Annotated in this window: 122 protein-coding genes, 3 riboswitches and 2 other annotated features (1 of these 127 only partly in view); of the genes, 49 read left to right on the forward strand and 73 right to left on the reverse strand. The window is 39.0% G+C overall.

All coding sequences use genetic code 11. The annotated features are described in order from the left end of the window. Positions 1–453 precede the first annotated feature (453 nt). From ACTWQM_RS11095 to ACTWQM_RS11135, 9 genes are all read right to left on the reverse strand, one after another. A complete protein-coding gene (locus ACTWQM_RS11095) occupies positions 454–1,017 on the reverse strand; it encodes a DNA-3-methyladenine glycosylase I (RefSeq protein ID WP_443258216.1) in 564 nt (187 codons plus the stop codon). A gap of 2 nt (positions 1,018–1,019) precedes the next feature. Further along, positions 1,020–1,862 (reverse strand): sulfurtransferase, encoded by an 843-nt coding sequence (locus ACTWQM_RS11100; protein ID WP_443258217.1) that lies wholly within the window; start codon positions 1,860–1,862, stop codon positions 1,020–1,022. Positions 1,863–2,014: 152 nt separating this feature from the next. Continuing rightward, positions 2,015–2,827 carry a uroporphyrinogen-III synthase gene (locus ACTWQM_RS11105; protein WP_443258218.1) on the reverse strand — a complete coding sequence of 271 codons (813 nt, stop codon included), beginning with the start codon at positions 2,825–2,827 and terminating at the stop codon, positions 2,015–2,017. A gap of 16 nt (positions 2,828–2,843) precedes the next feature. Further along, on the reverse strand, positions 2,844–3,452 hold the full coding sequence (locus ACTWQM_RS11110) for an NAD(P)-binding protein (protein ID WP_443258219.1): 609 nt from the start codon (positions 3,450–3,452) through the stop codon (positions 2,844–2,846). A gap of 30 nt (positions 3,453–3,482) precedes the next feature. Next, a complete protein-coding gene (locus tag ACTWQM_RS11115; protein WP_443258220.1) occupies positions 3,483–4,232 on the reverse strand; it encodes a sirohydrochlorin chelatase in 750 nt (249 codons plus the stop codon). 15 nt (positions 4,233–4,247) lie between these two features. Continuing rightward, the gene (cobA, locus tag ACTWQM_RS11120) at positions 4,248–5,024 is read right to left on the reverse strand and encodes a uroporphyrinogen-III C-methyltransferase (protein ID WP_443258221.1); all 777 of its coding nucleotides are present in this window, start codon (positions 5,022–5,024) and stop codon (positions 4,248–4,250) included. 25 nt (positions 5,025–5,049) lie between these two features. Continuing rightward, complete coding sequence (gene cysI, locus ACTWQM_RS11125) at positions 5,050–6,798, reverse strand: assimilatory sulfite reductase (NADPH) hemoprotein subunit (RefSeq protein WP_443258222.1); 1,749 nt, start codon at positions 6,796–6,798, stop codon at positions 5,050–5,052. A gap of 33 nt (positions 6,799–6,831) precedes the next feature. Then, positions 6,832–8,667 carry an assimilatory sulfite reductase (NADPH) flavoprotein subunit gene (locus ACTWQM_RS11130; protein ID WP_443258223.1) on the reverse strand — a complete coding sequence of 612 codons (1,836 nt, stop codon included), beginning with the start codon at positions 8,665–8,667 and terminating at the stop codon, positions 6,832–6,834. Between the two features lie 128 nt (positions 8,668–8,795). Further along, on the reverse strand, positions 8,796–9,518 hold the full coding sequence (locus ACTWQM_RS11135; RefSeq protein WP_443258224.1) for a phosphoadenylyl-sulfate reductase: 723 nt from the start codon (positions 9,516–9,518) through the stop codon (positions 8,796–8,798). A gap of 140 nt (positions 9,519–9,658) precedes the next feature. After that, positions 9,659–9,761, reverse strand: a riboswitch (SAM riboswitch). A 161-nt stretch (positions 9,762–9,922) separates the two neighbouring features. Between ACTWQM_RS11135 and pepT the strand changes: the two genes are divergently transcribed. Next, a complete protein-coding gene (gene pepT, locus ACTWQM_RS11140; protein WP_443258225.1) occupies positions 9,923–11,152 on the forward strand; it encodes a peptidase T in 1,230 nt (409 codons plus the stop codon). 82 nt (positions 11,153–11,234) lie between these two features. On the opposite strand, the gene ACTWQM_RS11145 is transcribed toward pepT, so the two are convergent. Then, positions 11,235–12,410 (reverse strand): MFS transporter, encoded by a 1,176-nt coding sequence (locus ACTWQM_RS11145; protein ID WP_443258393.1) that lies wholly within the window; start codon positions 12,408–12,410, stop codon positions 11,235–11,237. A 366-nt stretch (positions 12,411–12,776) separates the two neighbouring features. On the opposite strand from ACTWQM_RS11145, the gene ACTWQM_RS11150 reads away from it, so the two are divergent. Continuing rightward, the gene (locus ACTWQM_RS11150; RefSeq protein WP_443258226.1) at positions 12,777–13,790 is read left to right on the forward strand and encodes a D-alanyl-D-alanine carboxypeptidase family protein; all 1,014 of its coding nucleotides are present in this window, start codon (positions 12,777–12,779) and stop codon (positions 13,788–13,790) included. A gap of 426 nt (positions 13,791–14,216) precedes the next feature. Here the strand turns inward: ACTWQM_RS11150 and ACTWQM_RS11155 are convergent, their stop codons facing one another. Both ACTWQM_RS11155 and ACTWQM_RS11160 read right to left on the reverse strand, forming a co-directional pair. Continuing rightward, on the reverse strand, positions 14,217–14,600 hold the full coding sequence (locus tag ACTWQM_RS11155; protein WP_443258227.1) for an SRPBCC family protein: 384 nt from the start codon (positions 14,598–14,600) through the stop codon (positions 14,217–14,219). Positions 14,601–14,788: 188 nt separating this feature from the next. Further along, positions 14,789–15,319 (reverse strand): HD domain-containing protein, encoded by a 531-nt coding sequence (locus ACTWQM_RS11160; RefSeq protein ID WP_443258228.1) that lies wholly within the window; start codon positions 15,317–15,319, stop codon positions 14,789–14,791. 186 nt (positions 15,320–15,505) lie between these two features. Here ACTWQM_RS11160 and ACTWQM_RS11165 point away from each other — a divergent pair, with 186 nt between their 5' ends. Genes ACTWQM_RS11165 through ACTWQM_RS11175 form a run of 3 tightly spaced genes read left to right on the forward strand, consistent with a single transcriptional unit; the run spans position 15,506 to position 19,067 of the window. Then, positions 15,506–16,258, forward strand: a complete 753-nt coding sequence (locus ACTWQM_RS11165; RefSeq protein WP_375051955.1) for a DeoR/GlpR family DNA-binding transcription regulator — start codon at positions 15,506–15,508, stop codon at positions 16,256–16,258. Continuing rightward, the gene (pfkB, locus tag ACTWQM_RS11170) at positions 16,255–17,172 is read left to right on the forward strand and encodes a 1-phosphofructokinase (RefSeq protein WP_443258229.1); all 918 of its coding nucleotides are present in this window, start codon (positions 16,255–16,257) and stop codon (positions 17,170–17,172) included. Before ACTWQM_RS11165 ends, pfkB begins: the two co-directional genes overlap by 4 nt. An 11-nt stretch (positions 17,173–17,183) precedes the next feature. After that, positions 17,184–19,067: a PTS fructose transporter subunit IIABC gene (locus ACTWQM_RS11175; RefSeq protein ID WP_443258230.1), complete on the forward strand. Its 1,884-nt coding sequence runs from the start codon at positions 17,184–17,186 to the stop codon at positions 19,065–19,067. Between the two features lie 51 nt (positions 19,068–19,118). On the opposite strand, the gene ACTWQM_RS11180 is transcribed toward ACTWQM_RS11175, so the two are convergent. The 10 genes from ACTWQM_RS11180 to ACTWQM_RS11225 all read right to left on the reverse strand — a co-directional run bounded on the left by ACTWQM_RS11180 (position 19,119) and on the right by ACTWQM_RS11225 (position 26,098). Further along, complete coding sequence (locus ACTWQM_RS11180; protein WP_443258231.1) at positions 19,119–19,664, reverse strand: hypothetical protein; 546 nt, start codon at positions 19,662–19,664, stop codon at positions 19,119–19,121. 48 nt (positions 19,665–19,712) lie between these two features. Then, entirely contained in the window at positions 19,713–20,378 is a 666-nt protein-coding gene (locus ACTWQM_RS11185) for a hypothetical protein (protein WP_443258232.1), read from the reverse strand. Beyond that, entirely contained in the window at positions 20,368–20,910 is a 543-nt protein-coding gene (locus tag ACTWQM_RS11190; protein WP_443258233.1) for a sigma-70 family RNA polymerase sigma factor, read from the reverse strand. Before ACTWQM_RS11190 ends, ACTWQM_RS11185 begins: the two co-directional genes overlap by 11 nt. Before the next feature lie 124 nt (positions 20,911–21,034). Further along, positions 21,035–21,487 (reverse strand): DUF2269 family protein, encoded by a 453-nt coding sequence (locus ACTWQM_RS11195; RefSeq protein WP_443258234.1) that lies wholly within the window; start codon positions 21,485–21,487, stop codon positions 21,035–21,037. 117 nt (positions 21,488–21,604) lie between these two features. Further along, the gene (locus ACTWQM_RS11200; RefSeq protein WP_443258235.1) at positions 21,605–22,474 is read right to left on the reverse strand and encodes a fructosamine kinase family protein; all 870 of its coding nucleotides are present in this window, start codon (positions 22,472–22,474) and stop codon (positions 21,605–21,607) included. A 16-nt stretch (positions 22,475–22,490) separates the two neighbouring features. Then, on the reverse strand, positions 22,491–22,886 hold the full coding sequence (locus ACTWQM_RS11205; protein WP_443258236.1) for a hypothetical protein: 396 nt from the start codon (positions 22,884–22,886) through the stop codon (positions 22,491–22,493). A gap of 44 nt (positions 22,887–22,930) precedes the next feature. After that, positions 22,931–24,724, reverse strand: a complete 1,794-nt coding sequence (abc-f, locus tag ACTWQM_RS11210) for a ribosomal protection-like ABC-F family protein (RefSeq protein ID WP_443258237.1) — start codon at positions 24,722–24,724, stop codon at positions 22,931–22,933. A gap of 272 nt (positions 24,725–24,996) precedes the next feature. Next, entirely contained in the window at positions 24,997–25,452 is a 456-nt protein-coding gene (locus tag ACTWQM_RS11215) for a nucleoside deaminase (protein WP_443258238.1), read from the reverse strand. A 113-nt stretch (positions 25,453–25,565) separates the two neighbouring features. Continuing rightward, on the reverse strand, positions 25,566–25,769 hold the full coding sequence (locus ACTWQM_RS11220; RefSeq protein WP_443258239.1) for an amino acid decarboxylase: 204 nt from the start codon (positions 25,767–25,769) through the stop codon (positions 25,566–25,568). Between the two features lie 38 nt (positions 25,770–25,807). Then, complete coding sequence (locus ACTWQM_RS11225) at positions 25,808–26,098, reverse strand: cupin domain-containing protein (RefSeq protein ID WP_443258240.1); 291 nt, start codon at positions 26,096–26,098, stop codon at positions 25,808–25,810. Positions 26,099–26,301: 203 nt separating this feature from the next. Between ACTWQM_RS11225 and ACTWQM_RS11230 the strand changes: the two genes are divergently transcribed. Further along, on the forward strand, positions 26,302–26,862 hold the full coding sequence (locus ACTWQM_RS11230) for a nitroreductase family protein (RefSeq protein ID WP_443258241.1): 561 nt from the start codon (positions 26,302–26,304) through the stop codon (positions 26,860–26,862). Positions 26,863–27,400: 538 nt separating this feature from the next. On the opposite strand, the gene ddlA is transcribed toward ACTWQM_RS11230, so the two are convergent. Both ddlA and ACTWQM_RS11240 read right to left on the reverse strand, forming a co-directional pair. Further along, positions 27,401–28,507, reverse strand: coding sequence for a D-alanine--D-alanine ligase (gene ddlA, locus ACTWQM_RS11235; protein ID WP_443258242.1), 1,107 nt, complete (start codon positions 28,505–28,507; stop codon positions 27,401–27,403). A 120-nt stretch (positions 28,508–28,627) separates the two neighbouring features. Next, positions 28,628–30,418: a M3 family oligoendopeptidase gene (locus tag ACTWQM_RS11240; RefSeq protein ID WP_443258243.1), complete on the reverse strand. Its 1,791-nt coding sequence runs from the start codon at positions 30,416–30,418 to the stop codon at positions 28,628–28,630. Positions 30,419–30,895: 477 nt separating this feature from the next. Continuing rightward, positions 30,896–31,145, forward strand: a binding site (T-box leader). Between the two features lie 38 nt (positions 31,146–31,183). Beyond that, positions 31,184–31,426, forward strand: a binding site (T-box leader). A 72-nt stretch (positions 31,427–31,498) separates the two neighbouring features. On the opposite strand from ACTWQM_RS11240, the gene trpE reads away from it, so the two are divergent. The 7 genes from trpE to trpA are packed head-to-tail and all read left to right on the forward strand — an operon-like array spanning position 31,499 to position 37,859. Next, a complete protein-coding gene (gene trpE / locus ACTWQM_RS11245) occupies positions 31,499–32,905 on the forward strand; it encodes an anthranilate synthase component I (protein ID WP_443258244.1) in 1,407 nt (468 codons plus the stop codon). Further along, positions 32,889–33,488: an anthranilate synthase component II gene (locus tag ACTWQM_RS11250; RefSeq protein WP_443258245.1), complete on the forward strand. Its 600-nt coding sequence runs from the start codon at positions 32,889–32,891 to the stop codon at positions 33,486–33,488. The genes trpE and ACTWQM_RS11250 overlap by 17 nt, the downstream gene beginning before the upstream one ends. Further along, on the forward strand, positions 33,472–34,497 hold the full coding sequence (gene trpD / locus ACTWQM_RS11255) for an anthranilate phosphoribosyltransferase (RefSeq protein ID WP_443258246.1): 1,026 nt from the start codon (positions 33,472–33,474) through the stop codon (positions 34,495–34,497). The genes ACTWQM_RS11250 and trpD overlap by 17 nt, the downstream gene beginning before the upstream one ends. A 1-nt stretch (position 34,498) precedes the next feature. After that, complete coding sequence (gene trpC, locus ACTWQM_RS11260; RefSeq protein WP_443258247.1) at positions 34,499–35,299, forward strand: indole-3-glycerol phosphate synthase TrpC; 801 nt, start codon at positions 34,499–34,501, stop codon at positions 35,297–35,299. Continuing rightward, entirely contained in the window at positions 35,289–35,882 is a 594-nt protein-coding gene (locus ACTWQM_RS11265) for a phosphoribosylanthranilate isomerase (RefSeq protein ID WP_443258248.1), read from the forward strand. Before trpC ends, ACTWQM_RS11265 begins: the two co-directional genes overlap by 11 nt. 5 nt (positions 35,883–35,887) lie before the next feature. After that, positions 35,888–37,093: a tryptophan synthase subunit beta gene (trpB, locus tag ACTWQM_RS11270; protein ID WP_443258249.1), complete on the forward strand. Its 1,206-nt coding sequence runs from the start codon at positions 35,888–35,890 to the stop codon at positions 37,091–37,093. After that, complete coding sequence (trpA, locus tag ACTWQM_RS11275) at positions 37,086–37,859, forward strand: tryptophan synthase subunit alpha (protein WP_443258250.1); 774 nt, start codon at positions 37,086–37,088, stop codon at positions 37,857–37,859. Before trpB ends, trpA begins: the two co-directional genes overlap by 8 nt. 46 nt (positions 37,860–37,905) lie before the next feature. Here trpA and ACTWQM_RS11280 read toward each other — a convergent pair whose 3' ends face one another. The 5 genes from ACTWQM_RS11280 to ACTWQM_RS11300 all read right to left on the reverse strand — a co-directional run bounded on the left by ACTWQM_RS11280 (position 37,906) and on the right by ACTWQM_RS11300 (position 41,515). After that, positions 37,906–38,112 (reverse strand): SHOCT domain-containing protein, encoded by a 207-nt coding sequence (locus ACTWQM_RS11280; protein WP_443258251.1) that lies wholly within the window; start codon positions 38,110–38,112, stop codon positions 37,906–37,908. Between the two features lie 520 nt (positions 38,113–38,632). Next, positions 38,633–39,493, reverse strand: a complete 861-nt coding sequence (locus ACTWQM_RS11285) for an AraC family transcriptional regulator (RefSeq protein WP_443258252.1) — start codon at positions 39,491–39,493, stop codon at positions 38,633–38,635. A gap of 70 nt (positions 39,494–39,563) precedes the next feature. Then, positions 39,564–40,580: a S66 family peptidase gene (locus tag ACTWQM_RS11290; protein ID WP_443258253.1), complete on the reverse strand. Its 1,017-nt coding sequence runs from the start codon at positions 40,578–40,580 to the stop codon at positions 39,564–39,566. A gap of 357 nt (positions 40,581–40,937) precedes the next feature. Beyond that, positions 40,938–41,237 carry a hypothetical protein gene (locus ACTWQM_RS11295; RefSeq protein WP_443258254.1) on the reverse strand — a complete coding sequence of 100 codons (300 nt, stop codon included), beginning with the start codon at positions 41,235–41,237 and terminating at the stop codon, positions 40,938–40,940. 41 nt (positions 41,238–41,278) lie between these two features. Then, complete coding sequence (locus ACTWQM_RS11300; protein WP_443258255.1) at positions 41,279–41,515, reverse strand: helix-turn-helix domain-containing protein; 237 nt, start codon at positions 41,513–41,515, stop codon at positions 41,279–41,281. Between the two features lie 506 nt (positions 41,516–42,021). On the opposite strand from ACTWQM_RS11300, the gene ACTWQM_RS11305 reads away from it, so the two are divergent. Then, positions 42,022–42,657 (forward strand): hypothetical protein, encoded by a 636-nt coding sequence (locus ACTWQM_RS11305; RefSeq protein ID WP_443258256.1) that lies wholly within the window; start codon positions 42,022–42,024, stop codon positions 42,655–42,657. A gap of 140 nt (positions 42,658–42,797) precedes the next feature. Here the strand turns inward: ACTWQM_RS11305 and ACTWQM_RS11310 are convergent, their stop codons facing one another. Together ACTWQM_RS11310 and ACTWQM_RS11315 are read right to left on the reverse strand one after the other, a co-directional pair. Further along, the gene (locus ACTWQM_RS11310; protein WP_443258257.1) at positions 42,798–43,076 is read right to left on the reverse strand and encodes a vWA domain-containing protein; all 279 of its coding nucleotides are present in this window, start codon (positions 43,074–43,076) and stop codon (positions 42,798–42,800) included. A gap of 26 nt (positions 43,077–43,102) precedes the next feature. Further along, a complete protein-coding gene (locus ACTWQM_RS11315; protein WP_443258258.1) occupies positions 43,103–43,330 on the reverse strand; it encodes a vWA domain-containing protein in 228 nt (75 codons plus the stop codon). A 188-nt stretch (positions 43,331–43,518) separates the two neighbouring features. Here ACTWQM_RS11315 and ACTWQM_RS11320 point away from each other — a divergent pair, with 188 nt between their 5' ends. Further along, positions 43,519–43,854, forward strand: coding sequence for a thioredoxin family protein (locus ACTWQM_RS11320; RefSeq protein ID WP_443258259.1), 336 nt, complete (start codon positions 43,519–43,521; stop codon positions 43,852–43,854). A 23-nt stretch (positions 43,855–43,877) separates the two neighbouring features. On the opposite strand, the gene ACTWQM_RS11325 is transcribed toward ACTWQM_RS11320, so the two are convergent. The 5 genes from ACTWQM_RS11325 to ACTWQM_RS11345 form a co-directional block, all read right to left on the reverse strand. Then, positions 43,878–44,333, reverse strand: coding sequence for an ASCH domain-containing protein (locus tag ACTWQM_RS11325; RefSeq protein ID WP_443258260.1), 456 nt, complete (start codon positions 44,331–44,333; stop codon positions 43,878–43,880). Positions 44,334–44,415: 82 nt separating this feature from the next. Continuing rightward, positions 44,416–45,663: a hypothetical protein gene (locus tag ACTWQM_RS11330; RefSeq protein ID WP_443258261.1), complete on the reverse strand. Its 1,248-nt coding sequence runs from the start codon at positions 45,661–45,663 to the stop codon at positions 44,416–44,418. Between the two features lie 13 nt (positions 45,664–45,676). Continuing rightward, on the reverse strand, positions 45,677–46,507 hold the full coding sequence (locus ACTWQM_RS11335; protein ID WP_443258262.1) for a hypothetical protein: 831 nt from the start codon (positions 46,505–46,507) through the stop codon (positions 45,677–45,679). Then, the gene (locus tag ACTWQM_RS11340; protein WP_443258263.1) at positions 46,504–47,193 is read right to left on the reverse strand and encodes an ABC transporter ATP-binding protein; all 690 of its coding nucleotides are present in this window, start codon (positions 47,191–47,193) and stop codon (positions 46,504–46,506) included. Before ACTWQM_RS11340 ends, ACTWQM_RS11335 begins: the two co-directional genes overlap by 4 nt. A gap of 12 nt (positions 47,194–47,205) precedes the next feature. Next, positions 47,206–47,580: a GntR family transcriptional regulator gene (locus tag ACTWQM_RS11345; RefSeq protein ID WP_443258264.1), complete on the reverse strand. Its 375-nt coding sequence runs from the start codon at positions 47,578–47,580 to the stop codon at positions 47,206–47,208. 254 nt (positions 47,581–47,834) lie between these two features. On the opposite strand from ACTWQM_RS11345, the gene selD reads away from it, so the two are divergent. From selD to ACTWQM_RS11365, 4 genes are all read left to right on the forward strand, one after another. Further along, positions 47,835–48,878, forward strand: coding sequence for a selenide, water dikinase SelD (selD, locus tag ACTWQM_RS11350; protein ID WP_443258265.1), 1,044 nt, complete (start codon positions 47,835–47,837; stop codon positions 48,876–48,878). 30 nt (positions 48,879–48,908) lie between these two features. Further along, positions 48,909–49,952 carry a tRNA 2-selenouridine(34) synthase MnmH gene (gene mnmH, locus ACTWQM_RS11355; RefSeq protein ID WP_443258266.1) on the forward strand — a complete coding sequence of 348 codons (1,044 nt, stop codon included), beginning with the start codon at positions 48,909–48,911 and terminating at the stop codon, positions 49,950–49,952. 536 nt (positions 49,953–50,488) lie between these two features. Beyond that, a complete protein-coding gene (locus ACTWQM_RS11360) occupies positions 50,489–51,292 on the forward strand; it encodes a metallophosphoesterase (RefSeq protein ID WP_443258267.1) in 804 nt (267 codons plus the stop codon). A gap of 89 nt (positions 51,293–51,381) precedes the next feature. Next, positions 51,382–51,774: a hypothetical protein gene (locus tag ACTWQM_RS11365; protein WP_443258268.1), complete on the forward strand. Its 393-nt coding sequence runs from the start codon at positions 51,382–51,384 to the stop codon at positions 51,772–51,774. A 261-nt stretch (positions 51,775–52,035) separates the two neighbouring features. Here the strand turns inward: ACTWQM_RS11365 and nagZ are convergent, their stop codons facing one another. After that, positions 52,036–53,688 carry a beta-N-acetylhexosaminidase gene (gene nagZ, locus ACTWQM_RS11370; RefSeq protein WP_443258269.1) on the reverse strand — a complete coding sequence of 551 codons (1,653 nt, stop codon included), beginning with the start codon at positions 53,686–53,688 and terminating at the stop codon, positions 52,036–52,038. 581 nt (positions 53,689–54,269) lie between these two features. Between nagZ and ACTWQM_RS11375 the strand changes: the two genes are divergently transcribed. Then, complete coding sequence (locus ACTWQM_RS11375) at positions 54,270–54,422, forward strand: hypothetical protein (protein WP_443258270.1); 153 nt, start codon at positions 54,270–54,272, stop codon at positions 54,420–54,422. A 108-nt stretch (positions 54,423–54,530) separates the two neighbouring features. Beyond that, positions 54,531–54,668, forward strand: coding sequence for a VOC family protein (locus ACTWQM_RS11380; protein WP_443258394.1), 138 nt, complete (start codon positions 54,531–54,533; stop codon positions 54,666–54,668). 46 nt (positions 54,669–54,714) lie between these two features. On the opposite strand, the gene ACTWQM_RS11385 is transcribed toward ACTWQM_RS11380, so the two are convergent. Further along, positions 54,715–55,662 carry an MBL fold metallo-hydrolase gene (locus tag ACTWQM_RS11385; protein ID WP_443258271.1) on the reverse strand — a complete coding sequence of 316 codons (948 nt, stop codon included), beginning with the start codon at positions 55,660–55,662 and terminating at the stop codon, positions 54,715–54,717. A gap of 282 nt (positions 55,663–55,944) precedes the next feature. Between ACTWQM_RS11385 and tnpB the strand changes: the two genes are divergently transcribed. Then, complete coding sequence (gene tnpB / locus ACTWQM_RS11390) at positions 55,945–57,117, forward strand: IS200/IS605 family element RNA-guided endonuclease TnpB (protein WP_443258272.1); 1,173 nt, start codon at positions 55,945–55,947, stop codon at positions 57,115–57,117. Positions 57,118–57,165: 48 nt separating this feature from the next. Here tnpB and ACTWQM_RS11395 read toward each other — a convergent pair whose 3' ends face one another. The 3 genes from ACTWQM_RS11395 to ACTWQM_RS11405 all read right to left on the reverse strand — a co-directional run bounded on the left by ACTWQM_RS11395 (position 57,166) and on the right by ACTWQM_RS11405 (position 58,781). Further along, entirely contained in the window at positions 57,166–57,300 is a 135-nt protein-coding gene (locus ACTWQM_RS11395) for a hypothetical protein (RefSeq protein ID WP_443258273.1), read from the reverse strand. Positions 57,301–57,467: 167 nt separating this feature from the next. Continuing rightward, entirely contained in the window at positions 57,468–57,797 is a 330-nt protein-coding gene (locus tag ACTWQM_RS11400; RefSeq protein WP_443258274.1) for an alpha/beta fold hydrolase, read from the reverse strand. Between the two features lie 66 nt (positions 57,798–57,863). Then, a complete protein-coding gene (locus tag ACTWQM_RS11405) occupies positions 57,864–58,781 on the reverse strand; it encodes an alpha/beta hydrolase (RefSeq protein ID WP_443258275.1) in 918 nt (305 codons plus the stop codon). Positions 58,782–58,963: 182 nt separating this feature from the next. Here ACTWQM_RS11405 and ACTWQM_RS11410 point away from each other — a divergent pair, with 182 nt between their 5' ends. Next, entirely contained in the window at positions 58,964–59,575 is a 612-nt protein-coding gene (locus ACTWQM_RS11410) for a spore coat protein (protein WP_443258276.1), read from the forward strand. 147 nt (positions 59,576–59,722) lie between these two features. Here the strand turns inward: ACTWQM_RS11410 and ACTWQM_RS11415 are convergent, their stop codons facing one another. Further along, positions 59,723–59,896: a hypothetical protein gene (locus tag ACTWQM_RS11415; RefSeq protein ID WP_375051904.1), complete on the reverse strand. Its 174-nt coding sequence runs from the start codon at positions 59,894–59,896 to the stop codon at positions 59,723–59,725. A 13-nt stretch (positions 59,897–59,909) separates the two neighbouring features. Beyond that, a complete protein-coding gene (locus tag ACTWQM_RS11420; protein WP_443258277.1) occupies positions 59,910–61,853 on the reverse strand; it encodes an aconitate hydratase in 1,944 nt (647 codons plus the stop codon). A gap of 154 nt (positions 61,854–62,007) precedes the next feature. On the opposite strand from ACTWQM_RS11420, the gene ACTWQM_RS11425 reads away from it, so the two are divergent. The 5 genes from ACTWQM_RS11425 (at position 62,008) to ACTWQM_RS11445 (ending at position 64,823) form a co-directional block, all read left to right on the forward strand. Next, complete coding sequence (locus ACTWQM_RS11425; protein ID WP_443258278.1) at positions 62,008–62,805, forward strand: TIGR00266 family protein; 798 nt, start codon at positions 62,008–62,010, stop codon at positions 62,803–62,805. Between the two features lie 71 nt (positions 62,806–62,876). Continuing rightward, positions 62,877–63,050: a YfhD family protein gene (locus tag ACTWQM_RS11430; RefSeq protein ID WP_443258279.1), complete on the forward strand. Its 174-nt coding sequence runs from the start codon at positions 62,877–62,879 to the stop codon at positions 63,048–63,050. Positions 63,051–63,188: 138 nt separating this feature from the next. Beyond that, positions 63,189–63,623: a YueI family protein gene (locus ACTWQM_RS11435; protein WP_443258280.1), complete on the forward strand. Its 435-nt coding sequence runs from the start codon at positions 63,189–63,191 to the stop codon at positions 63,621–63,623. 62 nt (positions 63,624–63,685) lie between these two features. After that, positions 63,686–63,934, forward strand: coding sequence for a DNA alkylation repair protein (locus ACTWQM_RS11440; RefSeq protein ID WP_443258281.1), 249 nt, complete (start codon positions 63,686–63,688; stop codon positions 63,932–63,934). Between the two features lie 361 nt (positions 63,935–64,295). Beyond that, the gene (locus tag ACTWQM_RS11445) at positions 64,296–64,823 is read left to right on the forward strand and encodes a type 1 glutamine amidotransferase domain-containing protein (RefSeq protein ID WP_443258282.1); all 528 of its coding nucleotides are present in this window, start codon (positions 64,296–64,298) and stop codon (positions 64,821–64,823) included. A 497-nt stretch (positions 64,824–65,320) separates the two neighbouring features. On the opposite strand, the gene ACTWQM_RS11450 is transcribed toward ACTWQM_RS11445, so the two are convergent. Both ACTWQM_RS11450 and ACTWQM_RS11455 read right to left on the reverse strand, forming a co-directional pair. Continuing rightward, complete coding sequence (locus ACTWQM_RS11450; protein WP_443258283.1) at positions 65,321–65,989, reverse strand: chlorite dismutase family protein; 669 nt, start codon at positions 65,987–65,989, stop codon at positions 65,321–65,323. Between the two features lie 24 nt (positions 65,990–66,013). Beyond that, positions 66,014–66,502 carry a DinB family protein gene (locus tag ACTWQM_RS11455; RefSeq protein ID WP_443258284.1) on the reverse strand — a complete coding sequence of 163 codons (489 nt, stop codon included), beginning with the start codon at positions 66,500–66,502 and terminating at the stop codon, positions 66,014–66,016. A 304-nt stretch (positions 66,503–66,806) separates the two neighbouring features. On the opposite strand from ACTWQM_RS11455, the gene ACTWQM_RS11460 reads away from it, so the two are divergent. Further along, entirely contained in the window at positions 66,807–68,789 is a 1,983-nt protein-coding gene (locus ACTWQM_RS11460) for an acetoacetate--CoA ligase (protein WP_443258285.1), read from the forward strand. Between the two features lie 46 nt (positions 68,790–68,835). Here the strand turns inward: ACTWQM_RS11460 and ACTWQM_RS11465 are convergent, their stop codons facing one another. The 5 genes from ACTWQM_RS11465 to ACTWQM_RS11485 form a co-directional block, all read right to left on the reverse strand. Then, the gene (locus ACTWQM_RS11465) at positions 68,836–69,903 is read right to left on the reverse strand and encodes a DUF4097 family beta strand repeat-containing protein (RefSeq protein ID WP_443258286.1); all 1,068 of its coding nucleotides are present in this window, start codon (positions 69,901–69,903) and stop codon (positions 68,836–68,838) included. Positions 69,904–70,046: 143 nt separating this feature from the next. Further along, on the reverse strand, positions 70,047–71,474 hold the full coding sequence (gene panF, locus ACTWQM_RS11470) for a sodium/pantothenate symporter (protein WP_443258287.1): 1,428 nt from the start codon (positions 71,472–71,474) through the stop codon (positions 70,047–70,049). Then, positions 71,471–71,755 carry a YhdT family protein gene (locus ACTWQM_RS11475; RefSeq protein ID WP_375051894.1) on the reverse strand — a complete coding sequence of 95 codons (285 nt, stop codon included), beginning with the start codon at positions 71,753–71,755 and terminating at the stop codon, positions 71,471–71,473. Before ACTWQM_RS11475 ends, panF begins: the two co-directional genes overlap by 4 nt. 86 nt (positions 71,756–71,841) lie before the next feature. Beyond that, the gene (locus ACTWQM_RS11480; RefSeq protein ID WP_443258288.1) at positions 71,842–72,144 is read right to left on the reverse strand and encodes an MGMT family protein; all 303 of its coding nucleotides are present in this window, start codon (positions 72,142–72,144) and stop codon (positions 71,842–71,844) included. 450 nt (positions 72,145–72,594) lie between these two features. Further along, on the reverse strand, positions 72,595–76,305 hold the full coding sequence (locus tag ACTWQM_RS11485) for a 5'-nucleotidase C-terminal domain-containing protein (RefSeq protein WP_443258289.1): 3,711 nt from the start codon (positions 76,303–76,305) through the stop codon (positions 72,595–72,597). A 275-nt stretch (positions 76,306–76,580) separates the two neighbouring features. On the opposite strand from ACTWQM_RS11485, the gene ACTWQM_RS11490 reads away from it, so the two are divergent. The 3 genes from ACTWQM_RS11490 to ACTWQM_RS11500 all read left to right on the forward strand — a co-directional run bounded on the left by ACTWQM_RS11490 (position 76,581) and on the right by ACTWQM_RS11500 (position 79,686). Then, on the forward strand, positions 76,581–77,108 hold the full coding sequence (locus ACTWQM_RS11490; RefSeq protein ID WP_443258290.1) for an RNA polymerase sigma factor: 528 nt from the start codon (positions 76,581–76,583) through the stop codon (positions 77,106–77,108). Continuing rightward, positions 77,089–78,126: a hypothetical protein gene (locus ACTWQM_RS11495; RefSeq protein ID WP_443258291.1), complete on the forward strand. Its 1,038-nt coding sequence runs from the start codon at positions 77,089–77,091 to the stop codon at positions 78,124–78,126. Before ACTWQM_RS11490 ends, ACTWQM_RS11495 begins: the two co-directional genes overlap by 20 nt. 603 nt (positions 78,127–78,729) lie before the next feature. After that, positions 78,730–79,686 carry a hypothetical protein gene (locus ACTWQM_RS11500; protein WP_443258292.1) on the forward strand — a complete coding sequence of 319 codons (957 nt, stop codon included), beginning with the start codon at positions 78,730–78,732 and terminating at the stop codon, positions 79,684–79,686. A gap of 62 nt (positions 79,687–79,748) precedes the next feature. Here the strand turns inward: ACTWQM_RS11500 and ACTWQM_RS11505 are convergent, their stop codons facing one another. Both ACTWQM_RS11505 and ACTWQM_RS11510 read right to left on the reverse strand, forming a co-directional pair. Continuing rightward, positions 79,749–80,174 carry a DUF4064 domain-containing protein gene (locus ACTWQM_RS11505; protein WP_443258293.1) on the reverse strand — a complete coding sequence of 142 codons (426 nt, stop codon included), beginning with the start codon at positions 80,172–80,174 and terminating at the stop codon, positions 79,749–79,751. 195 nt (positions 80,175–80,369) lie between these two features. After that, the gene (locus tag ACTWQM_RS11510; RefSeq protein WP_443258294.1) at positions 80,370–81,296 is read right to left on the reverse strand and encodes a phosphotransferase family protein; all 927 of its coding nucleotides are present in this window, start codon (positions 81,294–81,296) and stop codon (positions 80,370–80,372) included. A gap of 303 nt (positions 81,297–81,599) precedes the next feature. Between ACTWQM_RS11510 and ACTWQM_RS11515 the strand changes: the two genes are divergently transcribed. The 6 genes from ACTWQM_RS11515 (at position 81,600) to thiE (ending at position 85,777) form a co-directional block, all read left to right on the forward strand. Next, positions 81,600–81,953, forward strand: a complete 354-nt coding sequence (locus ACTWQM_RS11515; RefSeq protein WP_443258295.1) for a DUF1801 domain-containing protein — start codon at positions 81,600–81,602, stop codon at positions 81,951–81,953. A gap of 89 nt (positions 81,954–82,042) precedes the next feature. Then, positions 82,043–82,158, forward strand: a riboswitch (TPP riboswitch). 87 nt (positions 82,159–82,245) lie between these two features. Continuing rightward, a complete protein-coding gene (gene thiW, locus ACTWQM_RS11520; RefSeq protein ID WP_443258296.1) occupies positions 82,246–82,737 on the forward strand; it encodes an energy coupling factor transporter S component ThiW in 492 nt (163 codons plus the stop codon). 1 nt (position 82,738) lies between these two features. Next, positions 82,739–82,842, forward strand: a riboswitch (TPP riboswitch). 66 nt (positions 82,843–82,908) lie between these two features. Further along, the gene (gene tenA / locus ACTWQM_RS11525) at positions 82,909–83,598 is read left to right on the forward strand and encodes a thiaminase II (RefSeq protein ID WP_443258297.1); all 690 of its coding nucleotides are present in this window, start codon (positions 82,909–82,911) and stop codon (positions 83,596–83,598) included. Continuing rightward, positions 83,595–84,398, forward strand: a complete 804-nt coding sequence (gene thiD / locus ACTWQM_RS11530; protein ID WP_443258298.1) for a bifunctional hydroxymethylpyrimidine kinase/phosphomethylpyrimidine kinase — start codon at positions 83,595–83,597, stop codon at positions 84,396–84,398. Before tenA ends, thiD begins: the two co-directional genes overlap by 4 nt. Further along, positions 84,399–85,172: a hydroxyethylthiazole kinase gene (thiM, locus tag ACTWQM_RS11535; protein WP_443258299.1), complete on the forward strand. Its 774-nt coding sequence runs from the start codon at positions 84,399–84,401 to the stop codon at positions 85,170–85,172. It abuts the gene before it with no gap. Further along, a complete protein-coding gene (gene thiE, locus ACTWQM_RS11540; protein WP_443258300.1) occupies positions 85,172–85,777 on the forward strand; it encodes a thiamine phosphate synthase in 606 nt (201 codons plus the stop codon). The genes thiM and thiE overlap by 1 nt, the downstream gene beginning before the upstream one ends. 112 nt (positions 85,778–85,889) lie before the next feature. Here the strand turns inward: thiE and ACTWQM_RS11545 are convergent, their stop codons facing one another. After that, complete coding sequence (locus ACTWQM_RS11545) at positions 85,890–86,630, reverse strand: MerR family transcriptional regulator (RefSeq protein WP_443258301.1); 741 nt, start codon at positions 86,628–86,630, stop codon at positions 85,890–85,892. Positions 86,631–86,795: 165 nt separating this feature from the next. After that, positions 86,796–88,280, reverse strand: a complete 1,485-nt coding sequence (locus ACTWQM_RS11550) for an MDR family MFS transporter (protein WP_443258302.1) — start codon at positions 88,278–88,280, stop codon at positions 86,796–86,798. A 275-nt stretch (positions 88,281–88,555) separates the two neighbouring features. Here ACTWQM_RS11550 and ACTWQM_RS11555 point away from each other — a divergent pair, with 275 nt between their 5' ends. Both ACTWQM_RS11555 and ACTWQM_RS11560 read left to right on the forward strand, forming a co-directional pair. After that, entirely contained in the window at positions 88,556–89,014 is a 459-nt protein-coding gene (locus ACTWQM_RS11555; RefSeq protein ID WP_443258303.1) for a hypothetical protein, read from the forward strand. Positions 89,015–89,098: 84 nt separating this feature from the next. Beyond that, a complete protein-coding gene (locus ACTWQM_RS11560) occupies positions 89,099–89,284 on the forward strand; it encodes a hypothetical protein (protein ID WP_443258304.1) in 186 nt (61 codons plus the stop codon). Positions 89,285–89,732: 448 nt separating this feature from the next. Here ACTWQM_RS11560 and ACTWQM_RS11565 read toward each other — a convergent pair whose 3' ends face one another. Then, positions 89,733–90,551: a squalene/phytoene synthase family protein gene (locus ACTWQM_RS11565; RefSeq protein WP_443258305.1), complete on the reverse strand. Its 819-nt coding sequence runs from the start codon at positions 90,549–90,551 to the stop codon at positions 89,733–89,735. Positions 90,552–90,668: 117 nt separating this feature from the next. After that, positions 90,669–92,210, reverse strand: coding sequence for a BCCT family transporter (locus ACTWQM_RS11570; RefSeq protein ID WP_443258306.1), 1,542 nt, complete (start codon positions 92,208–92,210; stop codon positions 90,669–90,671). A 309-nt stretch (positions 92,211–92,519) separates the two neighbouring features. Between ACTWQM_RS11570 and ACTWQM_RS11575 the strand changes: the two genes are divergently transcribed. After that, positions 92,520–92,906: a carboxymuconolactone decarboxylase family protein gene (locus tag ACTWQM_RS11575; protein WP_443258307.1), complete on the forward strand. Its 387-nt coding sequence runs from the start codon at positions 92,520–92,522 to the stop codon at positions 92,904–92,906. Positions 92,907–93,005: 99 nt separating this feature from the next. Here ACTWQM_RS11575 and ACTWQM_RS11580 read toward each other — a convergent pair whose 3' ends face one another. From ACTWQM_RS11580 to ACTWQM_RS11595, 4 genes are read right to left on the reverse strand one after another with little or no spacing between them, the layout of a single operon-like run. Then, the gene (locus tag ACTWQM_RS11580) at positions 93,006–93,737 is read right to left on the reverse strand and encodes a hypothetical protein (protein WP_443258308.1); all 732 of its coding nucleotides are present in this window, start codon (positions 93,735–93,737) and stop codon (positions 93,006–93,008) included. Continuing rightward, a complete protein-coding gene (locus tag ACTWQM_RS11585) occupies positions 93,737–94,486 on the reverse strand; it encodes a hypothetical protein (protein ID WP_443258309.1) in 750 nt (249 codons plus the stop codon). Before ACTWQM_RS11585 ends, ACTWQM_RS11580 begins: the two co-directional genes overlap by 1 nt. Then, on the reverse strand, positions 94,467–95,369 hold the full coding sequence (locus tag ACTWQM_RS11590; RefSeq protein WP_443258310.1) for an ATP-binding cassette domain-containing protein: 903 nt from the start codon (positions 95,367–95,369) through the stop codon (positions 94,467–94,469). Before ACTWQM_RS11590 ends, ACTWQM_RS11585 begins: the two co-directional genes overlap by 20 nt. Continuing rightward, positions 95,366–95,740 carry a GntR family transcriptional regulator gene (locus ACTWQM_RS11595; protein ID WP_443258311.1) on the reverse strand — a complete coding sequence of 125 codons (375 nt, stop codon included), beginning with the start codon at positions 95,738–95,740 and terminating at the stop codon, positions 95,366–95,368. The genes ACTWQM_RS11590 and ACTWQM_RS11595 overlap by 4 nt, the downstream gene beginning before the upstream one ends. A gap of 759 nt (positions 95,741–96,499) precedes the next feature. Here ACTWQM_RS11595 and ACTWQM_RS11600 point away from each other — a divergent pair. Continuing rightward, entirely contained in the window at positions 96,500–96,937 is a 438-nt protein-coding gene (locus tag ACTWQM_RS11600; RefSeq protein ID WP_443258312.1) for a YaiI/YqxD family protein, read from the forward strand. Positions 96,938–97,002: 65 nt separating this feature from the next. On the opposite strand, the gene ACTWQM_RS11605 is transcribed toward ACTWQM_RS11600, so the two are convergent. From ACTWQM_RS11605 to ACTWQM_RS11625, 5 genes are all read right to left on the reverse strand, one after another. After that, a complete protein-coding gene (locus ACTWQM_RS11605; RefSeq protein ID WP_443258313.1) occupies positions 97,003–97,479 on the reverse strand; it encodes a GNAT family N-acetyltransferase in 477 nt (158 codons plus the stop codon). A gap of 200 nt (positions 97,480–97,679) precedes the next feature. Continuing rightward, entirely contained in the window at positions 97,680–98,045 is a 366-nt protein-coding gene (locus tag ACTWQM_RS11610) for a VOC family protein (RefSeq protein WP_443258314.1), read from the reverse strand. A gap of 15 nt (positions 98,046–98,060) precedes the next feature. Further along, positions 98,061–98,474: a VOC family protein gene (locus tag ACTWQM_RS11615; protein ID WP_443258315.1), complete on the reverse strand. Its 414-nt coding sequence runs from the start codon at positions 98,472–98,474 to the stop codon at positions 98,061–98,063. 163 nt (positions 98,475–98,637) lie between these two features. Then, on the reverse strand, positions 98,638–100,050 hold the full coding sequence (locus tag ACTWQM_RS11620; RefSeq protein ID WP_443258316.1) for a LysM peptidoglycan-binding domain-containing protein: 1,413 nt from the start codon (positions 100,048–100,050) through the stop codon (positions 98,638–98,640). 104 nt (positions 100,051–100,154) lie between these two features. Then, positions 100,155–101,402 carry a cytochrome P450 gene (locus tag ACTWQM_RS11625; RefSeq protein WP_443258317.1) on the reverse strand — a complete coding sequence of 416 codons (1,248 nt, stop codon included), beginning with the start codon at positions 101,400–101,402 and terminating at the stop codon, positions 100,155–100,157. A gap of 112 nt (positions 101,403–101,514) precedes the next feature. On the opposite strand from ACTWQM_RS11625, the gene ACTWQM_RS11630 reads away from it, so the two are divergent. The 3 genes from ACTWQM_RS11630 to ACTWQM_RS11640 all read left to right on the forward strand — a co-directional run bounded on the left by ACTWQM_RS11630 (position 101,515) and on the right by ACTWQM_RS11640 (position 105,812). Then, positions 101,515–102,081 carry a TetR/AcrR family transcriptional regulator gene (locus ACTWQM_RS11630; protein ID WP_443258318.1) on the forward strand — a complete coding sequence of 189 codons (567 nt, stop codon included), beginning with the start codon at positions 101,515–101,517 and terminating at the stop codon, positions 102,079–102,081. A gap of 115 nt (positions 102,082–102,196) precedes the next feature. Beyond that, positions 102,197–104,317 carry an MMPL family transporter gene (locus tag ACTWQM_RS11635; protein WP_443258319.1) on the forward strand — a complete coding sequence of 707 codons (2,121 nt, stop codon included), beginning with the start codon at positions 102,197–102,199 and terminating at the stop codon, positions 104,315–104,317. A 355-nt stretch (positions 104,318–104,672) separates the two neighbouring features. Then, on the forward strand, positions 104,673–105,812 hold the full coding sequence (locus ACTWQM_RS11640; protein ID WP_443258320.1) for a conserved virulence factor C family protein: 1,140 nt from the start codon (positions 104,673–104,675) through the stop codon (positions 105,810–105,812). 49 nt (positions 105,813–105,861) lie between these two features. Here ACTWQM_RS11640 and ACTWQM_RS11645 read toward each other — a convergent pair whose 3' ends face one another. The 4 genes from ACTWQM_RS11645 to ACTWQM_RS11660 form a co-directional block, all read right to left on the reverse strand. Then, positions 105,862–106,566 carry an isoprenyl transferase gene (locus ACTWQM_RS11645; RefSeq protein ID WP_443258321.1) on the reverse strand — a complete coding sequence of 235 codons (705 nt, stop codon included), beginning with the start codon at positions 106,564–106,566 and terminating at the stop codon, positions 105,862–105,864. Then, a complete protein-coding gene (locus ACTWQM_RS11650; protein WP_443258322.1) occupies positions 106,563–108,041 on the reverse strand; it encodes a DUF4153 domain-containing protein in 1,479 nt (492 codons plus the stop codon). The genes ACTWQM_RS11645 and ACTWQM_RS11650 overlap by 4 nt, the downstream gene beginning before the upstream one ends. 108 nt (positions 108,042–108,149) lie before the next feature. Further along, positions 108,150–108,782 (reverse strand): HAAS signaling domain-containing protein, encoded by a 633-nt coding sequence (locus tag ACTWQM_RS11655; RefSeq protein ID WP_443258323.1) that lies wholly within the window; start codon positions 108,780–108,782, stop codon positions 108,150–108,152. Beyond that, positions 108,779–109,111, reverse strand: coding sequence for a PadR family transcriptional regulator (locus ACTWQM_RS11660; protein WP_209481625.1), 333 nt, complete (start codon positions 109,109–109,111; stop codon positions 108,779–108,781). Before ACTWQM_RS11660 ends, ACTWQM_RS11655 begins: the two co-directional genes overlap by 4 nt. Positions 109,112–109,488: 377 nt before the next feature. On the opposite strand from ACTWQM_RS11660, the gene ACTWQM_RS11665 reads away from it, so the two are divergent. Next, positions 109,489–109,917, forward strand: coding sequence for a hypothetical protein (locus ACTWQM_RS11665; RefSeq protein WP_443258324.1), 429 nt, complete (start codon positions 109,489–109,491; stop codon positions 109,915–109,917). Positions 109,918–109,967: 50 nt separating this feature from the next. Here the strand turns inward: ACTWQM_RS11665 and ACTWQM_RS11670 are convergent, their stop codons facing one another. After that, positions 109,968–110,195, reverse strand: coding sequence for a hypothetical protein (locus ACTWQM_RS11670; RefSeq protein ID WP_443258325.1), 228 nt, complete (start codon positions 110,193–110,195; stop codon positions 109,968–109,970). 186 nt (positions 110,196–110,381) lie between these two features. Between ACTWQM_RS11670 and ACTWQM_RS11675 the strand changes: the two genes are divergently transcribed. Beyond that, on the forward strand, positions 110,382–110,816 hold the full coding sequence (locus tag ACTWQM_RS11675) for a MarR family winged helix-turn-helix transcriptional regulator (RefSeq protein ID WP_443258326.1): 435 nt from the start codon (positions 110,382–110,384) through the stop codon (positions 110,814–110,816). Positions 110,817–110,840: 24 nt separating this feature from the next. Beyond that, entirely contained in the window at positions 110,841–111,443 is a 603-nt protein-coding gene (locus ACTWQM_RS11680; protein WP_443258327.1) for an alpha/beta hydrolase, read from the forward strand. Positions 111,444–111,821: 378 nt separating this feature from the next. On the opposite strand, the gene ACTWQM_RS11685 is transcribed toward ACTWQM_RS11680, so the two are convergent. Continuing rightward, complete coding sequence (locus tag ACTWQM_RS11685) at positions 111,822–112,673, reverse strand: VOC family protein (RefSeq protein WP_443258328.1); 852 nt, start codon at positions 112,671–112,673, stop codon at positions 111,822–111,824. A gap of 202 nt (positions 112,674–112,875) precedes the next feature. Here ACTWQM_RS11685 and ACTWQM_RS11690 point away from each other — a divergent pair, with 202 nt between their 5' ends. Then, a complete protein-coding gene (locus ACTWQM_RS11690) occupies positions 112,876–113,649 on the forward strand; it encodes a DUF3891 family protein (protein WP_443258329.1) in 774 nt (257 codons plus the stop codon). Positions 113,650–113,776: 127 nt separating this feature from the next. On the opposite strand, the gene ACTWQM_RS11695 is transcribed toward ACTWQM_RS11690, so the two are convergent. Together ACTWQM_RS11695 and ACTWQM_RS11700 are read right to left on the reverse strand one after the other, a co-directional pair. Then, positions 113,777–114,874, reverse strand: coding sequence for a mechanosensitive ion channel family protein (locus ACTWQM_RS11695; RefSeq protein ID WP_443258330.1), 1,098 nt, complete (start codon positions 114,872–114,874; stop codon positions 113,777–113,779). A gap of 63 nt (positions 114,875–114,937) precedes the next feature. Then, positions 114,938–115,343, reverse strand: the 3' portion of a protein-coding gene (locus ACTWQM_RS11700) for an EcsC family protein (RefSeq protein ID WP_443258331.1). The gene runs 323 nt beyond the window's last position; only the last 406 of its 729 coding nucleotides appear in the window; the start codon falls outside the window, past its right edge; it ends in the stop codon at positions 114,938–114,940.

Consider the following 115,343-nt stretch of genomic DNA (forward strand, 5'->3'; position numbering starts at 1 on the left):
ATGGTAGGGGTCTAATAAGTAGTTAATAGAAAATACGAAGTAACTGCTGGAATAATCTCTATAAACTCTCGTCCCGCCGTCCGGGATCGCTACGGGCGGGTGCTTTCCGCGGGCACCGTCCTCCACTCACCCGGACTAGTATAGCTGTCACACAGTTATAGCGATTCCTACTCCAGTCAACAGCGGAGGAAATACACGGAGACTCCTGTGGGAGCTGAGGCCTAGATGAGACTACGCAGCGACGTAGGAGCAAGGAGGCTCATCAGCCGCCCACGGAAAGCGTAGTGTATTTCCGAAGCGGTGTCATAGCACTCAACAATTTTTCCATGTTACTTCGCAGTTTATACCAAATAAGCAATAAAAATAAATCCGAACTATTCGAATTCTATTCAAGAATTTTGAATCATAGTTCGGATTTCACTTTAACTGGAACACTTTTGTCCCAGCCTATTTTTATTTATCATGATACAGAAAACAATCCTTCGTATGATCGTTAACCATCCCTGTTGCTTGCATAAATGCATAGCAAATAGTCGGACCAACAAACTTGAACCCGCGTTTCTTCAGGTCTTTACTCATTGCCTCTGACTCTTTAGTGGAGGCAGGGACATCAGCATGCGTATCCCAGCTGTTTAGAACAGGTTCACCACCAACAAAATTCCAGATATAACTGTCAAAGTCACCAAATTCCTCCTGAATCTGTAGAAACGCTTTGGCATTCGTGACAACTGAATTAACCTTGAGTTTGTTGCGGATAATTCCTGCATTATTTAACAGCTCTTCAACTTTACCTTCATTATAGTTACTAACGATCTTGGGATCAAAGTAATCAAAAGCTTTTTGGTAGTTTTCTCTTCGCTTTAATATCGTAATCCAACTCAGACCCGCTTGAGCACCTTCCAGTGAGAGCATTTCAAATAATTCCTGATCATTATGTGTTGGCCTTCCCCATTCATGGTCATGATAGTCAATATATATTTGTTCATCGGTTACCCATTCACAGCGTTTTATATCCATTTCTATTCGTCCTTCTTTTCAATTTCATTTTCTTCATATGAAATCCAGTCACTGAAACTACCAGGATAAAGCTTAACATTTTTATAACCAGCTTTCTTCAAAGCTAGCACATTCGGACATGCGGAGACCCCTGAGCCACAAGAGACGATTATCTCATCTTCCTTAGATAATGAGGAAAAATTCTCTTGAAGGTCAGTGTCATTTTTCCAGTTTTCATTCTCATCTAAAACATTTTTCCAGAAATAGTTTTTGGCCCCAGGAATATGCCCTGCTTTTTTATATAAAGGTTCTGTTTTTCCTAAATAACGATCTCTGCCACGTGAGTCAATTAATACTGCAGATTTATTATCCAGTTTTTCTTTTACCTCATCAATGTCAGCAACCTGGTTTTCACGAAAATTTGGCTGGAAATCTGTTGCAGATAGAATCGGTATTTCCGATGATACCTCATGACCTTGCTCTACCCATTTTTCAAAGCCACCATCTAAAAAATATACGTTGTCGTGACCCATGTAATCAAGCAACCACCATAAACGCGCGGCAAACATATCATTTCGCTGATCATAGATTACAACTGCTGTATCATGGTCAATTCCGATATTGCCGATCTTTGCAGCAAACATATCCATATCTGGTAATGGATGATTACCACCGTGTTTCTCTGCTTTCCCTGATAAATCTTTATTCAAATCCAAATAAACTGCATGTGGAATATGACTTTCCAAGTAAGCTTTTCTCCCAGCCTCAGGGTCATTCAACTGAAATCGGACATCAACGACAACTGTATTCTCCAACTTATTTTCCAGGCGGTTTTTCAGCCACGTATCATTCACTATAATCGACATAATCGCCCTCCTATTTCGCTCACAACATACTACACAATAGAAAATAACCTGACAGTTTTATGTCTGAATTATATCAAACAGTTATCCATAATTTCAAAATTTTTTAACTTCCTAACCAGTGGAAAACAGACCCTTTGGCCTTTGAACAACTTTCAAACTCTATTTGACTTCTGTTTAAAATACTCCGTTAGTTCGACGACCATGGCTCCCATTTTTGACGTACTTGATTGGAACACTTTGGAAACCCCTCTTTGTTCTAATTCCTGCGCTGTTACTTTTCCGATTGCGGCGGCCAAGACTCTTTTATTTAGTGACTCAACTATTTCCTCAGGTCGTTCATATTTATTAAACAGGTTTTGAACTTGGGTTTTACTGGTAAAAATTACTGTGTGAAGTGTTTGGGCGATTATTTCCTCTCTAAGGGACCTCAACGTTTTATGATCAGGTACCTTATAATGATAAGGTTTTGATAGGTAAATAGAATAACCAATATTTTCTAATTCCTTTTTTATCTCTGCATCATCCTGGTTATAAGCTTGTAAAAATATGCGGTTACCCCTGTTTGGCCGTTCAACATCGAGGTTAGCTAACAAGCTCCCCATTGTGCCATCGTCTGAAATGACTTGTACACTCAACGAATGTTTTTTTGCCCAATTTAAAGTCTTTCTTCCACGAACTGCCAGGTTAGTCTCCCCCATTTTTTGAATGAATTCAGAATGGCGATTAAGGTCTAGCGCTGTTGCCTCCAAGATTTCAATGCCAACTCCGGTGGTCAACAGCACCATGTCAAAGGGTTTTTCGAGAAACGCTTCTACATTCTGTTCACAGATGTTTTCATTTAACTGTTGTTCGCCCTGGATCGAATAAACTACTGGTGTCCCACCATTCTTCTGTACAAGTGTGGAAATTGCACCTGCTTTTCTCGTAGCAGCAACCCCAACTTTTACACCATCCATTCCGGTCATTGCAATGCCCCCTTCCTTATAAGCTCCTTAGCCAATCGATAGTTTGCTGTTGTTTCTTACCGTCCAGAAAATCATCAGATAATAATTCCTTCAATAATGATCGCCTTTCTGTTTTTGTGAGTGTAGTGTGCTTAATTAGTTGACGACTTTCATAAAGAAAATCCACATAATCAATGTATCTATCATCAAAGATAGTTTCCAGCTGTTGTTTTATTTTAGCTGAAAGCAGAGGACTTGCTCCATTAGTTGATATACTCACTGACAGTTCCCCACGCTTAATATTAGAAGGGAAGTGTATATTCCCTTGGGAGGCATCTGACGTTACATTTAACAGGGAATTAGGAGGGGAAGACTTAACTACCGCCTGGTTAACGGCGGGATTATTAGTGGCAACTATTACTAAGAAAGCTCCCTCTAGATCGTCAGGCTCGAATTCCTTTTGCTGCCAGTTCACCCTTGCTGCGTCCCATAGCGAATGGATTCCCGCTTCAATTTCGGGGCTTATTATCGTTATCGAAGCACCACTCTCTTTCAGTGTGTCAACTCTCCGGCAAGCCACTTTTCCGCCACCGACAATAACTACCTTTTTCCCTTCTAGGTCAACCATGAGTGGTGTGATCGCCATTTTTCGCACTCCTTGTTATTGTAGTAACTTCTAACTGGAAACTTGTTCTGTGTTGGCAATAGATTCATAGACACGTTCCTTCAATGCCTCTTTCATAATTTGATGGTCACCAAGCTGCTGACATTGCACAACTTCCTTATACGTCTCTAATTCATTTACCTTATCTCTTATATAATTCATCAATATACCCGTAAACCAAAGGTAAGGAACAATAAAGATTTGCGAATGATTTTCTTTTAAAGAGGTTTGAAGCATTTGTTCAAAAGAAGGGTCACAGGCAGCTAGAAAGCAAACATTAACAGAATTGAAGTTTGTCTTTACTTGTAGTTTTTGCCCAATATCTTCTATTACCTTTTTGGTTTCAGGGTTTCTGCTCCCCCTTCCAACGAGCAATAGCTTCGCGTCTGAAACAGCTGGTACATTCGTCTGTTTTATTCGTTCTGCCAAAATTTCAATGAAGCGGTCCTGCATACCTAAAGGCTTGCCATAAGTAAAGGTGATATGGGAATGCCTTACCTTTGCCCGGTTTATTTCTTCTGGAATATCATTGAAATAATGCCCAGCACTTAAAAGCAGAACAGGTACTACTGAAATACGCGTAGCACCTTGATCCATTAAACTATCAATTCCTTGTTTGACGTTTGGTTCAGCTAACTCCAAAAAGCAAATTTCCTGGAGAGAAATATCCACTATTTCTTGTACAGAGGAAATAAAGGAAACGGCCTCAGCAGTTGCTTCTGGAACTCTGCTGCCGTGACTTACATATAAAATACCTTGCATGGTCACCCTCCTAAATCATCCAACATTTGCGTGTTTTTTTGTTTCTCCCTTAATATTGAGTTGTTCAAACCACTGAAGTTTTTCTCTTAGTTGAACAACTTCTCCGATTATAATCATAGACGGATTCTTTATGTTGCAAGAATTCTCTACTATGGTTTCTAAAGTCCCAGTAATTGTTTGCTGGCTGTCTGTCGTGCCCCAATGTACAAGAGCAATTGGGGTACTCGGATTGCGACCGTGACGGATAAGCTGATTACAAATATCCGGAAGATTTTTAACTCCCATGTAAACACACAAGGTATCCACTCCTTTAGCTAAGTGTTCCCAGTATTTATCAAGTTCTTCACCACTTTTAGTTACTCCTGATACGAACGCCACCGATGAACTGTAATTTCGATGGGTAAGTGGAATGCCTGCATAGGCAGGAGCGGCTGAGCCGGAAGTAATACCTGGAACGATTTCAAAAGGGGTCTCTCTTTGTACTAGTACCTCAGCCTCTTCACCGCCCCTGCCAAATATAAATGGATCGCCCCCTTTCAACCTCGTGACAACTTTACCCTGGCTTGAAAAAGTGCACAGCAGATTGTTGATCTTATCCTGTGTTAGTGAGTGCTGTTTAGGACCCTTCCCGCAATAAATTAATTCCGCATGCTCAGGAGCGTGACTCAACAACTCTTCATTGATTAGACGATCGTATAAGATAACGTCTGATTTCTGGATGGCTTTGAGCCCTTTTACTGTAATTAAGTCTGGATCCCCGGGACCAGCTCCTACCAAATAAACTTTACTCAATGCACTCACCTCTTCCGTATACTATTTATTTCCTAGCTTTTTCGAACAAATCGGTTTTGGCTGAATGGAAATCCAGTCCAGAACGAACCTCTTCGACATACCCGGCTCGAATCACAAAATCACCGAAGTGCTCACCGTCCTGTCGTTCCTTCCCGTACTCAATCAGAATTGGGCGAAGTGTCTCTAGTATTTCTTTCTCCGCGATATTCTCACGGTATAGACTATTCAAGCGATCCCCAGTGAAGCCACCACCGAGATACATATTATATTTGCCAGGGCCTTTGCCGATAAAGGCAATTTCGGCCAATGCCGGACGTGAACATCCATTTGGACACCCTGACATACGAACGACAATTTCCTTTTCGCTTAGTCCAGCTTCATCCAGGATTACCTCGATTTTATCTATCAGGGATGGAAGATAGCGTTCAGACTCGGCCATAGCCAGCGCGCAAGTTGGAAAAGCTACACAAGCCATGGAATTCATCCGTAATGCAGAATGATTTTCACCTGCAGTCATTCCATACTTTTCGACTAATTCTTTAATTTCCTTCTTTTTCTTGCTTGTTACATTCGCAATGATCAGATTTTGATTCGGGGTAAGTCGGAAATCGCCTGTATGGATTTTAGCGATTTCTCTTAAACCCGTCTTAAGCGAATAGTCATCGAAATCGGCAACTCTTCCATTTTGTATAAATAGATTCAGGTGCCACTTACCGTCACCCTTCACCCAGCCGTAACGGTCACCATTATGGTCGAAGTTAAAGGTGCGCGCCTCTTCAAGATCCCAGCCTAATCTATTATTCAATTCACTTGTGATCCAATCGAGCCCCAAAGAATCAACCGTATACTTGAAGCGTGCGTTTTTTCTGTTTGAACGATTACCATAATCGCGCTGAATCATTATTACCTTTTCGGAAACTTCAATGACCTTTTCTGTCGGACAAAACCCGATGATGCGTCCCACCTGTGGATATGTGTTTGTGTCACCATGTGTCGAACCCATGCCACCACCAACTGCAACATTGAATCCCTGCAATTGTCCATCTTCTATAATTGCGATGAATCCCAGATCCTGAGAGTAAACATCCACATCGTTTGTTGGAGGAACAGCTATGCCAATTTTAAACTTTCTCGGCAAATAAAACGCTCCGTACATAGGTTCAATTTCTTCTGGGTCACGACTGTCAACAACCTTTTCCTCATCAAGCCAGATCTCATGATAGGCATTCGTTTTTGGCTTAAGATAATTACTGAGTTTGTCAGCCCACCCGTAAACCTCTGCATGAACCTCTGATTGGTATGGATTCGAGTTGCACATAACATTCCTGTTTACATCGCCACATGCGGCCAGTGTATCCAGAAGTGTTTTATTAATCTCCTGCATTGTTTGCTTTAAATTCCACTTCAAAATTCCATGCATTTGGAATGTCTGCCTGGTTGTTAGTTTCAGCGTCCCATTACCGTGTCTCTTGGCAAGATCATCCATGACTAACCATTGCTCTGGCGTAGCGACTCCACCTGGCATACGTGTGCGTATCATAAATTGGTAAGCTGGTTCCAGCTTTCGATGACGCCGTTCATCTCGTAAATCCCGGTCATCCTGCTGGTAGCTTCCGTGGAACTTTAGCAGTTTATTATCATCATCAGAAATAGCAGCGGTAATTTGATCATCCAACCCCTCCTCTATTGTTCCGCGAAGATAGTTACTCTCCTGCTTTATCCGTTCAAGGTCGCTTGGTTTATTTTCTTTACCTGGGATTCTTTTGTTTACCATGTTAAGCTCCTTTCATCTTTCTATCCTAATTCTCTAATAAACATCACGCTGATAACGTTTCTGCTGACGCATTTCGGCAAGATATTCTTCCGCTTCCTCACTAGTCATGCCACCCTCTTGTTCGATGATTGTTAAAAAGGCAGTATGAACGTCATGTGCCATGTGTTTCTCATCACCACAAACGTAGACGCTAGCCCCTTCTTCAAGCCATTGATAGAGATTCCGGCTATTTTCAAGCATGCGGTGTTGTACATAAACCTTTTCAGCAGTATCACGGGAGAAGGCAACGTCCATCTTGGACAACACCCCTTCTCTTAGCCATTTTTGCCATTCAACCTGATAAAGAAAGTCAGTGGAAAAGTGCTGTTCGCCAAAGAATAGCCATGTTTTCCCTTCAACACCTAATTCCTCCCGTTCTTCAAGAAAAGACCTGAATGGAGCGACACCTGTTCCAGGACCAATCATGATTACAGGCGCATGTTGGTCGGCAGGAAATTTAAAATTCGGGTTTTGGTGAATATAAACCGGTAACAACCCTCCTGCCTCCATACGTTCTGCACACTGACCAGAGCATACCCCGGTACGGTCACGCCCGTGTGTCTGGTATCTTACCGTTCCGATGGTGAGATGCACCTCATCAGGATTCGCTTTAAAGCTACTCGATATGGAGTAGAGGCGAGCGGGTATCTTACGGAGAATTTGGATAAATTCACCAGGCGATACTTCCCCTGTTGGGAAATCTTTAACTAAATCAAGCAAATCGCGTCCATCGAGATAAGCTTTTCGTTTTTCCTCTTGAGCAATAAGTTCACTTAATTCTTTGTTTCCGAAAAGTTTTGCTGCTTGCTCAAGTAATGGCTTTGTCAATCTAGTAATCTCGTAATTATGAAGTAAAGCATTGCGGACAGAGAGCATTTCACCATGTTTGTTTATTGGTACACTTTCTTCATGGTTCCAATTCATTGTCTTGATGATCTGATCCACCAGTTCAACATCATTTTCAGGGAAGATGCCAAGACTATCACCCGGTTCAAACGCCAGATCCGATCCCTCAAGCGATAATTCAAGGTGGCGGGTTTCTTTGTTCGACCCACGTGCATTTAGCTGTAAATTATCCAAGATCTCAGCTTTAAAAGGATTTGTTCTTGAATAAGACGACGCCTTCACTTCTGTCCCTGCTTCAGTTAAGGCTGTTTGAGTAGCCGATTGGGCCTCAAGTGTATCACGCAACGATCGTAAGACACCTTCTATCCACTCTGAAGCATCATCGTCAAAGTCAACATCACAATCTACTCGCGGGTAAATCCGCTCACCACCTAATTCCTCCAGTCTTTTATCAAGATCCTGCCCAGTCTGACAGAAGAACTCGTAGGACTGGTCTCCCAATGAAAGTACCGAAAAACGCAGACCTGGCAATTTAGGTGCTTTTCTACTATTTATGAATTCATTGAAAGATATGGCATTATCAGGTGGATCCCCTTCTCCGTGAGTAGCCGTCACAATCAATAAATCTTGGACTTTTTTTAGTTCCTTAGGCTTGAAATCATCCATTGATGAGAGAGTCACCCTATGGCCATCATCTTCTAACTTCTGCTTCAATTCCTCAGCAAGTTGTTGCCCATTTCCGGTTTCAGATCCAAAAAGAACCGTTATTTCTCTTGAAGTGGCCCGACCCACTTCAGATGATACTTTGACACCTAGTTGATTCTTATCAGCACCACCATCAGCCAGCTGAGACTCAGTTGGTCCAGAAGCCATCATATAACCACTAAGCCACGCTTTTTGTGCTTCCGTTAATGTAGGCAAAAGGCGATTTAGAGACTCTATTTGTTCTTGATTAAATGGGCTGTTTTTCACCTGTAATTGCAAAAAATATTCACCTCACAAAAGAATGGTTTTTTAATTTATTGGTATTTTTGTCATGCCTTGTTTTCTGAAAAATAGCTCTGGACCTCCAAAATCATCATCTGACCCAGGCCTACTTGATATCAGTGTTATTAGTCAGAACCATGAATGCCACACTCTGTTTTATTAAATCCTACCCACCTACCTGCTCGTGTATCGTCGGAGTCACTTACAGAAAATGTACATGGAATACAACCGATACTCGGATATCCCTGATCATGTAATTCATTGTAATCCAAGTCGTTTAGTCGGATATAATCCCAAACGTCTTCCCAGGTCCAATGAATTAGAGGGCATACCTTGATAGATTTAAATTTCTCGTCCTTATTAATAAAATCTGTTTCCTTACGACTTGCTGATTGTTCTCTTCGTAGACCAGAGATCCAAGCTGGAACCCCACTTAACGCTTCTTCAAGCGGCTTTATCTTTCTAATGTAACAACATTGGTTGGGCTCGCGTTTCCAGAGTGCCGATCCATGTTGTTCTGCTTGCTCATCTAACGTCAATTTTGGTTTTTTTAAATGAATGCGCAGCGAGGGATACCTTTTCTTTACCTTTTCAATAAGATCGTATGTTTCCTGAAAATGTATCCCCGTATCAAGAAAGACAATCTCTGCATCCTCTTTTACTTTTGAAATTAAATCAATTAAAACAATACCTTCAGCACCAAAACTACAAGCGTACACGAGAGAGTTTCCAAATGAATCATAGGCCCAATCGATAATACTGGATGCTCCTTTAGTGTCGTCAGTCGGAAGCCAATCTTCAAACGGGGCTCCATTGAAATCACTATAGGTAACTAAATTGTTATTCAAACTTTATCCCTCCACCAAAAATTATTTTTTACATGAAATCAAAAAGCTTATATTGGAATTGGACAGATAACAGCATCAAAAAACCCCCTTCTTATCAAAAAATAAGAAGAGGGCTTCACTAATATACTAGTTGTTAGCTCTTCTTATCTTCCAGACCTATAGTCTGTAGGAGTTGGCACAGTATTTATTAAACCTGTTGCCGAGGTTTCCTAGGGCCTTTCCCTCCACCTCTCTAGATAAGAAAAATTGATAATTTTTATGAAATTGTTGATGATTATTCTATGCCGTAAAGAATAAAAAGTCAACATAAATTTCAGAAAAATATTATTAATACTAAATTCTGACTACTGCCGCATGATGTTTTATGCTAAAATTAATAAAGCTATATAGGAGATGATGTATATATGAAAAAAGATCTAATCGAACGCCTAACTAGATATGTGAAGATTGATACACAGTCTGATGAAAGCAATAAAGATACCCCGTCTACACCAGGTCAATTTCAACTTGCTAACTTACTAGTAGATGAGCTGAAGACAATTGGTATGACTGATGTAACAGTCGATGACAACGCATATGTAATGGCGACACTGCCATCAAATTCAGATAAAGTAGTACCCGCAATTGGATTCCTGGCGCATCTGGATACTGCTACTGATTTCACCGGCAAAGGTGTGAATCCAAAAGTTGTGGAAAACTTTGATGGGAACGACCTTACATTGAACAAAGATTTAGGAGTTGCTTTAACTGCTAAAGATTTCCCCGAGCTCCCAGGCTACAAGGGTCACACCCTGATCACTACAGACGGGACAACCTTGCTTGGTGCAGATAATAAAGCAGGAATAACTGAGATTATGACTGCGATGGATTACTTAATCAATCACCCAGAGATTAAACATGGAGACATACGTGTTGCCTTTACACCTGACGAAGAAATCGGACGCGGCCCTAACAAGTTTGATGTGGAACGATTTAATGCTCCATATGCATATACCGTCGATGGTGGCCCATTGGGAGAATTACAGTATGAGAGCTTTAACGCTGCAGCTGCCAGAGTTACCTTTAAAGGCAACAGTGTGCACCCTGGAACTTCTAAGAATAAAATGGTTAATGCCGGAAAATTGGCAGCGGAATTCATCAGCAAATTCCCCCAACACGAATCACCTGAGCATACAGAAAAGTACGAAGGCTTTTACCACTTAATTTCCGTTCATGGTGATGTCGAGAAAACTGTTGTAACTTATATCATTCGTGATTTTGACAAAGATAATTTTAAATCCAGAAAAGAAACAATGCGTAAATTTACGAATGACATTAACGAAGACTATGGCGAAAATTGTGCAGAACTGGAAATGGCTGATCAATATTACAACATGCGCGAAAAAATTGAGCCTGTAAAAGAAATTGTTGATATTGCCTATGAAGCTATGATAAATTTGAACATTGATCCCCTTGTAAAACCAGTTCGCGGCGGCACAGATGGATCACAGCTTTCCTATATGGGCTTGCCGACACCAAACATCTTCACTGGCGGTGAAAACTACCACGGGAAATTTGAATATATTTCAGTCGATAACATGGAGAAAGCAACAAACGTGATTGTTGAAATCACTAGATTATTTGAATTAAAATAATATCTAAACAATGCTGGATTCAGACACAATGAATCCAGCTTTATAATCTTATATGGCCCTACTTATCGAGGAATTTTACACGTTAACTGCGAATAAAAAACGAAGCAACCAGTCCACCCGATAACAATAAAGCCAAAACTCCAAAGGTTATAAAGTAACTCCCCGTTAGCATTAAACCACTGGCAACTATCGGCCCAAGGGATGCTCCAATAAATAATATAAACGTATATATTGATGCAGCAATTGCCCTGATGTTTCCACTCCATTCACCAATTAACGTCATAATTGCTGGAAATGTTAGTGAAATACCGGCTACATAAACTACACTCATACAAATGATTACTGGTAAATTAGTGTCTACCCCTAACATTACTAATCCGCCTACCGAAACTGCTAAACCCACTCTTAAAATCAGCAAAAGTCCTAACTTCTTTGCCAAAAATCCGGTGAATGGCGAAAGAATCATTCCAGCTAGTCCTGCAGCCCGAACATAGAGAATATCTCTATCCCCAAGATAAAACGGTGCATTTTTCAAATAATCACCAAGTACAGTATACATACCAATAAAAGTCAGCAGTAACATGATCGTAATTACATAGCATAAACGGAAGTTTTTTTGAGCAAAGATCTTTTTCACTTGCTCGATGTGATAAGCCATACTAATAGAAGTATTTTCGCTTTTGGTTGTTGGCAGTATTTTAGCAACTGCAAGCAAACTAACTAGGTATAATCCTCCAAATAATATAAAAACAAAATGCCAATCAAACGTTTGATCAATAAATCCTGCTACTACCTGCCCGAAGATTCCCGCTGTCAAAAATCCAAAGCTAGTAAAACCAATTGTTGTAACTAGCTTACGTTTTGGATATACATCAAACACGTAAGCTAAGGCAGCTGGAGCAAATGCAGCTGAGATAAACCCTTGTAATCCTCTAAGTATTATTAGCCACAGGAGATGGTTCGTGAACCCGACCGCAAAGGTAACCAATGAAAGAACACCCAAACCGAATGCAATCATTTGTTTTCGTCCATAACGATCAGCTAATGGACCCAAAACTAAAAACCCCACCGCATAAAACAATGAAAATATACTTCCCGTCCAGGCAGCGGTTGTCTGGGTCACTTGAAACTCCTTTGCAAACACACCAATAAGAGGAGTCGTCACATACACACTTGAGACAACAATCAATGCACACCAAAAAAGTAAAAATGTTATCAAATTATAATTGGGTTCAACATGCTTTGGCATGCTTGTCATAGTAGTCACACCTGTTCCCTCCAGTCATATTCACTTCAATATAACTATGAGAGAGGCGAAATAATTGTGTTTTTCCCCAGAGCCTTTAATCAAAGCTGTTTCGCAAATCTTGTAAAATAGACGTACTCTAATAATAAAGCAATATTCATACAATGATGGAAAAACCAATTCATGTAGACGGCCAAAAACATCAAGTGTTATGATATTTAATGGATTAAAGAAAAACTATGATTTCAATACTACAATCGAACAAGAAGCTCGAAAAGAGGCATTTAAGAAATTAAAAAATATATTCCTCTATCAATGACACTTATTCAGGTTAATGTACGATTAGTAGGTAGAGAGATAACCAGGGAGAGAACATGAATGCTCAAAAAAGAATTATCAGTCGCTTTTGTACTGATGGCACTATTATTTCTAGCAGTTGCATGCAACAATCAAGAACCTAAAGACCAAGATTCCAACTCAGCACCAACTAGTGAAAAAGATGGTCAGGATATGAAAGAACAACCAGAGGAAGATGTAACGCTGCCAGAGACGACTTTGCATAAAACAGACCAAGGTGAATCCGTTCAGTCCCTGCAGGAAATTCTAAATAAAGTAGGCTACTCACTAACCGTTGATGGTGAGTTTAATGCTATGACAACCTGGGCAGTTACAGATTTTCAAATGCAACAGGAAGGCATGGCTGTCTCAGGGATTTATAATAAAGCTACAAAAGAGGCTCTAAGTAATGCGATTGAAAACGAATTATCGGTAGAACCAGCAGCGGGACTGGCAAAACCAGATAATGATAAGAGTACCATCAGCAATCCGCATGAAATTCTAACACTAGTAAACAAGAAACATGCATTACCTGCAAATTTTGTTCCTCGTAATCTAGTAAAACCAGATGTGCGATTCCCTTTCACTGAATCTCTGCCTAAAATGCAAATGCGAGAGGTTGCAGCAGGTGCGCTAGAAGAAATGTTTCAGGCAGGAGATGATGCCGGGATTGATTTATTCGCCCAATCAGGATATCGATCTTATGATAGACAGGATGCCATATTTGCCTCAAACGTTGCACAGCACGGCGAAGAAGCTGCCAATACCTTTAGTGCAAGGCCTGGAGAAAGTGAGCACCAATCTGGTTTAACAATGGATATAACTAGTCCCGATATTGGATATAAATTAACAGTCGAATTTGGTGAAACGGACGAAGGAAAATGGGTACAACAGCATGCTGCAGAGTACGGTTTTATCATTCGGTACCCTAAAGAAAAGAAAGAAATCACCAAATATCAGTATGAACCATGGCATTTACGCTATGTTGGTCAAGATGCCGCCGAGGAGATAATGCAAAAAGGGCTAACCTTGGAAGAATACCTCGGGGTGAAATAGAGTTAAATTAGCACGATGAATGCTAAATTTACTTTAGCGGACATCAGGTACGCTATTTCACAAAGAACAATCATTATTATGATGTTCACGGCCCCAGAACTCAAGCGTTTTCTTTCGTGGATGCATATCTAATTTTGTCGTGGTGTGATTTGTAATTGTGAACTTGAGCGTGGAATTTGTGAACTTGAGCCGATTTTGTGACAACTTGAGCCGAATCATTCCAAACTTCAGCCGAATGTGTGACAACTTCAGCGAATTCAGCTATTCAGCCGCAAAAATTAGAAAACTTGGCATTCGCCAAGACTTTGGGCGGGTGCCACACTCATGCAGTAAGAAAGGATTTTCACTTTCTTAACTGCCTAGAAATAACGGAACGTCCACTAAATAAGTATACGATTATCTTTTGATGATTCACTTCTTACATCTTTATGTATTAACGCTGCTTTCATCTTCAGCTACCTGTTTCACACGGTTCACAAACTTCACAACTACTTTGTTGCTAATGGCTAGCTTAATCAATAGTTTCATGAACCACTTTATTGGCTGGTTTGTTGTTTCATAACGAAAATAAGTTTTATTATCATCTAACTTTTTCAGTTCATAGTAAGCAGTGATGTCAAACATATTAGCTAGTATAAAACCAACTTTTACCTCTTTATAATCAGGCTTATTTTGGTAAAGTAATGTCTCCACATCGTACTCTTCTACACGTTTACCTTCCTGATATTTTTGACGATGGATACTGCCCACTCCCTCATCCGTGACCTTAACTGGTTCATTTGCAATAACATTTGGCATTACTTTTTGCATATCTTCCAACGTACCATCTAACAGTTTCCAGACTTGTTCGATAGGTGCGTTAATTTCAATTTTCCTCTGGCCATTTTTTCATTTCAAAAAACCCCTTTCTTCTATATTATACCAGTGAAAGCGGTTCAAAAATATATATAATTATGAAATATCAAGGGGAGTGAAAAGAGAGAAGTTTTTCTAAGAGGTTAAACTATTCCATGCGTGGATTTTTCTCCATTGTCAATTCGCGTATCAAGCGCTCGAATCCGTTCCAAGGCTACATGATCTTCAATCGTTTTATAGTGATGATTACCATTAATTTCTTCATCAGCTTCGTCGGCAAGTGCAACAACTTTTTGTAATGGTTTTAATTCCAGCTCACCATTTGGTAAATACGAATCTGTATGCAACAGAATCGCGACGGCAATTTCTTTTGCCACATGACGATCTTCTCCAATACGGACGAGCAGTTTATGTGCACGACTTGCCCCTTTTATTGCATGAATATCACTTTCCTTGTATAGCTCATAATCCCATTTCCCATCACGATACCACGTATAATGTCCAATATCATGTAAGAGTGCTGCCTTTGTTGCATGGTCTGGATTAACATCATATCTTTTGGCAAACATATAAGCATATTCTGCAACAGCAATCGCATGTGCAGTACCTGAATGCTCGAGGCTTTTTTGGGTGATCGGGTGTAAGAAAATATCTTCTAAAGATACATTGCGCATTTGAAGTCCTCCTTTCTTTTAAAATAATATACTTTAATTGATAATAACCGATTTATGGAATTTTTAAACATGTGACAGCATACTATTAAAAAAATGATTACTTTTGATTGTTTTTGAATTTTTATGATTGAATTATGAAAACGTTTCCTTTATACTAAAAGTATCAAAATATTAGGTGGTGAATAGATGCTGACTACCGAACGCCATGAAATTATTTTAAATTTATTAAAAGAGAAACAAACTATCACAATCCAGGACATTTCTGACGCAACTTCAGCTTCTCAATCGACAATACGCCGCGATCTAACCGATCTGGAAAAATTAGATAAACTGGAGCGCATCCATGGCGGAGCTACTTTAAGTGAACGGAAACTACAGGAATACAGTATATCGGAAAAATCAGCCAAAAACCTTCAGGAAAAAATAACTATTGCCAAATATGCTGCTTCACTAGTGAAAAAAGGAGATTGTATTTTTCTTGATGCAGGGACAACGACACTGCAATTAATTCCATTTTTGCAAGATAAAGAAGTAGTCGTTGTTACAAACGGACTTACACACCTTGATTCATTAATTGAACATGGAATCCAAACGTATTTAACTGGAGGATTTATAAAAGTAAAAACCAGTGCACTAATTGGACCACAAACTATACAATCACTAAAAAGTTACCGATTTGATAAATGCTTTTTAGGCGTAAATGGCTTCCACGAAGATTATGGATATACAACACCAGACCCAGAAGAAGCAAGTATTAAACATACTGCCTTTACACTCGCAAAAAACGCGTATGTGTTAGCAGACCACTCAAAGCATAATAAAGTAAGTTTTGCTAAAATATGCGAACTGCAGGATGCGGAGATCATCACAAGTAACATTAATGAAGAAGATTTAGCTAAACTGGCAAAAATCACCACCGTAAAGGGGCTTTCATCATGATCTACACATGCACAATTACACCATCAATTGATTACACAACATACCTTCCAGCGTTTAAACCAGGGAAATTAAATCGTTCAAGCGAGGTTTACTATTATCCGGGTGGAAAAGGAATTAATGTATCCAGAGTTTTGCAGAGACTTCAGGTAAAAAGTGTAGCATTAGGATTCGCAGGTGGATTTACCGGTGATTATATTAAACAATTTTTACATCAGGAAGGTATCGAGACAGCGTTTGTCGATACACATGAAATCACCCGGATTAATGTCAAAGTGAAGTCCGACCAGGAAACAGAGTTAAACGGACCAGGACCAACCATTAACCAGGAGCAGCAGCAAGAATTACTAAACAAAATACAACCGTTACAGCAAAACGATTGGTTTATATTAGCGGGGAGCCTTCCCGATTCAGTACCGCAATCATTTTACCAAGCAATCTCAAAAATATGTGATGAAAAAGGTGCCCGCTTTGTACTCGACACATCTGGTCCAGCTTTAAAAGATTTAATACAGACAAAGCCTTTTCTAATCAAACCAAATCAGCAAGAACTTGGAGGCTTATTTGATACAAGTATTTCAAGCAAGCAGGATGCCTTCTATTATGCAAAAAAACTTGCAGATAGAGGCGTACAAAATGTCATTGTCTCGTTAGGTGGTGATGGCGCAATACTTGTCACAAAAGAACTTGCACTTGAAGCTATAGCTCCTAAGGGAAGTGTCGTTAATACGGTAGGTTCCGGTGACTCATTAGTATCTGGTTTTATTTCATCTTTTATAGAAACCAACGATCCCCAAGAAGCATTTCGTTATGGGGTAGCAAGCGGGAGTGCGACGGCATTCAAGACAGATTTATGCACGAAAGAAGATGTCGAATCCCTGGTGAGCCAAGTAAAAATTAACTCATTCAATGAATAGGATGTGAAAATATGAAAATTACAGAACTGTTAAAAAAGGAAACGATTATTCTTGATTTAGAGGCAGGTTCCAAGCAGGAAGTACTTACGGAATTAATTGGACAGCTTGATCAAGCAGGTAATTTAAATGACAAAGATGCCTTTACAAAAGGAATTCTGGAACGGGAATCACAAAGCACTACAGGAATTGGTGAAGGTATTGCCATTCCACATGCCAAATCCAGTGCAGTAAAAAATCCTGCAATTGCATTTGGTCGATCTCCTGGTGGTATTGATTATGAATCACTTGATGGCCAGCCAGCACATTTATTTTTTATGATCGCTGCAAGTGAAGGAGCAAATAACGATCATTTGGAAGCCCTATCCCGCTTATCAACCTTTTTAATGGACGAAAAATTCCGTAAGAAGATTCTTGATGCAACGACAAAAGAAGAAGTTCTACAAGCCGTAACTGATAAAGAAGCAGAGGTGGATGCTGAAGAAGAGCCAGCAAAACAGGCAGAAGCATCACAAAAAATTCTCGCTGTAACAGCTTGTCCAACAGGTATTGCGCACACGTATATGGCAGCAGAGAAACTGTCAGAAACAGCCAAAGAAATGGGCATTTCCATTAAAGTAGAGACAAATGGGTCTGGCGGCGTAAAAAATCGCCTGACAAATAAAGAGATTGAAGAAGCCGACACCATTATTGTTGCTGCCGACACAAAAGTTGAAATGGAGCGTTTCGATGGAAAGCCGGTTATTGAGACCGGTGTTGGAAAGGCAATTCATGAAGCAACTGACTTATTAGAGCGTGCAGTAAATAACGACGCACCTATATATCATGCTGAAAAGTCAGATTCAGGAAGTAGTGAAAAAGAAGGACGTAGCGGTTTCTATAAGCACTTGATGAATGGTGTTTCCAACATGCTTCCATTTGTTGTTGGTGGTGGTATTTTAATAGCCATTTCATTTTTCTGGGGTATCGAATCGGATAACGAGTTTGCTAGTATGCTAAGTACCATCGGTGGTGGAAAAGCATTCTACTTAATGGTACCTGTGTTAGCTGGCTTTATTGCATCCAGCATTGCTGACCGGCCAGGGTTTGCTCCAGGTATGGTTGGTGGGCTAATAGCCACAACTGTCACAGGCGCTGAAGGTGCTGGTGGTGGCTCTGGATTTCTTGGTGGTTTGATTGCAGGTTTCCTAGCAGGTTATGTAACATTACTAATTAAGAAGGCATTTGCAGGATTACCGGAATCACTGGAAGGTTTAAAACCAGTCTTATTCTATCCGTTATTCAGTATCGCAATAACTGGGTTGATCATGATGACAATTAACCCGCCATTAACAAAAGTATATACAGGACTATCATCATTTTTAGAAGGTATGGGTGGGTCTAACCAAATCCTGCTCGGACTTATTTTAGGTGCTATGATGGCATTCGATATGGGTGGACCAGTTAACAAAGCTGCGTACACATTCGGCATTGCTATGCTAGATGCACAAAACTATACGTTTATTGCCACTGTTATGGCTGCCGGCATGGTACCTCCTCTAGGGATGGCACTTGCAACAACATTATTTAAAAATAGGTTCACAAAAACAGAACGTGAAGCAGGAAAAACAGCATACGCTCTAGGTGCATCCTTTATCACAGAAGGTGTTATTCCATTTGCAGCAGCTGACCCTGCACGTGTTATTCCCTCAATCGTTGCAGGATCCGCAGTAACTGGCGCCCTGACAATGATGTTCGATATCGCCTTACGTGCACCACACGGTGGGTTATTTGTAATCGGCCTTGTCGATGGTGGAGTTAGTAAAGTTCTATTATATCTAGCGGCCATTATTATAGGAACAGTAGTAACAGCATTACTTGCCGGCTTACTAAAAAAGAACGTAGGAAAAACAGCATAAATAAAAACCAAAGCGCATCCATTTCGTCTTGGGTGCGCTTTGACTATTTAATTACTTTACATCGATTAAAAATTCCTGGTCATCACCGATCGTTAAACTAACCTCACCGGATTCACTAAAGGAATAAGGTTCAAGCTCATAAATTTCTTCGATTTCATATTCATCTTTCAAATTCTGGGATGTACCTTCTACTAAAGATACGGACGGATTCCAAGTTTCCTCTTTACCAGATGGATATTTAACGGTAATTCTGCTATCGTTCTTTAAATTTAAGTTATCCCAAGAAACTAAATGAATGTTAGATTCCTGGTCTTCAGTTACCAGACTATCAGCATAATAGCCAATTTCTCCGATATCTCCAAACACCGTATGATTACTGCCATTCACTTGAATATCAAGGTAAGGTGGCTGATACGTAATTTCATGATAAATACCATATGAAATAGATAGTACAGCAGCAATAGAAAGCCCGATAATAAGCTTTGGAAATGTTCCCTTTTTAAAGCTGCTCATAAACTCCGAAAAAGTCGCAAACTTATCAATTACTACTAAAAGTATTATAAGGACTATGAGAGAAATACCAATTACAATATACATGCTTTAGTCACCTCTTTCATTTTTAAGACATAACGGTTCGCATGGATTTTATTGGATTGAGTTTGCAATATTTATTATATCTTCTATAGAAAAATGGGACTCAGAAGCATCAGGAGACTCCATTATAGATAACTCATGGAGATGCCCCTTGTCATTTTTCCATTTCAAGGCATTTTCCCCTGTAATTTTTGCCACAACTCCATTATCTAATGTTACCTTATCATATGTCTTACTGTTTTTAGTAATGGCATTACCATACCAAGTTGTGAGTATAAGATGATAACTCGGATTGTCACCGATATATAAAAAACTTGTCTGAACAATTCTGCCGTTTGGGTCATTCATTGGTTCGCTTATATACGTAAATTGAACATTATAACTTTCTGAAGGTAATTTTGAAGGAACAACAATATTTTCTTGAACACTTTCCGGTAGTTCCGCAATTTTTTCTTTTACATCACTAGGGTAATCTGATGTTAATTGTTCTATCTGATTATTATCTTGTGAATCAATCATTGAAAATAATAAAACTGCAAATCCTATGAAAAGGATTATTGTTGTTAACCTGGGCATTAAATGCTTTTTCCATTTAGATTTGCTTGAAGGTTGCAGCCATTCATTAAATTTTTCTTTGTCTGTCTCTGTTAACAAAGGGGCAGGTCCGATATAGTTGTCAAATTCTTTTTCCAGATTGGTACCCTGTTTATTCAACATCATAGCCCTCCAACTTTGTTCTTAGTTTCCTTTTCCCACGCATGATCCTAGTCTTTACGGTTGATTCATTGATTCCTAACGATTGACTAATTTCTTTTATACTTAAATGCTTATAGTACATTAAAGTAATTACTTCGCGATATTTGATAGGGAGCGATAGAATCGTCTGAATAATCGTTTGTTGCCTCTCTTTCTCTAGTGATATTTGTTCTGCAGATTTTTGTTTCTTAATTGATTTCATAGATTCGTTATACTGTAAAAATCGGTGGATAGGAGAACGCAAGTAATCTTTGCAAGTATTAATGGCTATTCGATATAGCCATGTTTTCAAGGCGGAATTTGAATTAAAACCAGACAATTTTTTATACGTCTTGATTAAAAACTCTTGAAAAATATCATCCGTTTGTGCATGGTTTTTAACATAGGTGAAAATTAAACGCTTAATTTCTTCCCCGTAAAAATCGATAATATAATATATTATTTCTTCCCTGGATTTTTCTATAATATCGGTATCCCTATCCCTTTGCTCCAAAATTTAACACCTGCTTTTTAGTTAATATTTCTTTAGACGATTAAAAAGTGGAATGGGTCCCACATTTTATCTTTTAAATAATAAATAGCTTTGCCAATTGTTTTGGCAAAGCATTTTATCTCCATTAAAAAGGCTTCAATATCATTAAGGCAATTACTATTAAAAAAATAACATTTTCAATGCGCTCGAAGAAAAACAGTTTTTTGGAAAGTATGAAGTAGTCAGCTGGAATTTCATCACCATTGTGTTCCATTAATATTGCCTTAATAGGCTTGGACCTTGGTAACAGTACAGTAGGGCCAAATCCTAACGCTATTAAATACAATACCAAACTGGTTACATACCAGCCTTGTGCAAATAAATATGGCTGTAGATACCCCATCAACAAGCCGGTTATCAATAGCAGCGTCCCACCGACCATTACAAAGATATGCAGTCGGTTACGTATTATGTAAGCATGCTTCAATTCAGTCATTGTTGTTGCTTTAGTCACAATATAAATCATCACAAACCCTGGGCCCATACCCAGTATCGCTGAGAAAACATGGATAAAAACAAGCAACTCATAAAATGTCATTTTAATTGCCTCCTGCAAGTAAAACATGGTTTATTGCAATCATATAAATTTACCTACATAGGGGCTGTGACATTACACACATTTATTAGTAACTTTGTAATAAAATTGTGTCCAAAATTAGTACATCCCCACATATCGTTTCAGAATTGCATCGACCCTGGGGCCATACGACTCCCCAAAAATATTCAAATGAACAAGCAGATAATAGAGTTGATATAAGGCTTTAACATCCTCATAATCATCCCTTAAAGGAAAACGTTCTACATAAGCTTGATAAAAATCCCCGGAATAGCCACCAAACAGTTCCGTAAAAGCAAGTTCAAAATGTCGGTCTCCATACAAGAATGACGGATCAATCACATATGGGTTGCCACCTGCACCTACAAGCCAATTTCCACCCCATAAGTCACCATGTAAATAAGATGGATCAACATCATCAGGTATCCACTTTTCCAGATTCAACAGTAATTTTTCCATTCGGATTCGTCGATTTCCCGTAATACTGTTTTGCTCAATCCCTTGCGTTAGTTGGGCGGAAAGCCTGCTATCCCGGTAATATTCCAGCCAGCTTGAAAACAGTCCATTCGGCTGTGGCAGTACACCAATGAATGTATCATCCGGAAAGCCATGCTGACTGTTAAAGGTCTGATGCATTTTTGCTATTCGATCACCTAGCTTTGCTTCTGTATCCTGTGACTCTCGTCCTTCAACCCAATCCATAACAAGAAACGCATTCTTTTTCTCATCAGAATATGCCAGCACTTCAGGAACAGAAACCGAATTTGTTTCCCTGATTAAACGAAGACCTTTGGTTTCCAGCTCAAAAAAACGTTCCGGCGCATCCGTATGATATTTAATAAAATACTGTCGTTCATTTGTTTCAAGAAAAAAGCTTTCATTAATTGATCCACCGAATGTTTGCTTAACCTGCTTTAGTGTTGAAAAGTCACCTGCCGCATGTAATGCTTGTTCGATGAATTTGTTCATTATTATGCCTCACTTTCTATGACGATTTTTTGAAGGAAAAGAAAATGATCGATAGATTCGTTGCTAAAAACAAACGATAATTATCTATAATCACTTCCAGTAGAGTCTGGGATGTATCTACATATAAACCAGCGAATAATATAAGATTTGCGATGATGAGAATAACGATTGCCGTAAGCTGGAAACTTAGCTTTCCTTTCAAAAAATCAAAAAACGGATTTACTAAAAAGAAAAACGCAATAAAGTAAACGATAAAATAGAGTACTACCACAATAATAGATTTTGTTATAAGTGCGTTTACCGCAACATCATTTCCCATAATGTTTTCAACGATATAGAATAATAACATGATAGCAGAGCCAATAATAGTTGCGGTCATTATTTCCGATGTGTAATAGAGTTTCTTTAACATTAATATCCTCCTGAAACTATCTTTAGCACTATATTATCATGAAATCACGCTTTATCATGGAGCATTTTCTGAACTTTTTTAATTTCATAGAGAATTTCCTCTTTTTCCTGTTCGTCTTCTGCTTCCATACTCATCAGCTGGGTCAGTTTAAGTTTAAGTTCCCGAATTTCATTATCGTTGCTCGGATCACTTTCAGTAGCACTATTTTTGTGTTCCAGAAATTCGTCATAGGTTCCAACATAATCGTTCACTCCCTGATCTCCCAGTTCGATAATACGATTTGAGGTCTTTTTAATTAGATAACGATCGTGGGAAACAATGACAAGTGCTCCCGGATATGCTTGTAAAACATCCTCGATAACTTCCTTCGTATCTACATCCAGGAAGTTTGTTGGCTCATCCAATACCAGCAGATTGGCGTTGCTGAAATAAAGATTGAGAAAGGCTATGCGGCATTTCTCTCCCATGCTCAAGGTTGAAATTTGCTTAAAAACAGATTCCCTTGAAAATAAGAAACAACCCAGAATCGTTCTTGCATCAGTTTGCGTCATCCCTGGCAATTCAAGCATACTATCTAGAATCGTCTTTTGCTCATCCAGATTTTCCAACTCTTGTGCGAAATAGCCGATTTTCGTTTTGGGGTTTTGCCTTATACCACCCTTCTCGGCAGTAAAGGCACCTGTAATAAGCTTTAATAGAGTCGACTTTCCCGAACCATTCGGACCAACCACTCCAATACGATCACCCCTGTATATAGAGGTGTTTAAGTTGGTAAAAAGCTCCTGTTCCGTACTGTAGGAAAAAGATAGATTCTCTATTTGCAGCAATCTCTTTCCTGAAAAAGCACTGTCGTCCAGCTTTACATTTAATTTCTTTTCAGCTTGGGGTTTCTGCACTTTATTATTTTCCAGTCGTTCCAGTTCCTTTTCTTTCGCCTTGAACCGTGATATGTTTTTCTTTGCTTTTGAACGCGCGAAGTCATTTTGTCCTGCTGCTTTATGAGCCTGCTGAAACCATTGCTGGTAGTTTCGAATTGTCTTTAGTAAATCTTCTTTTTTCTGTTCTTGCTTACGATAAGTTGATTCCTGTGTACGTCGCTCAACTTCTTTTTGTTCTCGGTAAGCAGAATAACCTCCCTCATATCGTTTACATTCATCCGTCTTCAGTTCATAAATTGCATGTGCTGTACGGTCCAGAAATAAACGATCGTGGGAGACAAACAACACAGCACCCTTATAATTCACAAGCCATTCTTCCAGCCATTCAATCGTTTCTTTATCCAAGTGATTTGTCGGTTCATCCATGATAATACATTCCGGATTTAGCAAAATAAGGCGGGCAAGCTGAGCCCTCGTTTTTTGACCACCACTTAACTGATCATACGAACTTCCCCACACTTCTGAAGTTAGTTTAACTTGATGCAATGCAGATTCTGCCTTAGCGTCCAGGCTATATCCATCGAGACCTATAAATTCATTATAGATTGCTGTATAAATTTCCATATTGATTTCGGGTTGCGTTTGCACATGTTCGAGTTCTTTTTTCAGGTGATAAACCTTTCCAGCAGCACTTTGGACAAATTCCAGGGTCGTTAGGTTTGAATCAACAGATGGATCCTGTTCAAGCACACCCCAATCATCTGACGGAATAAATCGTTGAATAGACCCCGCGTCAAATGCTGTTTTTTCGAGCAATCCATTCAGAAGCGATGTTTTACCTGATCCATTCCGACCAAATAATGCCACATGTTCACCCTGTTGCAGCTCAATATCGATGTTCTGAAAAATCATATTGCCGTTCCATTCCTTGCTAAGACCTTTCGCCTTAAAAACAAACATATCCATACCCCCATAGTAAAAAACACAGGAATCTGCCTGTGAATGATTACGATGGAAATATGGATATACAGGTTCACGGAAAAATTTTTAATTATGATTGCCACCCGTTAAAAAGTACACACACGTATCCCATTCGTTTCATTCAGACAGAAACGCTCGTTTGAATTTTTTCAAACTTGATTGGAAAAAACGTGGGTTTACTTCATTGTCGGGTAGGTCCTCCTTTGGTTAATCTTTCTTTTATCATACGGATGTGGTGCAACTGTGTCAAATCACGCTTTGTCTTCTTGATACAATTTCATCGGATTTTCCTGCGCTTCTTCTAGCGGCATATGTACCATACGAATTTGACGTTCAGCCTTTGTTTTTTTTAACTCTTCATAAACAAACTCCGACTTTTCTAACCCTGCTACAACAGCATCCTCAGCTGTGGCACAATAATATATAGTTTCAATCCCAGCATAATACATTGCTGTCATGCACATCGGACACGGCTCTCCGCTCGCGTACATGGTATAACCCTGTAAAACATGTGTATGCATCTTCTTCTGAGCTTTTCGCATCGCCTGTATTTCTGCATGTGCAGTAATATCAAAACGTTTATGTAATTCATTGACCCCTTCTTCAACCAGGTTATTGTTTTTCACCAGGACTGCACCAAAAGGTTCACCACCATTGCGAACATTATCTGAAGCTAACTCCACTGCTCGTTCCATAAATTTATCCATATTATAACCTCCTCGCATATTATGAAAGCAGCTATCTCCATCATAAGATAACTGCCTCTTCATTATATTTAACCTAACTTTACTGTCATTAATCGATAATGTCCAATCTCTAGCTAATCAGTAATCACATTTAGACCAAAACTCTCCAGTCCGCCGACTAGAGGCTGCGCTTCATGTGGTACGTGTACCTCAATTATCATCCCAAGAGGGGCTTGTTTTACATAATTGAACACCTCGTTACGCGGATGTTCTCCGTTTAGAATCCGCTCACGTAGATCAATGATAGCTCTTTTCCCTTCCAACTGTACATCCAGCATCTTTTCACCCCAACCTGCCAAAGGCTTTAATACTTAAACTAGCATTTCATAACAAGGATGGCTACGTCACTTAGAGCTTTTAATGCATGGCGCTCATATGGTTCCATACGCAGTATCGTTTCCTGATTAATCGTATAACCCTTATTGTTAAGCGTGAATTCAACCTCACCTTTTTTAACAAATATAAACACGTGTTTCGGTGAGTCGTGCTCTTTAATTTCTTCACCAGCTTTTAATTTGATGTGCATTATTTCACAGTTATCCTCATCAAAAACCTTTTTCCCCTCAACAGGCTTCGTTATCTCATGGTCTACTGTTATAAGTTGCATTCTGACACAACCTTTCATTATTTAAATTAAGTCTTGCCTACAGTGTAACCAATATCACAATGAAGTAATGTGATAAACATCACACATCGCCATATTTTTATAGTCCATTGATTTTTACTGTCTCATCGGCTACAATTTAGTTGAAAATAATTATCAATTACACGCATATGGATTTATAGAGGAAACAACGAGGAGGACATCAAATGGAACAAACAAGAAAATCAACAGCACTTGCAACAATTATCCGAGAACGCCGTGCTGTTAAAAAAGGCTATAATGATAAACCTGTAACAGAAGAAACGGTGATGAACTTACTGGATGATGCAACATGGGCCCCAACTCACGGTAACCGACAGCCATGGCGCTTTATTTTTGTTGGGCCAGAGCAAAAAGAAACATTTACAGAAAAAGTTGCTGCCACATATCCAGAAGAAAAGCAGAAAAATCGCAGAGAGTACCTGAATGAACCGAATGCATTCTTAATAGTTGTGATGGATGTACCCGATAATCAAAAGCAATGGGACGAAAACTTTGGAGCAACAGCATCCATGATTCAAAACTTTTGGCTGCTTGCCTGGGAACAACAGCTTGGTGTCGTATGGAAAACAAACCCACACATTTATGATCCAAAAGTAAAAGAAATTCTCGATGTTGGTGAGGATGAGAAAATAGTAGGGTTCATCCATCTTGGGTACTTTGATGAAAAGCCTATTAAAAAAGGTAGAGTACCAGTTAGCGAGAAATTCTCAACGTTTAAAGGGTAATAGAAAAGGGTGTCATATTAAGCGTTGCTTATATGACACCCTTTTATGTGATGTATTGCAATGTCTCTTGATTGTTTTGTGGTCGATATATTCATTTTCCGGTCGATAAACTCATTCTCAAGTTGATATATTCGTTTTCCGATTGATAAACTCATTCTCAAGTTGATATATTCACTTTCCAGTCGATAAACTCATTCCCAAGTTGATATATTCACTTTCCAGTCGATAAACTCATTCTCAAGTTGATATATTCATTTTCCTGTCGATAAACTCATTCTCAAGTTGATATATTCATTTTCCGGTTGATAAACTCATTCTCAAGTTGATATATTCACTTTCCAGTCGATAAACTCATTCTCAAGTTGATATATTCATTTTCCGGTCGATAACCCCAATCTCAAGTTGATATATTCATCTTCCGGTCGATATACTCATTCTCAAGTTGATATCCCCGTTTTCCGGTCGATATTTTCACACATAATTTAATAATAAAGACCGCTAGAGTTACAACTGTAACCCCAGTGGCCAGCCCTTTTCCTTATTCTTCATCCCAAACAGCGCTTTTCAGCATACTGTTTTTCTGATGACGATCAATTGCTAGCTCGATCAATTGAGTAATCAATTCCGGATAGGAAACCCCACTGATTTCCCACAGCTTCGGATACATGCTAATTCGAGTGAATCCAGGTAATGTGTTAACCTCGTTTACATACACTTCTCCGTCCTCAGTTAAAAAGAAATCAACACGGGCTAAGCCTTCACACTCAAGTGTTTCAAACACCTCAACAGCTGCCTTCTGTACTTTTGCAACCATTTCGTCTGATAGATCTGCTGGTATTTCCAGTTTTGCTCCGCTTTCATCAATATACTTTGACTCATAGGAGTAAAATTCCGTTTGTGGCAAAATTTCACCTGGAACTGATGCTTTAGGATGTTCATTTCCTAATACAGCACATTCTATTTCACGGCCAACAAGACTTTCTTCGACAATAAGTTTATGGTCATATTGAAATGCCTCACCAAGCGCTTTATAAAATTCTTCCTTCGATGAAACTTTACTAACTCCAACTGAAGAGCCTTGATTTGCTGGCTTAATGAACATTGGCGTTCCAATTTGCTCTTTTATTTCGTCGTAATTAATCTTATCTTTTTTTGCGCTTGAAAAAGCTAGGCCATTCGCAACATTAACATCCGCTTCTTTTAACAAACGTTTAGCGACATCTTTATCCATACAAACAGATGACCCTAAGACATTCGAACCGACATATGGGAGGTTGGCAATTCGCATCATTCCTTGTAAGCTGCCATCTTCTCCTAATGTACCATGGACAATCGGAAACACAACATCTAGCTGGTCTAGAGCACCTGCATTTGCTGCATGTATCATTTGATTATCGGTCTCTCCAGGCACTATTGCTATCGTATCGTTTGATTTGTTTAATTGAATTAATTTTGGGTTTTCAGCATTAATTAAGTAGGAAGATTGATCATTTATATGCCATTTACCTTGTTTATCAATCCCGATAAGAACAACATCATATTTATTTTTATCAATTGCATCAACAATATTTTTAGCTGATTGTAATGATACTTCGTGTTCAGCCGACTTTCCGCCAAATATAATACCAACTTTTTTCTTCGTCATCATCAGAACTCCCTTGAAAAAAATCATATATATCTAAAATAGCACAAAAAGGGTTGTTTGAAACAGAAGAAAAACAAAAAAACGAACAGCACCCTATTTTACTGTCCGTTTTTTAAAAATTTAAATCATCTTCTCTGTCAGCTTCATATATTCATTTATCGCTACAATAGTTGGTTCCAGAGATGCTTCCCAAAATTCCTTCTCTCCAATGTCCTTGTTGAGGAATCGACTTGCTAAATCCTCTACTGTCACTTTTCCAGAGTTTTGCAGCAAGGCATCATATTGTTCCGGGAATTGTTTGCCTTGTTCTTTTGCCATGGCGTAGATACCATTACTGAATAAATAACCAATGGTATACGGGATGTTGTAGAAAGCTAAATCTGTGTGAAAAAAGTGAGGAATAGTCATCCACAAATATTTATTATCTTCATCCAAAGCATCGCCATAAATTTTCTTTATCATGCCTTCCATTAAATTTGAAATTTCATTTGCTGTCAGCGGTCCTTTTTTTCTTCTCTCATATAACTTTTGTTCAAATTCAAACATAGATGGGACGACAACCTGATACTTTAATCCATTTAGGATTTTCATTTCCAGTAGGGACAATTTATCTTCTTCACTTGGTGCATGCTCAATAGCAGCATCCAGTACCAAGTTTTCTGCAAAGGTCGATGCGGTTTCCGCAACACTTGTGCTTATTTCCTGTGTAAAGGCAGGCTCATCTTGCAAAATATAGTTATGGTAAGCATGTCCAAGCTCGTGGGCAATTGTCACAACGTCCTGGTAGCTACCTGTGAATGTTAGGAATATCCGACTTTCTTTCTTCAGTGGCATAAAGGCACAAAACCCTCCATGCGTTTTACCTTTGCGATCTTCAGCTTCAATCCAGCCTTCATGAAAAGCCTTCTCAGCAAACTTACCAAGCTTGTCGCTGAACTTATAAAACTGGGTAATAATAATTTCTGCAGTTTCCTGATAAGATATCTTCTTATCCGATGTAAAGCTCGGTGTTTCCATGTCATACCAGGCTAGTTTTTCAAGCTCCATTACTTGAGCCTTCCTGTTAAAAAAAGTATGAGCGACTTCTCTTTTGTCATTTATTGCTGATACCATTGTTTGAACTGTTTGTTCATTAATTCGATTCTCTTCCATCGCTTCCTTCAGCACATTGTCCCAGCCACGTTGTTTATAGACATCAAGCCGAAAACCATTGATCCTGTTTAAAACTGTTGCAAAGGATTCTGCCCGGTCCTCACATACCTCAACGATATTTCGCGCTATATTTTGTCGTACAGATCGATCGCTTGAAAACAGGTATCTTCCCGCTTGTCCAAACGAGATTTCCTCTTGCTTACCGTCTTTTTCAACAGGGAATCGCAGAGCACCCATCATTTGTTCATAATAATCTTCCCAACCAATAAACCCATTGACGGAAAGCTTGTTTATCATTTTTTCCATTTCTATAGGCAACTTATCGTCCATTTTGTGCCTTCGTTCTTCTAAGTAAAATTGATATTCTTTCACTTCGTCGTGATTCATTAAATTTTTCCACCTAGCTTCTGAAATTCCAGCCAAGATTTCGTCTAAATCAATTTTTAGTGATTCATAATCAGCTTGAAGGTTTGCGCTTTCATCCACTAATTTAGATACATCTGGATCATCAACATTTACTGCATAGAGACAAACCAGAAATTCATCTAGCTCACGAGACGCATGCTTGAATTCCTGGATTTGTCGAAAAAGATCAATTAAATCTTGCTCAGAGTAAAATTGATCAAACGTTTGAATAATTTTCTGCAACCCTTTCATATCATGCTTTAACTGCGAAATTAATCCATTTAATTCACTTGATTCTTTTCCACCTGCGTACAGGGAATCAAGACTCCAATTCTCGCCAATTACTTTCTCCATTAAAATTCCTCCCTAGACTCTCACTAACTAATAGTATAGTTTATTTCGGTATTTCATGTATCCGCCCCAAGACTTATTAACCATCGTTATCAAGGTTGATTTCGAGGCTCTCCACCATGGAAGACTGAGAAAGTAAGTGTTTAATTTTAATAAAGGTAATTTTCTAAAATATTTTTGCTTTTTCAGGCAATAAATCTATCCAACACAATATATATTTGTTAATCTTTAGGATAAAGTAAGCAAAATCCAGCGCAGGAAATACACGGAGACTCCTGCGGGAAAAGCAACAGCTGAAAATCCCGCGGGAAGCGATTTTTGCTTCCGAGGAAGCTGAAGCGTTGCCCTAAGGTGCGCGTAGTGTATTTCCACAGCGGTGTCATAACAATCAAGTATTTTCGACTACGGAAACTTAATTTTTTTAAAATACCTTGACATTAGTAACAAACTCCCCTATGATTAGTAACAACAATTTAAATCGACTTAGCAATGACGAAGATTAGTAATCTGTATGAACACTTTAGAGAGCTGACGGCTGGTGTAAGTCAGTGTGCGCGTATAGATGAATGGACTTCTGAGCTTCCAAACCGAACCTTGTAAGTCAGTAGGCTTTGGCGACCATGTCTCATCGTTATACGAGACAAATATTAAGTAATTCATTACTTAATATTGCCAAAGAGAGCTGATTTTTCAGCTAATAAAGGTGGTACCACGGTTCCTCGTCCTTTTCGGATGGGGGACCTTTTTGTATTCAAAAAAACTATATATAATAAATCGTCGAGTAAGAGGAGTAAGCTTTTTGCAGCGTTTAAGAGAACCGGTGGTGGTGAGATACCGGTACGTGAATAATAGCCGAATGGACTTACGAGAGGTTTCCTGAATGGCAGTAGGGAAACACGGAGCTCCGCCGTTACACGGATAGGATATTAAGTTTTTACCGTATCCGAATGAGATGGAGAAATCATTACAATCTCCAATAGAGGTGGCACCGCGGTCACAATCGTCCTCTGCAAACACATTCCATATGTGTTTTGCAGGGGATTTTTTTATTTCTTACATAGAAACTGGAAAGGAGTTTTACGAATGGAAACAAAAACACAAACACTCGATTACAAGTTTATTAAACAAAACGCCGACACATTAACTCCAATTGGAATATACAAAAATCTTCAAGGAACGAAGAAATTTCTTCTAGAGAGTTCATTCCAACATGAGGAGAAAGGCAAATATTCCTTTATTGGTACAGATCCTTACCAGGAAATCATCGGAGAAGGAAACGAAACATCTGTTTTCAATCATGGGCATGAAAAAAAGGAGCAACAAACAGAAAATCCTTTATCCGTTTTAAAACAAAAGTTGCCCAAAATGGATGTGGATCTGCCGTTTCCATTTTTCGGAGGTGCTGTAGGTTACATCGGATATGATTCAATCCGTTCCTATGAAAACATTGGCGAGGATTTACCTGATGCTATTGAAATGCCAGATATTCATTTAATGCTTTATAAGAATGTAATTATTTTTGACCACAGCGATGAATCGGTTTACTTAATCGCAACAAATCTTGAACAGCAGCCTGAATCTGTATTAGATGAACGTCTAGAGGAATTAAAAAAAGCATTATTACCAAACCAAACAACAGATCCAACGACTGAGGGAGAGATCACATTCGAACCTGAAATGGATAAAGAAACATTTATGCGCAATGTCGAAATTGCTAAAGAACATATAAACCAGGGTGATATCTTTCAGGTTGTCTTATCACAACGAATGAAAGCTACCATACATGGTGATCCGTTTTCGTTTTACCGAAAGTTGAGAAAGACTAACCCGTCCCCTTACATGTTCTATATCGACTTCGACGATTATGTCGTTTTAGGAGCATCGCCGGAAAGCCTTATTGAGACAACTGGTCAGGATATTATTACAAACCCAATCGCTGGAACGCGTCCTCGCGGCAAAACGAAGGATCAAGACAAGGAACTGACCAAGGAGCTTCTTGCTGACGAAAAGGAAATTTCCGAACATCGGATGCTAGTTGATTTAAGCCGCAATGATCTTGGCCGAGTTTGTGAAATTAATAGTATTTCTGTTCCAACTTACATGACGGTAGAAAAGTATCAGCACGTTATGCACATGGTATCTGAAGTACATGGCAAATTAACTTCCCGTTTTTCGAGTATTGATGCTTTGATATCCTGCTTGCCTGCTGGAACAGTTTCCGGGGCACCAAAAATCCGGGCAATGCAGATCATTAATGACTTAGAAACTTTAAAGCGCGGTGTATATGCAGGCGGTGTTGGTTACATCAGCTTCAATTATGACATGAATATTGCCCTAACCATCCGGTCACTTGTTGTAAAAAATAATTACGCCTACCTGCAGGCCGGTGCTGGTATTGTTTACGACTCAGATCCTGAGACCGAGTATAACGAAACATTGCATAAAGCAAGATCATTAATGGAGGTGACGAATTATGATTTTACTAATTGATAACTATGATTCATTTACCTATAACATTTTTCATTACTTTGCCAGCCAAGGTGCCGAGGTAAAAGTTTGTCGGAATGATCAGATTACTATTGAAGAGATTTCTGAAATGAATCCGGAAGTTATTATTATCTCCCCTGGCCCCGGAGTACCAGAACAAGCTGGGATCTGTACAGAGGTTGTAAAAGAATTTCATAAAAGTACACCGATTCTGGGTATTTGCTTAGGGCATCAAGTAATCGCACATGCTTTAGGTGCTGCCATTAAACAGGCAAACACAATCAAACATGGCAAAACATCCTTAATTACACATAATGGCGACGGATTGTTTAATTATTTGACACAGCCGCTTGAAGTAATGCGTTACCATTCGCTGGTAATCAACCGACAAACATTACCATACGAATTGGAGGTCGTTGCCAAGTCTTTAGAGGACAACGAAATTATGGCGATTAAACACAGACAGTACCCAGTCTATGGCATACAGTTTCACCCTGAATCAATCGGTACATTAACTGGTATGAAGATGATTCAAAACTTTTTAGAAATAATCGGAAAGGAGTTTCGTCATGAAAAACTATCTTGAAAAATTATTGAATAATGAAAACCTCAATCTGGAGGAAATGAAAGACGCCACAGCATACTGTTTCTCAAATGAAGTTAGTGAAAGTGAACTCGCTTCGTTCTTAACAGCACTACGAGCTAAAGGGGAAACACCAGAGGAAATCGCTGGTCTTGTTGAAGTTGTACGTTCCGAGTCAAACCAAACCACAAATAGTCTGCCGAATGTAATGGATAATTGCGGTACAGGTGGTGACCGCTCATATAGCTTTAACATCAGTACGACCGCAGCGTTTGTGATTGCCGGTGCTGGTGTAACCATTGCCAAGCATGGTAACCGCAGTATTACAAGTAAAACAGGAAGCGCAGACGTACTGGAACATTTAGGTGTTTCGTTATCTTTTTCAAAACAACATGTAGAAGAAATGCTGCACGATAACAACATCGCTTTTTTATTCGCTCCACATGTTCATCAGGGAATGAAGCGATTCATGAAGGTACGCAAGGATTTACGAATACCAACGATTTTTAACCTTATTGGACCACTAACAAATCCTGTCGATTTAGACTCACAGCTTTTAGGCGTTTATCGTCGCGATATGCTGCCTATGCTTGCTGAAACGCTACACAAATTAGGCAGAAAGCGTGCACTTGTGATAAACGGTGCTGGACATATGGATGAAGCTTCACTTGCTGGTGAGAACCATATCACATTACTGGATCAGGGAAAAATCACTTCATTTACACTGCACCCATCTGAGGTCAACTTACCTGTCTATGATAACCAGCAAATCCGTGGCGGAGACGCAAAGGATAACGCAAAAATTTTACTGCAGGTTTTACAAGGAAAGCAAGGTCCCTATTACGATACGATACTTCTGAATGCCGGCCTTGGAATATTTGCAAATGGTACTGCATCATCCATTCAAGAAGGTATTACGAAAGCTAAGGAAAGCATCGATAGTGGAGCAGCATTGGAAAAACTGCAACGACTAGTGGAATACAGTAATAAAGTTTCAAGTGAGGCGATGTAATATGACTATTTTAGATAAAATTATTCGCCAGAAGGAAATAGAAGTCGAGCTATTAAAAAAACAGCCATTGCCTAAATTTTCGAATGGAGCCAAATCGATTAAGAAAATTGAACATACCTTTCATAATACACAGCAAATGAATGTTATCGCTGAAATTAAGCGCTCTTCCCCATCAAAAGGTGAAATTGATATGGCGGTTGATCCGGTAAAACAAGCAAAATTATATGAGTCATGTGGTGCTGGTGCGATTTCTGTCCTGACCGATGAAACATTTTTCAACGGTTCGATGGAAGATTTACGAAACGTTCGCAAGGCTGTCGATCTTCCTATTCTTTGTAAAGATTTTATGATTGATCCGATTCAAATTGACCATGCAAAACCTGCAGGTGCTTCGATCATTCTCTTGATCGTCGCTGCACTCTCAGATAATAAGCTTCATGAACTATTTGAATATGCAACACATCAAGGGCTTGAGGTGCTTTGTGAAGTTCATGATTCGAACGAGATGACGAGAGCCCTCGAACTTGGAGCAACCATTATTGGGATTAATAATCGAAATTTAAAAACCTTTGAAGTTGATTTGTCCGCTACAGAGCAACTGGCATCGATGGTGAACAATCCAAATATAATACTGATTAGTGAAAGTGGTATTAAATCCCGCGATGATGTCATTCAAGTCGGCAGAGAGGATGTGAACGGCATACTCGTCGGTGAAACATTAATGCGTTCCAATAACATAGCAGCGCTTTTTAATGAATTGAAAATCCCCATAACAAAAGGAGGTATACCAAATGCTCGTTAAAATCTGTGGTATAAAAACTGTGGAAGCTGCCAAAGAGGCTGTTAACGCTGGTGCAGATTTTATCGGATTTGTTTTTGCATCAAGTAAACGGCAAATCACACCAGAAAAGGCTGCACAGATTAGTGATGCTATCCCTTCTTCTGTTAAAAAAGTTGGTGTATTTGTAAACGAATCGGAAAGAAATATTTTACAAACTGCCGAACAAGTAGGATTAGATGTTATACAGCTTCATGGTGATGAGACAGCTGAGTTTGCTGCAAAGCTCCCATATACAGTAATTAAAGCATTCCCGATGATAACGGAACAAAATAATGTCATGCAATCATATCCAAGTGATTATTATCTGGTTGACAGTCCAAAGGGACCAAACCGTGGCGGTAATGGAACAACATTTGACTGGAATCTATTACAAGACTTGAACTCATCGAAAATTATTTTAGCAGGTGGACTTACCCCAGAAAATGTGCAGTCAGCAATTACAACTGCAAACCCTGCAGGCGTAGACGTATCAAGCGGAGTTGAAACTGATGGACAGAAGGATTTAGCCAAAATAAACCAATTTATCAGGAATGCGAAAGGATGAAAACAATGACAACATATACAATGCCAGATGAAAAAGGAAGATACGGCAATTACGGCGGGAGATTTGTTCCCGAATTATTAATGCCAGCACTTCTCGAATTGGAAGAGTCCTATGAAGAAGCAAAAAAGGACCCTGCTTTTTTAAAAGAACTAGATTACTATTCCAAAAATTATGTTGGACGTGAAACGCCGCTTTATCATGCCAAAAATTTATCCAATAAATTAGGCGGTCCTTCTATTTATCTAAAACGTGAAGACCTCAACCATACTGGCGCACATAAAATTAATAATACCGTTGGTCAAGCGTTATTGACCCTTCGAATGGGGAAAAAGAAAGTTGTCGCAGAAACCGGTGCCGGTCAGCATGGTGTTGCTACAGCTACAGTTTGCGCACTACTTGGCCTTGAATGTGTTGTATTCATGGGTGCAGAAGACATTAAGCGGCAAAAACTGAATGTCTTCCGAATGGAATTGCTCGGAGCTAAGGTCGAAAGTGTATCACAAGGAAGCGGAACCCTAAAAGATGCTGTTAATGAAGCATTACGCTACTGGGTAAGTCATGTTGAAGATACGCACTATATTATCGGTTCAGTCGTGGGGCCACACCCTTTTCCGAAAATCGTCCGTGATTTCCAGTCAGTTATCGGCGAGGAAACGAAACAGCAGTACCATGCGGAAACTGGCAATCTACCTGATGCAGTTATTGCCTGTATTGGTGGCGGAAGCAATGCAATGGGAATGTTCTATCCATTTATCCAAGATGAAAGTGTCAAAATGTATGGCGTTGAAGCAGGTGGAAGTGGGATCGAAACAAACAAACATGCTGCAACACTGACTACAGGAAGTATTGGCGTATTACACGGAACTATGTCCCACTTGCTCCAGGACGAACATGGGCAAATAGAAGAAGCACATTCGATTTCCGCCGGACTCGATTATCCTGGAGTTGGTCCAGAACACAGCCATCTCCACACATCAGACCGAGTGACCTATACATCCATTACGGACAAGGAAGCGATTGACGCATTTAAGTTCCTTTCCCAAACAGAAGGGATCATCCCTGCTTTGGAAAGTGCCCACGCTGTTGCATTTGCCATGAAACTTGCAAAAGAGATGGAAGCATCAGAGTCGATTGTTATTTGTTTATCCGGTCGTGGCGACAAGGATGTTGAATCAGTAAAAGATGTACTAGGAGGTAATCCAAATGAGTAACCAAGCCTTAGATTTAGCTTTAAAAGAAAAACAGGAAGCTGACCAAAATATATTAATCCCATATATAATGGCTGGCGATGGTGGCCTGGATATATTGGAAGATCGATTGAATTTTCTGCAGGAATGTGGTGCAGCAGCTGTTGAACTTGGGATTCCCTTCTCAGACCCGGTAGCAGATGGACCTACTATTCAGGATGCCGGAAATCGAGCACTTGAAAATGGAACAACCCTTACCAGCGTCCTGGAAACCCTGCAACGCTTTCGTGAAAGACGATCGATTCCTGTGATTCTCATGACTTATTTGAATCCTATCTATGCTTATGGTGTTGAAAATTTCGCTAAAGATTGTGTAAGTGCTGGTGTTAACGGTGTTATTATTCCAGACCTGCCGTTAGAAGAAGAAGCAATCATAATAGATTATTTAAAGAAACATTCTATTTCATGTATTCGACTAGCTGCTATGACAAGTCCTCCGGAACGAATTGAAAAAATCACGCAACGTACAGAAGGGTTTCTCTATGCTGTTTCTGTTACTGGAACGACAGGGGCACGAACAACACATGATAGCAAAGTAAAAACCTATTTACAGAAGCTGAAAAAATCAACAGAAAGTCCGGTGCTAGCGGGATTTGGTGTCTCCAGCTCTGAAAAAGCACACGAATTGGCTGCTGCTTGTGACGGTGTTGTCATTGGAAGTAAAATTGTCGACCTGTTTAATCAAGGAAAATCAGATGAAATTAGAGAACTGCTGCTGGAAAGCAGATAAATAAACCTGTCACGCTTTGTTCTATTAATCAAAGCGTGACAGGCTTTTATTCATTTTTCTGCTGTTTACGGGCATCCTGATATTCCTCTTCAGTTATTTCACCCCTGCTGTGACGTTCTTTAAGGATATCAAGTGAACTTTTAGCAGGGTTCTTTTTAGCCCTGAAGCGTACTAGAATAACAATAAGAATAATCGCAACAATGATCGATAAACCAAATCTGATGTAACCTTCTGTTAGTATAGATAACAGCATGATATCACCTCACTGTTACTATTTCCTGTTTACATAGTTTTTAAGCATGATTAGAAAACTTGGCTTATCGATATAGATAAGACTTAGTTGCACTTATGCAGTAAGAAAGTATTTTACTTTCTTAACTGCCAAAAGTGCTAATAACATTTGAAATCACATAATAATTAGCATGTATTTCGCTCCTATTATTAAAATAACCCAATTTTTAACAGAATGAGGATCCGTTTTACTGATTCGACGGATCCTCATTCCGTTATTTCCTTAAAAACCCCCGTTGTAAGCTTGGGTTCGGATCCTCGTTCCGCTATTTGTCATTTCCTACCTCAAAATAGACTGATTTTCTGCTTTTAACGGAACGAGGATCCGTCTCACCCTTCCGAGAGCACCTTTTCTGCTATTTAGCGGAACGAGGATTCACTTCAATTGTTTGTCGGATCTGCAATACTAAATCCACTTATTTTATACTCCTAGATAGTATGATTTTTTCTACCCTAAAACTGAACCCGTTAGACTTAACGTATTATTTTTTCACAATCGGAATCCAAATTTCACAATGATGATCTTCAGCAGTTATATCTCCGTCAGTAGGGTATACCTCCAGTTCTGGACCACCCGCATGTTCATACCCAGTTGCTGGAAACCATTCAGCAAAAATACGCTCCCAGACTTTTTGAATTGCATCAGGGATCGGACCGATAACCGGAAAAACTGCCCAGGTTGACGCAGGTATTACTTTTTCTTCCCAATCGAAGGATGACTTCCTACCAGACTCAACTCCAATAAAATAGGTTAACTTTTCCTGTTCTTTGTCAAATTCCATGCAGCCACCGTAGATGACCTTTGCACCATAACTTTTCTCCAGCTTATCTGACACACCATTACCATTAATCTCATCCCAAAAAGCTGGAATCCTGCGAAGGTTTTCCCCATTAATTGTTGTCGTACGAATACCCTTGCCAACAATACTAAAATCTTCCTTTTCCACAATCCTGTAATCCATTTCCTCATCACCCTTTAATTGAATTTGAAACGAGAGACGCGGGAAAGCCTTCAATTGCTTATTTTGATTACGAACGGCAGATGGACTTATTCCATGTATTTTACGGAATGCTTTTGAAAATGACTCTGGCGTTTCATACCCGTATTTAAATGCAACGTCAATAACTCTTCTCTCCGAATGCATCAGTTCTTGTGCAGCCATCGTTAGCCTGCGTTTGCGGATATACTCTGCGACATTTACTCCCGTTAACATATGGAACATCCGCTGAAAATGAAATTTCGACATACAAGCAACTGCAGCAACATGTTCAATATGCAATTCCGCTTCCAGGTTCTTTTCAATGTAATCAATACTTGCGGCCATACGTTGAAGTCCTTCCATGTGCGCCCCCTCCTTTCCTAATCCAACCTTAGCATTCTCGTGTTCTCACATCCTGTTATTCTATGCTATTTTAAGACAGCATCCACTGTTTTACACGACCCTTGCCATTGTCCACATTTACTTCCGCATACGCACCATTAATAAATGTCATTTGAGGCGGGACATGGCCACAATCAATATCGTAAATGATTGGAATGCCCAATTCCGACTCAAGCTCCCGATAAACATCTTGTACCTGATAACCCTCAACCGGATGGTTTGCACTGCTTCGTCCAAACATGACACCTGTGCAGTTATCAAACCATCCAGCAAGCTTCATTTGAATCAGCGTTCGCTTTAAATCAGTTGTCGGCATATCACAATTCTCAAAGTACCATAAGATTGGTTCACCACTGATTGTACTCTTTTGAAAATCTCGAACATTACCATATGGTGTGCCAATAAGATGCCTTATTACATCAATACATCCACCAAGCAAACGGCCTTTGACTGAAGCATCTTCATCACTGATCGTTTTCCATACCGTTTCTTCTGTTAAGTGAAAAACATGTGGAGAAGGATTTTCATGATCCGACTCTTTTTGATACTTTTCCGATGAATGCTGAGTTATGGAATCCCCCTCTTCTGCTGACAGAACATTCTCCCACATGGCGGTGGTCTTGTCCGAGTAATCACCGCGCAAATCTACCAGATTAGTACCATGCGCTGTAGCAATTCCTGTTTTCAATGTAATAGATAGGAGCAGAACACTCGTATCAGAATACCCTAGAATCCACTTAGCTGGAATGGCGTTAAAATCTAACTTGTTAAGTATCTCCATTAGTAATTCTCCGCCCCAAGGCGGGATAACCATATCAATACTTTCATCCTGAACCATTTCATTAAACTCAGCAGCACGTTTTTCAGCAGGTGCAGACTTCGCCTTTACTTGCGTCCAGACGGTTTCACCACATTCAACCTGATACCCTTTCTCTTCTATTCGGGCACAAGCTTGTTTGAACATATCATGCAGTTCTGGCTCGACACCTGAAGAAGGCGCTGTTACACCAATGGTTGCATTACTCTTTAGCGATGGATACATAATCATGATTGAGCTCCCCTCCCTTAAAATATTATTCGTTATCATATCACATTAAGGAATAATATACAGCTATCCCAGCAAATAACATTGGAACTGAATTTATGGCAGAAGCGATTCCGTTGCGAATTAATTACTTTAAGATTATGAAGCAAAAAACAAGAAACTGCAAAACACGCAAAAAACCGCACATCCTACAGGAATGTGCGGCTTTCCGTAATAATTCATGGGTTAAAATCAATTACAAGACTTGTATCGATTTATACTAAATTATATGTCCTATAGTTAAAGTTGTACCGGCATATCCCCTACTGCAACCGCACATTAATGCTAATACCCTAGACAAGTTGCTCAATTTTAATAGAATTAGACTAGTAGACAAACAATAAAGAACCCTCTATATTCCTTTTTCAAATCTCCTTGTGTTTTTGTATCAATATTTGCATAAGCATATCTCATGTTATTTAAGTGACTTCTCAATCGCTGTGATTGTAAATATGCTTTAATACCTTCTGAACCAACTTCTTGTCCACCAAGCAATGTATTTGTATCTAATGCGTAAATGGATTTAACAATATTCACTTGTTTCTGGTTCAGTATGTGTGTAAGTGTATTCTGAACATTTTTTTCATAATTAGTTTGCACTTGTATTACAAAAAACGACATGGACTACTCTCCCTTATGTTATGGATTTTAAAATGTTTAGCCTATACAACTTCTTTCTGATTAACCTTTAATAATTTGTCTAAATCTAATTCACTAGCATTGTAAATAACCCCTGCTATAAACTTCATTCCAATGCCTTTTTCCTTACGCAGAATACGACTAATACTGCTTTCGTGTACGCCTATTCTCTTTGCTAATTCTCTGTTTGTTAAATTATGTTCATGTTTGTATGCCTTTAAATAAGCGATATTTACAAAGAATTCTTTTTCAGTAACCATCTAATAATACCCCTCCTTCAATTAAAATGAACTGTATTCCGTTAAAAATCTCAAAAAAAGACACCAAGTAATACTAACTTGATGTCTTTTATCTATTAAATTTGGGTGATATGAAAACAGTGTGTATAGAGTATTGAAAATCACCTTCTTTTAATTACTTTCTAAAAAACTTTTTATAGATAAGAATGGCTGTAAGAACCACTATAACAGCGAAAAGAAAAAATAAAGAAATAACAGAAAGTATTCGAACTGTGTCTAGCATAATACCCCTCCTTTTGTTTCTATATCATACATCTATTAGGTAAAAAGTCTCAATTTAACTTAAAACACTTTCAATTAACTGGATAAAAATGTAATATTTTAATTATACATAATATTTAAACTACCTTAGAACTAAGACTAAAATATAGGAGGGAGAAAGTCAATTTCATGAAATCTGCACCAATGCGAGGACATATATTCTTTTCCAAATAATAGGAGGTTGTTTTTATGAAGTTTTTTTAAAAATGGTTTTAGTTTTTACTGTCACATTCGCTACTTTCTTTTTATTTAATATGTCTGCCAGTGCGGAAGTATCAGATAAACAAGATATTGATGCCTTTAATCAAAAATTAGAAAAACAAAAAATTAGTGAACTAGTTGGAAAAAATTCAGAAGATGGTTTCGCTGTAAAAGAAGGAGAGCCTTTGACTATAGATTTTGAAGATGGAAGTTCTGTTACGTATGAAGTAACTGTCGAACCAGCAAATAAAAGTGGAATCTTCGCCACTACTCAAGGTACGATTAATTATTCTGCCAAAAAAACTTATACGTGGGGATTGGGTGGTTCAGCATCAGTAAGAATGCACATAGATAATGTAAGATCTTGGTCAGATAGATTGGGGGATTATCTTAGTACTTCTGATAGTAACGATTACCAAAGTATAGAATCAACTACATTTGCCACTGTTAATAGAGGATCGACAATTTCCAAAGATTATTGGGCAGACACACATTATAAAGGTATTAAAGGACAAGCAGAAGGAGTAATTAAATACAACATTGCGGGAGTTCACGGTCAAAAATCATATAGGTTTTCTATTAAAGTTGATCCAAGAACACCTTGGCAAGTTGAATTTATAAGTAACGGTGCATACTACTAATAAGATAATAGGAACATGGAAAATAGTGATTTAAAAGTAATAAAAACAGGAATGGAGAATTTACTCCCTTCCTGTTATTTTAAAAGTTTAATGCTATAGGGTAATTTAGACGGGTATCCTAAACGATACTCAACATACCTTTAAATTTCAAAAGCCTCTCCTGCTTCAGTAAAGTTATTCGCACGAACAATCTTATCAGAAAAACTGTTTACTGTACTTCTCTTTCCATTACCTATTAATACTGATAGACATTCAAATTTCTTTTGTGTTTTTGTATCATTGAATTTTTCTATAAATTCATCTGGTAAATTTGCTTCACCATCTGTTACAAATACAATATCAGCATTTTTAAAACGACTTTCATTTATTAAACGTAAGGCGTTTCTTAGTGGATCAAAAAAGTTTGTTCCACCGTTCATAAAGTTTTCTGCCAGAGTAACTAAGTCTAGTGTTGTGCTTTTTCCTTTAGAAAATTGGAAAAAGAAATTAAGGCAAAATCACGTTTTTGTTTTTTGGCATAAGATATTAGTGCAAGTGCGAACCCTTTACTTTGAGATTCTAAATCTCTCATAGAGCCTGATTCATCTAAGCAAAGTATAATTGGACCTTTACCCAATGTTTCCTTCCCTTTCTTGTCATACACCATTGTTTGACCTTCAACGAATTTTCGCATGAAGTCATTTTTAGCTTGTGGTATAGCTAAATTTGCTAATTCACTTGGTAACAATCGGTCTATATCATTACCTAATGAAACACCACGCCGTTCAATGGATTCTTCATGTTTGTTTTTTTGTTTTGAACGAGCTATTTGTTTGAAACGACCTGCCCACTCTGAAATGTCTAAAATCAGGAGGTTTTAATATGCAATCCTTTAACGAATTACATTCCATTGACGAGGTTGATCAGTTTATCGCGAACCATCAGCTATCCCTATTATTTATTTTCCGCCCAAACTGCAGTGTATGTCATGGTCTGCTACCACAAGTAAAGGAACTGATGGAAGATTATCCAGCCATTAAACTAGGTCATGTTAATGCAGACGAAATACAGGAAATTGCTGGTTGTTTTACCATTTTCACAGTACCGGTTATCTTAGTATTTGTTGAAGGTAAGGAATATGTTCGCGAAGCACGAATCGTTCATATGGACCTTTTTGATCAAAAAATTAATAAGATTTATAAAAATTTAATTGGATAAACTGAATATATCCAGCCACTTTTTTATTTATATACGACCTTGAATTCTTCACATACAACAAGCATTTCCTCGCTGAATTCCCTGTTGAGATCAGCAAGTTCATTCATGAAAAAGTCAATATGCACATTTCTCCAATAGAAAAGGCTTTTATCCCCTTCCCCTTCCTTAAAAGCAAACGTTGCATCAACTTCTTTAAACGGAAGCACCTTTACACCTATCGTTTCCGTCAGAGCTTCGGCATTACCCTCCCAGTCAGTAATCACATTGAAGTCGCCAACCTTTGGGAGTGGCTCATTATCTATTTCGTATAATAGGTGTAATGAGCATGTCGCTATTTTCTCACCTGACTTCACCAAATCCGCTAACTCTTTTGCCATTTCGGGACCACTACCAAATGGCCATGCGGTATATGATTTATGTTCTCGACTTCCTTCGTCGATTGTCTGTAAATAGTTGTTCCACATTATTTCTGCGTCCATCTGTATCACCTCTCTAATACTAATTATATACTAGCATAAAAGAGCCTGCCCCTGTGTAAAGAAGCAGACTCTCATAAGCCAGTTACTTAATTTCCATATCATAAAAGTTTAATCTATAATCTCTCTCGGCGGGTTCTTTTGTTGTAATTTTTCCTTCATATAATATATCACCTGATTTTGTGTCGATTACCATGATTGAAGATGATGTATCATTATTTTCTTTATACTCTGTATTTAGTACATACATTTTCCCATTTGAAATTTGTACGTTCAAATTCACTCCAAATTTTGCACCTACTTTGTTTTGCGAAGGAACTGTAAATTTTTTCTCAACACTTTCGGATTCCATATTATATAGGGCAAATTCACGTCCATCCTCAGTCTCGCCCATCAGATACAATGTAGATCCATCATATACCATGACTTCTTTATCTCGATGTTCTTTTGGAAATTCCAGTGTTTTCTTTTCTCCAGTTTCCAAATTATATGCTAAATATTGCGAATTGGCTTTATCAGCTCTTTTGATTTCACCTGCCACATTCCTATCAGCATTCCGCTCTATATTTTCCTTGTTTATAGAGAAAACAATATTCTTATGAGAACTTAGATCATCGGATTCCCGAACTGAATCGATATGTGTCCGTACATTCTTATTATTCTGTTCTATTGTTGCAATCTTTTCTTCACCATTTATACTTTTATTAGAGATGTCAAAGCTATACATATGCATTTCTTGGTTTCCAAAAGCATTGTCCGTCTGTCTTAGATAGTTTTGTGTAATCACTTTTAATTCCCCATCAATCATTTGGACGTCTGTAACATGAACGTTCCTGTACATAGCCCGATTTGGCACCGGCACATTAAATGTTACTGTTCCATTACTATCCTTATCCAGCACCTCTATGTCAAATTCTGTTTCACTTGGTGACTCGGTTAATGTTTGATTAATAATATCCACATATGCCAGTGTATCTTTCGCATCATAGAATGAAGATACATTTCCGCTTTTGCCACGCATGAAATTCCGGTACTCATTCTGCAATTCATTCATCTCCGGACTGTACATATCCCGCATCCGCTCAAAAAATGATAGTTCTCCCTGATAAGTTGATCCGTCTGCAGTAACCTGAACACTTTCTCCTCTTCCAATACGACCGATACGATAGTCTCCATCAATGATAACAGAATCTAATTCTTCTTCATTCCCGCTAACCTTTTCAAACACAATCTCCGGATAGCTGTTAGCCGAAAACGCTGATTTAACATAAAATGTTCCAATCGTAAGTACAGCGATTGTTACGATACCGATTAATTTCCAATAGCGTTTCATTCGATTACTCCTCTCACACCGTTACTTTATTCTTCAATAAGAAATTGCTCATCCAGATAGACGCTGCTAATACAACTATCCCCAAAAATGTTTCCACAGCGATCATTTCCAGCGCATACAAGTAGTCCTGATTAAACACGATCATCAACAGTACAGGCAAGGCAAATATCACTAAAGAAAGTAAAGTATATCCGATTCCCATAAGAATCCCTTTCCACTTGTAGCTTCGCTCGAACAAAATAGCTGTGAATAATACAGAAACCACCATGAATCCCGCACCATAATATAAAATAAACTCAATAAAACTCTGTGGAACAAGGATTGCCAAGTATTCAAATTTAAGCATTTCACTTACCGCTAAGTCGGCTCTGAAGTCTTTTGGAACCATCCACTTCAAAATGCTGCTTTCCAACGGCAGGAGTATAAGCTGAACCGAAACAAGTCCAAGTACCATTAGAAAAATAGAAGTAGCCTTTGCAAAGAATACATTGATTCGTGCAGTTGGAAGCATTAGCAAGCGATAAATAAATGTATTTTTGCCAAACCAGTCACGATACCAAATAAGAAAGATATAAAAGGCTAGCGCCGCTGCACATAGCGCAATCGGCCCCATAAACCATAACGTATGGGCAAAGTTCAAAAACGACATCTGGCCATATTGTTCAATAAATTGTGATTGAGGCATTAAACCTTCATATATAGCTTTATCTGCTTGCGCTAAATAGTCATTTGCTCTGACGATAGTGCCTGTAACTTGTACAATAAGTGTTATGGCAATTAACACAAGATATACTTTTATAAAACGTCCTAATTCAAAGTTTACTAGTTTTAAATAACGATTCATCCGTGATACACCTCTCTCATTACATCGACTACCGACTTCCCCTCATTTTCCCGAACTTCCTCACTGTTAAATTCCTTTAGTACAACGCCATTATTAAGTAACACAACTTTGTCGATTAAATGTTCAATATCATGTACTTCATGCGTTGTAATAATAACACCTCGACCTTCCACCAAATGACTTGTAAACACTTCTGAAATTTGTTCACGGCTGAAAATATCAATCCCTGAAAACGGCTCATCCATTAAAAGAAAATCAACATCAAGTGCCAACCCAAGCAACAGGTTAATTTTTGCTGCGTTCCCTTTGGACAAGCTTGCGATCTTCTCCGTTTCCTCTAACTTAAAAAAACCAAGTAACTCTGTTGCACGCTCTTGATTCCAACCCTCATAAAAATCCTGCATAAATTGCATTGCATCTGCAATCGTCATTTGTGGCAACATGGTAATGGCATCCGGGATGAACGTGACTTTTTCAAAGCTATGTTTATTTATTTTTTCTCCATTAATTAATATTTCACCTTTGTTAAGTGGGGTTAACGCCATAATTGCGTTTAATATGGTCGTTTTGCCAACTCCATTGATTCCAATAAGGCATGTTATTTCACCTTTATTAGCAGTGAAAGATACGCCGTCCAATACTTTTTTACGACCGAATTTTTTCTTGATATCCTTTACTTCTATCATTTTGTAACCCTCCTACTCTTTGCTCTCTTTGGTATATTGTTCTTTCACCAAATCCAAAACTTCATCAACTGGCACATTTATGGAACGAATGGAGTATATAAAGGAATCCACCGCTTCGACAATAAGTTCTTCTCTAACCGCACCAAGAATCTGTTCATCCTTCGTAATTCGACTCGGTAAATTTCGTTCTGTATAAATCAAGCCCTGCTCCTCCATTTCCTTGTACGCCCGTTGTGCGGTATTCGGATTTATTTTTATCCTGTTTGCTAATTCTCTCCTTGAGGGAATCTCCTGCCCCGGCTCAAACATTCCAGTAGCAATCTGTTCCTTAAAATAACGGATTACTTGAATATAGACCGGGTCTCGATTGTTTAAGTTTATTTGCATAAACACAGCTCCTATTTACCTCAGATGTAGCTTCACTTTTTCTATGTATTAACCCCTTAATACACTGCACCCAAAAAAATCCGTGTATTAAGGGGTTAATACGACTATAAAATGTATTATACGGTTAATACAGTTGAATTGTCAACATGTTTTATTAGAAATATTTCAGACCAGACACTAAAAACACTAGTCATAACTTCTTGTATGTTAAAATTAAAATAGAAACTCGTAATTTCTGGAAGGATTGATTACATATGACTAATTCAATAAAACTAACATCATTATCTTCTAAGGGTGGCTGTGGCTGTAAAATTGGACCTGCTGATTTATCCCAAGTCCTGCATTCACTTCCCCCTACCGCTTCTAATCCAAATTTACTTGTAGGGCTTGATACAAGTGATGATGCCGGAGTATATAAGCTAAATGATGAACTGGCAATGGTACAAACAGTGGATTTTTTCACTCCAATTGTTGATGATCCGTTTGACTTCGGCCAAGTTGCTGCAGCAAATGCAATCAGTGATGTATATGCAATGGGTGGAAAGCCAATAACTGCTCTTAACATCGTTGCATTCCCAATATCGACCTTAGATAAAGCAATTCTAGCTGACATACTGCATGGTGCCCAGGAAAAACTGACTGAGGCAGGGGTTGCGCTAGTTGGCGGTCATTCCATTGATGACAAAGAACCAAAATTCGGACTTGCAGTAACAGGGACCGTAAATCCCCAAAAAATCCGAACAAATACTGGAGCTAAACCCGGGGATAAGCTTATTTTAACCAAACCAATTGGAGTCGGTATCTCAACAACTTCGATTAAGAATAACTTATTAAACGATGAGGAAATAAACCGTGTTACAGAAGTCATGACAACGTTAAATAAAACAGCTGCTGAGACTATGGAAGGATATAATGTCCATGCCTGTACAGATGTAACCGGATTTGGGTTACTGGGCCATGCTTCTGAAATGGCGGGTGGCAGTGACGTTGAAATCCAGATTAATTATAAAGATGTCCCTCTTTTGCCAAGAGTTAAAGAACTTGCTGAATCCGGATCAGTACCTGGTGGAACAAAAAGTAACTTTAGCCATGTACAAGATATCGTAACCTATCCGGAAGAAATGGATCAGGTTGATAAATGGATTTTATGTGATGCCGTAACATCTGGAGGTCTGTTAATTTCCATAGCAAATGAGGATGCAAACTCGCTAGTTACTGATTTACAGAAAAATGGAGTAGAAGCACAAATGATCGGAAATGTAGTAAACGGGGCAAACGGCAAAATTACCGTTCAATAGAATTAATTTTTACTAGGAAGTGACGAATTTATGTTTCAGGATATAACGTTACAGAATTTATTTAATAAACAACATAATGAACCTCATACAGTAATTGATGTACGCTCTCCAAAAGAATATCATGATGCCACAATTCCAGGCAGCATTAACATTCCCATCTTTTCAGATGATGAGCGTGCTAAGGTTGGGACAATTTACAAGCAAGTTGGTAAGGAAGCAGCGAAAGAGCGAGGACTTGCCATTTTCTCTGCTAAACTTCCGGAATTCATAGCAGCTTTTAATCAGATTGAAACACCTAAAACAGTGTTTTGCTGGCGTGGTGGTATGCGCAGTAAAACGGCAGCAACCGTACTTGATTTGATGGGAGTAGAGGTGAAACGGTTAACCGGTGGCTACAGAACCTACCGTCAATGGGTAGTCAGTATGCTGGAAAACCCAGAATTTAAGCCAGAAATTCTTGTGCTGAATGGGAATACAGGATCAGGCAAAACAGCTCTGTTAAAACAGCTTTCGCAAAAAGGTTACCCTGTATTTGATTTGGAAGAGATGGCTGGCCACCGTGGGTCCATCTTTGGGCAAATTGGACTTGTGCCAAGCAATCAGAAGAAATTTGAATCGCTGCTTGTTGAGAAATTGTTGCGTTACAAAGATGTACCTTTTGTCTTATTAGAAGGTGAAAGCAAACGAATCGGGAAAGTAACTATTCCTGACTTTCTATATAACAGAAAGGAACAAGGGCTGCAGTTATTCATCGATCTGCCAGTAGATGAGCGGGTACGAAATATCTTGGATGACTACCAGCCTTGGAATTCACCAGATAAATTTCTTGAGGCATTTCGACTTATTAAAAAACGAATACACACACCGATTGCTGCGGAGATTGACCATGATCTGCAAAATGGTAATTATCATAATGCGGTAAAACTGCTGCTGGAATATTACTACGATCCAAAGTATGAGCATTCGGCAAAACAGTTCCCGAACGGAAGGAAAATTCACCTTCATGCAACTGATATTAATGACGCCCTTCTACAGATTGAAGGTGAATTGACTAAGGTAATAACAAATGCGTAAGCGCCTGTTCAGAGTCGTATGGTCTGTGCTCACGCTGCGGGCAGGTCGACGTTGCCTCAGGATGTGGTGATTTAAGTCGAACATCCTTTATTTCTAGGGCACTTAGACCTGGCCAATGAAAACGCCACGTACTAGTGGAGTTATCCCACTAGTACGTCAGAGCTGGAAGTGGCTGGTTCGGAAGTCCATTTATCCACAGCACTTAAATTTTATAGTTCCCTGGACGAGTCAATTTCATAAATACTTGTAATCAACATTAATCCGTACAATTTTACGAACTTATGTTTTATTGTTAGTTAGTTCAACGTACTACTATCGTTGATTGGAACGTAAGGCGGCGACTCCTGCGGGAATAACATGAGCCTTGAGACCCCGGAGTGCGATAGCACGAGGAGGCTCAAGCCATGCCCGCGGAAAGCGTCCGCCTGCAGTGGAAATCAACAAGTCTAGCACATTTACAAATAATATTGGTTTAGAGCTTTATTAACAAATTTGATTCAGACAGAAAAAAATAAAAATAAAGGCGAGGGATTTGAATGAAACTTGGTGTACTTTCTGATATTCACGAAGACTTTAACCGCATAAAAGCCCAATCAGATGTTATGTCTATTTTAAGTAAATGGATTACAACGAAACGCCCTGATGTATTTATTATAGGCGGTGACATGACTGATAATCCTAATAATGCACTCGCATTACTGAACCAGCTGCAGAAAGAATGTCCTGACACAACAATTCTATTTGTCCATGGTAATCATGATATTTATGACGAGAGCTCGGTAAATGCTTATGAAACGTTACTTAAATTTCCAGGAAATCTCGGAAATGGTGTCATTGAACTAAATGACGATTGGGTCGTTATAGGTGATGGTGGCTGGTATGATTACAGCTTCGGGGTTCCTGACTATTCAAAAGGCGATTTTAAAAAAGGAACATTTAACAACTTTACATGGCCTGATAAATTGTATGCCAATTGGGCTGAGTCTGATTCGGATGTCGTTGGCCGCTACACACTCAAATTATCGTACTGGCTGGAAAAGTATCGTGACCGAAATATTGTTATGGTTACGCATTTCGTTCCGTTTGCCAAATATGTAGAATATAAAAACGAACCCAGCTGGGATTTTTTCAATTCCATGATGGGTAGTGAAAAATTTGGTCAATTAGCTGAAAAATACAATATTAAAAAATATATATTCGGACATGTGCATAAACGATACCATGAACAGTACAATGGTATGGAAATTATTTGTAACCCATTAGGATATTACCCACATGAATGGACACACGAATCAGCCGAAGAAGAAATAACTTCTACAATTAAAATGATTGAAATTTAGTCTTTTCCAGATGTAATGTATTATTCATATTCCGTTCATATGAGTAAGTTATTCTGTTTAAAAGCTGATTTTATAAAGGAGAGAGAAACGTGAATACGTACAGTAAAACATTACTGCGATTTTCGGCATTATTCGCATTAATAGGTGCATTCCTGGGCTCCCACATGGCAGGGGAAGGAAGTCTTGCGTTTAAAACCGTACACGCACACATATTAGTTGTCGGATGGCTAACCCTGTTCGCATGGGCAGTGTATTACAAAATCTTCACACCAGCCAATAAAATACTGGCTGCATTCCATGTCTGGACAGCCATTATTGGGGCAGTTGGCTTAACGGTTGGCATGTGGCTATATTACTTAAGACCATTTGATCTGGCTGATGGGTTAGTAACCGTCTTCTTCATCGTTGGCGGATCGATATTGCTGTTAAGCTTTTTATTCTTTGCAGTACTAACGTTTATGAAAACCGAAGATGAGAAATAAGGAACAAAAGCGCAAGCGCCTGTTCAGCGCCGTATGGACTGGACTGACCCGTGTGAGATAAAGGATACACGAAGAGCGTAAGCGATTCGATGTTGACTTATCGTAGACACGGGGAGGGAAGTCCACTAGGCGCTAGGCGCTGGAGCTGAACGTCGCTGATTCGGAAGTCCAAATATCCACAGCACTTAAATTTTATAATTTCCTATAAAGTAAATAAGAACCTGTCCTCCTATAGCCTATGGTTGGACAGGTTTTTAATAGTTACTTTAGTAAATGGTCCAACGATTTATTGAGCTTATTAACATTTACGGGGTCTGTTTTTTCGTCAGTAAGTCTGTATTTCTCTTTTAGCTCCATGATTCTGCTGACACTTTTGTTGATTCTTTCCCGGGTAATTTCTCCTTGTTCAACAGCCTCTTTCAAAGCATTAATGACTGTCACCACCTTATTAAAATCATGTGCAACCATTATTATATCGCTTCCTGATTTCACAGATTGTACCGCTGCATTTCCAATATCATAGTTATTTGTTATCGCCTTCATGGTCATGTCATCGGTTATAATCACCCCGTCAAAATTAAGCTGTTGCCTTAATAACCCGGAAATAATTTGTTGTGACATGGAAGATGGATACTCCAAATCAATCTGAGGCAGTAATATATGAGCGACCATAACAACATCTGCACCATTATTGATTGCTTTTTTAAAGGGAATCAATTCAAGGTTCTCTAATTCCATTAGTGTCTTGTTAACTGTTGGCAGTTGAAGGTGGGAGTCAGCCGAGGTATCACCATGCCCAGGAAAATGTTTTATAACAGATATGGTTCCTTGTGACTGTATTCCTTTCATTGTCTGGATACCGAGATTACTTACAACTTTAGGGTCCTCACCAAAAGACCGCTCACCAATAACCGGATTAGCTGGATTGCTATTCACATCAAGAACAGGAGCGAAATTAAGGTTAAAACCAAAGGACTTTACCATCTTTCCTAAATATGCTCCTATTTTATAGGAATACTCCGGGTTATTCCTCTCCCCAATTTTACCGTTAGCAGGAATCTTTTTTAAGTCTCCAGGAAGCTTTGAAATCTTCCCACCCTCCTGGTCAACTCCAAGTAGAATGGGCAAATGATTATCGCTATTTTCAGCTCTGATATTGTTAGTCAAATTCACCGTCTGCTCGGGAGTTTGCATATTTTCCCTATATAAAATAATCCCACCTACTTTATAGTGATTGATGAGTTTTTTTGCGTTTTTTGTTAATTTTGTCCCAGAAATTCCTGCAACTATCATTTGGCCAATCTTTGCATTTAGACTTATCTCTTTTACAGATACCTTTTTATGATTTAAGCCTGGTTCGGTAACTACAGAAATATGGTGTACTTTTGGATTAGGCTTGTCGTCAGTCGGTTTTGGCATGACCCACTTTAACTGATAGTTTGGACTGACCTGATAAACCAGAATTATTTGATCATGGCTATCATCTTGGTAATAACCGATTTTGTCAGGTTCACCTTTTTGTTTCTTTATATCATTAAAATGTATCTTCTTTAAATTTGAAGTAAATAAACGAAGGTCAAATACAATGCCCTCATGATGACCCATATTTATATTGTGTTTTGGGTACTCAATATACTGTCCATTTTCAGTCGTTGCAGATTGTTTAACGTCTCCCCATTTGTCAGTTACCACTTCTAATTTTGTCTTTCCAGCTACAAAGGAAGTGTTGGGAACTTTACCTTCTTCGGCTAATGAAAATATCTTATCTATTAATACACTGGCCTGCTTTAAATTATTATCTTCTTTATCAGTTGAATCCTCGATTTTGGAGGTGTTCTCTTTTGGGTTAAATATAAACAAAGCACCTGTAAGGAAGATAATACCTATAAGAATGAAACTCAATTTTTGCAGCATTTGAACACCTCCAGCATTTCTATTTAAATAGACGATATTCATCTGAAAATGTTGCATGACTTTGTTTTATACCAACCTGCATTAGAACAAAAGTGCAAACGCCTGTTTAGCTCCGTATGGACCGCCATTCAGCAAGCCATGGTGGTTTCTTAACTGCTCATAAATACTGTTTACTAAAAGGTTGTTGTTTATGACACAAGAGATATAAAATGCGACATAGACTGAGTATGACCGATTCGTAGTATTTTGTGTGGCTCTCTAACCACGCAGTTGATCTAAAACCTTATTTATATCATCACAACATGCATGCATTTATTTTTTTGAATAAGTGAGCAAAACCCAGCGGAGGAAATACACGTAGACTCCTGTGGGAGATGAGGCCTAGATGAGACTACGCAGCGACGTAGGAGCAAGGAGGCTCATCAGCCGCCCTTGGTGCGCGAAGTGTATTTCCGGAGCGGCTTAATAGCACTCAAATTCTTTTAAAAGTAGTTCGCATTTTATATCAACTCTGATGGTTAAAGAGAACCAAATTTTATGAAAGGAGCTATAATAAAAGCAGAAAATGGAGGTTTTTGTTAATGAAAAAGCTCGTACCACATATCAGAATTGAAAATTGTAAAGAAGAGGTCGAATACTACCAGCAAGTGTTTGGCGGAGAAATTAAAAACACACAACTAGCTGATGGGATCGAAATGTTCAAAGGTCATGAGGGAAAGTATATCCACGCCTAACTGCACATAAATGAGGACTGTATAATTTATTTAGCTGACGTATTTAGTGATAAATTCCCGAAAGACAGTAATATTCTGCTTGGGCCTGATCTTGAAAGCGAAGAAGAAATTACAGCAATTTTTCATAAGCTTGCAGAAGAAGGAGAAGTTGAGATGGAGTTGCAGGATACATTTTGGGGTGCAAAGCATGCTATTGTCAAAGACCGAAACGGAATCTCTTGGGAGTTAAATTATACAAAGCAATAATTGGTTTCAAGCACAAAATGCCTATCACCGCTGATAGGCACTTTTCTTATTGCTTCACTTTATTAAAATAATCTATAATTCCAAGTGCACTTACCTGCATATCCAGATTAATCAAGACATAGACGTCATGATCTTCAGGCACATTAAGACTGCCTAAATAATCTTTTACACGATGAAGCAGTTTTCCAGCAAGTACATCATATCCTTTTCCTTCTGTTACTGCCTCTTCACTGATCTCCATAAATACATTCAGCCATTCTGAAACCTGGTCGAGTGCTTCATCTACCTGCTCCGTCATCCCAAAATGCCCATAATATATTCTGCTCAGATTCATTTGTTGCATACGGTCGATTGCTGCTCGCATGGCGTTGGGATCGAATTGATTTGGTGATGTTGATGGCAGGAAGAAATCAATACCATCACGCACTAGCTGCTGATAGCGAATGCCAACAGTGTCACCGGTAAACATTCCGTTACTAACCGGATCATAGATGCTGAAATGATGTTTCGCATGTCCCGGTGTATCCAGGAATTCCAATGTACAATTAGTTCCGATTTTTAATGTATCTCCTTCTCCTTTAACAAGCAGGCGTTCTTCTGGGATAGGGACAATCGGATCAAATAATTCACTAAAGCTATCTCCGTACACAGCCCTTGCACCTGCTGCTAACTTTTTAGGGTTTTCCAAATGCCTTGCACCTTTTGGATGAACAACTACCGTTGCATTCGGGCACTCCTTAAGGAATAAACCAGCACCACCAGCATGATCAAGATGAACATGTGTAACAATAATGTATTTTAAATATTCTAACGAAAATCCAAGTGACTCCAGCCCTTTTTTTATATGCTTAACTGACGGGCTTGGTCCTGTTTCGACTAGTGTTAATTCATCATCGTCAATCACGTATGTACCGGTACGATCCGGTATTGCCAAATCAAAGCCATCAATTAAATGAATTCGCTTATCCAGCTCAATCGGTTCTTTTTCCTCCATTTTCTTACCTCCCCATTTTAACTAATCCTCATCCAGTGTTATCCGCTCCGACTTCTCCATCCGTTGAAAGTAATAGTCAACACACTTCTTGAATAATGGAAAATATATTTCTTGCAATTCTTCGGATTTTTTTATCATTTTCCGACAGAAGACTCCCTCTTCAATTGCGCGAAGGGCTTCAGCCCAGCGATAAGGGGGGGGGTGAATGTCGGTTGGCGATAGCCAAAACACCTACTTCATGATATAATTAGAACAAATGTTCCTGTGAAGTGGGTGGATTTCATGTTCGTCAAAAAAGCTTTTAAGTTCCGCATATACCCCAATCGAAGACAAATCGAGCAAATAAACAAGACGATTGGTTGCTCCAGGTTTGTGTTCAATTTCTTCCTTGCAAAACAGAAGCAAAAAGATGCCTACTGGTACATAACAGAAGAGATGGTACAAAGCGGCCAGCTGCCTTCTAATAATTGGAAAGGTGCGTTTTTCAATAAATATGACACGATAAAGGCGGTGCGCCAGTTAAAAGAACATTATCCTTTTTTAAAGGAAGTGGACAGCATTTCCCTTCAAAAGTCCGTTGAGAATCTGACTGATGCTTACCAACGGTATTACAGAAAACAAAATAAAGCGCCTCAATTCAAAAGCAAAAAGAATAAGGTCCAGTCGTATACCACCAAACAAACCAATGGAAATATCGCTGTTTTGGATAACCACATCAAGTTGCCTAAACTTGGTCTCATACGGTTTGCCAAAAGTCGTGAAATCGAAGGGCGAATCATCAATGCCACAGTTCGACGTAACCCGAGCGGAAAGTACTTTGTGTCTGTTCTTACAGAAGTGGAGGTTGCGCCATTACCGCAGACCAACTCCAATACGGGTGTTGACCTGGGATTGAAAGACTTCGCTGTTCTGTCGGATGGAACTATCTACCAAAACAATCGTTACTACAAGTCCCTAGAGCAAAAACTGGTTAGAGCTCAACAAGTGCTCTCAAGACGTGTAGTGGGTTCCCGCAACTGGAACAAACAACGAATCAAAATAGCCCGCATTCATGAAAGAATTGCAAACAAGCGCGAAGATTTCCTGCATAAGACCTCTACCGATATCATTAAAAACCACGATGTGATTGGGATCGAGTGTCTGCAGATATCGAATATGATGAAAAACAGGAAAAGTGCTCAATCCATTGCTGATGTTTCCTGGTATCAATTCAAGGTCATGTTGACATATAAAGCTAAATGGTACGGCAAGACTGTTGTGGAAGTGAGTAAAACCTTTCCTAGTTCGCAGCTATGTTCGTGTTGTGGCTATCAAAACAAAACCGTTAAAGACCTGCGTGTGCGTGAGTGGACCTGTGTATGTGGTGCACATCACCATCGAGATATCAATGCAGGATTAAACCTTAAAAACGAAGCGATAAGACTTCTAACCGCAGGAACTGCGGGGATAGCCTAATCCATAACGGGCGGTTACGCCTGTGTTCTTAGGAATCCCCCACTTCAATCAGACCGTAAGGTTGATAAGTGGCGGGTAGTTCAATCTGTTAAGTCTGCGCTCCTCCTCCTCTAGTTTCCTCATTTCTAGTTCAAATTGATATTCATTAAAATCATAATAACCATCATAACCTACATGACCCATCTAATGACCACCTTTATGCATTTTATTAAATTATACATAAAATGCACGATGAAAACGAGTGGCTTTAATGTAATTTTACTTCAGTTTGTAATAGCCAAGAAATTAAACTCCTCAAAAGAAAGTCAAAATTTCAAACCCTTCACTAAAGCTAAAAATCAATTTTGTACTTATTTTAGAAAATCGCCTTCTTCTAAAAATTCAACGAGCCCATCCATCAAACCACTTGCCAATGGAAGCTCCGGATTACTATATGCCTCCATGTTTCCTTGTGAATCTTTTGGAGCTTCTTTTAATACATGGTTCATTTTTTCAACGACTAGAAGTTCCGACATCTTGTTTGCATTTTTTAACAATTGTGCCTCTTTAACTGGGACTTGAATGTCGTTATCCCCGTTGACAATCAGTGTCGGAATTTCTAATTTGGCAAATTCCGCAGCAGGGTCATACTGCATCCAGGACGACATAAATCCTTGCACAGAAGGACGGAAAACGCTCATTAATTCCTGGCTGACATCTTCTACCTGTTTACCTTGCTTAAGTTTCTTTAAAATTTCCTCGCTTTCCTAAAGCAACTCACCAGATAATTGCCCTTTTAATTGATCATATAAAACTTGATCAATGGGATGCCCTGCACCAGCGATTGATATAAACGCGTCCGCATTACTATCCCGAGCTGCCACCATACCGACTAGGGAGCCCTGACTGTGCCCAATTATTCCAACTTTCGTATATGCTTCTTCCTGAGCAAGTTGCTCTACCCATGTCTTTGCATCATGAACAAATTGATTAAAATCGAGCTCATTCTCAGGGATTGCGGCTTCCACATTCTTTCCGACACCACGCTTATCATACCGCACACTAGCTATTCCATGTTCGGATAACTGCTCTGCCAGCAGCTTCAAACTGTTATTTTTGCCTTGAATGGCAGGTGAATTTCCATTTCTGTCAGTCGGTCCAGACCCAGGAATTATGATCATAACAGGAAAAGGTCCTTCTCCACTTGGTTCTTCAAGTTCACCATAAAGCCTTCCATTATCCGTCTGGACGCTCAGAAACTCACCAGTATTGTCAGCTGTTTGATCACCTTCATCACTTTTGGTCAATTCAAAGGAAAATGTTTGTCCATGCTGACTGAAGTTACCTTCGATTTTATTATTGTCTACGTTACCGTCAAAAGATATTTGCTGGCCTTGGATTTTCATAAAAAAGGAAATGTTTTTGTTGTTAACCGTTACTGATGAAAGCGGATAATCATTTACACCTTGAACAGGAATACTGATATTACCAGACCAACCATCATTTTTATTTAAGCTCACAATAATATCCAACGGTTGATTATGTACCATAATGGTTCCAGTCCATTTTCCGGATAAAACTTCCATCATCGACTCATCCTTTTTTGCAGTATCTTTTTTTTCGCAGCCTGAAATCAATATTAGGCCCATGAATATAGCCATTATGTACAGCATACCTTTTTTCACAGAAATCCTCCTACAATCTTTTGCAAAAGCCTTACCTATCATACGATTAATATCCTTAAAGGTTCCAACTATTATTCGACATAAACCGGGAATTGACAGGCACTGGAAGAGTATTTTTCCATACATATTACTTCCTTTTTAGTTCAAAATAATATTGACTATACGAAGGAGGTCATAGATAAATGCAAAACCAACAACAACAAAATTTACAGGAAACTTCCCAAATGCCACCCCAGCAACACTATGGTGGACATGATATGTTCGATGCCCATGAAGCCATGTCAACATTAGTAGGTGCATTGGAGCAAGGCGTATTATACGAACAGCATATTCAGGATCCGGAATTGAAAACAATGTGCCAGAAGCACCGGACATTCTGTACTCAACTTTACAATACAATTGTTGATACACTTAAATCCGGACAAGATCCCGCCGTACCGACACAATCCTATAAAATGGATCAAAATAATGATGTCATCTATGGAATGCAGCCATCACAGCCTAAGACTCCAGTTCAATCTGTAACTGAGCTGAATGATCAAAGCATTTCCGGGTTCATGTTAGGGTCGCTAAAGTCAACCGCATCTGCCTTTACAATGACATCACTGGAAATGACTAATCCAGTTATGCGACGTATTATGGCGGATAGTGTTCCAAACATGGTTGAAATGGCTTACGAAGTATTTTTGTATCAGAATAAGAATCAGTATTATCAGGTTCCACAGCTGCAGCAAGAACATATGCAAGCTTTTCAGAACAGCTATGCACCTGCTCAGGGAAAAATGCCTCACTAAACTTGGTATTCGTTAAAGATACTTTTTAGAACCACTGCAAGCCTCGAGATTTACGATTTCTACCTAAAAAAACTACCTGTTCGCTCGATGCGATCAGGTAGTTTTTATTCGTCAAAATTTGACAATTCGGGGAGTGACAGGCACCTCCTAATCTAGCAGGCGGTTATTTTCGTCTACTTCCATTATCCTCGCTGATCTTGTAATATCAGCCATATCATATTTTCCATCTCCATGGCATACACTGCATTGGTAGTGCCAGCCCTCGTCATCTGACAGCATTCCTGTTCCTTCACATGCTTTACAGGTATCTTCTCTATTCATAATTTAGCCTCCATTACTGTTTATTTTTCACCCAGTTGATAATTCCGCCTTTTAACATAATTTCAAGTTGGCGTTCTGATAGGGCATGTTGAACATTTATTTCCTGATCCTTATCTTTTACTTTTATCGAAAATTGATTTCCCTGCTGAATTTTATTACGCATATCGGTTAATTCCAATACATCTCCAGAAGAAAGTAAATCATAATCTTCTTCATTCACGAATGTTAGTGGTAATACACCAAAGTTAACCAGGTTCTGCCAATGAATTCGGGCAAAATCCTTTACCAAGGCAACCCGTAACCCAAGATATCTGGGTGCCAGTGCGGCATGTTCACGGCTTGAACCTTGACCATAGTTATAGCCACCGACTACGGCATGCCCACCTTTATCAACGGTGGCTTTTCCACGTTTGTAGTAGGTATCATCAATAATCTCAAACGTAAACTTGCTGATTTCAGGTAAATTACTTCGGAATGGCAGTACACGTGCCCCGCCAGCTAATATTTCGTCAGTAGAAATGTTATCCCCCATTTTTAAAAGTATAGGGAGTTCTAAATGATCATCCATTTCATCCATCTTTGGAATGGAAGCGATATTTGGACCTTTGTATAATTCGACTTTCTTAGCTTCCTCAAGCGGGAGTGGTGTATCCAATAAGCTGATATCATTCGTAGGATTCTTAGGGTCTTTTAGCTTCGGATAATCCATTCCGAGTGTTCTAGGATCGGTAATTTGTCCAGTTAAAGCTGAAGCTGCCGCTGTTTCTGGACTGCATAAGTAAACACTATCTTCCTTTGTACCAGATCTTCCAGGAAAGTTTCTTGGGGTGGTACGCAAACTGTTCCTGCCTGTAGCTGGAGCTTGCCCCATGCCAATACACCCATTACAGCCGGCTTGGTGCATCCTCGCGCCAGACTGCAGTAAACTTGCTATGTGACTCTCCTTAACCAAATCAGTCAACATCTGTCTTGACGTAGGGTTAATGTCCAGCGAGACTCCATCTGCAATTTGCTTATCATGTACAATTTGTGCTGCTACAGCAAAGTCACGAAAACCCGGATTTGCTGATGATCCGATGTATGATTGATAAATCGGGGTCCCGACTAATTCTGAGATTGACACCACGTTACCTGGACTTGATGGTTTAGCAACCAGGGGCTCAAGTTCAGACAGATCAATTTCTTCATATATGTCATATGTTGCATCCTTATCAGCAGACAACTCAGTCCAGTCATCTTCCCGATCCTGTTCCTTTAAAAATCGCTTAATTTCTTTGTCAGAAGGAAACACGGTACCTGTAGCGCCAAGTTCAGCACCCATGTTGGCAATGACATGACGATCCATTGCACTTAACTCCTTTAGTCCAGGACCGAAGTATTCAATGACCTTCCCGACACCGCCTTTCACATCATGTCGACGAAGCAATTCAAAAATAATATCTTTAGCACTAACCCAGTCAGGCAACTTCCCAGTTAAATTTATCCCCCATACTTTAGGCATTTTGACATAAAAGGGTTCCCCCGCAATAGCAAGTGCCACATCAATTCCACCTGCACCCATTGCCAGCATGCCCATACAGCCATTAGCACACGTGTGGCTGTCTGATCCAAGTAATGTTTTTCCCGGCTTAGCTAGTCGCTGCATGTGAACAGGGTGACTAACACCATTCCCGGGACGACTGTAATACAGCCCGAACCGTCTTGTAGCACTTTGTAAAAATAAATGATCATCAGGATTCTTACTATCCACCTGAATCAAATTATGGTCCACATACTGGGCTGAGGCTTCTGTTTTTGCACGTTCCAGATCCATAGCCTCCAGTTCGAGCATAACTAGTGTTCCAGTTGCATCCTGTGTTAACGTTTGGTCAATTTTAAGACCTATCTCTTCCCCAGCTTCCATTTTCCCAGCCACGAGATGGTCTTTTATAAGCTTCTGTGTGATGTTCAAAGGCATAGAATTCCTCCTATTTGCTTTTTGCTGTAATTTTTTATACTCTAGTATACTTTTGTAGTATATGAAAAAAAGCCTATAATTATTTGTAAGATATACGAATCTCTTGATGAGTTAACACGTATTATCTAAAAACAAGGTAAAGGGGCTGTAAAAATTGAATAATCATGAAATCGATTACGAACTACATGGCGATGATATGCAATTTGTAGAGGTGGAACTTGATCCAGAGGAAACTGTTATTGCTGAAGCAGGCAGTTTAATGATGATGGATGAACAAATAAGTATGGAAACCATATTTGGTGACGGATCTTCTAATCAGGGTAGCGGTATAATGGGAAAACTTCTCGGCGCGGGTAAACGTGTCATTACGGGCGAGAGTCTATTCATGACTACTTTCACAAATGAGGGATCAGGTAAAAAGCATTTATCCTTTGCATCACCATATCCTGGCAAGATTATTCCGATGGATTTAAGTGAAATAAATGGAAAACTAATTTGTCAAAAAGACGCTTTCCTAGCCGCCGCAAAAGGAGTTTCAGTTGGTATTGAATTCCAGAAGAAAGTTGGCGCAGGTTTCTTTGGTGGCGAAGGATTTATTATGCAAAAGCTTGAAGGCGATGGCATGGCTTTTGTTCACGCAGGTGGGACAATTCACAAAAAAGTACTTGAACCTGGTGAGTCATTAAAAGTCGATACCGGTTGTCTTGTAGCAATGACGGGTGATGTTGATTATAACGTTGAATTTGTAGGCGGTATCAAAACAGCAATGTTCGGTGGCGAAGGGCTATTTTTCGCAACACTGAGAGGTCCTGGAGAGGTTTGGATTCAATCACTTCCATTCAGCCGCCTGGCAAGCAGAATATTTGCAGCAGCACCAGAGAAAGGTGGATCAAAAGGAGAAGGAAGTGTAGCAGGAGGTTTATTCGATATATTGGGCGGAGACAGAAAATAGGATTTATAAAATCACTTAATATTACACATACTACCCAGGAAACACTACTACAAATTGAGGTGGTGGATGCGATGGGCAGAGATGAGCACAACAAAGCCAGAGGAAGAAACTTTCTGGCACAAACACCCAAATATGCAAAAACAGACGGCCGAGATGTAGAGTTTTCAGAAGAATTTGCAGATCATGAAGATAAAGAAGCACAAGCAAGAAGCCGCCAAGCAGACAAACGTGCCAAGCGGAAGTAACATTTAACGTGCCCCAACATGGGGCACGTTTTCTGGTATGGTGTCACTTCCCGATTTTTGCCGAATAATCTTTTTGATTGGCTGATATATTTGCCATATTATACAATTGGTATATAAGCAAATAAATGAGGTGCAGACATGGGAAAAAAGAACGTTGAGGATTATCTTACGGAAGGAATTTACGGTTCCAAGCAAACAAAGAGAGCCGAGCGAAAGAAATTTTTAGGAACAATTAGAGAAAGAATAGTTATCGCACTTACTAAGGGTCAGGTGATGACCGACAAAGGGCTGGAAAAGCTGGACGAAGCAATGAAGAGCAATAATGATGCCAAACTATTAATCAACGGACACGTCTCTTCCAAATTTTTAAAGGAAGAAAAGGCGCTGGCCAAAAAACACAATATCGCATACACCGTCATCACCAACAATGATGCCGATACAGACATAGGCGCTGTATTAACGTATGATCACGCTATCGACAAAGAAGATATCTTTATACAAAACACAGAGGAAAAGGATGAAACCGAAAAACCTGCATCGTTTTTTTCTAAAGTGAAACGATGGTTCACATAATAGCTGACCTCCAATTCATAATATAATGCAATTCAGGAATAATAAGGGTTGGAGGTGTTTAGATGACACAACAATACCTTTGCCCAAATTGCAAAACAAATCGTTCACGCTTTAACATTATCGAACAAGTAGCAAAACCAGTGAAGCTGGATGCACAGACAGGTGAAATAACGAATGAATACACCAGTGAAAATATGGACGTTTTCCACATTGCCTACAAAGGACCCGAATACAGAATTCAATGCGGGGCCTGTGGGCTTATTGAAGATGAAAATACCTTTGTGAAATTCGCCAAGTACAGTGGTCAGTAACACTATATTAGGAACAAAAGCGCAAGCGCCTGTTCAGCGCCGTATGGACTGGACTGACCCGTGTGAGATAAAGGATACACGAAGAGCGTAAGCGATTCGATGTTGACTTATCGTAGACACGGGGAGGGAAGTCCACTAGGCGCTAGGCGCTGGAGCTGGACGTGGCTAGATAGCTTAGTTAGTTATCCACAGCGTTCAAATTTTATAATTTCCTTGACAATTAGAAAACTTGGCTTATCGCCAAGCCTTAATGGTGAAAGCCTTAGTTTCACTTATGCAGTAAGAAGGATATATACTTTTTAACTGTAAATGGCGGTATCCCTTTGGTACACTTGAAATAACAATTGCTCGGAGGGATATTATGCGATTATCAAACAAAAAAGTAATTGCGCTTGTAGAAGATGACTTTGAAGATCTTGAATTATGGTATCCAGTTTTAAGACTCCAGGAAGAGGGAACTGAGGTTCACCTGGTCGGAAATGAGGAAAAAAAGAAATATGTTGGAAAATATGGTGTTCCCGCAACATCAGACTATGCCTTTTCTGATGTTAATGGTGAAGATTATGATGCAATTCTTGTTCCAGGTGGCTGGGCACCAGATAAGTTAAGACGCTATCCGGAAGTTCTGGAATACGTTCGAGTAATGGACGGTGCCAAAAAGCCAATCGGGCAAATCTGTCATGCCGGCTGGGTGCTTATTTCTGCTAATATTTTACAAGGGAGAACTGTTACCAGCACACCGGGCATTAAGGATGATATGTCAAATGCAGGCGCAACATGGATGGATGAAGCGGTGATTGTCGATGGGCATATCGTTTCTAGTCGTCGTCCGCCAGACCTGCCAGCCTATGTAAAAGCATTTGCCGATAAGTTAGCTGAAATAAACTAGAAAACTGGTTTATCGAGATCTTAGAACTCCTTATGCTTTAAGATTGCAGCATTAAATGGTGAATATAGGGGAGAAAACAATATAAAACTCACTATTTAGTACACCTTAAACTGCTGGCTGAAGTATTGACGCTCGGAATAAGTATCCAACAATCAGTGAGTGAATCCTCGTTCCGCTATTTAGCAGAAAAGGTGCTCTCGGAAGGGTGAGACGGATCCTCGTTCCGTTAATAGCAAAAAGTCAGCCAAATCTGAGGCAGAAATGACAAATAGCGGAATGAGGATCCGAACCCAAGCTTCAAATGAGGGTTTTTTAACAAATAACGGAATGAGGATCCGCCAAGTCAGTCGAAGCGGATCCTCATTCCGTTAATAAGTGGGTTCTTCAACAACAGGGGCGGAATAATGCCATTATTTCCCTCCCCTGAAACTGAGGCTAGACAACCCGTGTATTTCCTTAGCGGTTGTCATAGCACTCAAGTACCTTCCAACATTCCATCAAATATATTGTGATAAAGCATCTTCTAGCTCAAAGTGCCGTCCTACGATAAATGGCCATTCATACTGCATATACAGCCTTGATTTAGACTCTCGCAGTTTACGGACACAATCAACCAGTAACCCCAGGTCATTTGTTTCGAATAATAATAGCCATTCATAATCACCTAGTCCAAAGCCATACACGCCATTAGTTAAAATTCCAGGAATAAATTCATGTCCGATATTCCCATGATCACCAATTAGTGCTTTTCGCTCCCACTTCGGTAACAAATAGTATTCAGGGGTCCGAATAAACGGATAGAAGCACAAGTATTCTCTTGCAGGAACTCCCATTTGAAAAGAGGTCGGATGCTCGGAAAACTCAAATGGCTTAGTCATTCCTGTAAACGCATGTGGAATATCGATATATTTCCCCCATGTTGAACGACGTAAATCCAACTGGAGGTCCTGAATATCTTGGAATCGATCCGCATACATCCAAAATAATAATTCGGTATATGCCTGAAATCCTTGTGTTACGTACGCCCCTCTTAGACCAACTGTAACCTCATACTTCTGAAAGATTGCTACAGCTTCCTTTACAACTACTTTCTTTTGATCGACTGAAAGCTCGTCCCACTGTGATGTATATTTAACTGCCAAATGATTCGTAAATTGCTCCTCCATGGTGTATTCCTCCTTAAGTTTTAGTTAAAAATTTAATTTCTCTCTGATTTCCTGAATTTGATAAATATGGCGTTTTTCATGCCGCCAGATAAGATCAACTGCATTCTTTAAACTTATTGCTCCAAAATCCTGATGGTTCATAGAATTCTTAGCCAAAATTCGTTCGTGTGTTTCATTAAAGACGAATTGCAAGTGCTGAAATCTGGATTCCTCTAATAACTGAAGTAAATTTTCCTTTGTGATCATTTTATTCGGTGGTTCACTCATTGCTTTGGACTTTTTAGTTCTGTCAGTTACAAAAGATAGATCTTTTTCCTCCACCTTTTCTGTGTTAGCCTGCAAAGCATCCAAAGCAAGTCCTGCCATAGCCTTTCCTGATGTATATAAATGATGAAGCACTTGAGCAATACTCCAGCTTTTATCAGGTGGCTTCTGATTTAACTGTTCATCACTTAAATCTTGGAAACTAGTTAATAGTTTCGTTCGTGTCCTGCCAAGATTAGAAATTAACATCCCTTTCACCTCGTATATGTAAAGTTCATTTTCTGTTTCACAAAGCAATCATAATTGAATTTTTTATTTCAATATGTGATATTTATCACGTTTTTTATGTGATTATGGCTTTTTTGGCAGTTAAGAAAGTATAAATCCTTTCTTACTGCATAAGCGCAACTAAGGCTTTCGCCATTAAGGCTTGGCGAAAAGCCAAGTTTTCTAATGACTATTTAGGTGAACTGTTCTGACCATCGTTTCCTTTACACCTGGTAAACGGTTTCATATAATAGTATTAGTAACTGTTCAATCAAGGAGGGGTATGATGAGTGAAATTAAAGAGGGCACCCTGTTATGGGAACCAGATGAAAAACGTAAACAGCAATCAAATATCTATGATTATATGAAATGGTTAAAACAACATAAAAACCTACATTTTAACGACTATCATTCACTTTGGAAATGGTCTGTTCATGAGCTGGAGTTATTTTGGGAAACGATCTTTGAATATTTCGATCTTCAAGCGGAACAACCTTACCAAACAGTATTAACCTCACACGACATGCCCGGGGCTAAATGGTTTCCAGAGGCGACAATCAATTATGCCGAGCATATTTTCAGGAATCGGGATGAAAATAAACCAGCAATCATCCACTCCTCAGAAACAAGAAAAAATGCAGAAATAACCTGGAGGCAGCTATACCAGGAAACTGCTGCACTACAGCAAACCCTTAAAGATCTTGGCATAACAAAAGGGGATCGTGTTGTTGCCTATGTTGCCAATATCTATGAATCAGTCGTCGCATTTCTAGCAACTGCAAGTCTTGGGGCAGTTTGGTCGAGTGCATCACCTGATTTCGGTACACAAAGTGTCATCGACCGTTTTAAACAAATCGAACCAAAAGTAATGATCACCGTTGACGGGTACAGCTACAGCGGGAAAGAGTTCAATCGGACGGAAGTTGTAAAAAATATACAAGCAGAGATTCCAACGTTAGAAGCAACAATTGGAATCCCTTATTTAAATGAAAACTCCAGCTTTAATCATCTAAAAAATGTAACGCTATGGAATGACGCAGTTCAAACCAGTAAACAGCATACGCTCACTTACGAGCATGTGCCATTTAATGACCCATTATGGGTATTATTCTCATCAGGAACAACTGGTAAACCAAAACCAATCGTACAAAGTCAGGGCGGCATTTTACTCGAACATTTAAAAGCACTTACATTCCATGCCGACCTTGGAAAAGAAGACCGGTTCTTCTGGTTTACTACAACAGGCTGGATGATGTGGAACTACCTTGTTGGCGGGCTTCTTACAGGCAGTACGATAATTCTGTATGATGGGAATCCAGGCTACCCGGATAAAAAAATGCTGTGGAAATTTGCTGAAGATACAAGAATGACTGTCTTTGGTACCAGTGCAAGCTACATTACTGCATGCATGAAGGATGACGGGCTTACTCCTGGTGAAGAATTTGATCTGAGCCATTTGAAGAATATTAGCTCAACAGGTTCACCTCTCCCACCTGAAGGATTCCAATGGTGCTATGACAATGTCAAAGAGGACCTATGGATTGCATCTGCTAGTGGCGGTACAGATGTTTGTACAGCATTTATCCTTGGAATTTCGACTGAACCGGTGTATGCTGGTGAGCTGCAATGTCGAGGACTTGGTGCTAAAATTGAAAGCTTTAGCGATGAAGGAGAGCCGCAAACAGAGGAAGTTGGCGAACTGGTTTTAACGGAACCTTTCCCATCAATGCCAATCTATTTTTGGAATGATGCGGATGGCACCCGCTTACATGACAGTTATTTTGATGTATTCCCAGGAATCTGGCGTCATGGGGATTACTTGAAAATTACCAACCGACACACTTGTGTTATTTATGGACGATCGGACGCAACAATAAACCGCGGAGGTATTCGAATCGGTACGAGCGAGATCTATCGTGCTGTTGATCATGTGAAACAAGTAGCTGATAGCTTAATAGTAGATATTCCTGCCGACGATGGTGACTCCAGCACACCATTATTTGTCACCATGAAAGAAGGCGAGGAGTTAACAGAGTCTATTAAAAAGACCATCAAAAACGAAATTAAAAGACACTGCTCACCGCGTCATATCCCGACTGGAATATACGAAGTTCCTGAATTACCGACAACATTAAACGGTAAGAAACTGGAGATTCCGGTCAAAAAAATATTGATGGGTAAGCCAGTGGATGAAGTAGTAAATAAAGGCTCATTAAGTAATGAGGATTCATTGGATTATTTTATATCCTTTGCAAAAGAAAGACAGTGAGCAACAAACCGAGCTTGATCGTCCAAGCTCGGTTTTTCTCTTACGTCTAAGAAATCCTCACATCACCTGAGCCCGCCTTGAGCAAGATAGGATTTTCACCCTCTCCAACAACTCCCTTTAAATGATTAGCTGAATGTCTTTTCACACTCATCAATGATAGCTTATTGAAGATATCTCCTGAACCTGTACTAACTTGAACAGTTGCATTCAAATTTACCTTTCCAGCAAGCAATGTTATATCTCCACTAGATGAATCAATATCCAGCGAGCTTTCATCTAAAAGTGACAACAATACATCTCCCGATATCGTGTAGCCTTTAGCATCTCCTGTAAAACGAGTACATCTAATATCACCAGAATTTGCGTGAAGCATTACCTTTTCACCCGTTAAACTGTCCGCTTGTATACTGCCAGACGAAGTTTTTAGACTCATATCTTTAACAATGCTATTACTTTGCTGAATCTTCCCGGAAGAAGTAACAACATGAAACTGTTCTCCTTGAAAGTTCATCACAGTAACATCTCCGGAACTCGTTGAACCTGTAAGGTCCCCCTTTATTCCATTGAATGCTGCTTCCCCGGATGACGTTTCAAAATAAACATCACTAACTTCAACTTCGCTGACCGTTATTTTGCCGGATGATGTCTTTAAATGTAGTTTTTGCGCTTCTAAATTAGCAAGATTTACTTCACCAGAACTTGATCTAATATCGAAAGAATTGGATATTAGATTTGCTGCAGAAACGTCTCCCGAACTTGTTATGATACTCCAAGCCCTAGACATTTCACTGGGAACCACAATGTGAAGCATGCAGGGAGGAGTATTTAAGGAATTATACGTTTTTAACCCTTCTGCCGATATGTTCAAACTGTCCCCTGAGTGATCTGTTTTTAGCTCCGGTCCATCCTCGTATGTTTCCAGGAACAGATCTACTCGCTTGTCTTCATGGGTACTGACGTTGACGGAGGCTTCAGATGTTGAAATGTTCAGCTCCTTTAACTTAGCAACATTATCAATCGTATCCTTTTGTATGATAACTTCTTTGTTAACCGCTTTTCTGCCGCCATGTATAACGCTGTCAATAACCTTACCAACTGTCTTCCCTTCCTTCATCATTTCCACCTCTATTTTTTCTATTAATAACTCTAGTTTAACTAGGATACTTTTTTCAGGGAACCCGCCTTAGAATGATTTGCACTCCATCTTAAGTCTTAAATAAGAAAGCGCCCTCGAATTCATCGAAAGCGCTAAAGCAATTAAATACTTCTATTTTGAGTACTCAAGCTAGCTACAACATAGGCAACAAACGACAACACAATCGGCAATACTACCGAATGAAGGCCCAGTGGTTGAGGGAAAAATGATTCTGATAAGATATATAAGCCTACCCCAACAACCATTGAAGCCAGTGCACCGTATTTATTTCCTTTCCTCCAGTAGAGACCCATCACAATTGGCCAAATAAATGCCGCTTCCAGTCCACCAAACGCAAATAAATTTAACCATATTATTAAGTCTGGCGGGTTTAATGCCATTATAAAAATAATAATTCCTAATACAGCGGTAATCCCAATACTCAACCGTTTAACCCTAACATGTGATGCGTCAGGTCTGACATAATTTAAGTATAAATCCTTTACAATTGATGAACTTACGAGCAGCAAAAGCGAATCTACTGTCGACATAATTGCTGCCATTGGCGCCGCCAAAACGACGCCCGCGAGCCAATTTGGTAATACCTTCAGTGCAATCAGCGGCATTACCTTATCACCTACTTCAATCCCTGGCAGAACTGGGCGGGCAAATACACCTATTAAATGCATATTCAGCATTATAAAGCCGACTACAATTGTCCCAATAATCAGCGCACGATGCATGGAACGGGCATTCTTATAGGACATTGCCCGGACAGCGATTTGCGGTAAGGCCACAACACCAACACCTACAAGAATCCAAAAAGATGAAACATATGTAGGCGTGAGACTACCGTCAGCTCCAAATGGGGTAATCAAATTTGGATTCTCTGTACTGAGATCTGTCATAATGGTGGAGATCCCGCCCCCAGCAATTACAACCGCAATCAGTAATATAAGCGTTCCAACAAACATGATTGTTCCTTGAATCGCATCCGTTAATGCAACTGCTCTGAATCCGCCGATGGTCACATAAATCAATACTGACAACGCGAAAATAAACAATGCACTCGTGTACGAAATACCAACAAGTGACTCAATTAACCGAGCGCCGCCAATCCATTGGGCTGCCATCGCTGAAAATAGAAATATAATAATGCTGAATGCAGAAAGTAAGACAACCCATTTCGATTTATAGCGTTCTTTCAAAAAATCAACCATCGTTACCGCATTATATTTACGGGTAACAATCGCGAATTTTTTGCCTAGTATCATTAAAACAAAATAGCCAGTTGCAACCTGAGACATTGCCAATAATACCCAGCCAAGGCCTTCATTATATGCTACACCAGGTCCACCAATAAAGCTGCTTGCACTTCCATATGTGGCAGTCATCGTCATTGCTAATACGAAGCCGCCCATGTTCCGTCCACCAAGGAAATACTCCTGGAGAAATGTACTTGATGACTTCATATACTTTCCTGCCCATATACCCACACCAAAAATTATCAGTAACAGACCAATTAACGGTATTAACGCCTGCCAGTTCATTCGTCTTGCCCCTCTTCATCAAAGGGGATATCCACGAACCATTTTTTTACAATTACCGTCACCAGTACTGCCATTACTACAAATCCAAGCACACAACTGTAAAAGAACCATGCAGGAAACCCCATTACATATGAATACTCAGACGGGTCTTTTCCACCTAATCCATAAGCAAACGCGAACCACCAGACAAAATTAAAAATAACCAGTCCAACCCCTATTAATGCTTCGCGATTCGCAATCTTATAACGATAATCATTGTCTTGTACCTGATAATCTCTCATTTTCCACGCTCCCTTTTATCTAGAGCTAACTGTTTATAATATAACGGAAAGCACCTGCTGTTGTAAATATTTGAAAATTACATATTTTACACTTTATACTGATATTTCCCTAATTCAATGGCATTTCCATTGAATAAAATACCTTCACTTTCGAGTGATAGTTTTTGAACGTTGTATAACTCCTCGTTTTTAATACTAATCTCCCCTTGGGCATTTATAACCCGGTGCCAAGGAAGATTATATTTTCTGCTCATGGAATGAAGAATTCGGGATACCTGCCTTGCTCCTCTAGGACTGCCAGCCATTCTGGCAATCTGCCCATAAGTCATTACTTTTCCACTTGGGATATTTGATATAATATCTATTACATCAGTTGTGAACTTTTGCATAACTACCTCCGTAAAATATCGTCCGCCTATATTCTATCATTTTCATTGGAGAAACACCTTTTTAGGAAACTTAGCATTCGACATCCTTTAATGGCTAGAGCCCTAGCTGCATTTTTGCAGTAAAAAGCATTTAAATCAATTTCATAACTGCTAGAAATAATTTATAAATTAATGAAACATAAAACGACAGAGTTCGTGCTCTCATAGCTCCAACAATGAAGGCACGTTTCGTATTTTCTAAACTGTATTCGCCCTCTCATTACTCCAATGAGCACTCGTTTTACGCTTCTTAAACTAAATTCGCGCTCTCATAACACCGATGAGTGCTCGTTTCACGCTATCCGAAAAGAATCCAGGCACTCACTCCACCATAAAACAACTTATTAGGCAAACAAAAACGCATCGACTATCACATCAATGCGTTTTTGCTTGCTATATTAAGTGTTATCGCTAATGTTTTTTAAAGCCTTTTCCGTTACTGTCATGCAAGCTCACCTTCAGCACTTTTCCTGAAAACTCCTGCATAATAAACTCAGCGGACTTTTCACCGTTGGTAACGGTCAATGTTACTTCTTTTTCTTTCAAAATATCCACTTGTTTCTTATTCAGTAACAATTTCCTTGGCTTTTTATCATTTTGAATGTCAATAACAACTCGAACACTGTCATCAAGAGCCTCTAAATCCTCGGTATGCACGGTTGCTGTGCCATTGTTATCCTTTGGTGCAACAACAACTTCAGGTGGATCTTCTTCAGCAGTTCCTTCTGTAATACGTCCTTCAGGTCCATATTCAAACGGATCTACTTCAGAGCTGTTCAAGCTCTCGACAAAGTCTACTGTGGCATCAAGATCAGATGGACCCATTACTGGATTTTCACCTAATTCTCCAATTGGTGCGTATTTCGATCCTGTTGACGTACCCATATAATTATTTACCGTCAGGGTATATGTTTTATCCATATCGATTGGTGACCCATCAGGCAATGTTACGTCAACAACCGAACTTGTTTTAGGGTCCCACGTATAATGAAAACCGCTTATACTGTAATCAGGACCATATACTGATGAAAGTTGTGCCTCTATAATCGGGTAAAGATCTGCACCCTTTATCTCAAACGTCATCAGTGTATTGCCAAATGGCTGGATGTTATATAGATCCCCCCAGGTAACCTCACCGGCTAGCAGATCATCTCGGATTCCGCCGCCATTCATCATAGCAAAATCACTATCCATTTGAGCGTTCATTCCATCAGCAATTAGATTCCCTAAACCATGATCACCATCATTCGAATAATCACCTGTTAAATCTGTTGCATTGTAGCCTATTACTTCATTCATAATTGGTGCGATCTGATTTGCATATTTGTCCAGAATCTCAGTCACTGCTGGATCAGGGGTTACCTTGCTTTGATCTACAAAAACTACTTCTGCTTCTTTTTTTACAATGTCACCTGTCGTGCGGTCAATCTCCAGGTCAACGTCTGAGAATGCTTTTCCATATTCGGATGCTTGAACGATTAGCTTGTTATCCACGACACCATTATTAACCAAATGGTTATGTGCAGAATAAATAACATCAACCTCATCGTCAACCGCATTCGCTAAGTCAGCAGCCTGACCTGTTACGGTATCACCATTCTGCTCACCTGGAATGTGTGACAGCAGCACAATTGATTTCACACCTTGTGCTTTAAGCTCTGCGACAGATTCGTTCACAGCCTCAGTTGCATTTGTGAATTCAATATCCTGTATCCCAGCAGGCATTACCATTCCAGCGGCTTCCTGTGTGATAACACCAACGAATCCAATTTTTTCACCATCAACTTCCTCTACATAATGTGGAGGCAAGACAGTGTCACCAGAATCCTTGTAAACACAATTTGCACATAGTAACGGGAAATTCATTCCGTCATAGCCATCAGTACCTAAGCCTTCCGGATGTTCTCCTCCATTTACCATACGTAGTAGTTCGTCTGTCCCTTCATCAAATTCATGGTTTCCTACTGTACCAACATCAAATCCGATTTCTTCCATAATCTCGACAGTTGGTTCATCCTGAAGCAAACCTGATACTGGTGAACTACCACCAATCATATCACCGGCATGAACAATCAGCGTATTTGGATTTGTTTGCTCCCGTGCTCCAATAGCTGCAGCAGTATAGTCCATTTTACCGTAAGTACTGAATGTTCCATCACCGTCTGGGTCAAGCTCATATTCCTGATCAATTTTTCCATGCAGGTCATTCATGCTTAATAACTGAACCGATAAATTTTCAGTTGAGCCATCATCGTCACCGACAAATGTATAGCCATACGATTCTGCCTCTTCTTCACTTGCAAAGAAGACTCTATTTTCCACTGGAACTTCAGCCCAATTATCAGGCATAACGTACTCCATTGTGTCGGAATTACCTACATATCTTAAAAATCCTTTTTGATCATCATTTGCCCGGAATTCAAATGGTAATTCCAGCAATGGATCTTCCGGATTCCAAATACCGAGACCAGCATCTTTCGCTTCTTTCACCGCATCCTGATATGTCGGATATACTTCTTCATTAAATGGCGCGATAAAATAGGTTGATGCTAACCCTTCCCGTACCATCTCCAGGTTGATATTCAAGCCATCTTCCTGACGAATAACTTCTGCCAGCAGTCTGCCGTAATCATCAGTTGGTTCCTCACCTATTTTCACAAGAACCTCATCACCTGGCTGAATAAGCTCATTCATATATGCTTTCGCTTCTTCACCAAAAGCTTTCTGATTTGCATTTATTTCGTCTCTAGCAGGGTCGTCATTATGAGCTGTATATGTTTCAGCTGTGTCCATATTTAGAAAACGTACCTTCGTCCCTCCAAGGACTGGTGTTTCTAAATGAATCGTATCGCCATCTACAACACTTTTAACAGTAGATTCATAAACCCCTGCTGCTGATGGTGGTTCCGGTTGTTTTTCAGCCAATTGAATGTCCGCTTGTTCAGTTGGAATTAACTGATACGAATTATACTGGCTGACAATCGCCGTAACGTTATACCACCTATCTTCCTCTACTAATGAAATATCCAGGGCATTCTCCATCACCCTTAGCGTTGTTCCATTGAAGTCCGAATCAATTAATGAAACATTATAGCCTCCACCTGCAGGGCTACCAGGGATATCATTAATAAATCCTGTAAGCTGAACTAATTCCCCTTCATAGGACTCGGCAACAGCAGAATCCTGAAGATCAGCTAATGTAACAGATTGTGCTTGCGGTAATTCCTGTCCACTCTCCACTACTTCAATTGAAGTCGGGATAACTTCTTTTAAGCCATTATATGAATCTAGTTCACCAGAAACCCGGACTCTATCTCCTTTAGCAAGATCGGGAATTTCCCCTTGTTCGAATGCAAAAAGATTAATGCCGCCTGTCTCGTCTTGTATGTATGTTGAAAATTGTGCGCCATTACTGATTGCATTATTATTAACCGTTACTATTCCTTCTACTGTTACTGCAGTTCCATCACTTAGCTCACGAGCATCAGCAATAGAATATTCCTCACCAGGATCACCTGGGTCTGTAGGTGGCTCTTCCCCACCGGCACCGTCCATTGTGTGACTCCCAAGATATGCAAATGTATCTTTCGCATAATCTGACCATTCTGCTTCATTGTATGATGAACTTGCCTGTGTAACAGATCCATCTCTTACTAATGTGATGTCTTTTGCATAATCACTATCAGTTCCAATGTTACCTAATACATCCATTGCACTACCATTCTTTTTTAACACAAATGCATCGTCACCATTAAAATTAGCTACCGCAGAGCTTTCCAAGTCCGTCTGGGATAAAATTTCTGTACCAGCGCTTGAATGGGCAACAACAAATACATCATTATGTTCCAAAGTACCTGATAGTTGTACCGACTGACTTGCTTCGGCAGCACCATTACTATACAATTCCAATTTGTAATTTGATAAATCTACTGGATCACCTGTACCATTATAAATCTCGATTGCCTTGTTATACGAACTTCCTTCAATATACTCTGATATGAATAAGTCCTCTGCCACTACCTCATTACTTTCCGCTTTCACTAGGATCGTAGAATAATTCATGAACACTAGCGTGAAAATAAGAAGCAAATTCAGCATCTTCTTCACAGTCGAATTTTTCATTGGTACCCTCCATTAATATGATATTGTGACACAATTGTGACTGTGGCACACTTTTAATATGGCATATAAAATAAGAGGATACAATTAAGATTTTGTAAATTTATAGTAAATTCTTACTATTTTAACAGTGATTAGCTAAAAACAGTTAAAAATACCCACTCGAACAACATGTCTAATAGCCTGCAATTTACTCGATTTTAAAATTTTTCTTGTAAAAAGTGCGATGGAATAAATTATAATTCGTCTAATAAATAGAGTCGCGGAGGTGAGGAGTTTTGGACAACAAAGAGATAATCTCGGATTGGTTTGAGAAATATGGCAATGATATCTATCATTTTTTAATTTATCGTATAGGTCCAGTTGATGCTGAAGACTTACTTCAGGAGGTCTTCATAAAAGCATTGAGAGGATTTAACAGTTATCAGGAAAAATCAAACCCAAAAACCTGGCTCTTCAGTATAGCCAGAAATGTTGCTGTCGATGAAGTTAGGAAACGTAAGGTCAGAAAGTGGATGAGCCACATTCCTTTAGAAAATACAAATGAACCGGAAACAACTTTTTCACCACAATCTATTCTTGACCATGAAGAGGAGCACCAGACTATTTACCGGGCCATCAAACAATTAAAGTCAAACTACCAGGATGTGATTATTCTCAGAGGAATCAAAGAACTATCCATAGCAGAAACAGCCGATGTACTTAAATGGAGTAAAAGCAAAGTCAGATCCACACAGCATCGTGCAAGATTAGCTCTTCATGAAGCTTTAAGGAGGTGTAACGACAATGAAGAAACAAGATCATAATGAATTAAAAGATCTTCTCAAGGATATGCCAAAACCTGATGTGAGTAAGCAAAAGCGGAATGAAATCCACCATGTCATTATGAATTCAAATAAGAAATTCCCAATCAAAAGGTTTGCAGCTATATTCGGGGCAGTTGCAGCTGGTTGTTTATTCTTCCTGCTGATATTCTCATCCATCAATACCAATAATCAGCAAGCGGCAATGCATACGTATAACGATATCGTCAAAGGTGAGATTTCAGCCATTAACGGAGCAACTGAAGATAATTTGTATTCATCATCGGATCAAAAAATAATCGAAAGTTTCCACGAGACTATAGGGTCTATGAATTATAAAAAAACAACTCAAGAAAGCTCAGTTTTTGAAAAAACCATCACGCTTTATAATAATAATAATGAAATAGTAACTACCATGACTTTTACAGGTGAAAATATTGTCTCCATTAACGGTAAACAATATAAAATCAATGAAAATCAATTGAACCAATTTACCAGTCTATTCTTTACTGAAAAATATAAAACAAATACGAAGAAACCAAGTCTAAAAGAACAGGCAAATAAAATTCTCACTCTATTGACGAATGAGAATATGGAGGCACTAGGAAATCAGGTCCATCCTGAAAAAGGATTACTGTTCTCTCCTTATGTATACGTTAAATCAAATGCTACAACATTTTCACAGGATGAGATCCCCAAATTGCTTCAAGATAACAGCGTTTATGAATGGGGCAGCCAGGATGGTAGCGGAAAACCAATTAAACTAACACCAAGCGACTATTTTGATGAATATGTTAACGCATCTTTCTTTTCTAATGCAGATGAAGTTAATGTAAACAATCTGAAAAATCGCGGAACCATGTTAAATAACATTCATGAAGTTTTTCCGAATGCACAAACGGTTGAATATTACCAAAACGGAAAAGAAGAATTAGCTTGGGAAAGCTTAACTCTCGTATTTGAAGAAGTGGATGGCAGCAGAAAACTAGTCGCGATCGTTCATGGTGAGTGGACGTCATAATAAAAGTGGCAGGGACATAACTAAAACTTCCCACTATAAAGACGAATAATAACAGGCTAGGATGTTTAAAAGGGATTAATCTTCAATGGCTGGAATTAATGCGTAGTTGAGTTAAACTGCAACGTAACTTTGCATCCATCTATTATAAAATGAGTGCTACGATAAATAGGACGTAACCGGTCGAGTAAGCGGGAGCGCACCCCAATTTTGTGGGCGTGCTCCTCATCTCCTCACAGAACTGTGCTTACCGCACACGGATCTCCCTATCATTGTTTACAGAATATACCTGAATCATTTATTTATATGTTCATTCAAAGTATGGAAAATGTATCTACGCTAATGGTTTCCTTCGACAATTAGCACAATTTTTCATTGGTACTCACCATTAATAAGATATTGTGAGACAATTGTGACTCTGGTACACTTTTAATATGGGAAGGATATAATTATTGTAAATTTATAGTTAACTCTTACTATTTTAGCAGTGATTAGTTAAAAACAGTTAAAATCATCCATTCCGCGCATCCTCCCTTCCGCCTATCCATATTTGAATACACTAAGTACATAGATTTAAAGCAGTTAAAACTAAATGGAGGACGACAAATGAAAAGAAAGGGAATTATAGGAGCAGGAGTAATATTAATAGTCATCATTTTTACCTTTACAGTCAATTATAATACCAATAATGAAAAGGTGATTGCTGAAAGTTTGCGAGATAGCATTAAAAAAAGTATGAAGGAAACAGAAAAACAAAAGGAAGCGATTCAGAAATTCCATATGCAGGTTCATGAAAGGTTTAGAGAAGAGGGATATGAAGGTAATATTTCATTTCCAAGGGTTTCCCTCTTTTCTTCTAAACCAAAACAACTAACGCTCCATGTAAAGAACAAAAGTGATTCTAGCAAAGAAATGAAACAGATTATTAAAGATATTGCTAAATCCAACAAACTGGGCAAGGTGGAAGTTACAGTAAAAGTACAGAGAATAAAAGAAGAAGAAGAAATAAGTGAAGAAGACAAAGAAAAGAGACAGCTCTCGCACGAGATATTTGAAATTACCAGCGAAATATTACAAGAAAAAGGTTATAATCAAAGCGGGATGAGCATTATGACTACCCCCAACCCGACCATTGAAATAACAATTGATGAACCAAAGAAAAACTTTAGCCAAAACAAAAAAGCTATCGAAAAACTTATCCATAATACTATCTATTCAAAGAAAAAAGTGGATTATAAGGTGAAAGTCGATAAAAGAACCGAAGCACAGTTAACAGAACAGAAATGGTATCCTATTCTGGGATCAATACGGGAAGAAACAAACAAAAATTTTGATAAAGTTACCGGTTTTACCCATTCGTTCAACACCACCCCCTTACAGATAACAATTAAAACCTCTTTATCAAAAGGATGGACGTCGAATATAAAGGCAAAGCAAATCAAAATGTACGTACATGAAATAATCGATATAAAAAGGGAAGAATTATCACTGCTTAAGGAAGAACCTTATAAAATAGTTATACACGATAAAGGGAATGACAAGTTGAATTGGATAAGCAAGTAAGGCTAAAAAATTAATCTTCTGGGTTGGTAAAGAGTAACCTTAATGGCTACTCTTTACTACTTTTATTCCATTGTTATCGTTTGTTGTTCTTTTCGTGCCAGACACATAATTCCAGCGATTAAGTAAAATATCCCGCTAAAGATTCCGGCGCCCACTGTGATAATTGCTGCAAGTACAGACGTTACAATCAAAATAATCCCTGCTGCTTTCGGTTTCTTATCGCCTTTTACCAATATGATTGAAATAATACCTAATACCAACGCAATGATGGAAACAATCGCTAGCACCAGACCTCCACCTTGAAGGACTTCCAGCATAGCCTGCATATCACCCGTTCCCATTCCAGGTTGTTGCATCATTTCATCCGAAGCCTCATTCAAAACTTGCTCATTGTTAAATAGCCATGCTGTAAAAATACCTACTCCAGCAAACAGCATATAGATTAATGCTCCTACAATCGTTAGGACAATTTCCCCTGTCCGATTCATGACAAACCCTCCCCATTTTTAACTTAACTTAATTCTATGCAGTAATTTGAATGGAATATTCTAAATTACCCGTTCCACTTCAACTTTACCACACAAAACTGTCCATCCTACCTTCATCATAACATGTATTTACTAACATTCGCCAAACACAAATCGAATTTCAGCAAACCATGCCCTGAATCTAAATAAGCTTCATCAAATACCTCCATTTAACAGACTACCAACGTATTTATCCAATCGCTTCTTCATCATATCATTTGTTAATCCTGATACACCGAATGCTTCCCACCCAGGATACACCTCTGGAGGTCCAACTAGCATATCGGTCAAAGAAAGCAAATCCCAATACCGATTATAGGTAAAATCCGAACCTGCCTGTTGCTGATATGCCTTCAGAAAACCATCTGCTGTTTTAACACCATATAGCATGGCCAGGTTCACTCTGCAATGCCCGACATCAACTCCGCGAGGGCCTCTGCAGCCATTGACCCAATCTACCACCCCACTAACTAAGCCTTCATTCCATAATACATTGGCTGGATGATAGTCTCGGTGAATGAAGCAATCTGTCGTTTTTGGTCGAGGTCCTGCTAAAATCTTAATAGCACTTTCCCATGTTTTCGGCTCCTTTGACCAGCTCGGTACCTCAAACGTTGATAAGTCATTGTAGCTATAATGCTGATATGGAAATCCACTCGCTTCGACTGCATGAATTTTCACAAGCCCCTTTGCCAAGCCGGTAAGCCACTCATTCATATTGGCAGGTTGCAATTCTACAGCACCTTCAAGTTTCGTCATGAGAATCGCTGGAATTCCACATTTTTCTCCAGTTTCATCGGAGGCGACAACTTGAGGAGTGGTAACGCCTGTTTTAGCAGCCATAAGCAAACTCTCCTTTTCATGCAAAACCAAATCCGGTTCTTCTTCAAGCCATTCCTTATTATCAAACTGCCTGATAACATATTGTTTTACTGACTGATCCACCTGTATTGTGATGCTATGTAATGTGGATGAGGTACTTCCTTTCAGTCGACTAACCGATTCCACCACTGCATTCGAATCGACATTATCTACTACCCATTCAATAATTCTACTCGACAAATGTTCGTTATTATGTTCCAAAAAAATCCACCCCAGTTCTAATATAAATTTAATTTTAATACATCTACTCTGGAATTAAAGGGATTTAGTATCATTTTGGTGAAAATATACAATGACGAGTATCATGAAGTTGTAATGTCAAAGATTAGCGGAAACCAAAGCCCTTATTTGACAAAAACATCCCTTTTTCCTTAGATATATGTGAAATAAGGTATCTGATGACCGCATATTACAGGAAAAGCATTTTTTTGCAGAAATAGCGTATCCTGTGTCCGATTATTACTGTAATGTAAGAACAATAATATAAAAGGAGAGTCAAAAAGCATGGAACCAATCCAAACTAAAGAAGTAGATCAATTCATTGAAAATTTAAATGGGCATACAAAGGAAATTATCGAAAAATTACGGGAGGTTATTTTCCAAACGTCTCCCAATATAACTGAAGAAATGAAATGGGGAAAGCCATGTTATATTGAGAATGGTCTTGTATGCTATCTCCAGACTGCCAAGAATCATGTTAATCTAGGTTTCTACTTCGGTGCCACACTTAAGGATAAGGATAACCTGCTTGAAGGAACTGGCAAAAAAATGCGTCATATCAGAGTAAAACAACTCGACGATATTCAACCCCAAAAATTTTCTGCATTAATTAAGGAAGCCATTGAATTGGAAACATGATTTTTTTCATTACATTCATGAACATGAAATAAACCATGACAAAAGTGATTTCTTTTGTTATCCTTAAATTGTAAACATAATATTTTAAAAATTACTACTAGGGGTGCCCAAAATCGTGGGCTGAGAGGAAAGCACGTATTAGCTTTCTGACTCTTACGGACCTGATCTGGTTAATACCAGCGGAGGGAAGTAGACTGACGATATACTTACTTATATCAGCTATTTCAAGCCAGGTCCATTAATGGATCTGGCTTTTTTCGTACGCGCCCCTTTCACGGAAAGGAGGATTTGATTGAACCGAACACGATTACTTACGACAATGGCAGTCTTTGTGGCAATAGGTACATTGGGTGCACAGTTACTTTGGTTTCCAGCAGGCGTGGCAAAAGCCTATCCCGTCCAGCATGCCGTCAATGTTATGGCCGCAGTGACACTTGGGCCTGGTCCTGCGGTCGGTATTGCATTTATGATTGGCCTGCTCCGCAACATGCTTGGACTTGGTACGTTGCTGGCGTTTCCCGGCGGCATGATTGGAGCATTTCTAGCTGGATACTTGTTTCAGAAGACTCATAGAAAAGCCATGGCTGCTGTGGGAGAAGCAATTGGTACCGGGGTCATCGGAGCACTTTTTGCTGTTCCCTTTGCAAAGCTATTGATGGGTAGTTCAGCTGGTGCTTTGTTCTTTATACCGTCGTTTCTTATTAGCAGTGTTACTGGAGCATTGATAGGCTGGTTTGTTATTTCACGGGTTAATCAGGAAAGACTAGTTCAAAATAAAATATAGGAAAAACTACTAGGGGTGCTGTACTGGCTGAGAAACGGAAATATTCCTTGTCCCTTGGAACCTGATCTGGATAATGCCTGCGCAGGGAAGTAGTTGAGGTCCGCTATCTATACCTCTACTAATCTACTTTTATCCCCCCTAGTAGCTTCCTAAATCATTGGAGGCTTTGTTATGTCATTCACACAACAATTAAGAGATGAGAACCAAGATATTTTTCAAGCAATATTTAATCACCCTTTTGTCGCTGGTATTGGAAAAAAAGATGTCCCAAACGGATCAATTGCGCATTATATTAAGGCAGATTTTGAATATTTAAATGCATTTATGCGAATTTATGGAATTGCACTTTCCAAATCTGACAAGCGCGAGGACATCCGCTTCTTCGGGGAACAAATCCAATTTGTTTTAAATAGTGAAAACCACCCACATCATAACTTTTGCGACCATATAGGGATTGGCTACGAGGAGCTGCAAGGTCACCCGCTTCCGCCAACTGCTGATCATTACATTAAGCATATGATGTATCACGCGCAAATGGGCAGTGTCGCTGAAACCATTGGTGCACTGCTCCCTTGCCCCTGGACATATTTGGAAATCGGCTATGCGTTAATGAACAAATATAAACCAGAAACGGATCATCCATTTTATCCATGGATCAGCTTTTATGCTGATGAACGATTTGGCAAAATAGTGATGGAAATGCGAAACCGCTTGGATGAATTTGCTGAACATGCTTCATTGGATGAGCAGAAAAAGATAAAAGAAGCATTTCGTAAAAGCTGCCAATTAGAACTGTCCTTTTGGGAAATGGCCTATACTTGTGAAGAGTGGCCAATAAACGAGTTGGTGGTTGGCAAATGAAAAGCATTCCATGCGCACTTACAATCGCTGGTACTGACCCCAGTGGTGGAGCCGGAATACAAGCAGACTTAAAAACCTTTCAGGAACTGAAGACTTACGGTATGTCTGTCATTACATCCGTTGTTGCCCAAAATACAACAGGTGTCCAGAATGTGCACCATCTCCCTGTTGAAATGATTGAACAACAATTGGATTCTGTTATGACCGATATCCCCTTTCAGGCATTTAAGACAGGAATGATCGCCAACGTTGACATGATGCAGGCTATTGCTCAAAAGATTAATGGTTTAAACATCCCTTTTGTTATGGATCCGGTAATGGTCGCAACAAGTGGCGATCCATTAATCGCAAGCGATGCCAGGGATTATTTACGTAAGAAACTATTACCAATGACATCGTTAGTAACACCTAATATCCCTGAGGCAGAAGATATTACAGGTGAAAAAATCGAAACACTGGACGACATGAAAAAGGCTGCAAAACAAATAGTTCATGAATTTGGAGCAGGTGCGTCATTGGTTAAAGGTGGCCATCTGCAAGGTGAAGCAATCGATTTTTTATATGACGGCAGTTCGTTACACACTTTTTCAACCAAACGAATTGATACAAAAAATACACACGGAACCGGCTGTACTTATTCAGCAGCCATTACAGCCTACTTAAGCCAAGGAGATTCTTTACCAGAGGCCGTTAAAAAAGCAAAAGATTACGTAACTGCTGCAATCCGTCATTCATTTTCACTCGGTCATGGAAGTGGGCCGACAAATCATTGGGCACAACCCATTGAAAGGGTGAGGTAAATGAACAAAGATATTATTCAAAAAGTAAGAGATCAAAGTCCGTTGATTCATCATCTGACAAATCAAGTTGTGATGAATTTTACCGCAAATGGCTTGTTATCCTTTGGCGGAACCCCAGTCATGGCTAAAGCTGAAGAGGAAGCGAACGACATGGCGTCCATTGCAGATGGCGTACTTTTAAACATCGGGACCATAACAGCACAGGAAATCCCAGCAATGATCACAGCAGGAAAAACAGCTAATGAAACAGGAATACCAGTGGTTCTTGATCCTGTTGGTGTCGCAGCAACGCCATTTCGGACATCTGTTGTAAAAGAAATTTTAAATACAGTGCAGCCAACCGTCATCAAAGGAAATGCGGGCGAAATTGCACACCTCGTAGAAATTCCCTGGGAAACAAAAGGCGTCGAATCGGTAGGTAATGGAAATTCTGTGGAGATAGCTTTAAAAGCTGCCGATACTTATCAAACTACTGCCGTTGTCACAGGAGAAACGGATGTTATCTGCTCCGGAAAAGATATTCTGCGTAACAATTCCGGGCATCCGATTCTTGGCAAAATAACTGGTGCCGGCTGTCTGCTGGGTTCCGTCCTAACTGCATGTTTAACCACAAATGAACCAATCGAGCAGCAGGTGTTAACTGCAGTTGAGTTTTACGGACTGGCTGCGGAATATGCTGCCGTCAACTCAGAAGTTAATGGATCCGGGACTTTCCTTCCTCATTTTATTGATGCATTATCATTTGAAGTCGATAAACTGGAGAAGCTTAATTGATGAATCTAAGAAAATATTTGATAATGGGCAGTCAAAATTGTGACCGTGATCCGGCTGATATTTTAGAATTAGCGATAAAAGCTGGTATTACAGCATTCCAATATCGCGAAAAAGGAGCTGGATCATTAAAAGGAAATGATAAATTAGAGTTAGGATATAAATTAAGAAACAGTTGCAGGCATCATAAGGTAGCATTTTTCGTCAATGATGATATCGACCTTGTTGAACCTCTAGATGCCGATGGAATTCATGTTGGACAGGATGATGTTTCAGTTAAAAACCTGCGTGCTCGATTTCCTACTAAAATCATTGGCCTTTCTGTATCGAATCCAACCGAAGTTTCTAATAGTCCAATTCAAATGGCTGATTACCTTGGTGCTGGTCCAATTTTTAATACATCTACAAAACCTGACGCAAAATCTGCAGTCGGTGTGGAATGGATTAAGACATTACGAAACCAGTTTCCAAGCGTTCCTATTGTAGGAATTGGTGGAATAACCACCCAAAATGCAGCTTCTGTTATAAATGCCGGGGCTGACGGTGTTGCGGTTATTTCAGCTGTGACACAGGCAAATGATATAACAACAGCAGTTCAAAGGTTATAAACCTTACTTTCATATATACTATCGTTGCCCACATACGAAAGGTGGCATAAAATAAATAATTATTTCATGCCACCTTTTGATGATGGGGTTCGATTAAATTAGTAGAACCACCCTACTTTTTGTTTCTGTCAGCATATACCGCCATGGCATCACGCATGAAAACTGACAAACCTTGACCATACTTATCGATGTTCTTGGTGAAACGTTCATCATCGACATACATTTGCCCAAGTCCTTTGAATGCATCAAGTGAATAGTTTCCGATTTTGTTCAAATAGTCATACCATACCTTAATACCTGCTTGTGCTTCATCAGATTCAGGTGATTGATGACGGAGTGCTGCAAGCTCTTGATAGATTCTATCAAATTCTTCACCCATTGCTTTTTGTTCATCTGTTGACATCTTATTTATTTTCGCATTAGATTCATCGACATCCTTGTCACCCCAACGATCACGTGCTTCTTGTTCGTATGGGTTATGACTGAAATCGAAGCCTGCAAACTTTTCTTTATTACTCATATTAATTTCTCCTTTCGAGTGTTGCGTGGTTTTATCAATCGTCGCAATCATTTTATCGATCCGGCTACGTTTCTCAAGGAGCATTTTACGGTGAAGTTCAAGCGCCTCCTTCCGATCAAATGATGGACTGTTGATAATTTCTTTTATTTTTTTCAAAGGGAAGCCAAGTTCTTTAAAAAATAGAATTTGCTGTAAAACCTCAAGATCATTGTTTGAATAAATGCGATAGCCAGATTCGGTTGTTTCCTCTGGGGATAACAATCCGATAGCATCATAGTGGTGTAGTGTGCGCACACTAATTCCTACCAAATCAGCAACTTCCTTAACTTTCATCATTTAAACCTCCCTTCAATTATCACTATAAAGTATCACGCAACGTTAGAGTCAACATTTATTTTTAAAAAAGCTCTTTCCGTTTTTTATAAGGATCACAGCATTATATCAGTAGCAACGAACTTTATTAAAAAAGCCGCTATTCGAATGAACAGCGGCTTTTGATTATTTATTATCTGATGGTAAATCTTCCAATTCTGTCGGCTGCGCACGATACACAAACAACGCCATAATAAAGGCAACGGCAGCTAACACAAATCCTATAAAATATACAAGTTCAACACCTGCAACCATCGACTCACTTATTGTAATAGGATTTCCCGGATCAGCAGCATGTGTTAGATAACTATTTTGTCTTGCACTCATAATGCTGATGAATACAGAAACTCCAATTGCGCCTGCAACAGGCTGTAATGTGGTCATAACCGCAGTGCCATGCGGATACAAATGTTTAGGAAGCTGATTTAAGCCATTTGTTTCAGCCGGCATCATCATAGCCGAGACAGAAAGCATTAGTAAGATATACCCAACAATAATCATCCATATCGGTGTATTCATATCCAGCCTGCTCATCATAAACATTGTTCCGCATAACACAGCTGAAGCAGGTATTAGCAATAACCTAGGTCCAAACTTATCAAATAAATGTCCCATAACAGGTGACATCAATCCATTCAGAATTGCACCAGGCAGCAGTATTAAACCAGCCGTTGCTGGTGTGACTCCCAACGGTCCTTGCATAAACATTGGCAGGATAATCTCAGAAGAAAACATTGCCATAATAATAATTAAAAATAGGATAATTGCATGTGAATACATAGGGAATCTAAACACCCGCAGGTTCAGTAATGGGTCTTCAAGTTTAAATTGCCTTATTGAAAAGAATATCAGAGCCACGACTCCCAAGACAATTGGGATGTACACAACAGGGTTTAGAAATCCGGTCTCACCTTCACCTACTGAACTAAATCCGAACACGATACCACCAAATCCAACAGTAGAAAAAATAAGTGATAAAACATCTATTTTTGGTTTGGTAACTTCTGATACATTAATCAAATATCGATAGGCAAACGCTATAGAAAATAATGCAAATGGAATTACGGTGATAAATAAAAAACGCCAGCCCAAATGATCAACAATTACTCCTGATAGTGTTGGTCCAATTGCAGGAGCGAACATTATGACGAGGCCAACAAAACCCATTACTTTTCCACGGCGTGCTGGTGGGAATATTAATAAGAATACATTAAAAATGATGGGTATAAGCAGTCCAGTTCCAATCGCTTGAATTAACCTGCCCGCCAGTAGAACAGGAAACGTGGGAGCGGCAGCACAAATCGTCGTTCCAATCGAAAATATAACCATCGTTCCCAAAAATAACTGCCTTGTCGAAAACCATTGCAATAATACTGCCGACGCTGGTGTGACAACTCCCATTACTAATAAAAATCCTGTCGCCATCCATTGGACAGTAGTTACAGAAATACCGAACTCATCCATTAATGTTGACAGCGCAATATTAAGTAATGTCTCATTTAAAATGGCAAAGAAAGCCCCAATGATCAAAGAAAGCATAATAGGCATAACTTTCACATTGGGATTTTCAGCTAAATACTCATATTTGGTTGATTGATTATCCTTATCCATACAAAAAATCTCCTTTGAAAAAATAAACATTGGTTCGTTCTTAGCTTGCGTAAGTATTACAGAGATATTTAACAAACTGAAGAGAGAAAGAATCACTCTTCACCTTATTTATTCGAAAGAGGATAATCTTACCACTATTCTATCTTATTCACAAGGTCAAATTTTACTGTATATCCACATATTTAATACTATTGAGAATTGTCAGCTGCCCATACAAAATTGGACGTATCCCCATATAGTAAAAGGAAGGACTTTTTAGAGGAGGACATTAAATCATGAATCATGATCAACCACCATATGGAGATGAAAGACAATTTAATTTTCCAGGGATGCTGGACGGCTTATTTTCCGGATTTCCTGGTGGCGGGCAACAATTCGGCCCCCCAGGTGGAGGACCGCCATTCGGGGGACCACCCGGACAGACTGGAGGCGGGCCACCCGGGTTTCAGGGTGGGCAACCATCTGCCGGTCCACCTAGTACCCCGCCCCCATCATTTACACCTTCACAACCGCAAACCATACAATCCCAACAGTTCGGCGTCTATGCAATCGATCCAGGAGCAATCCGGCGCTGCCTTTACCAGTTCACGTATATCTGGCTAAGACGGGATGCCTTTTGGTTTTTCCCAGTCTTTGTTGGAAGAAACTCAATCGCTGGATTCAGGTGGAACAGAAACAGGTGGGTTTACTATGGAGTTGATTTAGACAGAATTGAATCATTTCAGTGCTATTAGCTCCTGTCACATCCCGGCTTTTATCAGCTATTGTCGAATGATCCTTCCCTTGCTCAAATACAGTAAACGAAGGGAGGATTTCTAATGCATCAAACAGTATTGCTATATTTGGCATGTATTTTAGCTGGCTTTGCACTTGCGAATATACCGACATCTTCAGTAATTACTGCAGGTATAGCCACTTTCTTTCAAATAATAGGAGGAATTGCGGTAATTGTTTTTTCCCTTACCATCCTATATTTGGGAGTCAAAACCTTGCTCGATAAGTAAAAATTAAAAGTGGCCGTTCAAACGGTAACGATGAGGATCCGCCAAACAGTCGAAGTGGATCCTCATTCCGCTAAATAACTGAAAAGGTGCTCTCGGAAGGGTGAGACGGATCCTCGTTCCGTTATTAGCAGAAAATCAGCCAAATTTGAGTCAGAAATCACAAATAGCGGAATGAGGATCCGAACCCAAGCCCAAAACGAGTGTTTTCAAGGAAATAACGGAATGAGGATCCGCCTAATAGTCAACCGGATTCTCTCATTCCGTTTAAAAATGGATTCTTCAAAAATAGGGGCGAAATGTATGCTAATTATGATGTGATTTCTAATGTTATTAGCATTTATCTCTCCCAAAATAGAACCCGCAAACGGCCACTTTAACCTGCTTTTCAGATGGATTGCTGGTAAACTACGAAATAAAGTCCCCATTCCCTTAGAATAGTGACCTCCATTTAATCATTTTTAATATCTTCTACAATCGTTTCCACTTCATTTCGGGATATTTTCTCCCGTCCTTCTTTTAATGCTTTAACAGTTCTTTTGGCTAATGCTAATGGAATTTGACAAAACAGCTGGATATTCCGCGTATGAATATCCTTCATATATTCATCAGCCTTGGCGAGATTGTTTTCGGTGTATCGAAACATGTCGTCTCTATTCCAGCCATTCGGAACAAAATTCACACCACGTTCGCTATCCTCACCCTGGTTTCGCAATATATTAACGGCTTGCAAGCCACGACCATACCCTATAGCCAAGTCATGATCAGTCTCGGTTCCATCATACCATCTCCATATATCAGAAAGCATGACACCAACTAACCCAGCTACGTAATACGTATAATCATCCAAATCCTCTTTAGTTTCTATATGCCAATCCTTTTCTGCCCATTTTGCCATTCCATCTGCCATAATACCTGTAGATTTTTTTACTTCTTCCACAATATCAGGTGGACAAATAGATATCCAATCACCTAAACGTAACGTCACTTCAGGCAGAAGTGATTCATAGGTTTTTAACAATTCACGGTATGCTTGTTGATCAAAATCGCTCTTCAAAAGTTCACTGGTAGACCGAAGTAATCGTTGCTTTGTTTCCGAATCCAATTCTTCATGATCCTCAATTTCATCAACCGCCCGCATACATAAATATGCGGAAGCAACAGTTTTCTTCAGGTTCGGTTTGAGCAAACTAATTGGTATGTAAAAAGTTCTACTCGTTAGCTTTAGCATGTGCATTGCTTCTTTTTGTAACTTCCTCGATTCACTCACCCGTGACGCCTCCCTTGATAATCCAATTATAACAAAAAACAGGCATTATTTATATAAATTTACTTTTGTAACCAAAAAATGGAGTACCGGGTAAGTACTCCATTGCCAATTATTTATTTAGTTAGACTTCCTTCTGGGCCGTTCCCAAATAAGACCTTGTTTCAATGCCATTTTCCTGGCTATTCTCGGAGCGGTCCACAGTGGCGGCAATAAGAGAATTGATACTGGCACCGCAGTTATAACGATTGAATTTTGAATAGCCGTTATACTCCCTTCGCCAATTGTCAATATCATCATTGTCGTACCACCAAAAATTAATGCCCAGAAAACCCGCAGCCAACGTTGAGGATGGTCATTTCCTGTTAAGGTTACAGCTATTGTATATGACATCGTATCTGTTGTAGTTGCAACAAATATGACCGATATTATTAAAAACAGGACTGCCATAACGGTTCCCATCGGCAGTTGGTCCATTATCGCCATTACTGCAGCAGGCATACCCGCTTCATTTAAAGCGCCGGAGACTGATCCAGGATTCTCTATTTCGAAAAATACTCCCGTTCCACCAACAACCGAGAACCAAAAATTCGTAACAAGCGGGGCAACAATGGACACTGCGATAATTAAGTCCCGTATTGTTCTCCCACGAGAAATGCGACTAATAAATATAATAAGCATTGGACCATAGCCGATAAACCAGCCCCAGAAAAATATAGTCCATAACCCAAGCCATGCATCATCACCGCGATAGAAACTCATCGTAAAGAAGTTTTGTAATTGAAAACCCATTCCTCCGACGAACGCATCAATTATAAACAATGTTGGTCCAATAATAAGTACAATAGTTCCTAACACAATTGTCATTCCAACATTTAGACGGCTTAGCAAAAGAATTCCTCTATCTACTCCTGTGGCAGCAGAAATTGCTGCAATGATAACCAGAACAACTACAACCATAATACTCGTTGTCACTGTATTAGGAATGTTAAATAGATGATTAAGCCCATATGAAATTTGTAAACCAAGGAATCCTAGCGGGCCTAAAGTTCCTGCTGCGGTCGCTATAATCGAAACAATATCAGCTGTTGAACCAAGAATACTTTTATGGAATATTTTTTCACCAAAAATGGGAAACAGCAGTGACCTTGGACGCATTGGAAAACCTCTGGTGTAGTGAACATACATCATTACAATTGTAGCCAGTGTTCCTAAAATTGCCCAGGCAGCAAATCCCCAATGGAAAAATGCTTGTGCAAATGCAGCCGGAATATTAGAAAATTCACCACCGCCAAATAATGGTGGTTCAGCCATATAATGGTACATCGGCTCAGCAGCAGCCCAAAAGATCCCACCACTTGCCAGCAGTGTAACCAATATCATAGCAACCCAGCGATAATAACTATATTTCGGCTTATCCAAATTTCCTAACCGAACTTTTCCATATCTTGAAAAGGCTAAGAATATGCCAATCACAAAGTTTCCGAATAATAAAAGTTGCCAGTACGCTCCGAAGAGATCAGCAGAATAACCGAATAAAGTATTAATCCAGCCTCCTACCATCTTACTATCAATGAAGGATAAAATAATAAATAAAATTAAGAATCCGCCACTTACTGCAAATACTGTCCAATCTGTTTTAACTTTCTTGTTTTCTTGCACGCTTTTCCTCCTAATTTTTTTAGGAGCAAGTGTCTATAACATCATTAGAAAACCTAGTCATTACAGACCGTTGGATGGAAAAGTGATCACTTATTTAATCATACATTTATAAAGGACTACCTCTTACAACCATCAGCTTGCTCAATTTTTTTCTTACATAGTTTTGTATTATAGTTTTGCCCGGGTAATCCGTCAACTATTTACTTATTTAATCATGCAGAATTAGTACCAACTAATACCATGTATGTTTCCCTAGCCATAATAAAAAATACTAAATGGACCTAAATACAGTAATGGAGTGAAAAAATCATGGAAATACATTCAGAGGATGACTTTGCTAATTATTTTGATCAATCCATTCTAGACTACAAAGAAGGCAGTAGTCGCCTTCAAAAGAAGTTGCCAAAAATGACACAGGGGTACTTTGATTTCACCGAATCATGTTTTGAGGAAGGCGCGATGGATAAAAAAGAAAAACAGCTAATGGCACTCGGAATTAGTATTTATGCACAGGATGAATATTGTATTATGTACCATACAAAAGGTGCCGTTCAACACGGATGTTCCGAGGATGAAATCATGGAGACCATCGCAATTAGCGCAGCATTAGGCGGGGGCGCCGCTTTTTCCCAAGGAGTTACCTTAGCCATGGATACGTACGATTATTACTCAGAAAAAAATACAACACCAGAATAAACCAAAAACAGAGTACACACTTTATTAATAACAAAAGTGTGTGCTCTGTTTATTCAGGAATGATTTCAAGGTTTTGAAGTTATAATAAATTGCGTTTTATTAACCTTCTCCTGCACCAACTAACTCAACAAAAACATTCTGATCATAGTTTATATCAATGTCTTCGGGAATTTGAATGTATAGTAAATGTTGACTTGATCTAGTGGCATCACTTGATGAAAACGCCCCATCCATCCAACCTTCCTCACTAAACTGGCTCGCGATAAATGATTCCTTATACGTTCCAAAATTCACCTCAACAGGTTCCGGTTCCGTTACTGTCATGTTATTATTTGAAAAATCTATATGCGGCAAGTGCACACGGCTTGATAAATTAATACCTTCAATAATAATTGGAGTTTGATAGTAGGCCACTTTAACAGTTTGTTGCAACGCATCGTTCACCTCTACAAATATAGCCATTTCGTTTGGAGAGGGTGTTTTTAGATTTAGATCACTTCCATCAATGTTATATTCCCAAGTTTCTTTGATATATGAATGGTCAACGCTATCAATCTTTCCCTTGTCTGACCATTCATATAAAGAAAAATTCGAGCCCTTGTTTATATTTGTTTCTTCAGCCATTAAACTGGTATCCTTTGGAAGGACATAAAATGCTCCTGCAGAAACAAGTAACAGAGCCATATAAGCTGTGAACATCCATTTTACCCTATTGACATAACTGAACTTACTACTTTTTAACCCAATCCGTTTGGTCCTAACTACGACCAGAACAACTAAACCTACTATAAAAACGAGTAATATGATCGGCGTCAACCCAATTATACTCATTATCTAACCTCCAATTGATTAGAAATCATCATTGAACCAGCAAAAAATAATACCAACGTAATGATTGCCTTGCCGCCAAATAGCCAAAATGAATCTTCACCAAAATAAAAACTACCGATTTCCATTAACACATGGAACTCTGTACTTACTTCAAATAAAAACATAAAACCCAAAATGGCAACAGGAACTATATATGTAAATGCCTTATGAAGATGAACCAGTGTACCAATGATATAGCCAAAACTGCTGAATAGGAAAATCAGCAATATCATTGCAATCGTTCCCACAAGCAAGTCCATTAAATTATATCCAGTGCTCGAATAAATCATTTGCTGGTTATCATCAAACAGAAAGTATATAGCGATTCTTAATAAGTAACCAGATAAGGCTGCCGTAATCCCGCCAACTATACTTCCAATAAACAAAAATACGATATTGGATAAATTGCTGCTCACCCTATTTGTTACAAATGCAAAATCATCTTCCCGATAAGCTTTTGTCTTGATTAGAATAGCATTGATGAATGCCCATAGGATTGTGAACACCACAATAATATCAATAGAATAATAGTTTATTTCATAAGAAATCATCGACCTGGAACCACCCAACATCCCCGATCCACCTAATGAGAAAAGCAGCGCTAACAATTGGAGGATTACCAACGTACTAAACATCCCAATACAGGACTTCATTTTAAACTGTATTTGTTTTCTCACTACTACTGCCAAACTAGGATCTGTCAAAGACATCATCTATTCCTCCCGTCGTAGTTTGAGTCAAATATACACACAAATCACTAGAGCTTACGGATGACACTTCCACACCGTTCCGTTTAATTTGCTCCAAGACCTCGCTCGGAAAATCGTTCTTCACTGCAGCGTATTTACTGTCCAGCCCTACTGTATTTGTATGAAGAACATCTTTGTCAGATATCCATCCATCAACCTGTTCAGAGCCGCCGCTTAATCCAACTGCATATTCCTTCAGTTCCTCAATTGGCATATGAAGAAGATTCGAACCCATTTCAATAAGTAAAACATCCTCCAGAACGACTTCAAGTTCATCCAAATAATGACTTGAAATAATAATGGAACGCGGGTGCACCAGATAATCCTTCAATAATGCACGATAAAAGTCTTTCCGAACTGCTGCATCCATTCCAGTTGTTGGTTCATCAAAAATGGTTAGCGAACACCTGGATGCTAATCCGATAATCATATTGAAAGTGCTCCGTTTACCTTTTGACAGGTTGTTATGAATCTGCTTGGAATCAAATGAAAAATAACCAAAAAGTCGAAGTGCCAGATCCATATCCCATTTTTCATAAAACTCTCCAGCTTGCTCGAGAATTTCTTTTAACGTTAATGCTGTAGGAAAGTTCATTTGGTCATCAACGAAAACGGTGTTTGCTGAAACGAAGAGGCTATTAAAAGGTCTGTTTGATAAAACATTTACTTGCCCTGACGATTCAGCCCAGAAGCCTGCCAAAATTTTTAGAAGAGTTGTCTTTCCTGCACCATTCTTCCCTATCAAGCCTGTAATCTTGTTTTCTTCAATCGTCACAGATAAATTGTCTAAAGCCTTTCGTTTCCCATGCATTTTAGTCAATTCATTACATTCAACAACCTTCACTTCGCATCCCCCTTAATTGATTTGATCATCTCTATTACTTCTTCTTCGCTTACATCCAATCGTTCAGACTCAAGTACAACCTCTTGTATGAGTCCTTTTAATGTCTGGTTTTTTCGTTTGTCCAGGATGATTTTTCGTGCATTAGTTGAAACAAATTTACCTAACCCTCGTTTGTTATATAGGATTTCTTGTTCAAATAGTATATTTAATCCTTTTGCTGCAGTAGCCGGGTTAATGTTAAACATTTCAGCAAGCTTGTATTGGGAATGTACTTTCTTGTCTTTTTCAAAATTACCATTCAATATTTCAGTCTCAATCCACTCGGAGATTTGTATATATATTGGTTTAGGACCATCCGTATTAATCATCAAGCTTGCCCCCTTTACGTGAGTCAGTGCATTAGTTGTGTAATGTAGTGTATTACACTCTTCAAAATAAATCAACATAAGAAAACTTGGCATTCGTTAAAAACAACTCGCATAAGAACGGTTCTTATACCTATCGCAAAATCCGGGATGCATTGCAAGATACAGCCAAATTGGTATAACTAATTGCCCTGTATTTGTAATTAACAATAAAAAATCTCAGTTCAATAACTGAGATTTCACTTCTTCATTAAAAAGGTTTGTGTCTCTCCTGATTTGGCGGATCCTCATTCCACTATTTCTTAAAAAAAGCCTATTTTTATCGTGTTATGTAATCCTCATTCCGCTATTTACCCTTTTCACCCACATTTTTCATTGTTATTGGGTAAATAACGGAACCAGGAACCGGTTCAACTTTCCGGGACGGATTTTTCACCGATTTAGCGGAACCACGATCCACTTCACAAGTTTATGTGATTATATTCCGTTCCCTGCCCGCCCATTCCTGCTATAATCGATTTAAGTTGATAAGAAACGGAACCCGTTACCCGAACAAGGTGGTTAATAATTTGACAAACTGCTATGCTGTTATTATCATCACTATCGATTCTTGGAAAACTTGCATTGTTAAAGGGGATTCATAAAAAGAAGTATTTTGCTTTCAAAGAATCCCTTGTACCATGGAGTACAACCCTTATAGTTGCATATGCAGAAAAGTATTATACTTTCGTAACTGTAAACATAAAAAATTTAGGAGAGAATTCAATGAAAATATACGTTGATGCCGATGCATGTCCGGTTAAAGAAACGATTATATCAATTGCGGCAAATCATAATATAGAAGTGATTCTTGTTAAAAGCTTTGCTCATTTTTCACATAGTGATGAACAGCCAGGCGTTAAAACAATTTATGTTGATACTGGCGCAGAAGCTGCAGATTACCGAATTATGAAGCTCGCACAAAAGAATGATATGATTATCACACAAGATTATGGCTTAGCATCGCTTGGTCTTGCAAAAGGATGTACTGTCCTTCATCACAAGGGATTCGAATACTCAAACGACAATATCGATAAGCTATTGCAAACACGTTATGCAAGTGCCATGGCCCGCAAAAGCGGTAAGCGGACAAAAGGCCCAAAAGCATACACCACCGAAGACGAAAAAAAATTCAGCCAGCTGCTCCTGAAGAAGCTTGAATAGGGTGGGCTGCCTGTCACCCGACTCTCGGCACTTTTTTTCGAAAATTTTGGTCGTTACTTGGTATGTCAGTCATCCCCAACCACACTGCTGCGTCGTTCCAGGAGCACCACGTCCCGCCACACTCCATTTAACTTTCCAAGACGTTTCCGAACTCCAACCTCGCTAAAGCCAAACTTTTTATGTAACTTAATACTTGTTTCATTCTCAGGAAAAATATTAGTTTGTAACGTCCAAAAACCGTTCATTTCACTCGAGTTAATTAATTCTTCCATAAGCTTAGTTCCAATCCCTTTACCGATGCTGCGCTCACTAATATAAATACTAACTTCACCAACACCTGAATGCGCTTCTCTTGTAGAGATTGGACTTAATGCTGCCCAACCGATTACATCATTTCCTTCCCGGGCAACAAGTCTGGACACTGAAAAATGGCCACTATCCCACTCTTCCCACGTTGGTGCCTTCGTTTCAAATGTCGCGTTGCCCGTGTTAATACCCTCTATAAAAATATCCCGAACCTGTTCCCAATCCTCTTTCTTCATAAAATCCATACTATGCTTGTCCCTTCTTGATTGTTGTCTGATTTAATTTCTTGTTTTCTAGTTTAGCATAAGATTTCTGTTAGTTCCCATAGTTCATATCTAAATTTGTCGATTTCGACTGGTAAATTATCATACGGAGGGGGTAAAGGAGGGGAACATATTCGACCAGAATCGATTTAATTCTGGCCGATACTGACTGCTTAATCCTGACATACCATTAATTTATTACCATCAGGGTCCTTAAACACGAAGAAATGATTATGTTCAATTTCCGTGACTAGCTCGACACCATTGTTTTTCATAAATTGATAAGATGCATGTATATCATCTGTACCAAACTGAATAACAGGGACATTTAAAGTAGCAACTTCCCCATTTTCATCCCGCCACATTGGCATCGTATCCAGGATCATCCCAGTTCCATCCATTTTGGCCACAAATAGATGCTCAAACATAACTTCACCATCTTCAATTCCTAACATTTTTGAATACCAATCCTTCGATTTTTCAATATCCCTTACTGGTATAAATACTAGATTAATCTTGTTTTTTATTGGACTTTTCATTAAAGTTCCTCCCCTTCAGTTAATCCCATATTTCTCTTTAAATATGGGACTTAATTCACTCCATACATCAAACATATTTCCGTCCAAGTCTAGAAAAACAAAGTTCTTTCCCGCATGACCTCTATCTTCTATTTCACCTACTGTTATTCCTTTTTCCTTAAATTCCCTATGTAATGTTGTTAGTGCATCCATTCCGTTAACTTCAAATGTAAGTGAGAAATGTTCCTTTCCATCAATGTCATTAAAGTTAGCACTTTGTTTTTCGCTAGACTTAACCAGGAAGATACTCTGATTAGCTAATTCTAGTATCGCCTTTTCCTTATCCTGATAATTAAGTACTGCACCAATGTTTACATACCATTCGGCTGACAATTCAATATCCTGTACTGGAATATATGATGTCCCAATTCTCATTAGACTCCTACTCATTCAAATTCCTCCTAATAAATAAGTTCATATTCCTATTATCTATTCAACAAATTTTTGCAAATTCCTTCTATAATTATTTAGGAATCTCGTTTGCTTAACTCCCCAAAAAAAAACCTTTGAAAAGATATACTCCCATTCAAAGTTTTTACTTAAAACTATATATCTACAACTTCCTAACAGCAAAATTATCCTGCAGTACTGCCCAGTTTTGAGGGAATTCACTTCCGAGCACCCAATAACTGGGGCCTCTAAGGCCATATTCCTTAATGGTATCGTATTTAGCCTGAACACTACGCGCGTCCTCGAACCATACTTCGTGCTCCTGTCCAGTCTCATCAACATAGGTGAAATAAGGAGATTGATATGTTTCATCATATTGAATGGCTACACCATACGCTTCAGCTAACTGAACTGCTTCTTTTGGACTTACCGTTGTGGCAATCGTTCCTTCCACCCACGGAATCTCCCAATCACGACCATATAAGGGAACTCCCATTAGAATCTTTTCGCGAGGAATTACTGTTACCGCATAATCCAGTACCTCACGCACTTCATTAATTGGGGCAATCGCCCACGGTCTGCCGCCGGCCCATCCCCATTCATAGGTCATTACAATGACGAAATCGACAATTCCCCCGTGGGCAGCATAATCATGAGCTTCATAAAGCAATCCCTCTTGATCAGCTTTATCCTTTGGTGCCAAGGCTGTGGAGACCAAGTACCCTTCTGGATGTAACCGGGCAACTACACGCCGTAAAAAGTTGTTATAATTCTCCCGGTCTTCCGGATAAACATATTCGAAATCAAAGTTTACTCCTCGATAACCTTTGGCATTCATTTTTTCTAACAGATTAGTAATCAATGTATCTTGCAAAACTGGATTACGAAGGATATTGGCTACCACATCTGAATCAAATCCATCACCTGTTATGTTTGTCAGCACTAAAAGTGGAGCCACATTAGTTGCTCTTGCGGCCTCCAAAACTATTTGATCCTGTAATTCTGTGAGTGTTCCATCATCCGTAATACTATAGGTGAATGGTGAAAGATAGGTGAAGTATCTTCCTAAGGCTAGAACTTCCTGTCCGCCCCGCTCATTCAACTGGGTAGTATAAGCATTCACTTCAGCTACCGGCTTATCAGCGACCGGAATACGTAACGTTTGACCAGGAAAAATTAACCCTGGATCTTCCATATTATTTGTTTGAATGATTTGCTCAGAAGTTACGCCATAGCGTTCGGCAATTGACCAGATGTATTCACCAGCTTTTACGATGTGAGGGAAATAAGGAAGCTCCAACATTTGGCCAACATAAATTAGTGAAGGATTCGTAATATTATTAACCTCTGCCAATTCCTGAACGGACACATCAAACATATTTGAAATCGCCCATAAATTATCACCAGCATTAATAACATACTCACGGTTCGGGTCAGGAATAACAAGTGCCTGCCCTACCACAAGTGTATTAGGATCATCCAATTGATTAAGTAATTCAATCTGATTTATTTTCGAACCATAGCTACGAGCTATCTGCCAAAGTGAATCACCACGTTCAACCACATGAATCTTCATTTTTTCTCCCCCAATTTGTTTGTGCTACTACATACCATCGTATTCATCAGATGATTGTCCTAGTAACAAACTGGAGAGAAAAATAATTATGATTAAAATAGTGATTACTTTTGTTTAACCTTTCGTATCACAAACCTGCTCTTAGGTATTGGCGGCATTCTTACCAAATTATAGTTTAAATTTTGCTTTGGAACCTGATAATCAATTCGGTTCGCTAAAAAATTCAAGCTTACTTTCATAACTTCAATTGTCACCCACTCACCGGCACAGCGATGTCCAATATCGTATTCTCCTCCACCTTGCGGAATAAAACTAAAAGGACTTCCTTGCCAACCCTTAAATCGCTCTGGCTTAAATTTTCCGGGCTCCTCCCATAAATCCGGGTCATGATTCGTTCCATAAATATCAAGCAACACAAGGGTTCCATTCGTGAAGTTATACCCATTCCAATAAAAATCACTCCGTACTTTCGCGCCTAAAAATGGACCAAATGGATAAAAACGACGGACCTCCTGTACAAACATCTGGCTGTATTCCTCACGATCTGTCTGCAATTTGGCTTTTAACTCGGGATTATTATACATTGCTAGTGCACCAAATGTTACATATCGAGCTATCGCCACTATTGGCCTTAAAATGTTGAGTAACTCTACCGCCGCCATTTGTATGTTCAACAGTTTTCCATCTAAGTTACTATGCCATGACATTGCATATAAAGCTGTATCCTCATGGGGCATTAACTGACCTTGCCGAACCTGTTGTATAATTCTCTGAATCCACTGTTCAGACTTTTTCCGTGCTTGTCTTCCCCGCCAATGTCTGGGTCCAACGGCTCCAAATGCATCAATCATTGCTGAAAGATCAGTCGTCCGCTGTTGTAATTCTTTTGCCCACAATGGTACACCAGCCCATTCACAAGCGATGCGACACATAATTTCCCTGGCTGCATCGAACAGCACAACTTCTTTTTTTTGCTCCCAGTTTTCAATAGCGATTCGCCACTGTCTACTGGTTATTTCGGTAAGGTCATCTATGCGCTCTGGAGTCATTAACGACATAAATAATTTTTTCCGATGTTTATGTCCAACTCCATCTAATGTTTGCACACCATTTTCACCCAATAATGTTTTTTGGATTCGCTTTGGTGCTGCCCCTTGCCGACGGAATTTTTCATTATCATAGAATACCTCTGCCGCCTCTTTTCCACCTATACAAATTACTTTTTGACAGCCCATTAAACGTGTCTCAAAAATGTCCGATTGGAAACTGGTGCGTCTATTTGGAATATATTTATACCCTTCTAATAACAGGGCCAAGCTATTATCCAAGCCTTTTTCACGCGGAATTGCCATCTGCCTTTTCTCCTCCCTTAACTTAGTCATACCTACAGATGCTATTTTTCTTTAAAATAAAAATTTTATTCCTATATAGTTTTTAAGGTATAATTATATTTGAGGTGATTACATGGCGCGCGAACGCAAGTTTTCCGACAAGACATTATATAATGCTGCAAAACATATACTTTTGAATAATGGCTATGAAGGGTTTACCTTCAGTCTGTTAGCTGATGAGTTAAAGGTGTCCAGAGGTGCATTATACAAGTATTATGAAAATAAAGAAGAGCTAATTATGGATTACATGATTTTTGAAATGAACCGATTTTTAGCTGAGTTGAAAGAGATCAACAATTATGATCACTTCGATTCACAATTTGATTTTCTGATTAAACTAATGTTTAAACATAATAAAATACATCAGGTACTTGGGTTTTCATACCAGATCACTGCAACCATCAGTGAAAACATAAGAGTAAAGAAAGTATATTTAGAAAAACTTCATCAGGAAATGTACTCCGTTCTTCAGAGCTTTATCCAGCAAGGTCGAAAAGAACAATTGTTAAATCCATCCATAAAAGATGAATTAATGTTAGGTTTTATTTTTCAATCGGTTGATATCCCTAATCATTCCGATATACCTCAAACGGAATGGGTAAGATCTGTTAAAGAGTTAATAAGTCATGGTATTCACTGATAAGTAATTGACGTTTATGTCTCGTTGATTAATAATAAGAGTACTTCACTATCGTTTTTTTATCACCAAAAGTGACACAAGCGTTACTTTATTCTTTTTAAAGGGAGTATTAGGCATGAAAACATTTATACACTATGTTACAGACCGCGTTAGCACTAAAAAGGGAATGTGGATTACTGTTGGAGTTTGGCTCATTGCAGCCATGTTATTAGCAGTATTTGCTCCTAGCGCAAAGGATTATGAAGTATCTAGTATTCAAACCCTTCCCGATGATGCTCAGTCTATTATTGCTCAGGAAAAAGTTGATAAATACTTTGAAAACAGTGATGGCACCCCTGCCTTACTGGTTTTTCAGGCAAGTGAAGGTGAAGTTGAACAATCTGAGCTTGGAGAGTTCTTATCAACTATCCAGGAAGAAGACATTAAAGGCGTAAAGGAAATCGTTCCACTAACTAAATTACCGCCTCAGGCAGCTGAAAATTTCTTTTCTGATGATGGAACTACTGCATTAATACCACTGACTTTTGATGGCTCTTTGGAAACTACTGAAATTAAATCATCATTAGATACGATCTATACGTTGACAGAGCAACATACGGATATGAGTTTATATGTAACAGGGCCGGCTGGAATTGCGACAGATACAAATGACTTATTTTCCAGAGCAGATATTGTTCTTATTTTATCAACTGTTGGAATTATTTTAGTATTATTGGTTGTTATCTATCGTTCACCATTACTTGCATTAATTCCATTATTAGCAACAGCCTTTGTCTATGAAGTCGTCATGCAAACATTAGGTCTAATGGGGAAAGCTGGATTAATCATGACTTCTCAGTCCCTGTCAATCATGACAATCCTCTTATTTGCAGCGGTTATCGATTATTCGTTATTTGTTTTCTCACGATACCGAGAGGAACTGAAGAGTCATGAGAATAAACAGAACGCAATGAAACTGGCAATGCGAGGAACCGGTATACCTGTATTTTATTCTGGGGCTACCGTTTTAGCAGCCATGCTAATCCTTTTCTTCGCTGAGTTTGGTGATTATAAAAACTTTGCACCAACCTTTGGTACAACAATCTTTATTGTCATGCTTGCTTCGGTAACACTTGTTCCAGCCCTATTTGCTATTTTTGGAAGAAAGTCTTTCTGGCCAGTAATACCACGAGTTGGAGATTCACAAGTAAAATCAAGTTCCCTTTGGAGCAAGGTTGGTCGGTTTGTTACTAGAAAGCCAATTATTTCAGTCGCAGCTATTAGTATCATTCTGCTTGTTTCAGCAAGTAATATTTTTAATATAGAATATGAGTTTAATACATTAAAGTCTTTCCCTGAAGATATGCCTTCCAGAGAAGGTTATGAGATTCTCGAAGAAAAGTTTCAGGCAGGTGACTTAGCACCAACAACTGTCTTATTTGAAACAAAGAACACAATTTCCGAGGACAGCAGGAGAGAATTAGCAGAAAACCTGACAGATCAGCCACTCATAAATAATGTTCGAGTCAACGGTACAGCTGATAGTGAATCAGTTATTTCTTACAGCATGACGTTTGAAAAAAATCCATATTCAGTAGAAACAATGGATGCATTAGAAAAAATCCGAAATAATTCCGAGCAAATTCTGGATGAAAGCAATCTTAGCGGCGAGCTGTATTTTGCAGGTGAAACTGCTTCGTCTGTAGATGATCGTTCCATCAACAACCGAGATCTGCTCGTAATTGTTCTGTTAGAAACACTTCTGATCTTTATCATGTTAATTTTCTTGACGAGATCAATTAAGATGCCTATTTACATGATGGGAACTATCTTAGTGTCATTTGTTGCAGCGTTAGGTTTAGGCGTCTTTCTAAGCAGTTTATTCTTTGATATAGGTACGATCAGTAACAGGGTCCCACTCTATTCCTTTGTATTCCTGGTCGCATTGGGAATTGATTATAATATTATTCTTGTTTCACGATTTATGGAAGAAAAAAAACATCATCCTGTCAAAAAAGCGGTAGAAATTGCAGTTGCCAATACAGGTGGTGTTATTTCATCTGCCGGGCTAATCTTAGCAGCCACTTTTGCCGTGCTGATGACACAGCCGATACAGTTATTATTCGTGTTCGGGTTTATCGTGGCCGTAGGAATTCTGCTCGATACTTTCCTGATACGCGGTGTATTAATGCCAGGATTACTTGTTTTGTTTGAAAAAGATAAATCAGCTGATTCGGTTAAAGAGAACTCTAATTAGTAAAATGAACACCTATCATGTGAGGTTTGCATGATTTAACAGAGTGTGGATCCAGTTCCTGGTTCGGCGGATCCTCATTCCGTTATTTCCTTGAAAACCCTCGTTTTAAGCATGGGGATGAATCCTCATTCCGCTATTTGTCATTTTTGCCTCAAATTTGGCTGATTTTCTGCTTTTAACGGAACGAGGATCCGTCTCACCCTTCCGAGAGCACTTTTTCTGCTATTTAGCGGAATGAGGATCCGCTTCGACTAATTTTGATTTTAATTTACGCAACAGCCTTTTCAATCGAATGGATTATCCAATTGATCTTTGTTAGAATCAGCATAGGATAATCTGTCGAGGGGGAATCAAAATGAAGATTGTATCAATTGAACCAACACCAAGCCCTTATTCTATGAAAATAAACGTGGACGAACAGTTAACTGATGGACAAACAGAAAATTATAAACTGAATGACGACGTCACCCATGCTCCTGATTATGTACAGAAACTGTTTACTGTAAACGGGGTCAAAGGCCTTTACCGTGTCATCGATTTTATCGCACTTGAACGCAATCCGCGCGTTCCATGGGAGGAAATTTTGCCGGAAGTTCGTACCGTATTAGGATCTTCTGAAGAGAATTCAGATAGTTTAACAGGCGAAGCTGCATCAACCGAAGAAAACTTTGGGGAAGTAAAAGTTTTTATCCAGAAATTCCGGTACATCCCAATGCAAGTAAAGCTGGAAGAAGGGGATAATGAGCACCGCTTTGGGCTCCCTGAACGGTTTATGAACGCTACAATGGAAGCATCAGTCGCTTCTGAGAATATGTTAATGGAAAGAAAGTGGATAGAACAAAGCCCACGTTATGGCGAAGTGGAGGAAATTGGTCAGGAGGTTGTTGACGAAATAGAAGCAACCTATGATTCCGAGCGCATAGCAGAGCTAGTTAAACTCGCTAAAGCAAATGAAACAGCCAGTGATCAGAAGTCAGCTCCACGGAAAAAGGTTACACTCGATATGCTTGATAAGCCAAACTGGAAGGATCGTTATGCCGCACTGGACAGGATGGATCCCATCGTTGATGACCTTCCTATATTAGATAAAGCACTTGATGATGAGAAGGCATCTGTCCGTCGTCTTGCAACAGCATATTTGGGTATGATTGAACAACCCGAAGTACTTCCATATTTATATAAAGCACTCCAAGATAAAGCTGTTAACGTACGACGCACTGCCGGTGATTGTTTGTCAGACTTAGGATTTAAAGATGCAATCCCAGAAATGATCAACTCACTTAAGGATAAAAGCCGCATTGTCCGCTGGCGTGCAGCTATGTATTTATATGAAGTTGGGGACGAAACTGCCATACCTGCATTAAAGGAAGCTCTGGAGGACCCGGAATTTGAAGTGCGTATGCAAGTTAAGATGGCACTGGCCAGAATTGAAGGCGGGGAAGAAGCCAAAGGATCTATTTGGCACCAGATGACTCAAGCCACGAAACAGAAATAATAACCGAAAAAGCTGCCACCAGATTCCACATCTGATGACAGCTGTATTTTTAACTATAGTTCAGAATTGAATTCTTCCTTTGCAATTCATTAATTGCATCACAAAGTAGCTCCTTATTAAAATCAGGAAAATAAGCATCTGAAAAGTACAGTTCTGACATGGAGGATTGCCATAACAGAAAGTTACTTACTCTTTTCTCTCCGCCAGTACGAATAACAAGTTCCGGGTCTGGCAGATCCTTCGTGTATAAATGTTGCTGAATCATTTCTTCACTCACATTATCCCAAGCTGTATGCTCGTTTTGAACCTCTTGAATTACTTTTCTGACTGCCTGGAGGATATCAGCTCTACCACCATAATTAAACGCGAAGTTCACGATAAGCCCATCATTATTTTTTGTTTCCTCGACTGCCTTTACAAGTGCCTTCCTCGTTAGTTCTGGTAGATCTGCCATGTTTCCGGAAATTAGTATCTTAATATTTCTTCTCATAAATTCAGGCAACTTTTGATTAAAAAATTTTACCGGTAAATGCATTAAGTAACTAACTTCATGCTTTGGTCGTGACCAGTTTTCTGAAGAGAATGCATACAATGTAAGTATTTTAATATCTAATTCTATGCTGGCATCAATAATCTTCTCCATTGTTTTTGCACCTGCAAAATGACCTTCACTCCGGCTGAGTCCTCTTGCTTTACCCCACCGGCCATTTCCGTCCATCATAATGGCAACATGTTTTGGTACATATGAATTCATCTGCTCTCCTCCTTAAGTTCAAGTTCCCGTAGCTTTTGTGTTACCTCTTGTTTCATGAAGTTGAAGGATTGCCATGAGCCTTCAGAACGTCTCTCTTCCCACTCTATTCGGTTAGCCAGCACCTTTTCCAATTGCGGATATTCTGGATTTTTTTCATATAATTCAATTAACCCATTCACACCAGTGTAAGATAACGAATTTAAATAGTGTATATCTATTTTTTCAGTACGTTCATAGCGTTCCAGGTTGTTATCGACAATGATTTTTTCAATATGGATAACATTTAACCCGGTATAAAACAATAACCCTACAATTAAGTAGAAATGCAGTAATGATAACCGTTCGACCCACACTTTAATTAGTGTGTAAGCAAAAATTACGATCAAAAATACCATAAATGCATGTGCAAGAATCCGGTCCAATGTAAATCCATATGCCGCTTCATACATACTTAGACGTTGATAAGCGGATGCAAGCATAACACAGCTTACACCGATCAGCAGTGAATACATAATCTTAATGGTTATCTTCAATGATTTACGTTTTTCATCTATTAGTTTTAAACAACTTATTAGTATCGTCCAGTTAATTAAAGTAACAATTATTAGCTCAAAAAACCCTCGCCTTGCATATTCGGCAAATGTTAAGCCTTCCTGTAACCCATTACTGAAAAAGTACTTAAATTGAATCGCTGCGAATAGAACGTACACAGAATTAAGCAAGACCAGAATAGTTATTGCTGTAACACTGTTCCAGCGCACATTCCATTCTTCTGTATCATAATCAGATGCTTTTGGATTCGGACGTCCATGCAGAACCTGAAAGACACCAAAAAATACAAAGGTCAAAACGATTACAATTACAAAACGAAAGGCTCCTTCCAGAAAATTAAGCTGTACGATATAGCGCTGAAAGCGTAACACGATATCCTGAAACACAGCATCTGCCGACATTAACAATCCTGTTATTATCAAAAGCAGCGGAAGCCCAATTATTACCCCGATCAAAATTCGCTTCACCGTTTGAGCTGTTTGTTCATCCATATTCTTAAACACTCTACGAAACCCTTTATTACAAAAAGATGAGCTGTATTTAATCCCTTCACCTAGTTTATTTGTAAGGAGCGTCACGAACACTGGTGTGCTCCACCTTAATTTGTTCGGGCTTGTTATTAAGACAATATGGAAAAAGACTAACACCGGTATGATAAAACTATTAAGGCTATAGAAAAGGAAATTATCGTACAACAGATAACTTGCAGCTAGCAGCCAGATAGCCACCATGACAAGCAGACCGATCCTTCGATGGGTAAATGTAAGACGAAAGCGAAGAAACACGACAGCATATAATCCAGCGATAAACACCAGATACGAAACACCTATACTTCCATGAAAAAAACTAAGCTCCGCCAGAATCCCCAACCCTAAGCAAACAAGCAAAAACAACCAATCTTTTTGTTGAACTTTAATATCCATAATACCCCACCAATACAATGTTATTCTATATACATCGTAATTCTATGTACATAGGTAAAAAAATATATATCTTATCAGGACTGACTCCATAAAAGACCATCAGCCCATTTATACAGATACTTTCTTTCCCCACCGATAACCAACCATGCTGACAGGATAAAGAAATGCGGTGAAAACAATACAAACTACAATAAACCGAAAACTTAAAAGCGGCTGAAACCATGTGTACGGAATAATTTTAAAAATAATTAAGTACATAAATAATATGTTTGGCACAATTGAAAAAAGAAACGTTTTTTGCAATAACCTGTATCCACCATGACCAAATTCTTTCCCAATTTCATAACCTATAAGTCCCCAGAACAATATGTATAACAGCATAATAATAAAAGGTATATTTATCAGGTTTTCCCAAAGTAATTCCGCCCAGTTCCAATGAAAAATATTGTAGCTGAGTGTGAGAAGAGCTCCGCCAATAAAAATCCCAGCATTAATGAGGACAAATAACCATTGTGTTTTTTTTGGCGTAATTGTTGTCTCTTGCTTCCATATTTGAGCAATTTCCTGAGGTGTCCCCAACCTTTTAACTAATTCACTATATAAATTTTTATCATCAATAGACTCTTCCTGCAGCATCTCATATACATGCATTTCATAATCTGCCAGGATCTCCTGCTTATCGGGGTGATTCCCGATTTCCTCAGATAACTCCAGGAAGAACCTTTGATCTTTTAACGTCACGATTCATTTCTCCGAATCAGGTTGTTCATTACCTGAACGTAACGGTGCCATTCATTCGTTCGTTCATCAAGAATTTCCTTGCCTTGGGATGTAATACAATAATATTTACGGGCCGGGCCCTTTTCCCGATTTTCCCAGTAATAATCAATGTATTCCTGCTTCTCCAACTTATGTAGCGCAGGATACAACGTTCCCTCTTTTATTTGGAAATGATGGTCACTTCGCAAGTCCATCTCTTTAACCAGCTCATAACCATACATGTCTCGTTCATTCAACAATTGCAGAACAAGCAGGGACGTACTCCCTTTCACAAGCTCACGATTAAACATGTTTTTCACCTACCTAGAATTATTAGGTATCTATACTATATAAAATTAATCTTTATTTGTAAAGGCGAACAGGTTAATTTACTTTTAAATACGTCTCAGGACTTATTACAAAATATTACTCAGGGTGCTTAATTTGTTAGTACTCGCTAAAATTACCTTATACAAAACGATGAGGAGTATTTCATGATGAATAACAAAAAGGTCTATGTGCTATTAACAGACACTGGAACACTATTCACACGAATGATCAAGCTATACATTAGAAAACTTGGCTTATGGCCAAAGCCTTAGTTGCACTTATGCAGTAAGAAAGTAGTTATACGTTCTTACTGCCAAAGAAACCATTTAATCATGCATCAATTACTTTTGACAAGAATTTGATGGGAGTCTATAGCTTTGGGAGAACAAGTCGCAGAAATCCTTTTTTCGGTGGGTTTGTTAAAGAAAATATTTCGGGGGAGTTGTTTACGAATGCCAAGTGTGCCATTTATTGCTGTACAGTCAATGACTATCAGATCAATAAAATGAATGCCTATATACAAAAAATAGAATCTCAAAAAGAAAACTACCGTTATAATCTGTTAGGATTATTTGCCATATTGCTAAATAAACAATTTAACAGAGAAAATGCCTTCTTTTGCTCTGAATTTGTTGCTTCTGTATTGACGGAATGTGACAACTTTAATTTTGGGAAACCACTATCCTTGATAACCCCACATGATTTGCAGGAGGAACCTGGCTTTCAATTAGTATATCAAGGAAAACTTGCTGATTATACTAAGTCAGAGCCAGATTCTATCGCCTAAAAAATACCACCCAATTCAATCATATGGATGGCAGTTTTTTAATCTATATTTTAGCTTATAAGTGTTATTAATTGGCCATCTCTCTCTTCCTGTTCACTTTTTGAAGCCAAATCGTACTTCTTAAAAAGATGGAATAATTCGTTTAGCGTTTCCTGCGAACGGTCCTCATCTAAAAAAAGATACAATTTATCAGTTAAATCCTGTGGCAGGAATTCCTCTTGACTCTTAAGCTTCTTTACAACAGATTCCTGTGAATGATCGATATTACATACTCCCACTTAAATCACCCTCCGTTCGGATTTTAGTGTTTCTTCCTCCAAACTACCTAATTAGACCGAATAAATCAACTGAAAGATAATTCGCCAAAAATCGGGAAGTGAAAGGCACCGATTCTTGACTTCTTTATGTTATTTACTTTATAATTATCTTTAATTCAGAATAAACTCCCAGAGAGAGATGGTATTATGAATAAAAATTTATCATTAAATGCATTTGTAGTATTGATGCGGGCTTCAAAGTCTGTTGAAGAGCGTATTAAGAAAGATATAAAAAGTTATGGTGTCAGTATCACTGAATTTACAATATTGGAGGCTTTGTATCATAAAGGTGACCTAACTGTAAATCAGATTTGTGATGCAGTACTGATAAATAGTGGGTCCATGACTTACGTAATTGACAAGCTACAGCAGCGAGGATTATTGGAACGGATTACCAGTGAAGAAGACAGAAGAGTTATTCATGTTCGAATAACGAATCAGGGAAAAGAATTGATGGATGATATCTTCCCACAACACGAGAAGGTAATAGAGAAGGTTTTTAAAGATGTAAGTCCTGAAGAGCTGGAATCAGTTATCGATATTCTAAAAAGAATAGGCTTAGACAGTGTGAAGAAAGAATAAACTGAAGTCGAAAGGAGAAATACAATGAAACATATATTCCAAAAAGGAAACGACCAATCAAAACCAACACTACTATTACTGCATGGCACTGGAGGCACTGAACAGGACCTGCTTCCGCTAGCAGGAGAAGTTGACAAGGATGCCAATGTGTTAAGTGTACGCGGAAATGTTTCTGAAAATGGTATGCCGCGCTTCTTTAAAAGATTGGCTGAAGGTGTATTTGATGAAGAAGACTTAATCGCTCGTACAAAAGAATTAAATGAATTTCTAGATGAAGCAGCGGAAGAAAATGACTTTGACCGAAACAATATAATCGCGATTGGATATTCAAATGGCGCAAATATTGCCGCAAGCCTGCTATTCCATTATCAAGATTCACTAAAAAGCGCCATTCTTCATCATCCAATGGTTCCAAGACGAGGAATTGACCTGCCAGATCTTTCTGGAAAAAATATTTTTATCGGCGCAGGGACAAATGATCCAATCTGTCCGGCACAGGAATCAGAAGACCTTAAGTCATTATTGGAAAATGCTGGTGCAAGTGTTGAACTCCATTGGGAAAAAAATGGTCACCAGTTAGCATACAGTGAAGTAGAAGCAGCAAGTAAATGGTATCAAAATATATAAAAAAGAAACCGTTCTGCACGTAAATGGCAGAACGGTTTTTTAATGGCTCTATTCTTAGGTTTATAACCTCGCAATTGATATAAACTCCCAACATACTTTTTAAAAAGTTTAAGTGCTATTAGGCCGCTGCGGAAATTCACTTCGGGCACTAGGGCGGCTGATGAGCCTCCTTGCTCCTACGTCGCTGCGTAGTCTCATCTAGGCCTCAGCTCCCACCCATGGAAAGCGAAGTATTCTGCCGGAACGAATCTGAGCACTCCACCATCATTAGAACGAGAGAAAGTGTAACAAAAGAAAATCTTCACTATGTCGCATTTTATATCCACTACGCTCAAGTTTCATTAATAAAAAGCAACATTTATAAAGAAAACTGCCTTATTAATTTAGGATCAATTGTATTGTATTCCCAGATGGATCTTGTGTTATATAGTAGTCTGACTCTTGTTTCACATCAGCTCCAACCTGTTTTAATTGGCCAACTGTTTCTTCCCTGACTTTTTCATTTGGATAAACAAGTGTAAACCAATTCATTCCAGCACTGTTCCTGGATGGAGCTTTAGCACCTTCCCCATTCCATACGTTTAATCCAATGTGGTGATGGTAATCGCCGGTCGATGTAAAAAGTGCACCAGGATAGGTTGTAACAATATCAAATCCAAGGCCATTCTTGTAAAATTTCTCTGTTTCAGCCAAATTAGCTACATGCAAGTGAATATGCCCCATTACGGTTTCATTAGGCAAACCATTCCACTCTTTCTTACTTTCTGCAAGCAGACTTTCTCCATCTAAAGGTTCGGTAGCCATCGCAACCTTGCCTTCTGACCAAGTCCATTCAGATGAAGGCCGATCACGATATACTTCAATACCATTTCCGTCTGGATCATTAAGATAAAGTGCTTCACTAACATAATGATCAGAGGCCCCCAGGCGTGTTCCTGTCTGCACGATATGATTTAAGAACGAAGAAAGATCCGCGCGACTTGGTAAAAGAATCGCAAAGTGAAATAATCCAGTTTTCCTATCCTCTTTTGGAACAACGTCAGCTGGCTGTTCTATTGTTAACAAAGGCGTTTTTCCATCTGCTGTTAACACCGCTTTACTGTCTGTTTGATCCAGTACATTGAATCCGATAATATTTTGATAAAAAGTAAGTGCTTTTTCCAAATTTGTAACATTTATATTAACCTCACCAACATATATGGTTGGCTCCTCGAAGAATTTCTTTTCCATATTATTTGCTCCTTTCCATTACGTTTTATGATTACTATTAAACACTAAGTTACTTTATGTAAGTAATTATATATAATATACCTCTTAATGTCAACCTCGCCTTTAACTATTGACGTTAAACGCATAACACTTTATCCCTCTATTCATTTTTCGTATACTTTTAATAAGCAAATCCCAACTGAACTGAAAAGGGTGACGTTTCATGATTGTAAGAGAACATACAAATGAATTTGTCATGATTGAACAAGAGCATCATGCCTACCTATCAGGTGAAATCGCTGCAAACCTTAAAGAATTACTGGTTCCTGAAAAAGAACTCAGGGAATCTGTTGACTATGCTATTTATAAACATGATGATGGCTGGAAGTTGTTAGATAAACAGCCTTTTTGGAATGACAAAAATCAAGCACCGTATACTTTTGTCGATTTTCCTGTTCTCCCAAAGACTGTATTTTATAAACATGGCATCGAAGAAGTGGAGAAAGTTGATAGCTATGCAGGACTTTTATGCAGTAAACATTATTCCCGTTTTCTCCTTGATGATACTTCCAAAGAAGCTCAAGTTTTTGTACAACAAGAAGAAGAACGCCAAAAACGTATCATACAATCGTTATCGAATTTTGATCAGGATACATTTGATTTCCATTACGGGTTGCTTCAGCTTTGTGATAATTTGTCATTATATATTTGCTTGAATGAACCTGGTACCCCAATAGAAAAGGAACATCCTTTTTTTCAGAAAGGGATTCCTGTTTCTTCATCTATTGACGTGTTTAAACGGGATAAATTAAACTTCCGCTGGGTGGATGAGAATACCATTTTAACGGATGAACTTCTTTTTGACAGGCCATTAACGATTACGTTACAGCAAAAAGTCGTCGACAAGAACTCCATCTCAAAGAAAGGATTAATTGAGAGTTATCACGAGGCACCCACCATGCAAGTTACTATCTGTATAGTATGTGATGATAATTAGAAAACCTGGCTTATCGCCAAGCCTTAATATATAAGCCTTAGTTGCACTTATGCAGTGAGAAAGAGTATTTATACTTTCTTAACTGCCTAGTAAAGGAGCTGCTCAGTACAGCTCCTTTAGGTAAGATTTATTCAGATTCCTGTCTAACAGGACTCTGACCATCATACTCCGAGTCCATATACAATCTTCTGCTTGGTATAGCAATGGTAACTCCTTCGTTCTCAAGAATCTCCAGTATTTTAAAGTTTAATTCTTCTCGTATGTTTAAATAGTTTCCCCAGTCAGTAGTTTTTGTAAAGAAATATAACAAAATATCTAATCCATATTCTTTATATTGATCAAGGGAAACAAAAATAGTTTCTTGATGAATTTCGGCGTGATTTTTAAGTAAATCCTCAATCTGATTTACAACTGTCTCAATTTTTTCGCGAGGATTATCGTAAGTCACCCTTAAATAAAACATTATTTGCCGTTTATTCATTTGACTCCAGTTCGTAATCGATTCATTTGCTAAAGTTGCATTAGGAACTGTGACAAGTGCATCAGCAAAGGTCCTTACTAATGTACTGCGAAATGTAATATCTTCAACGATACCTTCAACACTATCTGTCTTAATCCAATGTCCGATTGTAAAGGGCTTTTCTGTAATAATAACAATTCCGCCAAATAAATTGCTGATAGCATCCTTTGCTGCCAGAGCAAAGGCTAGTCCTCCTAAACCAAGTCCAGCAACAAAACCACTTACATTATACCCAAACTCCTGGGCAATCACACTAATGCTGATTGCTACAATAATAAACCGTAGCGCCTTCGATAGAAACGGAATCAGTATATCATCAATATCAATATCAAATCTCTCTTCAATCTTGAAAAAAAGCAGTGATGATGAAGCGGAGAGATTATACAACCCCCAACTTACCATAAAGATAACAAAGGACCTTATGATGTTCTGGAATAATGGATTCGCCTGTTCCAAATAAGGAAAGTAATCAACGGCAACATATACCCCTATTATAATAAACAGCCATCGAACCGGCTTTTCAAACGCTATAAATATGTATGAAAAGAAATCACTCGGGGCTTTTCTGCTTAACTTTAAGAGAAGCTTAAATACGTATTTTGTAAAGATTTTCCGAAAGATTAAAAACAGCAGAATTATACCAATTGAAATTCCAGTATCTTTAACTGATTCATATGAAAAAAATAATTCCCAAGACCACGTCATAACAAAATCCCGCCTCCTAACCTTAGTTAATAGTAACATAACAGCTTTTCATTTATCGAAATATTAAATGTAGTCCTGTGGCTGGTCTGTTAATAATCGTAGTCGATATGCATTCATTGCAGTCTCCCCTAGTGTATCAAGCAAGTTGTGATTGGCATATGCTCCGACTATTGCGCCAAACCCCGGAACTAGTTGAAGCATTTTGACTAAATCAATATAATCTCGATATTCCTGTTGAAAAACCCGCCAGTCCATATCAGCTAGCTTTCCCTTTTCTGCTTCCCAATTCTCGATAATATGGAAAGTTTCTTTGCGCTTATCATCACTTGAAAAGGCAAGCTGGAACACATGAAGTATGAACAAGCGCTCCTCATATTCATCTGTATCGAATCCATAGACAGTTGCTGCTTCAAACAAGAACTTCATTTTAATCGATAAAAGTAATGGGAAATCAGCAAGTCCGAGGAAG

Source organism: Virgibacillus sp. L01 (assembly GCF_052246775.1).
GTDB lineage: Bacteria > Bacillota > Bacilli > Bacillales > Amphibacillaceae > Lentibacillus.

Excerpts from the sequence above, each read along its gene's own strand:
- ACTWQM_RS11315 (WP_443258258.1), bottom strand. The coding sequence starts at position 43,330 with ATGCGAAAATTCGTTGAAGGTCAAACAATGGTGTATGACAAGAAAGGG.
- ACTWQM_RS11155 (WP_443258227.1), bottom strand. The coding sequence starts at position 14,600 with ATGCAAAAAGTAATGCCAAATGTTATTGCAAATGAACCAGTTAAGGTC.
- ACTWQM_RS11440 (WP_443258281.1), top strand. The coding sequence starts at position 63,686 with ATGACACAACAATACCTTTGCCCAAATTGCAAAACAAATCGTTCACGC.
- ACTWQM_RS11330 (WP_443258261.1), bottom strand. The coding sequence starts at position 45,663 with ATGAAACGCTATTGGAAATTAATCGGTATCGTAACAATCGCTGTACTT.
- panF (WP_443258287.1), bottom strand. The coding sequence starts at position 71,474 with ATGAACTGGCAGGCGTTAATACCGTTAATTGGTCTGTTACTGATAATT.
- ACTWQM_RS11150 (WP_443258226.1), top strand. The coding sequence starts at position 12,777 with ATGCTCAAAAAAGAATTATCAGTCGCTTTTGTACTGATGGCACTATTA.
- ACTWQM_RS11310 (WP_443258257.1), bottom strand. The coding sequence starts at position 43,076 with ATGAACGGTGGAACAAACTTTTTTGATCCACTAAGAAACGCCTTACGT.
- ACTWQM_RS11435 (WP_443258280.1), top strand. The coding sequence starts at position 63,189 with ATGGGAAAAAAGAACGTTGAGGATTATCTTACGGAAGGAATTTACGGT.
- ACTWQM_RS11385 (WP_443258271.1), bottom strand. The coding sequence starts at position 55,662 with ATGGAGGAAAAAGAACCGATTGAGCTGGATAAGCGAATTCATTTAATT.
- ACTWQM_RS11560 (WP_443258304.1), top strand. The coding sequence starts at position 89,099 with ATGCATCAAACAGTATTGCTATATTTGGCATGTATTTTAGCTGGCTTT.
- ACTWQM_RS11545 (WP_443258301.1), bottom strand. The coding sequence starts at position 86,630 with ATGAAAGTTAAGGAAGTTGCTGATTTGGTAGGAATTAGTGTGCGCACA.
- ACTWQM_RS11495 (WP_443258291.1), top strand. The coding sequence starts at position 77,089 with ATGAAGAAACAAGATCATAATGAATTAAAAGATCTTCTCAAGGATATG.
- ACTWQM_RS11640 (WP_443258320.1), top strand. The coding sequence starts at position 104,673 with ATGAAGATTGTATCAATTGAACCAACACCAAGCCCTTATTCTATGAAA.
- trpC (WP_443258247.1), top strand. The coding sequence starts at position 34,499 with ATGACTATTTTAGATAAAATTATTCGCCAGAAGGAAATAGAAGTCGAG.
- ACTWQM_RS11420 (WP_443258277.1), bottom strand. The coding sequence starts at position 61,853 with ATGCCTTTGAACATCACACAGAAGCTTATAAAAGACCATCTCGTGGCT.
- trpA (WP_443258250.1), top strand. The coding sequence starts at position 37,086 with ATGAGTAACCAAGCCTTAGATTTAGCTTTAAAAGAAAAACAGGAAGCT.
- ACTWQM_RS11200 (WP_443258235.1), bottom strand. The coding sequence starts at position 22,474 with ATGAACAAATTCATCGAACAAGCATTACATGCGGCAGGTGACTTTTCA.
- ACTWQM_RS11265 (WP_443258248.1), top strand. The coding sequence starts at position 35,289 with ATGCTCGTTAAAATCTGTGGTATAAAAACTGTGGAAGCTGCCAAAGAG.
- ACTWQM_RS11465 (WP_443258286.1), bottom strand. The coding sequence starts at position 69,903 with ATGAAGGAAGGGAAGACAGTTGGTAAGGTTATTGACAGCGTTATACAT.
- ACTWQM_RS11205 (WP_443258236.1), bottom strand. The coding sequence starts at position 22,886 with ATGTTAAAGAAACTCTATTACACATCGGAAATAATGACCGCAACTATT.
- pfkB (WP_443258229.1), top strand. The coding sequence starts at position 16,255 with ATGATCTACACATGCACAATTACACCATCAATTGATTACACAACATAC.
- thiD (WP_443258298.1), top strand. The coding sequence starts at position 83,595 with ATGAAAAGCATTCCATGCGCACTTACAATCGCTGGTACTGACCCCAGT.
- ACTWQM_RS11160 (WP_443258228.1), bottom strand. The coding sequence starts at position 15,319 with ATGCGCAATGTATCTTTAGAAGATATTTTCTTACACCCGATCACCCAA.
- ACTWQM_RS11145 (WP_443258393.1), bottom strand. The coding sequence starts at position 12,410 with ATGACAAGCATGCCAAAGCATGTTGAACCCAATTATAATTTGATAACA.
- ACTWQM_RS11225 (WP_443258240.1), bottom strand. The coding sequence starts at position 26,098 with ATGCAACTTATAACAGTAGACCATGAGATAACGAAGCCTGTTGAGGGG.
- ACTWQM_RS11555 (WP_443258303.1), top strand. The coding sequence starts at position 88,556 with ATGAATCATGATCAACCACCATATGGAGATGAAAGACAATTTAATTTT.
- ACTWQM_RS11455 (WP_443258284.1), bottom strand. The coding sequence starts at position 66,502 with ATGTTAATTTCTAATCTTGGCAGGACACGAACGAAACTATTAACTAGT.
- nagZ (WP_443258269.1), bottom strand. The coding sequence starts at position 53,688 with ATGCTGCAAAAATTGAGTTTCATTCTTATAGGTATTATCTTCCTTACA.
- ACTWQM_RS11165 (WP_375051955.1), top strand. The coding sequence starts at position 15,506 with ATGCTGACTACCGAACGCCATGAAATTATTTTAAATTTATTAAAAGAG.
- ACTWQM_RS11410 (WP_443258276.1), top strand. The coding sequence starts at position 58,964 with ATGCAAAACCAACAACAACAAAATTTACAGGAAACTTCCCAAATGCCA.
- ACTWQM_RS11660 (WP_209481625.1), bottom strand. The coding sequence starts at position 109,111 with ATGTTTAATCGTGAGCTTGTGAAAGGGAGTACGTCCCTGCTTGTTCTG.
- mnmH (WP_443258266.1), top strand. The coding sequence starts at position 48,909 with ATGTTTCAGGATATAACGTTACAGAATTTATTTAATAAACAACATAAT.
- ACTWQM_RS11445 (WP_443258282.1), top strand. The coding sequence starts at position 64,296 with ATGCGATTATCAAACAAAAAAGTAATTGCGCTTGTAGAAGATGACTTT.
- trpE (WP_443258244.1), top strand. The coding sequence starts at position 31,499 with ATGGAAACAAAAACACAAACACTCGATTACAAGTTTATTAAACAAAAC.
- ACTWQM_RS11250 (WP_443258245.1), top strand. The coding sequence starts at position 32,889 with ATGATTTTACTAATTGATAACTATGATTCATTTACCTATAACATTTTT.
- ACTWQM_RS11575 (WP_443258307.1), top strand. The coding sequence starts at position 92,520 with ATGGAAATACATTCAGAGGATGACTTTGCTAATTATTTTGATCAATCC.
- ACTWQM_RS11375 (WP_443258270.1), top strand. The coding sequence starts at position 54,270 with ATGAAAAAGCTCGTACCACATATCAGAATTGAAAATTGTAAAGAAGAG.
- ACTWQM_RS11325 (WP_443258260.1), bottom strand. The coding sequence starts at position 44,333 with ATGGACGCAGAAATAATGTGGAACAACTATTTACAGACAATCGACGAA.
- ACTWQM_RS11175 (WP_443258230.1), top strand. The coding sequence starts at position 17,184 with ATGAAAATTACAGAACTGTTAAAAAAGGAAACGATTATTCTTGATTTA.
- ACTWQM_RS11485 (WP_443258289.1), bottom strand. The coding sequence starts at position 76,305 with ATGAAAAATTCGACTGTGAAGAAGATGCTGAATTTGCTTCTTATTTTC.
- ACTWQM_RS11280 (WP_443258251.1), bottom strand. The coding sequence starts at position 38,112 with ATGCTGTTATCTATACTAACAGAAGGTTACATCAGATTTGGTTTATCG.
- ACTWQM_RS11340 (WP_443258263.1), bottom strand. The coding sequence starts at position 47,193 with ATGATAGAAGTAAAGGATATCAAGAAAAAATTCGGTCGTAAAAAAGTA.
- ACTWQM_RS11395 (WP_443258273.1), bottom strand. The coding sequence starts at position 57,300 with ATGGGTCATGTAGGTTATGATGGTTATTATGATTTTAATGAATATCAA.
- ACTWQM_RS11095 (WP_443258216.1), bottom strand. The coding sequence starts at position 1,017 with ATGGATATAAAACGCTGTGAATGGGTAACCGATGAACAAATATATATT.
- ACTWQM_RS11110 (WP_443258219.1), bottom strand. The coding sequence starts at position 3,452 with ATGGCGATCACACCACTCATGGTTGACCTAGAAGGGAAAAAGGTAGTT.
- ACTWQM_RS11215 (WP_443258238.1), bottom strand. The coding sequence starts at position 25,452 with ATGGATAAATTTATGGAACGAGCAGTGGAGTTAGCTTCAGATAATGTT.
- ACTWQM_RS11320 (WP_443258259.1), top strand. The coding sequence starts at position 43,519 with ATGCAATCCTTTAACGAATTACATTCCATTGACGAGGTTGATCAGTTT.
- tnpB (WP_443258272.1), top strand. The coding sequence starts at position 55,945 with ATGTTCGTCAAAAAAGCTTTTAAGTTCCGCATATACCCCAATCGAAGA.
- ACTWQM_RS11480 (WP_443258288.1), bottom strand. The coding sequence starts at position 72,144 with ATGCAAAAGTTCACAACTGATGTAATAGATATTATATCAAATATCCCA.
- trpD (WP_443258246.1), top strand. The coding sequence starts at position 33,472 with ATGAAAAACTATCTTGAAAAATTATTGAATAATGAAAACCTCAATCTG.
- ACTWQM_RS11450 (WP_443258283.1), bottom strand. The coding sequence starts at position 65,989 with ATGGAGGAGCAATTTACGAATCATTTGGCAGTTAAATATACATCACAG.
- ACTWQM_RS11220 (WP_443258239.1), bottom strand. The coding sequence starts at position 25,769 with ATGCTGGATGTACAGTTGGAAGGGAAAAGAGCTATCATTGATCTACGT.
- ACTWQM_RS11475 (WP_375051894.1), bottom strand. The coding sequence starts at position 71,755 with ATGAGAGATTATCAGGTACAAGACAATGATTATCGTTATAAGATTGCG.
- ACTWQM_RS11185 (WP_443258232.1), bottom strand. The coding sequence starts at position 20,378 with ATGTTGAATAAACAGGGTACCAATCTGGAAAAAGAATTTGACAACTAT.
- ACTWQM_RS11605 (WP_443258313.1), bottom strand. The coding sequence starts at position 97,479 with ATGAAGAAAGAGGATTGGGAACAGGTTCGGGATATTTTTATAGAGGGT.
- ACTWQM_RS11645 (WP_443258321.1), bottom strand. The coding sequence starts at position 106,566 with ATGAATTCATATGTACCAAAACATGTTGCCATTATGATGGACGGAAAT.
- ACTWQM_RS11345 (WP_443258264.1), bottom strand. The coding sequence starts at position 47,580 with ATGCAAATAAACTTAAACAATCGAGACCCGGTCTATATTCAAGTAATC.
- ACTWQM_RS11515 (WP_443258295.1), top strand. The coding sequence starts at position 81,600 with ATGGAACCAATCCAAACTAAAGAAGTAGATCAATTCATTGAAAATTTA.
- ACTWQM_RS11505 (WP_443258293.1), bottom strand. The coding sequence starts at position 80,174 with ATGAATCGGACAGGGGAAATTGTCCTAACGATTGTAGGAGCATTAATC.
- selD (WP_443258265.1), top strand. The coding sequence starts at position 47,835 with ATGACTAATTCAATAAAACTAACATCATTATCTTCTAAGGGTGGCTGT.
- ACTWQM_RS11305 (WP_443258256.1), top strand. The coding sequence starts at position 42,022 with ATGGTTTTAGTTTTTACTGTCACATTCGCTACTTTCTTTTTATTTAAT.
- ACTWQM_RS11680 (WP_443258327.1), top strand. The coding sequence starts at position 110,841 with ATGAAACATATATTCCAAAAAGGAAACGACCAATCAAAACCAACACTA.
- ACTWQM_RS11500 (WP_443258292.1), top strand. The coding sequence starts at position 78,730 with ATGAAAAGAAAGGGAATTATAGGAGCAGGAGTAATATTAATAGTCATC.
- ACTWQM_RS11585 (WP_443258309.1), bottom strand. The coding sequence starts at position 94,486 with ATGTCTTTGACAGATCCTAGTTTGGCAGTAGTAGTGAGAAAACAAATA.
- ACTWQM_RS11195 (WP_443258234.1), bottom strand. The coding sequence starts at position 21,487 with ATGACATTTTATGAGTTGCTTGTTTTTATCCATGTTTTCTCAGCGATA.
- thiE (WP_443258300.1), top strand. The coding sequence starts at position 85,172 with ATGAATCTAAGAAAATATTTGATAATGGGCAGTCAAAATTGTGACCGT.
- ACTWQM_RS11115 (WP_443258220.1), bottom strand. The coding sequence starts at position 4,232 with ATGCAAGGTATTTTATATGTAAGTCACGGCAGCAGAGTTCCAGAAGCA.
- cysI (WP_443258222.1), bottom strand. The coding sequence starts at position 6,798 with ATGGTAAACAAAAGAATCCCAGGTAAAGAAAATAAACCAAGCGACCTT.
- ACTWQM_RS11550 (WP_443258302.1), bottom strand. The coding sequence starts at position 88,280 with ATGGATAAGGATAATCAATCAACCAAATATGAGTATTTAGCTGAAAAT.
- ACTWQM_RS11695 (WP_443258330.1), bottom strand. The coding sequence starts at position 114,874 with ATGACGTGGTCTTGGGAATTATTTTTTTCATATGAATCAGTTAAAGAT.
- ACTWQM_RS11635 (WP_443258319.1), top strand. The coding sequence starts at position 102,197 with ATGAAAACATTTATACACTATGTTACAGACCGCGTTAGCACTAAAAAG.
- ACTWQM_RS11600 (WP_443258312.1), top strand. The coding sequence starts at position 96,500 with ATGAAAATATACGTTGATGCCGATGCATGTCCGGTTAAAGAAACGATT.
- thiM (WP_443258299.1), top strand. The coding sequence starts at position 84,399 with ATGAACAAAGATATTATTCAAAAAGTAAGAGATCAAAGTCCGTTGATT.
- ACTWQM_RS11620 (WP_443258316.1), bottom strand. The coding sequence starts at position 100,050 with ATGAAGATTCATGTGGTTGAACGTGGTGATTCACTTTGGCAGATAGCT.
- ACTWQM_RS11690 (WP_443258329.1), top strand. The coding sequence starts at position 112,876 with ATGATTGTAAGAGAACATACAAATGAATTTGTCATGATTGAACAAGAG.
- ACTWQM_RS11400 (WP_443258274.1), bottom strand. The coding sequence starts at position 57,797 with ATGAGCGTTTTCCGTCCTTCTGTGCAAGGATTTATGTCGTCCTGGATG.
- ACTWQM_RS11230 (WP_443258241.1), top strand. The coding sequence starts at position 26,302 with ATGGAACAAACAAGAAAATCAACAGCACTTGCAACAATTATCCGAGAA.
- ACTWQM_RS11580 (WP_443258308.1), bottom strand. The coding sequence starts at position 93,737 with ATGAGTATAATTGGGTTGACGCCGATCATATTACTCGTTTTTATAGTA.
- ddlA (WP_443258242.1), bottom strand. The coding sequence starts at position 28,507 with ATGACGAAGAAAAAAGTTGGTATTATATTTGGCGGAAAGTCGGCTGAA.
- ACTWQM_RS11290 (WP_443258253.1), bottom strand. The coding sequence starts at position 40,580 with ATGATTATGTATCCATCGCTAAAGAGTAATGCAACCATTGGTGTAACA.
- tenA (WP_443258297.1), top strand. The coding sequence starts at position 82,909 with ATGTCATTCACACAACAATTAAGAGATGAGAACCAAGATATTTTTCAA.
- ACTWQM_RS11285 (WP_443258252.1), bottom strand. The coding sequence starts at position 39,493 with ATGGAAGGACTTCAACGTATGGCCGCAAGTATTGATTACATTGAAAAG.
- ACTWQM_RS11625 (WP_443258317.1), bottom strand. The coding sequence starts at position 101,402 with ATGGCAATTCCGCGTGAAAAAGGCTTGGATAATAGCTTGGCCCTGTTA.
- ACTWQM_RS11100 (WP_443258217.1), bottom strand. The coding sequence starts at position 1,862 with ATGTCGATTATAGTGAATGATACGTGGCTGAAAAACCGCCTGGAAAAT.
- ACTWQM_RS11295 (WP_443258254.1), bottom strand. The coding sequence starts at position 41,237 with ATGTCGTTTTTTGTAATACAAGTGCAAACTAATTATGAAAAAAATGTT.
- ACTWQM_RS11650 (WP_443258322.1), bottom strand. The coding sequence starts at position 108,041 with ATGGATATTAAAGTTCAACAAAAAGATTGGTTGTTTTTGCTTGTTTGC.
- ACTWQM_RS11615 (WP_443258315.1), bottom strand. The coding sequence starts at position 98,474 with ATGAGTAGGAGTCTAATGAGAATTGGGACATCATATATTCCAGTACAG.
- ACTWQM_RS11675 (WP_443258326.1), top strand. The coding sequence starts at position 110,382 with ATGAATAAAAATTTATCATTAAATGCATTTGTAGTATTGATGCGGGCT.
- pepT (WP_443258225.1), top strand. The coding sequence starts at position 9,923 with ATGAAAAAAGATCTAATCGAACGCCTAACTAGATATGTGAAGATTGAT.
- ACTWQM_RS11360 (WP_443258267.1), top strand. The coding sequence starts at position 50,489 with ATGAAACTTGGTGTACTTTCTGATATTCACGAAGACTTTAACCGCATA.
- ACTWQM_RS11180 (WP_443258231.1), bottom strand. The coding sequence starts at position 19,664 with ATGTATATTGTAATTGGTATTTCTCTCATAGTCCTTATAATACTTTTA.
- ACTWQM_RS11300 (WP_443258255.1), bottom strand. The coding sequence starts at position 41,515 with ATGGTTACTGAAAAAGAATTCTTTGTAAATATCGCTTATTTAAAGGCA.
- ACTWQM_RS11630 (WP_443258318.1), top strand. The coding sequence starts at position 101,515 with ATGGCGCGCGAACGCAAGTTTTCCGACAAGACATTATATAATGCTGCA.
- ACTWQM_RS11685 (WP_443258328.1), bottom strand. The coding sequence starts at position 112,673 with ATGGAAAAGAAATTCTTCGAGGAGCCAACCATATATGTTGGTGAGGTT.
- ACTWQM_RS11430 (WP_443258279.1), top strand. The coding sequence starts at position 62,877 with ATGGGCAGAGATGAGCACAACAAAGCCAGAGGAAGAAACTTTCTGGCA.
- ACTWQM_RS11335 (WP_443258262.1), bottom strand. The coding sequence starts at position 46,507 with ATGAATCGTTATTTAAAACTAGTAAACTTTGAATTAGGACGTTTTATA.
- ACTWQM_RS11610 (WP_443258314.1), bottom strand. The coding sequence starts at position 98,045 with ATGAAAAGTCCAATAAAAAACAAGATTAATCTAGTATTTATACCAGTA.
- abc-f (WP_443258237.1), bottom strand. The coding sequence starts at position 24,724 with ATGTTTGTTTTTAAGGCGAAAGGTCTTAGCAAGGAATGGAACGGCAAT.
- ACTWQM_RS11240 (WP_443258243.1), bottom strand. The coding sequence starts at position 30,418 with ATGGAGAAAGTAATTGGCGAGAATTGGAGTCTTGATTCCCTGTACGCA.
- ACTWQM_RS11415 (WP_375051904.1), bottom strand. The coding sequence starts at position 59,896 with ATGAATAGAGAAGATACCTGTAAAGCATGTGAAGGAACAGGAATGCTG.
- ACTWQM_RS11460 (WP_443258285.1), top strand. The coding sequence starts at position 66,807 with ATGAGTGAAATTAAAGAGGGCACCCTGTTATGGGAACCAGATGAAAAA.
- ACTWQM_RS11105 (WP_443258218.1), bottom strand. The coding sequence starts at position 2,827 with ATGACCGGAATGGATGGTGTAAAAGTTGGGGTTGCTGCTACGAGAAAA.
- trpB (WP_443258249.1), top strand. The coding sequence starts at position 35,888 with ATGACAACATATACAATGCCAGATGAAAAAGGAAGATACGGCAATTAC.